Source organism: Nitrospira sp. (assembly GCA_024760525.1).
Classification (GTDB): domain Bacteria; phylum Nitrospirota; class Nitrospiria; order Nitrospirales; family Nitrospiraceae; genus Nitrospira_D.
In genome coordinates this window covers 1845177-1960519 of the sequence record CP060499.1, presented here as the reverse complement: position 1 = coordinate 1960519, position 115343 = coordinate 1845177, and the positions used below count along the sequence as shown (strand labels likewise).

Below are 115343 nucleotides of genomic sequence, written 5' to 3'. Positions count from 1 at the left end.
CGAAGAACAGGACTTCTTCATACTTCTCATTGAAGATGTTGTCGAACCGAATATAGGCCTGCATATATTTCGTCACGTCATAGCTGGCCGACAAATTCCACACGAGAAAAGACGGGATCGGATTACTATTCCCGACATTGTTAAACCGTTCTCCGACATATCGCCCTTCCAGATTGGCTCGCAATGCTTCAATCGGTTGATAGCTGAGGATGGCTGACCATTGGTTAAACGGCCATTTGGGAACACGGGTGGCCTGGCCATTCTGAAAATTTTCCGTATCTGTGTACGTATAGTGAACCAGCAAATCGAGGCTTTTGGCCCACGGCTGGTCGCGATACAAATGCAATTTGACGCTTGCTTCGAAGCCTCGTGCAGTGGCCAGACCGACGTTCAGGGCACAGAAGTTGGCTCCAAACGGTCCGGTTCCGCAAGCGATAGGATCTTGCGCAGAAAGAATGAGGTCCCGATATCGTGTCCAGAAATATCCCACGCTGACAGTCCCTAGATCATTCGGCAGCGTTTGTTCGATAGCCGCGTCTAATCCCTGGCTTCTCTCCGGCCTCAAGTTAGGGTTGCCAAAATTCGGAAAGAACAGCTGGTTGATCGTCGGAGCGCGAAAGCCGGTTGAATAGCTCCCGCGAAACTTCGTACCCGTTTCCTTGACCAAATACCCGCCGGTCACTCGATAGGTCGTCGCGCTCCCGAACACGTTGTATTCGTCCTGCCGAATCCCGGCGGTTGCAAACAGACGGTCCCAAAGATTTAGTTGCGCTTCGCCGAATCCCGAATGACTGCTGAGGGTCTTGTTCAAAAACGTAGGCGTCTGAAGCAGCAGGTCGGTGTTATCCCCTTTCTGTTCACGAAATTGATATCCACCCGTCAGCAGCAAGGGTTTAGCAACCTGAATGTTGTGCTGCCATTCCACGCGATTACTGGTCGTCTCGATCTGCGAATTGAATGGGAAACCGAGTGGTCCTGTCGCTCCGGTCACCACATTTTGTGCGATGGTTCCCCCAAAACTGACCAGAGATTCAGTCGCCCTCGATAAGGTGAGCTGCTGCGACCACCACGTCGTGATCGGTTGTGAATAGTTCCCCGCGAAGACATATTGCGAGTTTCGTGATCGTGCCCCAAATACATCGGCCGGGTCGGAGGCGAAGGTCACTGAGTTGAATGCAAATCCGTCGAAATTCACACCGCCCCGCAACCATCGAAAGCTGAACTCCAGGCGTCCGTCTTTTGGAAGATCAGCCCCAAGCCGAACCGATCCTTGCCAGTTGTGGTATCCATCGCGCTCCGTTGCACCACGCCGATAGTTGATCGCCGAAAAACCGGCCGTATCCAAGCGAGTGATCGAACCGGAGAAGTCTATGGGTCCTTTCTTGCCCGATAGACTGGCTCCTTCCCGAATGGTATTGAACGAACCGTACTCCGCGAACGCAGACACATTGGGTTTGTCCCGTCCGCGCTTCGTGGTGATGTTGATCACGCCGCCCATGGCATCTGAGCCCCAGAGCATACTCTGGCTTCCACGCAGAATCTCGATCCGTTCGATGTTGTCCGATGTGAGGTTGGCAAAGTCGTAATTGCCGATCGTGGCACTGTTGACGATCGCTCCGTCGATCAACACAAGCGTTTGTTCCGGTGTTCCTCCGCGCATCCGTACATCGACACTCGTACCGAATCCTCCGCTCTGGTTGACCGAAAGTCCTTGAGCCCAGCGCAACGCTTCAGCAACGGTTCTGACTTTTCGCTGTTGCATCTCTTCACCGGTAATCACCTCCACAGCGCTGGTGACTTGCTTTGCCGGAATGGGGGTCTTGGTCGCACTCACCACAACGTTGGGGACTTCGATGACCTCTTGCTGATCGGCCATCGCGATATCCTGCGCAAATGCTGAGAGTAGAGGAGAAAATAGACTGAATAGGAACACGAGAAGACTGCACAACACACACGGACGAACGCGACTCATGGAAACCTCCCTTTGACTCGAAGGGCATCGATAATCCCGGCAGTTGGGTCTCCTGACTTGCGGCTCGTCGTTCGCTCTGCGCCTTCCCATGCACCGAAGCACACAGTGGCATCGTGCAGAGTCACTCCCCGCTTACAGTGGCGGCACCGTGATGGATTTGCACCATCTTCCCCGTCGCTGACGGTATGGTCTTAAAGAATCCCCCCAGAATAATTGTTGCGCACCCACATTCTTGCGCAGGAGAGGGGTGCCTCTCTTCCTGCTGACATCAGTCTGCATCGGCCGATTGAACGCACCCAACCCACTAAACTGTCATCTCCGCAATCACCGTCGGATCACTGCCGAATGTAGTCGATGGAATACTTTGAAGAACGCAGGCTCATGGCGTCAAAATCCCAGTTGAACGTCAGTACCGCGGATTTCTTGGACGTGTGCGCGAGCAGGCGCGTGCCGTCCTGCACGACGAGACTTGGAGCCTTCCAAAAATCCAGCGTCTTCTCCGCTCCGGTTCGGTTACAGACGATCAACGGAAGTCCTGTTTCATGAGTCCGCTGCTCCCACTCCCCGTTCGGACCATGAATGCCGGGTCCCCATGACGCCGGGGACACCAACATCTGCGCGCCTTCGAATCTCAGCGCCCTGGCGATGTTCGACGTATAGACGTCACTACAGATGAGTACACCGACCTTGATCCCATCGCACTCGATCGGAGCGACGCTGTCGCCGGGGCTCGACCATCCCAGTGAATCGCTCACCACATTGATCTTGCGATGTGTGCCCAAAATCTCGCCGGTCGGGCCGATGACAAACACTGAGTTGTAGCACCGGCCGCCCTCCCGCTCCGGGCAGCCGAGAAATACGGTTCGTTTCAAAGTCCTGACCAGTTTGCAGACCTGTTGCATCCAAGGATCGGGTTGCGGCTGTATCCAATCCGACCCGACGACGTGGGCAAACTGAAGCCCGCACACCGCAAGCTCCGGCGTCACGATCCACTCGGCGCCGGTAGCGGCCGCGTGCTTGATGGCCTCGACAATCACGTATCGGTTTCGCTCGATGGCCCCGGGCACCGTCTCAAGATGAAGCAGCGCGATTTTGCCCGCTCTCATATCACGTTCCCTCCGGACAGAGAACGTCCAGGAAGCGTCACCCGAGGCAACCCGGTTCCCGGATGCCGATCCACCAGCACCCGGCACCGATACACGGACTCCAACACCTCCGGTTCAATCACTGCTTCTGGGTGTCCAAGCCGTACGACCTGACCGCGATCCAATAACACAATCCGGTCGCAATATTGGCTGACGAGATTCAAGTCGTGCGACACGAGCACGACGGTCAAGCGGGTTTCCTCTTTGAGCCGGACCAGCACTGAACAGATTTCAACCTGATGCTGCAGATCGAGGAATGCGGTCGGCTCATCGAGCAATAAAACTTTCGGCGTCTGCGCAAGCACCCGTGCAATCATGGCGCGCTGCCGCTCGCCACCGGAAAGATCCGTGACGGCACGATGAGCCAGATGGCCGATGTCCACCGTCATCATCGCCTCGTCGGCAATGGCCACGTCTTCTCGACTTTCCCATCCGAATCCGCTGGTCCATCGGCCACGAGGCCGATGCGGAAAGCGCCCCATGAGGACGGTTTCCGCCACGGTAAACGGAAAGAGCTGTTGGGTATCCTGAGGCACGACGCCAACGGCACAAGCCACCTCTTGTTGAGCCATAGCAGCTAATTCATGCCCGAACAAATCGATGCGGCCTTGCACCGGACGCAGCAGCCGCGCCAACACTTTCAGCAAGGAGGTTTTCCCCGATCCATTGGGACCGACGACACCCAACACTTCACCTGCTTGAACGGAAAAGGAAACGTCATCAAGAATCCACCTGGTCGTATCCGATCCTCTTGACTGGTAGCGGAACCGAACAGCTTGCACGTCATACGCCGGATGTGGCTCGATGACGCCGACCGAGCCGGCAACCCCCTCTTGCTTCGATCGGCTGTCAGACAACTCGCTCACGCCAAACGATCCTTACGCCAGAGCAAGAGATACACAAAAAATGGTCCGCCGGCCAAAGCCGTAATGATGCCTACCGGAATTTCCGCGGGCGATATCAGCGTCCGCGCGATCGTATCGGCTCCCATAAGAAAGGTACCGCCCACCAGAGCCGATGCGGGAAGAAGCAACCGATGGTCCGCGCCGGTCACCAAGCGCACGGCGTGGGGGACGACCATCCCGATAAATCCGATCATGCCGCTGACGGACACGACCGCGCCGGTCACCAGCGCCGTTAACACAAAGATGAACCGCTTCGCCATTTCCGTATCGATTCCGAGAGTGCGAGCCGAATCTTCTCCCAACGCCAAGATGTTGAGGACCCGCATTTGGCTGAACAGAAGGAATAGGCCGATCGAAAGATACACGGCGAGCCCGGCCAGACCACCGTAGGTGGGGGCGGTCAGCGTGCCCATCAACCAAGCCATCATCCCGTACGAACGATTCGGCTCCAGGATCGAGGTGATGAACATGATCAAGGCCGAAAAGATGGCGTTCAGAATCACCCCGGTCAGCAGCAGGCTGTGGATCGGCAACTGCTCATAGCTGGCAGCCATTCGATAGACGACCACCAACGCCAAGAGGCCTCCGGCAAATCCATACGCCGGCAACGCGGCTTCCGCCAAAAACGTGGTGCCCGCTCCAAGCAAGACCCCTACTGCGGCTCCAAGCGCGGCTCCGCTGGAGACGCCGAGCACGTAGGGATCCGCCAACGGGTTCCGTAACAACGCCTGCAAGGCCACTCCCACGGTTGCCAGAGAACATCCGACCAAGAAGCCCAGCAGCATTCTGGGCAGTCGGACGTGCAGCAAAATGGTTGCCACGACATCCGATGTCCCACCGCCGATTTCCTTGCGGCTCACGGCGTCAACAAACACACGGATAATCTCGCCATATGCTATCGGCTGCGCGCCGAAGTGAAGACAGACGAAACTGACCGCGATGGCCGTGAGAGCAAGAATTCCCAAGGTCGTCATCCATCGTGAATGCGTGAGGATGGCACCTTGTGCCACAATGCCTCCGGCTGGATCCACGCGACGAGATTCGTCGGGCAAGACTCCGGCACACGTACCGGACTGAACCGTGGCAGGCGTCTGCTTCAAGAGTTCCTCATGGATGACCGGCACGTTCACCGGGACTGAATACTTCCGGATGGATTGCACGGGCGAGTTGTTCCAAGGCCTCGACGACTCGAGGACCGGGGCGATTCAACAGGTTCGAGGAGACTTCGTGAAAGCGCTGCTGTTTGACGGCCGAGAGTGAGTCCCAGCGCCGCCATTGCTGCTGTTCGCTGCGCGGCACCGTCTCCACCGCGCCGCTGGGAAAGATCAGCACTTCCGGATCGTCCTTCAGCACCGCTTCCATACTCAGTTTCGGATAGGCCATGCCGGCCTGCGCGGCGATGTTGACCCCTCCCGCAAGGCCGATCATCTGGTGGATGAAACTTCCCGGTCCCACGGTAATCAACGGCTGGCTGTTCAGAACATACAGCACCCGTCGCGCCGGCGGTGTTTCGACTTTGCGTCGGATCTCGGCAATCCGTTGACGCATGCTCTGAGTGACCTCATTGGCGGCCGAAATCTTCTCGAAGATTTTTCCCAACGTGTGAATTTGCAGCAGGATATCTTCCACTGTTTGAGCTTCGAGAAAGAACAGGGGAATCTTCAACTGTTCGAGTTTGGCCTGTAAGTCCGGACGGAGAAAATCCCGGGGGGCCAGGACCAATTCCGGCCGGAGGGCGATCAAGGCTTCCGCGCTCGGGTTGGAATATCCCACCTTGGCTTTCGATTTCGCCGCCGCCGGAAAGTCACAAAACTCGGTCACGCCGACGATCTGTTCATCCAGCCCGATCGCAAACAGCATTTCGGTAATGCTCGGAGCGAGCGACACAACGCGGGCCGGCGGCTTGGCAAGGTAGATCCTACGCCCGGCATCGTCCACAAAAGCCCGCGACGACACATGCGTCATAAAGGGCATCCCCGTGAGGATCCCCTGTTGCCGCCGTTTCATCTCAGTGCAATCTCCTCGCTCGCATTCGGCCGCCTGCACAAGAGGCAGGGACATCACAGTCAGGAGACACGCGACAATGACAGAACGATATCTTCGCCATCGATTCAAAAGAAAAAATCCCCAAGGCCTGGACAGACCCTGAGGATTGCACCCGCTCCTTCATCCTCACCTGTTCCCCAGCCTCGAGGGAACAATGGTCACCCTCTCTGAGCAGGTCTTCTGGCTCATGGTTCATCCTACTCCCCGCGCCTTCCCAACATGCACGTGAAGCGCATCTCGTGGATCGTATCTCGCATCAAGACCGAGACGCGTCACGATTCACGAACGACGATTCACGGCCACGTCAGTGGCGTCGACGGGTTTCGTCCCCATTTACAGCGGCGGGACCGCGAGGGCCTTTCACCCTCTTCCCTTACTCAGGAGTTCTCGCGTCCAGCACAATAGGAGAGACCGCCAAATCTTGTCAAGTTCGATCCTGCCCGGCCTTCATGCATCATGAAGCAGTCGGACGCTTGTGAGTGTTCGGCAGGCTATGGTAGTATCCGCACGCTAGCGCCGATTTCATTCATCGGAAAGGGAGTACCACCGTGGCATTACAATGTGAACTTTGCCAAAAGAAGCCCGTATCGGGCAACAACGTCAGTCACGCCAACAATAAGACCAGGCGCGTATTTAACCCCAATATTCAGACGGTTCGCGCCGTGGTCGGCAAAAGCCATCGGCGTATTCGGGTCTGCACCCGCTGCCTGCGTTCAGGGTTGGTTCGTAAAGCAGTCTGAGAGCGTTCTCCTCTCTACCCAGCAGTTACGGCGCCCCCCAGATAGTCCGGCCTCCCCGGTCCACCAACTTAATGGCGGAAGGCTCGTCAGGAGAAAGGGTCAGGGTACGATTACCGTCCTTGCTCCTGAGTACGAGTCCGACTTCGCCGTTTGCATCCAACCCGAGACCGGCCCGGGCTTTCCCCTGTGCATCCAGCAGCAAAAACTCCTCGGCATTCATCCCATTGGGCTTCTGCGCTTCCACCGGCTTGGGGAACAGGAACTGAGTGCTCAGCACGCCACCGGCGGTTCCACCAAGAAATGCCGCCGCGCACAGCACAAGCATTTGTTTGCGCATCACAAGGATCCTTTCGTAAGATCCGGACAAAGAAGGTTCGCCAGGAAAGGAGCAGTCTCCCTGATCTTTTACTTATAGCGCTGCGCGCTTTGAGTAGCTAGTAGGGGAACGCTCAGAATCTCACGAGGGAGTTCCACTCAGATTCGCGTTGAGCTGATCCAAAGGTATTACCGTGGAACGTGGATCAAGCTGTGTACCCACCTACGGTTTAGTGCCGAGAAAGATAAATCCGTTCGTTCTCGCACTATTCAACGCCGCGCTGGTGAGCGTCTTGGTCCCGGCGTCGTACGTTCCAACCCCGTTCAGCGTATCTGTCCCATTGCTGCACGCGGGTTGTCCACCGAATGTCACCGTAATGTTAAATACGTTCCCATGAGTCCGAGGTGAAAACGAACCGGTGAAGGTGCATCCGGTACTGGAACTGCCTGAGATTCCTCCGGTGGAAGTCAAGACAACCGTCACCGTTTCATTCGCGGTGACCGGACCGGTATAGGTTCCCGCAACGGCATTCATATCCGGCGCCGATTCGTAATCGCTGCCGTATACCGTCGTAAAAGTACTCTGCCCACCGATCTGATAGACGATCGTGCCATTCAGACTTTGCTTTATTGCGTAGTTCCCATTGATTGCCGCGTTACGTATTGGCTGTCCCTCTAAATTGAAATCTCTGGCGTTCGAAGATGTGAAGACACCATTTTGCGAACTGCTGTCGCCTTGTATGAGTCCAGCGACAATCGACGGGTCGCCCACTGCGGAATAGAGGACCCAGTACACACCGTCGTCGAGTACAAGCCCGGCAATGGTCCGATTCGTGTCGGTAGTCCCAGTCCAAAACCCCTCGGCGGAGGCTGCCGGGAGAGGTGCGGGAGATGGCGGCGGCGTATCACCATCGCCACTACAGGCGGAAAGACTGACGAGAAGCAATAAGCTAAGAACGTGACTCTGAACCCATCTCAAATGCATGTGTGTTCTCCCTGCATGACACTTGGCCCGAGTCTTAAAAGTAGCGAAGAGTTACTAACAGCCTGTGTAGGAAGACTCCAATCCCTCTCAAGATGGGGTTAGGAGCATTGAACTCTAACTAGTTGGTTCAAAATTGGACGGGGTCGCCGGTTCCCAACGAAATCGTGACTAAAATCGTGGCGGAATGAACGGTAGTCAGAAAGTCACTAGGCTCGCCGCGAGACAAGCTCATGCAGCCTGGAAACACTTGAGGGTTTTATCCGACGACGATTGGGATAACAATCAGAAGAGCCGTCGGCACGAGCAAGTTTGGGTTGGAGCGGGCGATGGGATTTGAACCGCACTCCGTCGCCGGTTCAGCCCTGAATCCTGCTTCCCGGCTCCTGCAGAGGGGGCCAGCCCCCTCGCACACTCCCCACGAAAGGGGCTCACCCCTTTCGAAATCCCCTTGTCCTGGGTTCAAATTCCACTAAATAACAGTGGCAGGTTTGGAGCGGGCGATGGGATTTGAACCCACGACAACTAGCTTGGGAAGCTAGGACTCTACCACTGAGCTACGCCCGCTCGCTCGAAAGGCATCCTACGTGGGCATCAGCTCCAAGTCAAGAAACCAACTCCCATCACTGTCCACGACGATTATCCTCCGCCCCTCATACCCCAAAATTTATGATCTTGTTCCCTTGGGGGGACACGCACAGCAAGGCGATCTGGGCTTGAATCCAGGTGACGCCAGCGTGGACGAGCAAATGGTTCGTAGCCGTAGATGAGACTCACCGGCCCATGATTGTCTCCCAGTAAAAGGGAATCTCATTTTCACTCCTGGGTCTCGACAGCGCCAAACCCGGTTTTGCCGAGAAACACGTACATGAGGCTGATTGTCTCGACGGTCTGATTGTGGAATTCGATGTTGGGATAGCTGGCATCGCGGCGGGAAATAATATATCGGAGAGCGACGCCGTGTGGGCCAAATATCCTGAACGTCAAGGATGTCTCACCTCGTGCGATGTTTTCTTGCCCACGCGGCTCTGCAGACAGAAGACCGCTGACATAATATTCACGCCCGGTGAAGTCGAGCATCGCACGATCTCCGAAGATCAGCCGCAGAGCGAGAAGCCCTTGCCCTATGGTTCCATAGTGGTAGTCACGTTCTTCAGTACGCTGAATGCTGCCGGCTGCGCCATAGCCGGGGCCGGCAAGCGCCACGCCTTGAAGAGCGATCGAACGATACAGCCGGGATTGCCAGATGCTGCCGAACGAAAGGGCGACGCTGGATACCCTGAACACTTGAGGGGAAATATAGTCATAACTGCCAAACAGACCCCATGCCCCACGGGTCGCTTCGCCAAGCCCGTAGGTCGTCCCGAGCAGTAGGCCGCGCGTATTGATGCTTTCCAGCGTATTGGTCGTGACGGCGGTGACCTGAAAGTCAAAATAGTCGAACGGACGTGTGTAGTGATAGCCCGGCTTACCGGGCAGTCCATACGTAAACGTGAAATCTCCAATAACGCCGTGCTCTCGAACGCCCGACGGAACGTTATGACTGCTCGTTGAGACGATGCCGCCGAGTCGCAGACGCAAGAACGTGGCCGGCTGGCGGCTCGGGAAGACTGCGTCGAAACGCTCGCCGAACAGCAGACGGTTGAACCCTGTCGGAGGTGAAAGCACCGCTGCGCCCAGTTCCCGCCAGAAACCGGGCCTTCCATCGTCGGTTTCGAGTAACAGATTCGCCATACGAAAAAGCGGTTCTCCCAGCAATGTTCCGCCGATAGGAGTGGCGATCATGTCGTTGATCGATGGTGATGTTGTTTCCCCTGCCATTTCCCAAACGAAACTTCCGGCGGAACTATACAGCCATGATTCCCAGAAGCTGAGGCCGGCTGATCGGGCGAGCCCATAGTACACACTGCCGCCGTAGGGATGCAGAAATTGGTTGACGGAAAATTGATCGTTGTCCAGAGCCCATTTTGAATGGGTGAGCTGTTGCCAGATCGTATGTCCGTCGGTGCGATAGACGGCCCTGGGATCGATAAAATGTCGGTCATATTGATTGAGGAGGAAGATATAGGCGAGGATCTCACCCGCGGGAATGAGGTAACTGCGGCCGGCACCGGTTTCCCAATTGAGGACCACGCTCTGATTGTTGAGAGTTGTGTGATGGCCTTGCGTCTCGTGTTCGGGAAGGGTCGGGCCCATGAGTTCATCCGTTTGTTTCTCCTTTGGTGGCGAGATAGGGGCTTCAGCCGAACTCATAGTGGGCGCCAAGAGTGTCAATGCGAGGGCGGCGGACAATACGCGACTCATGCTTCTACGAGTGGATAATACCCTAGGTTCTAAAAATACTAGGCAACCCCCTGGATTAAGAAAGTGTCCTCATGCCTCGGTTCTGTCATGAGCGCAACTGGATCCAGTGACGGCTTCTCCCGAGTCTCTACAATTCCAACTTATTTTCTTTTTGTGCCGCACAACCAAACGGAGTCTCATGACCGTAACGGTCTCGGGGTGCGCCGATTCGAAGTGGAATGTCGTTCGCGAGTATGTGCGATGCAAAACTTTTCTCTGCCAAAACTAGGCGACTGCCCAGCTACGCCATACCTCTCCGTATCTATACAGTAACCCCCATGAGTTGACGGCTCTTGACATGCTGAGCGATTGAAGGAGGTTGCGCATGGCTGACTATCGTCAAGGAATTCGAGAACATCTCGCCGCCAGCAGAAAGCGTCTCGAAAAGGGTGCCCTCTCCGAGGGTGCAGCGGAAGCCTTGAGGAGAAAGATCAGAGGTCTTTCTGCCTTGCTGAGGGAAAAACGGGAAAGCTGACGAAGTAAGGCTTGGTCCCGACTGATGTGATGCGGGACCATCAAGTGAGTGTTCAATTAGAAGTCGTCGAACAATCGAAGTTGATGCGGGTGTACTTTTCCCCGCATCCATACCCAAACCTTGGGCTCTGTCTTCGTCTTGGCGGAGGGTGGGCTGGCTGCCAACAAAGCTTGTGCGGAGAGCCATGGTCCTATCAGCTCGAAGTGAGCCAGGTCCCTTTCTCGAAGGTTTAGGTTCCATTGTGAGATCAGTCTGGTTCGTGTGCCCGTAGGTGGCTTCAGATATCGCAGTTGAAAGGACCATTCTCCAGTCCAGTCTATGCCGACCGCGTGAACGACAGCGATAAGACCCTCCGGCATACCGTAACGTTCCGTAGTCTGCTTGAGATAGATTCCTTCCACGATGTCTTCTCGAATGAGCATGTTACCGATGGTTACATAGTTTGTACTCACGGTAAAGCTAGGAGAATTGTTCAAGGGAACACCTCTAAGAGACTTGACTTCCACTCCTTGCTCCGCTAGCACATGCTCTCTTACAATAGGCTTCCCCGTTTGACCTTTAAGGTCGTCAGCTATGGCTTATGTCCTACAGAACCACCGCCCTCTCCGAAGTTTGAATCTTGTGAGATGTGAAGAGCGCCTCCGCGGCGATCCTGGAGCCGTCATGAATCTTTCCCTGACGGTTGGAAATCCATAGCCATGCCGTTGATGCTCGATGATGTGTGCCTAACAAAAATCAGACAAACGCCTGGGAAATGAGTCTCGGCGTCAACGGGTTGGTGTGATGGGCAGCGGGGAATGTCACACGCCGTCATCCTAAGCAGATGGCGATGGAGAATTGAGCTGTGATCTTAACAGGAGCCGGTTTTTCTAAAGACGTGGGGGGATACTCGGCCCAAGAGATGTGGGCACGGATCTTCAATACGCTGTCTGGGCGTTCAAAGAAACGCCTCTGCAGTTTCATGAAAAATTATGATTCCAAGGATATTTCCAATACATTGGATTTTGAAACAATTTATGACTTGGTCATGCAGGGCCGCCATAGCGAAACCATGCTCGATGCAGATCAAATCAAAGGGGATCAAGATGCGTTCTTAAAAGCACTGTCCGATGTATATGAGATCATGGACGATCGAATTCGCGCATGCGGCATTTCGAGAGGAGGAGTAGATTTAAAAAAGCTGGAGGATTTCCTGTGTACGTTGTTTAGAACGGAAACCGTCCGAGGGTTCCTCTTCACGTTAAATCAGGATCTTTTTGTCGAACGGTGGCTTTCGGCTCGCCAAACGAGTCCGACCGATGGATTGTCTCTATACCTACCGGGAATGGATGATCATCCTTTAGATATGCAGGGGGAAGGGCTTACCGACAAAGGCTTCCTCACGTTGCCTAAGGAAGAGACGATACAAACGTATTCGAGGGAGAGAGATACCAAGCCGTCTGCACAAGGTCAGCTGCAATATATAAAACTTCACGGCTCATGGAATTGGCGCAGAGACGATCGCAATAGCGCGATGGCGATTGGTCACATGAAGAGCGCTGTGTTGAAGGACGAACCATTATTCAAGTGGTACTATGACACCTTTGAAGCCGCACTGAGCAAGAATTCACAACGTCTGCTGGTGATCGGATACGGGTTCCGCGATCGACATATCAACGAGGTCATACTGAAAAGCATTGATAATAGCAACCTACAATTATTCGTTGTCGATCCTCGTGCGCCGGAAGACTTCCGGGCTATGCTCATGACCTCTCACGCTGGTGGAGTCAGCTATCCATACAGTGTGAGCGGTATGCGCATTTGGAGTAAGGGTTTGGCCGGTTATGTCCAAGCCACGCTTAGCCAGGTTTTCCCAAAGGATTCATTCGGCGATGAGAACACCCTGGCCATGCAAATACGAGAGATGGTATCTCAGTGAGCTTTTGCTTTTGCGCCATCATGACACCTACTACAACTCATGATAGCCGCTCGTTGCACCTCACGGCTTGAATTCCGCAACGGCGAACTTTTTCTTCCCGATTTTAAGACGGCGTTGTTGATGGGGTTCAAACGAGATTAACTTGTCCGGATTCGTCTCTTTGATTCCATCGACTTCGATTCCGCCTTGAATGATCAAGCGCCTTGCTTCGCTGCCGCTGGAAATCAAGCCTGTTTTTGAGATCAATTTCGCAAGCCTGATACTACTGCCCTCCTGAGCGTCTTTCTCCGCCATATCGTCCAGCTGCAATGCCACATGCGCATCGGGTTTGTCGGGAAATTCCTTGGCCTGAAATTTCTGTTGAAACTCGATTCTCGCCTCTCTCCCGACCTCGGTCCCGTGGTAGCGCGCCACGATCAATTCGGCGAGCGACTGTTTGGCTTCCATGGGATGAAGGGTTTTTACATGTTCCAGGTTCTCGGTCGTCAACAGTTCATAATACCGATGCATCAAGGCATCGCTGATCGACATGATCTTTCCGAACATCTCCCCCGGCTTGTCCTCCAACGCGATATAGTTTCCGACGCTCTTGCTCATTTTCTTCACACCGTCCGTTCCTTCGAGCAACGGCATCGTGATGACGACTTGCGACTCTTGACCGTAATCCCGCTGCAACTCACGCCCCACTAACAGATTGAATTTCTGATCCGTCCCCCCCAACTCCACATCCGCCTTCAGCACGACGGAATCGTAACCTTGCACCAATGGGTACAGGAACTCATGGACGCTGATCGGCTTCTGTTCCTGGTAGCGTTTATGGAAGTCGTCGCGTTCCATCATGCGCGCCACCCGATAGTGGGCGGCCAGCTGAATCAACCCGTCCGCGGACAGTTCACTCATCCATCGACTGTTGAACTCGATCACAGTCTTGGCGGGATCGAGAATTTTGAAGATCTGCCGCTGGTAGGTTTTGGCGTTCTCCTGCACCTGTTCCTTCGTCAATGCTTTGCGTGTCTCGGAGACCCCGGTGGGATCGCCGATCATCCCGGTGAAATCGCCGATGAGGAAGATGACTTGATGACCGAGATCTTGAAAATGCTTCAGTTTATGGATCAACACGGTATGTCCAAGATGAAGGTCCGGCGCAGTCGGGTCGAATCCCGCTTTGACGCGTAAAGGTCGATGTTCAGCAAGAGCTCTCTTGAGCTTCGCCTCCAGCTCGACCCGTTGAATGACCTCTACGGCGCCACGCTGAATCAGATCCAATTGTCGATGTATGTCGTTCATCATCCGCGTTGTTCCATTACCTGCTTGGATTTTGCCGTCGAGACCGTCACGAAAGACTTGAGACGATCGAATTTCTTGGGGCCGATCCCTTTGACTGCACGGAGTTCCTCCAGCGTACGAAAGCCCCCGGTCGATTCCCGAAAGGCAATCACACGTTGCGCCATGACTGCACCGATCCCGGGCAACGACTCAAGTTCGCCGGCACTTGCGCGATTGAGGTCAAGCAAGCGGCGATCCGGTTGTATCGTCGGAGCTTTCTCTCCGATGGTCTCCACCGTCGGGGTCCGGTCATGAAGAACGGGGGAAATCGGAACGACCTCGGCCGGCTTCTCATCGATTGCGCCGGCCCTAGGACTCGGAGACTGCGCATGCCAGATCATCCAGAAACTGACTCCCATCGAAACGAAGAGCATGCCCAGCTTGAAAAGCAGCGATCTGATCATCGGCTTGGCTTCTTTCGGACCAGGTGAATCGCAGCCCCCTCGACATCCTCGGCCGCTTCCATCATACCTTCAGCGAGCGTCGGATGCGCATGGATCATCCCCGCAATTTGTTTCACGGTCGCTCCGACTTGCATGGCCAGCGCTGCCTCATGAATCAGGTCGGCGGCATGAACCCCGAGAATATGGACTCCAAGAATTCTGTCGGTCGCCGTATCCGCAATCACCTTATAAAATCCCGTGGTGTCGCCCGTCGCTTGGGCCTTGCCTAATCCTGAGTAGCGGAAACGACCGACTTTCACGCTCCGGCTGGGATCTTGGCCGCTCTTCTGAGCCCGTTCTCTGGCCTCTTGCTCAGTCAGTCCCACCCGTCCGATCTCCGGCAAGGTAAAGATCCCGGCAGGGATGACGTCGTAATTGATGGCCCGGTGATGCCCCAGAATATTCTCCACGGCCACTTGCCCCTGCATCGATGCGACATGAGCCAGCATGGCCTTGCCCGTGACATCGCCGATTGCATAGATGCCGGACCTATTGGTTTCCATCTTGTCATCGACAAGAATTTCTCCACGCCGCCCGACCTCAACGCCGACCTGTTCCAGCCCAATCCCTCGTGAATTCAGTCCCCGCCCGACCGAGACCAACAACTTCTCCACCGTTTCTGTGCTGCCGTCTTTGAAATGGACCACGACGGTCTCCGGCAACCGTTCAAGACTCTCGACCGTCGTCCCCGTCAGGACCGTGACGCCGCGCTTCTTCAGTTCACGTTCCATCGTCGAGGAAATTTCTTCGTCCTCAAGCGGCAAGACACGTGATTGCAGTTCGACCACCGTCACGCGTGTGCCAAGACCGCTGTACAAGGATGCGAATTCGCACCCTTCGACCCCGGCGCCGATAATGAGGAGACTGGCCGGAATTTGTGTAAGGTCGAGCATCTGCTGACTGGTCAGGATCTGGCGGCCATCGATTGGGAATTGTGGGAGGTTGGGCCAAGAGGACCCCGTCGCGATCACGAGTGCGTCGGCTTGGATCTCCAGAATACCGCCGTCCGGCTTTGTCACCCCAATGGTGCGCTCATTCCTGACGACCCCTTGTCCGGTGACATGTTCGATTCCCCATTCCTTGAAGAGCGTCGCAATCCCTTTCACCAACGTGGCCACAACCTTATCTTTTCGAGAGACCATCCGCGCGAGGTCATAAGTAGCCGGCCCTTGGAGAACCAGCCCAAGGTCACCGGCTTTCTTGACCTTATCGCCGAGTTCAACGACGGACAGAAGCGCTTTGCTCGGGATGCAGCCCCAGTTCAGGCAGACGCCGCCCAATTTCTCCCGCTCGACGACCGTGACACGGCTACCGAGTTGAGCCGCGCGGATCGCCGCGACATATCCGCCGGGCCCGGCCCCAAGAACAGCGATGTGGGTTTGGAGAGCCATAACAAGGTTGAAGTGAAGGTTGCGGTCAGACGCGCAAACACGAAACGCCGCGGCTCAACCTTGGCATCAACTCTTCTTTTGGCCGGCAAGAAACGCTTCGTACTGTGTGGCCGTCATCAGCTGATCGACTTCTCCCTGATCGGCAAGGTCGATGATTGCGATCCAGCCTTTGCCGTATGGGTCGGAATTCACTACTTCGGGATGATCTTTCAGCTCGGTATTGATCTGTATCACCGTTCCACTCACCGGCGTATAGATGGTCGAGGTCGTTTTTGTCGACTCGACTTCCCCGATCTGCTGACCGACCTTGACCGTCGCGCCGACTTTGGGCAGATCCAAAAAAACAATATCCCCTAAGGCATCCTGCGCAAAGTCGCTGATACCCACGGTGGCCCGTTTCCCGTCGAGTCGAACCCATTCATGTTCTTTGTGAAATCGCAAATCGGATGGAATCATGTCGGCTCCCTATGAAGAAAGTCTAGGATACGGTCAGGATGGCAAAGTTCCTCGGTGCCTAATGAATTACAGCCTCAGTCGTAAACTTTTGAGGATGGTAGTTTGGGCTGACCGGCATTGTCAAGGAACGATCCTGCAGAGAGGTGGACAGATAATGGAGGAACAGCGCCGATGCTGCTCCTCCTACCCAGATTGGACGAGTACGGAACGGAGATGACGAGATCTAACGAGAAAGGTTCAGCTGAAGATCTCCATGCCGGAGAAGAAATATCCGATCTCGAATTGCGCGGTTTCGGGTGAATCGGAACCATGGACGGCGTTGAACTCGATGTTCGTTCCGTGCGCTTTACGGATGGTCCCGGCATCGGCTTTGGCCGGATCCGTCGCTCCCATCAGTTCGCGGTTCTTCTTGATGGCATTCTCACCCTGCAACACCAGGACCACCGCAGGCCCGGACGACATGAAAGCACAGAGACTCCCGAAGAATGGTCGGGCTTTATGCACCGCATAAAAGCCTTCCGCCACTGACTGGGACATCCACATCATTTTCATAGCGACCGGCTTCAAGCCCGCCTGCTCATAGCGATGAAGAATGTCTCCGACGGCGTTCTTTTTGACAGCGTCCGGCTTGATGATTGCCAACGTTCTTTCACTCATGATCTCTACGGTTCCTCCAGATAGCTAAAGTATTGATTGAACGGCGCAGCACATTATAGGGGGGCCTCCATCTCCCTTGCAAGCATCCGATAGCTGAGCAGCAGGACATTTCGCTGATTCCGCTAAGCTCTACAATTGCCGTTCGATGACCACGAGCATGCGAAACGCCAGAAGCCGGCCCAGCCGCTCCAGCATCCGCTCCAGCCGTAGGATCGGCGTCACCAACCACTCCGGCAAGAGAGAGGGATGGTCAAAACCACCACTCAACGGATATGCAACGCAGGCCATTCGTCGGACGTGTCGAAGAGACAACCTTGGATACCGCGCATGGAAGTGAGACCGATTCCGCTCGAACAGGAGCGTTGCGACGGCTTGATTGGCGTCAAACGGCCGGCGTTCCGGCTGGGAAGGTTTGAGAACGAGGGGGTCTTGCGTGTAATCCACCGGTTCCGGATGAAACCACCGATAGATCGGCCACGATATCCACGAGATATATGGATCCATCACGATGATCCGGCCGCCGACTCGGAGTGTCCGCTGTGCCTCATCAAAAAAGAGCGACACGTTTTCAATGTGATGCAAGGAGTCGAAGAGAACCAGATTCGCCAGCGAATCCGACTGAAAGGGCAGTCGCTGCGCATCCGCCACCACGTTCAACCAGGGCACCAGGACCACGTCGGTACAACAGACTCCGGGCACATGCTCTTTCAGATTGCCGGTTCCTCCACCGAGTTCGACCGTACGTCCGGGCACGAGCCAGGCGACAATCTCCCGATACCAATCCCCATAGAGCCGCCGAAGCACAGGCTTGTGCCGCCATAGGTCTCGGTGCCGATGCAACACCTCACCGGACATTACACCGCCTTCAGGCGAAAGAAACCGTACACCGTCATCTTCAACAATAGCCAGCCGTGCCTAAACCGTTGGATGTTGGTACTCCCATAGGTCCGCGCTTCATAGCGGATGGGAATCTCTAAAATATGCAGGTTTAATTTCGACGCGCCGAACAACAAATCGAAATCCCCAAAGGGGTCAAACTCGCCGAAATACTGCCGATCGGCGGCCAACCGTTCGTAATCGCGCCGAAACAACACTTTGGTTCCACAGAGCGTATCTTTGATTTTCTGGTTCAGGAGCCAAGAAAATGCGAGCCCGAAAAGCTTATTGCCGATCAAATTGAGCGAACGCATGGCTTGTGCCTCCATGGGATAGACGAGGCGGCAGCCGTTGATGAACTCGCCCTTTCCACTCGCGATCGCCTCATAAAACTTCGGCAGCGCTTCGGGCGGCATCGTCAGATCCGCGTCCAAAATCATGAGCACATCGCCCCTGGCGTGGGCAAAACCTTCGCGCACGGCGTCGCCCTTGCCCTTCCCATTCTGCACGATCATCTTGATGTCCTTGCCAGGGTAAAAGGCCATGACACGCCGAATCTCGTCCGGCGTTCCGTCGGTCGAATGCCCGTCGACAAAAATAATCTCCTGGCGGCCGCCGAACCGCGGGATTCGCCTGAGTGCGGCGTCGATATTTCCCCGTTCATTCCGACACGGAATGACGATCGTCGTCGAATACGGGCGCTCCGGCCTCCGTAGTCGAGGCCGCGCCACCACATAGTGGCAAAGACACAAGGCCCGGAGACCCGGCAGATAGGCCAGAAGTTTGTTGCACAATGAAGAGAGAAGCGGGACACGCTTCGGCAACAGGAGTCGCCGCTCCACCTTCACCACATCGAAGTCAGCCAGAAACAGGAGGTTGGCGATGTCTTCCGGAGAAAGCCAGTTTTGCTCGCGTTGCGGCATTTTCAGCCCGACCTTTTCACAGAATCGAAGAATCGGCTCCCATAAATGGCTATAGTAAGACACGACGATTCTCGTATGAGCCGCACAGGCTCGGCGGAGACGTCTCAAGGCCGCCTCAACATCGAGCAAGTGGCCGACCACGTCGGCCAGAATGATGACGTCGAAGGTTTCTTCAATGTCCAGCGTTTCCACGTCTCCGACACGGAACTCCAAGGTGGGATGCCGATGAGCCGCCTCCTTGACCATCTCGGCACTCAAGTCGATGCCGACTCCACGACGAGGCTTCAGCGCGGCCAGCAGATTCCCCAAGCCTGACCCAATTTCCAAGATGCTCAGCCCTTCAGGGACGAGGAACCTGAAATAGCGGGTCTGATCGTCATAGTACGCTCTGGCTTTCTTTTCCCAGAACGCACGGAGCCCGGCGCAGGCGTCAAAATGATCGCGGATGGCCTGTTTCCTAGCATCCGCCTGAGACTTGCCCCTCGCCTGAAATGGATTGGGAGCCTCTTCAAAGATCAGCTCCGCCGAGTCGAACAGTCTATGAAGTCGAGCCGGTTCCATTGACCTCCGTGCAGGAAATCCCGCGATTCACAGTACCACCAGCCTGAGAAAGTAGCACGTGATTTCAAATACTTAGGCATGGATTCCACGGGTCGGATACACTAGATCGACACAGGATAACGGTAGGGGTCATTCACTCCCTACCCATACTTGGCAAGGTTACAAAGGAGGCTAGTATGGTGGTTATCGTCGTATTTGTTGTCTGTGTTGGATTATTGATTGCCGCGTCCACCCTCCTCATGAACGATTACTAACAGGAGCCCCGTTATGCACAGTACATCCACGATATAGGGATAGCGTGGCCGGCAAGTGCAATTGTTGACGGCTTAAGCAGGGTCAGCCAAGCAGGTTCGTGTAAAGCGGGAGAGCCGTTAATCAGAGGCAGTTGGAAACGCTTCAAATTCCGACATCAGCGCTCACATTCGAGGCCATATTGTTTGCGAATGCCTTCTGCCACACTCGGTGGTTCTTTGGTGAGAAGCGCACAGGTGGTGAAATTTCCAAGGACCTTCTTCTTGCTTTTGTCGATGTAGGTCCAATCGACGATCTCACTCTTCGCAAACGTGTAGGATTGCCCCTTCTTGACGGAACGTAGCATCGGAAGGTTGTCGATCCTCCCCGACCACATGTCCCCTTGTGATTTGAGGTTCGAGATCCACAGATACTCTTGGCTCTCTCCTTCACTCACTCTCACCTTGACCGAATACTGGTCGGTATCGGGCGGTGGCGTCGTCGCTTTCTTGAGAAAATCGTCCAAACCCGCGCGAGCGCGCTCCATGGCTTTCTGCATCGCGGGCTCTTCGTCGTTCATCTCAACCGCATGATCCTTTTTGGCTTTGTCGGTGAACGATTGTGAAAACGCGCATGGCGCCGCGAGCAGCCCCGTCAGGACGACGCTAACTACCATATACCGCTGCATACAAACCTCCGGTGGACCGAAGCATGTTCTGAATAAGGTGAACTCCTGACTTGTCGGCCATATTTAACTTGTCGGAAACCGTAAAGCAAGATCGACTATTCAATCAGCGCCGACACCTGTCTCAGTTTTCTGTTAGTCTTTCTTCATGCCTTCGCGCCACAACACCCGCTCCATTCGCGCTCGTCACCACCATCCGTTCAAACTGATGGTACGCTTTGCTGGTCGGCGTTGGGTTGAGCTGAAAGCCTTTCTGCGCGCCGTCACAAGAACGCCGCCGCTGCCGAGGATAGGACTCGGGTTGGTTCTCTTCTGGTTGGGATTGCTCGCCGTCAATTGGGTGTACCATACGATCGACAAGCCGACGGAATTATTTTTTCCCGTGGAGAATGCACTGGATAAGAGTCCGCGCGCAACGTGGCAAGAATACGGAAGCCTGTTCAATGAACATTCAACGCCGACCGTCGCACCCGAATTGCTCGCGGCCTTGGCTCAGGCTGAGGGAGCCGGCAACCCTGTCGCTCGAACCTACTGGCGCTGGCGAGTGTCTGCATGGAATCCCTTGGAATGGTACCAGCCGGCTTCGACTGCGGTCGGCATGTTTCAAATCACCGACGGAACATTTCAAGAAGGAAAACACTACTGCATCCACAACCACCAGGTTGTTACCGATGGACCATGGTATGACTTTGATTCCTGCTGGTTCAACAGCCTCTATACCAGGGTGCTCCCGAGCCACGCGATCGAGTTGACGGCTGTGCTCCTCGACCGCCAGGTGGCACAAGCGATTGGGAACCGGCAGGCGACCCTTGAGCAGAGGCGGAATCTCGCCGCGGTGATCCATCTATGCGGCGCCGGCGCGGGCCATGATTACGTGAAGCGGAAGTATCAGCTGAGCTCCCATCAACGATGCGGCGATCATGACGTGCGGACATATTTGAGAAAGATCCAGACGCTCACACAGCAGTTCACTTCACTCAAAGCATATTGAGGCCTGCGTCCGTTAAGATCCTACCTGGTATCGTATAGTCCCCGCCGTCGTTCATGGTATGGTGGCCACGGCAATCCGACATTGACCCGCGAGCGTACGCGTTCATGATTTCAGACGGATCGAGACCGTTGCGCAAAACGGTGCTGGCCGGCGCGGTCGGAAACGTGCTGGAATGGTATGACTTCGCCCTGTTCGGATACTTCGCGCCTGTCTTGTCTCTTCTCTTCTTTCCTTCTTCAGATCCGTCATTGTCGTTGATCGCCACGTTTAGCGTCTTCGCCGTCGGATTTCTCGCCAGGCCTCTCGGCGCGTTGCTGTTCGGATATTGGGGTGATACACGAGGCCGGCGCGAGGCGCTTGCTTGGTCCATTCTCCTCATGGCACTGCCTACTTGTCTTGTCGGCATGTTACCCACTTATGCCCAAATCGGTCTCGCCGCGCCGCTCGCGCTCACCGCTCTGCGCTTTCTTCAGGGCCTGTCCGTCGGCGGTGAATTCACCGGCTCGGTCACCTTTCTCGTTGAACATGCGGCGCCGGCGGAACGAGGGTACATCGGCAGTTGGGCAGGCTTCAGCGCGCAAATCGGTGCATTGCTGGGATCCGGCATCGGCACCGTGGCGGCCGCGAGCCTCACAGCCGAGGCGCTTCAAGAATGGGGATGGCGCATCCCGTTTCTCTCCGGAAGTCTCATCGCATTGGTCGGATGGTATCTGCGGCGGCGCATCCCTGAGTCACCGGCTTTCGAACGACTTCAACAAACAGGATCGGTTTCATCTTCACCGGTACGGGAGCTTCTCCTCTCGCACCGTGCGCCCCTCCTGCAAGTGATTGGCCTCGTGTTGCTGCACGGCGTCGCGTTTTACATGTTCTATGTCTTTCTCCCCACCTATCTGACCAGAGTGACTGATCTGCCGATGGGCACCACGCTCACCATCAACACCCTATGCATGGCTCTGTTGGCGATCCTGATTCCGGTGATGGGAAAGTTGTCTGATCGAGTCGGGCATCGATGGATACTGGCCGGCGGCGCCGCAGGACTCGCCCTTGGAACAGTCCCGTTTTTCTTGTGGCTGAGCAGCGGTCAGATCGCGCTGATTGTCGCGGCTCAAACCCTGATTACGGTGTTTGTAGCCGCCTACATGGGTCCCTTCTTCGCCATCGTCGCGACTCTTTTTCCCGTCTCGCGCCGATACACCGGACTTTCCCTCTCGTATAATATGGCTGCAGCTTTATTCGGCGGGACAGCGCCGTTACTGGCCACCATTCTCATAGAACGAAGCGGCAATATCCTGGCTCCCGGCTGGTACGTCAGCCTGTGCGCCATCCTGTCTTTGATCGTGCTGTCCACCATTCGCGAGGAGACTCAAGCGCGCACTCATTGACAGGACCGGCCATGCATACGGTATCTTTTGCGAGCAACGCACTCACGGTATGACCGATCAGACGAGTTCACCTCCAACTCTTTCCGGCCCGCCGGTCTCTCGGTGGTGGGGATTCTTCCCGGATATTCGTCGGGACAGCCTCGGTTTTCTCCTGCGATGTCAGGCTTATGGTGACGTGGCCAAGGTCCCGATGGGATTGGTCGCCGAATTCCTTTTACGGGAGCGGAGGCTGGTCTTCTATGTGCTCAACCACCCCGCCGACGTCAAACACGTGCTCGTGACCAATCAAGACAATTATCGAAAGGCCCCGGTCCCGCCGGTGGAATCTCGAATTTTTGGCCAGGGCGTGCTTCATACGGAAGGCGAAATCCACCACCATCAACGGCGGCTCTTCCTCCCATTTTTTCACGGAGACCACGTCAGCTCCTACGCCGACCTGATTTCCACGAAGGCTCGCGACCTCGTTGCAGACTGGCATGACGGGATGACCGTCGATATCGGCCGGGAAATGACGGGCCTCACTCTTTCGATTATCTGGCGCCTGCTCTTCGGACAGGACATCGAATCTGAGGCTCACGGCGTCAAGAGCGCCATCACCGTCGGCCAACAGCTCGTCAAGTTTCAGTACAATTCGCCGCTGGAGCGATTGACTCCTCTCTGGGTTCCAACGTCACTCCATCGCCGATTCCTGCTGGGTCACCGTTCGATGGAGGCGATCATTCACCGATTCATTCACGAGCGGCGTACGGCTTCTCATCAGCATGACGACGTGTTGTCGTTGCTACTGGCCGCGAAGGACTCAGAAGGCCGCCCTTTGCGCGATGAGGAAATCCGCGATGAACTCATGACCTTCTTGCTCGCCGGTCACGAAACCACCGCCAATGCCCTGACCTGGACATGGTTTCTCCTGTCGCAATTTCCGTCGGTTCGCGACCGTCTGGCCCAGGAGCTCATGACTGTTGTCGGCAACAGCCTCCCGACCGCGGCGGATGTTCCTCGCTTGCGGTATACCAAGATGGTCTGGGACGAGGCATTGCGTCTCTTTCCTCCTGCTTGGATCCTCCATACCCGCATCGGGCAGGCAGAGGACCGGCTTCCATCGGGCGCGGTGCTTCCAGCGCGCGCTCGGGTTTTTATCAGTCCATGGAATCTGCATCGGAATCCGCGCTGGTTCCCCGATCCTAACCGATTCGACCCTGAACGGTTCTCTGAAGAGAATAAACGGACCCGTCCGGCCTTCACCTACTTTCCATTCGGCGGCGGGGGCCATCGGTGCCTCGGCGAGTCCTTCGCCGAATTGGAAGGGCTGTTGATCTTGGCGACGATGGCGTCGAAAATCCTATTACGTCTAGTCGATGGACAACCGATCCAACCGGAACCTTTCATGACCTTGCGCCCGAATATCCCGGTGCAGATGACGGTTCAACGAGTCGAAATCGCGGAACCGCACCCCGTCATCGCGTAAGACATCCTTCTCGCCTTCTCCCTTCTAGGCATCGTGGTGTTGATATGGTACAAATCGCATTCGATTCCCCTCCACGTTCGAAACAAGGTGATGAATCGATGAGGAGCACTGTTTCTTCCTTTGCATGGCTCGACGTCCCGATCGTCTCTTGCCTGCTCGTTCTGTCAGGGTGCCTTTCGCCGATCAGCTTGAATCGAGCCGTGATCGCGTATGACGACGCCATCATCGAGGCGCAGTCCAAGCAACTATTGATCAATATCGCCAGAGCGCAACACCATCAGCCGATTCACTTTACCGGAGTCTCGAACGTCGCGGCGACCTTTGACTTTCGGTTTACGGCCGGAGCGACACCGGCTCTCACCGGGGATGCCAGCCGGACCATCTTGCCTGTCATCGGCGGTAGCGTGGCCGAGAATCCGACCATCAGTATCGCACCGATCGAAGGTGAGGAATTTACCCAGCGCTTGCTCACCCCCTTCCACGAAGCCAAGCTGACCCTGCTTTTGCGTCAAGGAATCGATATCGATCTGCTGCTCAGGCTGATGGCTAAAGAACTCCGGCTCAAACACAACGATGGAGCCGTCGCCTATCGCAATAATCCGTCCGATAAGGTCGGCTATGAAATGTTCCGGCGTGTGGTCCTCCACCTCTCAGCCATCCAAGACCACAACAGTCTGTATGTAGAACCGTTGAGCATCGAACGAAGTTGGACAATCCCTGCCGACTCGGTCACAGCGGAAGGATTCAAAGCACTCGAACAGGACTATCAAGTGGAGTACAACAGCCCGGATAAAACGTATACGTTACGAAAACTGGTGGAAGGCGGCACCCTCATTACCAATTACGACCCGGATTCACTGTCGCGAGAAGAGCGCGCCCGGCTCCAAAATGAGAATGAACTCGGGCTGACGAACGACGTGACCTTTGATATCCGCCCGGGGCACTATGGCGGCGACTGGCCGCTCAAAGGCGACTTTCGACTGCGAAGTTTCAACGCCATGTTGAATTTTCTCGGGCTCTCCATCAACGAAGAACCGGAATACCACGTTGACAAAGACAGCCGGACTCCCGAGGTGGCTGAGAATCCGGTCAAGACCATGGATCTGATTATGTCACCATCATCTCCATCCGGAATGGACCTCGTCATGCGATCCCATGGGCACTATTACGCTGTGAATACGACCGGTCCACAAGCTCGCTGGAACCGGGAAGCGTTCAAGCTGCTGTCGCAGCTGTTCCAGATGACAGTCACCGAAGTGCCCCGCGCCGGCGTGCCGAGCATTACCATCGCAAAATAGAGCGGGATTTCTGACTGTTCACACCGAGTTTGACGGTATCACGCGTCGACACGATCGAGACGAGGCTTGGGAGGGCGCCGACCCACGAGATAGATGAGTGCGGGAAAGAGCAGCGTCGTGCCGGGGAACACGATTCGAAATCCCCACCAAGGCAACTTTAATTTCAAAAACCCGAGCCCGAATGTCAGCAGAATGGACGCGACGATCCCATAGATATAGGCTGGAACCAGCGTGGTCGAGTGATCTTCGCTCCGTTGCCTGGATGCCGCGACAAAACCTTTGATGAGCGTGTAGACGGAGAGAATGATAGAGCAGATTCCGAAGTATAAGGCATATTCTTGCATGGAGCCGCTCTCCTTCAGCTCTCCAGTAGGCGGTGAGCAGCTAATTTATAGCCTATCGCGTCCGTCCTTGTCGAGACGGCGCCCACGTTCGCACCAATTTATCGAGCTATCCCTCATCCTATGGAAATAGCCCGTTGATCTTGTATTTGTCGGTATCTCCCCCGACAATAGATGAAACTGCGGATAAGACTTTCAAGTTCCGTGGCAATCTCTCACGCTCAGGAGTGGCGCGTATGAAAATGTTGGTGATCGTCTTTCGTGAATCGCTCGTGGAACATGTTCATGCCTTGCTGAACGAATACGAGGTGAGCGGATTCAGCGAGTTGCACAACGTCGGCGGAAAAGGGGCGACCGGATCGACCAGCCAGTTCTTTCTCGCCCCCACGACCAACCGGATGATCCTGGCAGCAGTATCGGAACAGGCGGCCTATCGTCTAGTCGACGGATTCACGCGGTTCCGTTTGGCGCAGGAGGCAGCCCAGGGCGATAACGCATTCCCCCTCCACGTCTTTATCCTGCCATGCGAGCAAGTGGTCTAACCGAATCTACGGACGCCCATCACCGGCGACATGCTTCCTCGGCAAACACCGTCTGAAGACCTTGGCGGAACGTGACCTAAAAACAATGGCCTCCAACGGGTTTCCCCGCTGGAGGCCGTTTGCATGACTGCTCAATACCAAGAAGACCTGCGCGCTAGTGCGGGCTCGGCATCGCGGACTCTGCCGCCTCTTTTGCATCCTTCTGAGATTTGGCCTTTCTGGCCTTGACCGATTTTTTCATCTCCTGCTTCTCGGCCTTGAGCGCGTCCCGCCTCGCCTTCATCTCCGACTTCATCTGGTCTTTCTTGACCTTCACGTCGGACTTCATCTGGTCCTTCTTGGCCTTGAAACTCTCCCGCATCTGCTGATGCTCGGCCCTCATGTCGCCCTTAGCCTCGCCGGCCATGGAGCCCATTTCGCTCTTCATCTCAGAGCTGAGGCTTGTCGCTTCGTCCGCCAGAACCGGTGCGCCGGTGCCAAGCATGACTGAGGCGGCAACTGCTGATAGGATGACAAAACGCATGGACACCCTCCCATGAAATAGGTTGTATCAACAATGGCGCCAGGAACCGGCGCCCAGTCTAGGGGTACTCCGAGATGGAATTCCTGGCAACCAATTTCATGGTTTTGACTGTGAGCTGAGAGAGGTGCGAACCGGCTTCTTCGGCTTCACCATGCCGATCCAAATCATTGTAGATCGTTGTAATCCATTCGAAGAAAGCCTGTGTCATAAGATGAGGGTCTGCGTAACGACACGGCCTCCAGCGGATGGCCCGCCGGAGGCCGTGCAAGAAGATGCTACGCACTGAGGCGTGCCGCTTGGAGTTCAGCTCCGTACGACATCTACCGAAGAATTCTTCTCACTTTCCTAGCCTTCACGCCAAGACTTCACAGCCGTGGGGCGCATTCAGTGCTTTGGGTCGGAGACGAGACTAGGACCTCGTCTGCCATAGCAAGAACACCAGCCCGGCTGCAACTGCTGACACGAGGACGAAATGCATGGGTACCCTCCCTCAAATGTGACGTGAAAGACTATCCCGCACTGGAAACCAGCGCGCCGTCTACAGCTATCGTGAGAGGGGATTTCTGGCAACTGATTTCAAAGTTTTGGAGATTCGAACGCGGAAGCAGACAACGCGGGTACAGCAATCGCGTTCACCGGTCACGAATGGATATTGCAGCAGAACCAGAGACGTTGCGCGAATCAGCCCGTCGGCGTCGTGTTCGATGCGCTTACGGCATGACGACCAGCTTGCTGAACTCCTCGCGCGCCGTATTCACGATCGAAGGCGGTGCTTTGTCGGGGCTGCCGGCATCGAACGGCGGATGGGGATCGTATTCGATGAGCAGCTGGGTGAGTTGCGCGGCGTCGGCTCCGAACTCTTCCGCGACCAATGTGAGAGCCATATCAATGCCGGATGACACGCCGGCGGCAGTGAGAATCTTCCCTTCACGGACAACCCGTTCCTTCGTCGGGATCGCACCGAATTGTTTCAGCACATCGAGCGCGAGCCAATGGGTGGTGGCCTTCAGCCCGTTCAGCACGCCGGCGGCTGCCAGGCCCAATGCGCCGGTACACACCGACGTGGTCCACTTGGTAGTCCGGTGCGCTTGAGCAATCCATTCCAGAACAAGCTGATCCCCCATTACCGCCTGCGGAAACGCAGTTCCGGGCACCACGAGGATGTCGGGGCTGGGGGTTTCAGCCAGCGTATAGTCGGCCGTCAAACGGAGTCTGCCGAAGTCGGTTCGCTTCACGCCCTTCTCGCGCGCGACGAAGCGCACATCGGTGCCGAGCGTCGGCGATTGCAGGACTTCATATGGGCCGATCGCATCGAGCGCCGTCATGCCATCGTACAGTAGTATCGCCACTTGCAAACGCTTCTCTGGAATCATCCTCTACCCTCCATTCCACCATACCAGCCGATCGGCTGGAGCCTCACGCGGTGGCTCCGCTTCGATAATTTCGCAGATTTCACAGTCGTCAGTATAATGATCCATGTCCTGGATCATTGTCTTTGTCGTCCTCATCATGGGAACTATATGGCCGAGCCTGCTGCGCGCATCTGACGATCGAGGGTCTGAACAACCCAGCGCAAGGGAACGCTTGAACCAAGTGCTCGGATCCGAAGGCGGCGTCCAAGTATACAAGGATTCCCATGGGAATGTAGAGACGACGATTGATCCGCCTGGCGGCAGCCGTCGTACCATCATACAGCCACCGCCAAGTCCATCGATGAACCTCGGCCCTCCCCTTCAATTGAACAACCAGACATTTCAGCCTGCTCCTGCACCTCCCACTCCTGCACACCCACCTGCTCCAGAATTTCCGCAGAAAGCTCGGTAAGAAGAGGACACGCGCATATTTGGTATCGATTGAAATCCAGCATCGTCATACGGTCAAAGATGATAAAGGCGGTCTTCATCGGTGTGTACGACGAGGATGGGAGATCTCTCTCCTGCTCATTCGTCGTATCATGCGTTATCTCTCTTCCGGCGGAATGGCACGAAGCTTCTGCGCAAACAGTTGATGCGCGCCCACATCCACGGACCGGTGCCTGACCTTCGTGCTGGCTGGATCCTTGCCAAGGAAGTTGTCGTCTTTCCAGTTCCTCGACGGTCTGATGGGGCGCGGCACGAACCCTCCGCCGCAATTGGGGCAGACATTGGTCAGCACGTGTTCAACACAGTCGGAGCAGTACGTACATTCATAGCTGCAGATGCGCGCTTCGGTCGAGTTCGGCGGCAAGGCCTTGCAGCATTGCTCGCAGACCGGCCTGAGTTCTAGCATGGTCTCTCCTTAGATGGGGTTATTGCGCGCGCTCCTCTGGCTGACCCGGCGATCTCTCGTGTTTATGAGCCGCCCTCGATCGACTGCGGAATCGCGCCGGGGGGAACCCGAACTGTCGCTTGAACGCGCGATTGAATGACGGCTCCGACTCATAGCCTGCCTCGCTGGCGATCTGCGCCACGCTGTTGCTGGTGGAGACGAGCAGTTGCGCACCGAGGGAACGCCTCCACCGCGCGAGATACCCCATCGGCCCCTCCGAGAGACACCGCCGGAACCGCTCCGTCAGTACGGATCGCGAAATGCCCACTTCCTCGGCGAGAGACGCGATCGTCCACGGATGAACCGGCCTGCGGTGCAACAGGCCCAAGGCTTTTCCGACGTCCGGGTCGCGCACACCGGCCAGCCACCCCTTTTGATCCGGGGTGAGGACGGCGATATACCGCCGCAGCGCTTCAATGAACAAGACTTCGGACAGTCTGGCGAGCACCGCCTGACTACCGGGCTGGGTCCCATCCGCGTGATCCACTGAATAGCGGATGGTTTGTTCGAGCCATTGGCTTGATGCGTCAGCGCGCACGTTGACTTTCAGAATGGGCGGCAGCCCGCCTAAAAACGGTTGGCTGAGTTGTGGATCGCAGGCCATATAGCCGCAGATGAATTTGGTGACCTCCCCTCCGCCACCCATACGGGCAACCTTGAGGCCTTGTGCGAACACCCGTTTCACCTGTTCCGTATGGTTTGTCGGTCTGACGAACGGCCCATTTCTCAATGCATGCGGGTCGCCGTGCGGAAGGATGACCAGATCGCCGGCGGCAAGCTGAAGCGGTCGTTGATTTCCTTCGATGTGCGCATAGCCTCGGCCTTCGGTCAAGAGGTGAAAGATGATGACGTGGTTTGCACCGGCGGACAGATAAGGAGCCAGCTCCGACGAAGGAGGGGAACAAAAGCACCAGGGCGCTGAGAATTCCGCATTGTAAAACACAGCGCCGTCGAGTTTGACAGTCTTGAGGACTTCGGACAAGACGTCCATATCATTCTTCGAGGCAATTCGGCGTCTCGGCCAAGTCTCCCGGTCGCCCGATCAAATTCCACGCAGTGTAGCATGCTCCTGATAAGAGAATCAGTCTCCCGGGTAAGGCAATCGCCCGTCGTTCCTTTTATAGTGTGCTTCAGAAGCACAACGCAGGTTTGATCATCGCCATCGCCAACAGAAGGAGATCGACATGTATGACATGAAGAACCTAGGGAAGATGAAACTGCTCGAAGTGCACGCGCCGGAGGCCATGAAAGCGTTTGTGGCGTTCGACAAGGCCGCCTTGGCGGAAGGTACGTTGTCGAGGAAGTACAAGGAGCTGATCGCACTCGGCGTCGCTTTCACGACGCAATGTCCTTATTGCATCGAAATCCATACGAACAACGCGCGCGGGGCGGGCGCCTCGGATGCTGAGATTGCCGAAGCCGTGCTTGTCGCTGCTGCCCTTCGTGCCGGCGGAGCGATTACTCACGGCACGCATGCCTTCAAGGGAGCGTGACCATGGATACGGGGGTGCTGACGGAGGTGATGACCGACAGAATCGGCCTCGTTCAGCCTGTTTGATCGGGAAACCAGCTCAATGGCCGCGGCAAACTCAGCTCTCGAGTGAGAATGAAGCCGTGGCCAGATTCACCGAGCTGTAGGCGAGACGTACGCTGCCATTCATTGTTGTTGATGGCGCCTGATCCGGATTCTGCACTACAGGACGATCCGGCTCATCGGCCTTGGGTTTGGGCTCACCCGGTACATCTCTCATGAGGCGCTCGTGGAGATTGTCGAAGAACTCCGGAAGATACGCCTGGAATTTGTGCAACTCAGCCTCGGCTTCCTTCAGCGCATCGAACACCTGTTTGAGGAGAGCCGCTACCTGCGCACCCTTCATCGGCATCGTGAGAGAGCCCCGTGCAGACGAATTCGATGACGGGGTGGGCGCCGTGGTACCGTTGGACGGTTGCGGGATCTCCGCCGCCGTCGCTGGCGCCCCACCCGCGGTAACTACTGAAGCTGTAACCATCGTGACCGACCGCACGGCCTCCACACTCAAGTCGAGACCGGACAAGGTCGCTGACTCGCTAAACTGTTTAGCAAGTTCGACGGTGTAAGATCTCGCCTCCTCATCCTGGCCCTGAAAGAACCCGTGAAAGATGCCGGAGAGCTTCTGGAAGAGATTCCCAAGATCGTGCAGCTCCTGCTCGTTCAGATCGCCCTTTACCTCGACGCCGAAGTTCCGCTGAAAGGCATATTGTGCAGCACTCACTCCAACATTCATGGCTCCTTGAGCAGTCTCGGCACGAGACTGATAGGTGCCGGTTCGAAAGTCGGACTCGACATCGGCTGTCAGCACAATGGTATCCCCGTCCATGGTCGTCATACTCAGGCGACCGGATATATCATTGGAAATCGCCATCTGGCTGACGTGAGTATCCAGTCGGTGCACGCCGGCATCGGCTATGGGACGCAGGTTAAAGAATTGTTGGGGGTCAAAGTTGGTTAGTGCTTCAACCGGCATGGATATCTCCTACTCATGAGATAGGGTAGAGTCCTCCGCCACTTCCCTATCGGTCAAAAATCAGACCAGCTTAAGGCACGCTGTGCTATAGTGTCGTCCACTTCCGTATGGATACCGACCAACCTAGAGCAAGGAGGGGCCTATGCGAACCCTGATAGGCAGTGTCGTGATCGCCGGTGCAAGCATGATGCTCGGACTCACAGGTTGCACCCTCAAGGCTACCTTCAATCAGACCACCGACACGACCTCCAATATCACCGGCACGACATCCGGAGCTGCCTGGTGGAGTGAAGATGGTCAGATCAAGCCGGACTTCAAAGCGGCGGCTTTTGTATCCTTCAATCAAGAAAACCTACAGCAAGATCTGGCGGCAGGGCGGGGAGAATATCTCGCATCGATGGGCAGGCTGTTGGGAGTTCCCGGGGATCGCCAATCGGCATTTTTCTCCGCGGCCCAGGCAGGTTATGCCGAAACAGTAGGCAAGGATTCCACCTCGCTGCTGGCGCAGCTCAGGGACATATCCAAGGCATTCGCCCGATAGTCCGACTTCAGTACCACATCACTGGACGGCCTGCCCTAGGACGGAAAGCGTTGTTTCGCTTTGCCGCCCGATGACCGTTCGCACAAGTGCGCCATCCCTGAACACCAAGAAATTCGTCGGCACCGATGGAATGCGCGGACCCGGGAGAATCACACCGGCAAGATTTAAGGGATCCGTCGCTGAGAGTTTGACCTCATGGCCGGAGCCGGGAGAGAGCTCTTTCTTTCGCATCGCTCGCAGCGACTCCACCGCTTCCGGCAACGCAAACTGTTCTCCGGTAAATCCGCTCACAAATCTGCCGCCTCGCACCTCGCCGGCCATCTCCATGCGCCGATACTGCACAAGGAGATCTCGCCATGACTGAACCACCGACTCCCGCGCCAGCACATCACGAAACACCACGCCGTAACGGCGCAGGAGCTGGCGAGCCACCTGCTCCGTGTGAGGCGCCGAAGTCGCTGCAGCCGGAGACTGTGTACTGACCACTGCGGGCTTCGTTGACCGGAGCAGCAACCATCGTCCGGTTGAATGCCGGGGTCGACGGGCTCGTTCACGACCCTCGGCACGACGCCGATGGGGATCCATCAGGGCGCGAAGATTGTCGTACCCATCTGCCGTCACAAACCCTGCCGCCGCAAGTTCCCACAGTCCGTTTTCCACTTCCGTCGGAAGATCGTGTGTGATCCGGACCAGATCGGCAAAGAAGCTTGCACCCTGTTCCTGCAACGCATGACGCAGATTTTGCGCCACCGCACTTAAGTGCAGGGCAAAATCGGGTTCGACTGCGGCAGGCTCTCCGCGCAAGACCTGCATCAGCCATTCACTGTCCTCACGCGGAAACAGACTGATGGGAGCGACGCTCGTGGGGATGATCCGGCGTCGTTCCTGCTCGCGGTCAAACGTTAAGCTGGGATGAGGCGAGAGCCGTCCCCAGCTGACCGCTCCGCTCAGACAGAGTCGATCCAAGAGTTCCGGCTCGTACTTGGCCATGCGCGACCGCAAGAGCTGTGGTTCCCACGCAGAGGCTGCCGCCTCGAATCCCGCGAGTTGTCCGATCACTTGCAGCAGACCAGCTTCACCATGCTGACGTGATCCGGGTAGAACATGCTGCCATTGCATCAAAAACCGCATGAATTCCAATGCCGTGACCGGTTCCACCTCCTTGCGCAACATGCCTATGGTCAGACGATGAATACGAGCCAGCAAGCGGCGGTGACACCATTCTGGCGTTTCAGGTCCAGATTGCGATGCAGGCTTGGAGTCGATCGCTGAGTAAGACCGAAACCGGCCACGCAAGACTTGGCCGGAACTCTCGAGCCGGACCATTGAGCTGTTGATCCTATCAACCGGAAGATGCAGACGTTCAGCCAACTTGTTCGTGGTGGTCGGACCGATGCTCTCCATCCAGCCAAGAACCATGGCATCCAGGGTCGCATCATCACCGGCCATGAACAGTCTTTCTATACTGTCCCGATCCTCTGTTGCTATCCATCCCTTCGCCTCATGCCCATCCGCCTCTATTGACCACGGAACTGCCCGCCCCTCCTCGACCAATCGCGACACGTGCGCCGCCCATTCCTTCGCTTCCTCGATGGGTAACCAAACCAGGGTCAGCAGCGCATCGTGGAGTTCATCCGGATCGCGAACCACCGGCCAGGACTCCCGCTGCACTTCCTCTATTGCCGTTGGATCGAGCGCGCCGACCTGGCCGGCCATTTCTGCGGGAAGCGTTCGCCGCATTTCCACCGCCCGCGCCCGGCGCTCCTCCAGCGGCGCATCATCCAAAAACGCATAGGGATTGGCATTCAAAATTTCATGAGAGAGCGGGGACGGTGTCGGCGTATCCACGGCAAGGCAATCGATTGTCCCCGTCTCTATTCTTGTGAGCAGTCGTGCCAGCCCGTCAAGGTCCATGGCCTCCGTCAAGCAATCGCGTATGGTCTCGGCCACCAGCGGATGATCAGGAATCTGTCTCGTGCGTTCTCCGACCATATTATCCTGACATGCAAGAGCATCAGGGAACACAGCCGCCATCAAATCCTCCGCTTTCATCCGCTGAATCTGAGGCGGGATTTTCTTGCCGCCGGCAAAACGAAGGAGCATCAGCGCGCGGCTCAGGTTCCACCGCCACCTCGTCATAAACATCGGCGCCTGCAACAGCGCTTGAATCAACACGTCCCGAACCGTGCGGCTATGGAGATAGCCGAACACCGACTCGAGCGGAAAACTATGGCGCTCACCCAAGGAAATGACGATTCCGTTGTCGGTCGCGGCCGCTTGCAATTCGAAATCAAAGGTCACACAAAAACGCTTGCGCAACGCAAGTCCCCAGGCTTTGTTGATCCGTCCGCCGAACGGAGCATGGATCACCAGCTGCATACCCCCGCTTTCATCGAAAAACCGTTCGGCGATGATGCAGTCCTGGGTCGGCACGGCGCCTAAGACCGCGATCCCGGAGGCGACGTATGCCGCCGCCTGCTCAGCCCCGCGCTGGTCCAACGCACACTCCGTCCTCAGAAAGCTGATCGCTGAGCGCTGACGGCTCGAATCGGGATCTGTTGAAGCCACCCTGTCGGCGATCGCTTGTCGCAGAGATGCAACGGCAGCGGACAGCTCGGTGGTCCGAGACGGAGCCTCTCCTCGCCAGAACGGAATGTTGGGCGGAGCCCCTTGCGCATCCTCCACTCGCACCTTTCCCGCTTCAACCCCTTTGATCCGCCAGGACGTGTTGCCGAGGAGCATAATGTCACCGGCAAGGCTTTCAACCGCAAAATCCTCGTCGACGGAACCCACCACGGTCCCGTCCGGCTCAGCCACCACCGCGTAGTTGGCGGTATCGGGAATAGCGCCACCCGAGGTGATCGCCGCCAATCGCGCTCCTCGTCTTCCTTTGAGCCGATGGTTGATCCCGTCATGGTAAAGGTATGCGTGCCCTCGTCCCCGTTGCGTCGCGATACCATCCGCCAGCATCCGCAGGACCTGAGAAAACTCCGCACGGGACAGATCTCGGTACGGATAGGCCCGCCGGCACAGGGCGAAAAGATCCTCTTCCGTCCAGGTCTGGGTCGCCGCTGCAGCCACCAGCTGCTGGGCCAAAATATCCATCGGCGCCATCGGGATCTCGATTTGGTCCAGCGCGCCGGCGCGAATGGCTCGTACCAAGGCCGCACATTCCAGCAACTCGTCCCGCGTCATGGCAAAGAGGCGGCCTTTGGGAATGGCGGTGATCCAATGTCCCGCGCGGCCGATCCGCTGCAAGCCTGTCGCAATAGCCCGTGGCGAGCCGATCTGGCAAACCAGATCAACGGTCCCGACATCGATGCCCAGTTCCAGCGAAGCGGTGGCAATCACCACGCGTGTCTGACCGCTTTTCAGTCGCTCCTCGGCCGACAGCCGGATCTGCCTCGAGAGGCTGCCGTGATGGGCTGCGACCGCGTCCGGTCCAAGGTCTCGCAGGCGATCCTCCAAATAGTGAGACACTCGCTCCGCCAGCCGCCGTGTATTCACGAACACCAGCGTCGAGCGATGCTGCCTGACAAGTTCTGCAACGCGGTCATAGACATCGGACCAGATGGCGTTCGTCGCCACCGCGCTCAACTCGTCCTTGGGCACCTCGACCGCAAGATCCAACTCCCGTCGATGCCCCACATTGATGATCGTCGGACAAGACCGAGCGCCAACCAGAAAGTCCGCCACCAATTCGATCGGCTTTTGCGTTGCAGAGAGTCCGATCCGCTGTGGAGACTTCATCGTCAAAGCTTCCAGCCGCTCCAACGACAGCGCAAGGTGCGCGCCGCGTTTGTTGGGCGCGAGAGCATGAATCTCGTCGACGATGACCGTTCGTACTGTCTGCAAAAGCCGTCGACTTTTTTCGGCGGTCAACAGAATGAACAATGACTCTGGTGTCGTGACAAGAATGTGAGGGGGCCGCTTGAGCATGTGCTGGCGATCCGGCATCGGGGTGTCCCCGGTCCGCACTAAGACACGCAGCTCCGGCATCAAGAGTCCGGCTTGCAGTGCCAATTGCCCGATCTCAGCCAGCGGTTTCTGCAGATTTTTCTGAACGTCGTTACTGAGCGCCTTGAGAGGCGATATGTAGAGAACCTGCGTATGGTCATCCAGTTCGCGGGCAAGCGCCTGCTTGAACAGGCTATCGATACAGGCGAGAAAGGCCGCGAGGGTTTTGCCTGAACCGGTCGGCGCGGCAATCAATGCATCCGCTCCGGAGTGAATCGCCGGCCAGGCTTGGAGTTGGACGTCAGTCGGCCGGCCGACACGCGAAGAAAACCATTCAGCAATAATCGGATGGAACTGCGCGAGAGGCATCTTTGCATCTTACCATGCAGAGAACATCCATACATGACCGATGCGCTCTAGGGTTTACTCCAATGGTGGATGGGCTCTCGTTTGGTTAAACTGAATCATGATTCATCCCCCTGTGTAAAATTGCAGGTGAGCACATTAAGGAAAATGCTGGACAGCTGGACGGTTGTGAGTGACACTTTGACACGAGAATGTGAGTGCCTGTGTCACTAAATGCGAGGGCTGATCATGTGGCTTCTCTTGATCGTCTTATTGACACCCACTGCCGGTGTGAGTCCCGCGACAGTGCTGAACACCTTTGCCACCTATGAGGACTGTCAGCCCGAACGGAATCGCATCGGTTTTGAAATGGCGGAAAGTTATCCGTACGAGAGTGATTTTCGCATTGTTTGCGAGTTTCGAGCGCACTCCAAGACCCTGACACACCATATCGATCAGGGGAACTCCGCGATCGATCATATCTTCCACGTCCAGCTGTCGATTCCTCACGCCCCATTCTCCGTCACGCCCCGGACTGATTTCCCGTTTCGCTCTTCATAGCAGCTATGGCATCATAGCTGACCATGCATCTCTCCATCATTATTCCAGCCTTTAATGAGGCACGTCTGATCGAGCGATGTCTCCAATCCGTCAGCGAATCGGTCACGGCCAACCGCGCGGCACATTTCGCATCGAGCATCATTGTTGTCGACAATAATTCCACCGATGATACCGCCGCACTGGCAAGACAGGCGGGGGCGCAAGTTGTCTTTGAACCAATCAATCAGATCGGCAGGGCGCGCAATGCGGGAGCCGCTCACGCAACCGGCGACTGGTTGCTTTTTTTGGATGCCGATAGTCTGCTCAGTCCAGGCCTTCTTGCCGACATCCTACGACTGATCGAAGGGGGAAAACACGTCGGTTGCGGCAGTACCTTGCGTATGGACGGGCTGCCTTGGTGGGCACACCTGACACTGCGCATTTGGACCGGCGCATCGATTCTGTGTCGATGGGCGGCAGGGGCCTTGGTCGTGTGCCGCCGCGATGCCTTTCAAGAAGTCGGCGGGTTCGACCAGACCCTCTATGCGTTGGACGAAATCGCTCTCAGCAAGCAGCTCAAGCGATGGGGGCGCACACGCGGCCTTCAATTCACCATTTTAACCGGACATCCGTTGGAGACATCGACGCGGAAGGTCTCGCTCTATTCAGGCCGAGAGATCGCCGCACAAATCTTCCGAGTTCTTCTGCTTCCAAGGAGAACTTTACACGACAAAAAACAGCTCTCCGTCTGGTATGACGGACGGCGGTGAGCCTTCTCGATAGCGGCTTGCACGGTTTCATTATCCCTAGATACCCGCGTACCATTCATACCCCTGATCTTCCCAATAGCCTCCCTTCCCAGCACCGATGTCGGCAAAGGAGTCGACCAATTCGATCTTCATGACATATTTCGCATGTTTGTAGCCAAGCTGACGTTCGAAGCGAAGGCGGAGCGGGGCACCGTGGGGAATGTCCAATGGTGCGCCATTGAGTTCATAGGCCAGGATCGTCTGAGGGTGGTAGCAATCAGCCACGGCCATGCTCTCGTAGTAGGCGATCCCTTCATCATCCACATCGGCGCAATGAAACACCGCATAGCGGGCATTCGGCAATGGTTCGACCACTCGCAGTAGGTCACTGATCGGAACCCCGGTCCATTTTCCTATGGCACTCCAGCCCTCCACACAGTCGTGGCGAGTGATTTGCGTCCGAAACGGGAGTTCCTTCAGCGCGGCAAGCGACCAACTCCTGGGCGTCTTGACCAGACCGCTCACCTCCAACATCCACTCTGAAAAGTTCCGTGCGACATGTTCGGCATACTGTTCCGTCCCCGGATCGATGGAGCCGTTTGCCGGAAACAGCGCCGAGATCTCGGTCTCACCATATTCTTTGGCCAGCGCATTCTTGGGAGTCACCGCCCGTTGCGCAGCTTCGGTCAACCCTTCGGTCTTGCGGAGGATGGACGAAAACCAACTGCTTTGCGTGAGATTGTCGCAACCGGAGACTGCAAGCAGGCTCGCAGCCCCCAAGGTCCCTTTAAGGAAGCCTCGTCGTCCCATCGCGCGTTCATACTTCATGGCCCGCTCCTTCATGTTTGACAATGAACCATCCGGTGACCATCGAGCGGAGGTTGTTGAAGAATCCGGTGAGGACCACCTGCAGGACGTGAATCATGATGAATCCGACGAATGAAAAACATGCAAAAAAGTGCAGGGTCCTCGCCCCCTGGCGACCTCCTAGAATAGTCAACAGCCAGGGGAACGCCGCATCGATCATCGGCGACATGGCCAAGCCGGTCAGCACGATCAATGGGGCCAGAATGAACAAGATACCTGCATAGGTCAGCTTTTGAAGGACGTTGTACCGCTTGGCTGCTTCGCCTACAGGATGTTGCAAGATCAGGTGATCTTTGATGGACTTCCCGATACCGCGCAGATCTTGACGCGTTGGCGCCAGATCACGGGTGACATGTCGGCTCGCCAATGCATAGGCCGTAAAGATCATGCCGTTGATCACAAAGAGCCACGCCAAGAACAGGTGCCATTGCCGCCCCATGGCGAGCCACCTGGCGCTTGGAACGGTTGCCCAGGCCGGGAACGCTCGGCGCATTCCATCGGAATAGCCCAGCACACCGGTCGTATCGAACTGATGGCCGACAATGGTTGTGACCCCTTTCATTTTCCCCTGCTCGTCCACAATGGACCGAATCGACAGCAACGGCTGATCACGATCTGAGCGATCACCCCAATACAGTGCAGGATGGGCGTTGAAGATCTGCAGCCCGCTCATGATCAGAACGATCAGAATAGGGACATTCAGCCAATGGCTGATCCGCACCGGCAATCGATGGCGGTACACCTGTTCACGGGAAAACACGGTTGGAGCGGTTTGATCGTTCAACAGAGGCGGTACCGATACCGTAGGTTCTGAAATCGGCACGTGTTCCCCTCTCCACTCAGGGTGAGTAAATACCAGCTTCATTCTACCTCTCCTTGAAAGGCATTCACATAGCCCTTCGTCGGAGATGCTGTCTATTTCTTACAAGGTACTGGATGAGGTATCTTCGAAGAATGAAACGGCCTGCAGTCGAGAGATCCGAGCACAGGCCGTTGGAGAGAGGACGGCTTGGGTTTATTTCTCCTAATAACCCATCGCGCCTTTCATTCCACCCTTCATCTCGTCTTTTTTCTCCTTCATTTCACCGCTCATCTCATTCTTTTTCATCTGCATGTCGGTTTTTATCTCATCTTTTTGGGCTTTCATCTCGTCATGCTTCGCTTTCATGTCACTTTTCATGTCAGCCTTCATCTCACTCTTCGTCTCATCTTTCATCTTGCCCATTTCATCGGCATAGGAAATGGTGCCAACCCCCATAAGACACCCCACTACAGCAATTGATAATAGAATCTTCTTCATTGAACGCCTCCTCGTTGGTAAGTGATGGTTGAACGGTCTCCGGCAAACCGTTGTCGCAGTCGAAGCCGGTTGATCGGTGATGGGAACTCTTTTGGCATGAGGGCTACCGCATCCCTTATGAGGGAGATCTGTCTCACATAGGCCCGACAACCGACGCATGACGCAAGATGAAGACCGATGTCCACCTTCATGCAGGCCGAAAGACGGTCTTCCAGGTAATCCGACGTACGACCCGTCAGTTCGCGACATGTCATTCCGTTGTCGATCCCTTGAGACGGATGGTGTTCCATGCGAAGCCTCTGGTTGTGGACTACTCATCCGTGAGTCTCCCGTCCCTCAACTTTCTTACACACAAACTAAACGCTAGGGAGATAGAATTTCTTACTTGCCCTTGGCGTAGCCTCAGACCGACATGTTATCGGCTAATGCTTGTTCGACCGCCGCTCTCACTCGCTCCCTTGCGCGATGCAGCCGGACATAGAGATTTGTTTCCGTGATATTGAGGACTTTGCAGATTTCCTTGGCCTCTACTCCCTCAACGTCGCGCAGGATCAAGACTGTTTTGAGTGTCGAGGGCAATGCTTCAATGGCCTTGTTCATCGCAGTCACGGCCTGTTGGTCGGCCAACAACTTTTCAGGCGTTTGCTCGTCCCAAGGCTGAGGGGGAAAAGCCCAGTGGCCGGTCCGTTCGCCGGATTGCTGGAAGCGAGATGGATCGATACTTTCCTCGCTTGTATCGTCGGGCGACTCAAAGGAAGAAAATGTGACGTGCCGCTTCTCGCGCACTCCCCGATCCTTGGCCTTATGAATGACGATCCCGAAAATCCAGGTCCGTAGGGATGAGCGCCCTTCAAATCGATTCAACCCTTTGATGACGGCCATCCAGGTATCTTGAACGACTTCCTCCGCTACTTCGCGATCCGTCACATAGCCCATGGCCATTCGAATGAGCGCGCTATGATGCCTATCGACCAGTTCATCGAACGCCCCTTCATCACCTTTTCGCAGCCGTATGATCAGGTTATCTTCATCTCCGGGTGCAGCAACGCCCGGCCTCACGCGGTCAGGCATCGTGTGATGTTCGATCGATGCGCTCAGGGTTCCCGTGGCTGTATTCATGATCGGCCTCCAATGTGAAGCAACTCCGTGACGAACGACGGGGCGCCCATGAGGGTCACGTTTGTCCTCGATAGGTTGTTGATGACCTCGATTCCATTTGCATCGATGTAGTCGACATTCGAACAATCCAAACGCACCGCCTTCTTCTTTCGAAGATACGAACGGCATTCACCCTCAAGCAGCGCCGCCCATTGCTCCGTGATTTTTCCTTCCAGCTTGAGAAGCACGTCTCGCCCGTTCTCCTGAATTCTTGTGATCTTCAGCATCGTCTTCCGGTCTCCTTCAGTTTCGGCCTGATGCCGGCTATTGAGCAACCGCAATGCCATGCGGCCGATACAGCCTGAAGTCGTTCTAAGTTACTGAATAAATTATGATTTCAGGTTTTGACTTTGCGGAGAATCGAATATCACAGGAATGGGCATTCCCAAAATTTTGGGACCGTCACGGCATAATGGGAAACCTACGGTGGGTCTAGAGAGAAGAAAGTGACTTAGATTATCGAGTTGCAGCCAGGGTTGAAGTAGCGCGCCATACCGAACTCGCCGCTTTGCTTTTCTCGGAGTCCATCAGTCCAAGAGCGCTGCGAGCGACGCGTAGTCGATTGAGAATTTGACCTGGTCCAACCAAGCTTTGCGCTGGACCAATTCAGGCCGGTTGTACACCTCTTCTTCGGTAAGTGTGGGGACGAAGACGGCGATGACCTGTATCTTCCCTGGTTTACTCCGATCCGGGAAGGCCGGGTCCATCTTGTAGGCGAGTGCCTGATCGGTGGTGCCAGGTTTCAGGCTCTTCAATTCGAAGGCGTCTCGTAATTCCTCTGCCTGCAGGGCCGCACGCTCTATGTGGTCGTTGAGATCCCGTTCAGCTTCGATCGACAAGCTGCCGGCTTGAGCACGCAGCTGTTGCGCCTCCGCCCGATTGCCGGCATTCTCTGCTGCCACCGCCTCTCGTTCCAGCGCCAAACTTTGAGCCATTACCTCGTCCACTCTTCGCCGGTCGTCCGTGTTCAGCTCCTGTATCGCGGCAATTTGGGTTTCAACCGCCTTGCGGGCAGAGTCCTCCGGATCAGCCCACACTGCCGGCTTGGCAAGTTGCTCGGCGGTGAACGATGCCCGGTAGGTTCGGTATTCACCGAGCAATTTTGAGAGGTATGCATCCCGCAGCGCATCTCTGGCCTGCGCTGCTTGGACATCTGCAGTAAGCCGCTTTATGTTCTCCATGTAGTTATCGGCGCCGGCTGGATCGTTCCTTCTCAGCAGTGCCGCAGTGCGTTCAGCCATCGCTCGATCGGGTGCTTTGCGTGCAGCCTTACCCCTATGCCAGTCAGCCATGGCCTTTTCGCGCGAGGCGCCAAGGCGATCAAGCCGATCCCCGAGTGTTTGAGGGATCCATGGGAGCCGCTCATTCTTGGAAATTATCACCCATCCGCCATAGTCGGGATAACCGGCCACGGTACCGGTCCGTTTCGGGATGTCATCGCGCCCCATGAACATCTCCTTGGACAGATAGTTGAAATAGACACTGACTCTCCCGATCGATCCATCCACTCGGTCCGCCTGAGGGTTGACCCTGCAGTCCCCCTCCCAGATTTTGATACCCACCGACGTCTGCTCCGGGTAGGCACGCACGAACAAGCGCGAGTTCCATGGGTTATGCGCACTGGCCGCCATCGTGGTCCGCATGCGAACCGGGACCGGTGAATCCATGAGTTCGCGTGATTGTTTCACAATCGCTTCGGCGGCGCTCATGGCTTTGAAGTACCGCGCCCATCGTTTGTCGGTGACCGGTCCTTCGTCCTGACGCGGGGTCCAACACTGGACCTGCGCGACAGCGGTCGTCGGAATGCTGAACGGCGGCAGCACTGCAAGCACACCGAGGGAAAGTGCGACATGGGCCACGAATGGAATCGGCATATGGACGTTCATCTTAGCAATAAGCAGTGGCCGCTTGTTCATGCAGGACGGTTGATCCCCAACTTCTTCATGCGGGCTTCGAGCGTAGTGGGTTTCAATCCAAGAATTGCCGCCGCGCCCTTAAGGCCGCTCACGCGCCAACCGGTTTGTTCCAGAATCTCGACGATATGCTGTCGTTCGATTTCTTCGAGCGTGAGTGCTTGCCCGTTGCCGGATGCCTTTCCACCCACAGGTGAAAGCCAGTCGATCGGTTCCAGTTCCGAGCCTTCGCTCAGAATGACCGCTCGCTCGATGACATGCTCCAGTTCGCGGATGTTTCCCGGCCACCGGTAGCGTTGCAATGCCGTCATCATTCGCTCCGGGATATGGGTAATTTTCTTTCCGAGGCGGCTCGCATGTTTTCGCACAAAATACTGGGCCAGCAACGGAATATCTCCCTCTCGCTCGTGCAAGGAGGGGATATGAATCGGGAACACGTTCAGGCGATAGTAGAGGTCGAGCCGGTAATGACCCGATTTCGAGAGTTGCTCAAGGTTTCGATTCGTGGCGGCGATCACACGCACGTTTACTTTAAAGGTCTGTGTTCCCCCGACTCGCTCGAACTCACCCTCCTGCAAGACACGCAACAACTTGGGTTGCAGGTCGAGCGGGAGTTCACCGATTTCATCGAGAAAGATCGTTCCCCTATCGGCCACTTCGAAACGGCCCATCTTCCTGGTCAACGCTCCGGTAAAGGCTCCTTTCTCATGACCGAACAGCTCGCTTTCAATCAATCCACCGGGGATAGCCGCACAATTGACCTTGACTAAAGGCCGGTCCTTCCGCGGGCTCAAGTTATGGATGGCCCGGGCGATCAGTTCCTTGCCGGTGCCGGTTTCGCCGGTGATCAGCACGGTGGAATCAGTCGGCGCAACCCGCTCGGCGCCTTTGAGGACTTTCTTCAGTGAAGTCGATGAGCCGATCAACTCTTCGAAGTTATGGCTCCCCTTGATCTCTTCTTGCAAGTACACATTGGCCGCCTCGAGCCGCGCTTTCTCCTGTTCCATCAGAACTTGTTCGGTGATATCGATGAACATGGTGCGAGTATAGGTGCCGGTAGGGTCCGGCCTCGACCACCATCTGATCCACAGAGGCCGACCGTTATCCTTCCGGCGCAGTTCGAGCACGACACCGCTCGTGTCGATGCCCTTTCCAATGGATTCGAAGGCATCTTTCAAACGGCGCTGCGCATCCGGTGTGTCAGGGATGAAGGTCGAGCCGTAGGTACCTTCAACCTGATCCGGTGTGATCCCCAGCGTTCTCAAGGCCGTTTTGTTCGCGCGAATGAACTTAGAATCCAAGCCTTCGTTGACATAGGCAATGGGCGCCTCGTCGAAGAGATCGCGCAGTCGTTCCTCATTGTCTTTCAGTTGGGCCGCCATTCGCTCTCGCTCGAGTTCGGCGCCGGCCCGAACGCCGAAAATCTTGAAGACCGAGAGGACCCGTGGATCGTCACGCATCGGATTGGTGTCCATCACCGCCAGATGTCCCATCACTCCCCCTGCGCGATCTACGACAGGTATCGCCAGGTAGCTCTCCACGCCCAGTTTCGCCAAGTCTTCCCGGTGTTCCGGAAACAGGTCTTGAACCTTCTCGGGAAACAAACAGACCTCACCGGCCAGCACCCGTTCACAAGGCGTGTGGGGCAGGTCGTACTCGAAATTATCGAGAAACCCGTCCCCTTTCCAGAACGCCAAGGTTCTGACGCGCGTGCGGGTCCCCTCAACGAACTTTGATACGAAGGCGTATTTCATCTGCAGCGCTTCGGCCAGATTTTTCACCAGCGACGGGAAAAAGTCGGCTCCGGTAGCTGCCGCGGTTCCTTCGTCAATCTTGCGAAGCGTGAGATCACTCTTCCTCAAGGTCTGTTCATAACGCAACCGTTCAAATTCCGCCGCGGCGCGAACAGCGAAGATGGCCAGGATCGAAGTGGCGCGCACGTGATCCGGCATCGGCTTCGAGTTCATGATGGCCAGATGGCCCACGACGCGGTTCAATGAATCGACAACCGGAACACCGCAATAACTATCGACACCGATATCCTGGATCAACCGCACCTGAGGATAGAGGCTGCGGAGGGCATCGGGATGATGCACACATTTCTTGGTGAGCACGGTTTCACAGGGACCATTGGCCGGAACTTCAAAAGGCGGCAATACTCGACCATTCCCCCACCCTGCCTTCGATCGAAACGTGGTCCCGTCCTCGGCCAGTTCAGAAATGTAGGCATAGTCGGCCTCGAGCGCGATCGCCAGTTGCTGCACGAGCGATGGAAAGAAGTGCTCGCCGACACTCGCTCCGACCCCTTCAAGGATTCTACGGATGAGCGCCCCGGTTCCCGCCGTCTCATCGGCGGGGGTGAGTGGAACAGGTTCAGGTTCGGAGGGTGACATCGTACTCATCCGGCGGCAGGATGGCGAATAGAAGAATCACGGGCTCAAAGTGTATCACCGGGAGGGAAAATGTGGCAACGTGAGCGAATGCGTCCCTGCTAAGCGAGTGCTTTAAGGATGAGGGCCACCCGAGTCCAGGAGCTGATGCAATAGACACGCAATGGCATCTCCGTCGGGGGAAGGTCGTTCCTCGGCCGTTGACACCGTCCTCTTAGACACGTAGCCTGCTTTCTCATCCCATCTTATGGCTCGCAAGCAAGTCGTCATCATTGGAGGCGGTTTTGGAGGTCTGACGGCGGCCCGCTCCATGCGTCATGCCGATGTGATACTTATTGACCGCACGAATCACCACCTATTCCAACCGCTGCTCTACCAAGTCGCCACCGCCGCATTATCTCCCGGCGATATCGCGTGGCCGTTGCGGACGGTCTTTCGGTCCCAGCCGAACGTCCGTGTGGTGATGGACGAAGTGCTGTCGATCGATCGAGCGGCTCGGCTGGTTTACCTGCGGGAAAGCCCGCCGATCGCGTTTGACGTCCTCGTCGTCGCTCCTGGGTCACGACATGCCTACTTTGGGCACGATGAGTGGGAGGCCTTTGCGCCTGGACTCAAGACAATGACCGATGCCGTCCAGCTGCGTGAGAAGATGTTGCTTGCGTTTGAGGAGGCTGAACGACGAAGAGCGGCAACGGACAAGCAGGATCGAATAACCTTCGTGATCATCGGAGGAGGTCCGACAGGAGTGGAGTTGGCCGGGGCGCTGGCCGAGATCGGGCGAAAATCCATGGGGCCCGACTTTCCGACCTTGCGGCTCGATGACCTTTCGGTCATGCTGGTGGAAGGCGGCTCCCGCATTCTTCCCGGCTTCGACGCCGCACTCTCGGCAAAAGCCGCAAAGGCGCTCGAACGTATGGGAGTGACGATCAAGCTGAACAGCCCTGTGAGCGCGATTCGTGCCGAAGGCGTGACAATCAACAACGAATGGGTACCTTCGACGAACATTATCTGGGCGGCAGGCAATCGGGCTTCGCCTCTTCTACAGACGCTCGCAGTCCCTCAGGACGCTCCCGGTCGGGTCAAGGTCAGGCCGGATCTGACGATCTCCGAAGATCCCTGGATCTTCGTCATCGGTGATGCCGCACATTGTGTGGGTGCTGATGGGAAACCATTGCCGGGTCTGGCACCCGTCGCCATGCAACAGGGGAGCTATGTTGCCGACCTCATCGATCGGGACGTCGCTCTGGAGCAACGGCCACCCTTTATCTATGCAGACCGTGGCATGCTGGCCACAATCGGGCGCGCACAAGCCGTCGCGCAAATCGGTCCTATCCGTGCCTCAGGGCTCCTTGCCTGGTTACTGTGGTGCATCGTCCACATTTTTTTCCTAATTGGCTTTCGGAATCGAATACGGGTGATGTTGGAATGGGTCTGGTATTACCTGACCTTCAAACCAGGGGCGAGGTTGCTGTTTGACCGGCCTAAGGCTTCCCATATCCCACCCCAGAAAGACCATTCCAATCGCTCAGCCGATTGAGACGCCTGGACTCCTGATTCACGATGCCCAAGAGACCCGTCTGTTCAATGGGCCGGGATGTTAGGACCGATCTTTTCTAGGATGACTTGCTTCACCTGTTTTGCGAAGCGCTTGGAAATTTCCAGGTTCCGTAGGACGTGACCGGACTCGGATACGTTGTATGTGGCCGGAAAGGCTTCCGAGGTGATTGTCGCCTCAAACACCACCGCCAGCGTCTTGCCCGGCTTTCCCGTCTTCCGATCGATCCCGTAGGCCTCCTTTAGCGAGACTTTTGGAGTCACCTCGACGTCTGCGCCGGACAACATATGCGGTTTCAACAGACCTGATCTATTCCGATTATCTTCGAGAAGCTTGATGATAGGATCGGCGGCGAGTTCGCTTCGTATCTGCTGCTCCACCACACCTTTTGTTCGCTCGGCCTTCTGCATGTGTCCATCCAACACCGCCGGAACGAGATTCACATAAATGGGATCGTTCGGTTGCCGTCTCGGAGCACGATTCAGTTGCGCCAACTGTTCAGTCCTTCTCAGGCTGAGTTGTTCCTCCATGTCTTGCCCTGCTGCCCGCCGTTTTGCCACCGGATCGTCCGCGTCGTGAATAGTGGCTTTCCCATTCTGGTCGATCTCATACACGAGCGTCTTGGCCCCATGGTCGTCAACGCGATAGACCTTCTTCCCGCCCTTCAGGCTCGCCGTGTAGTAGCTGCCTGAACAGGCCACCATCATGAAATATGCTGTTATTAGACTACCGGCAACGATCATCCCGATCGCACGACTGTCCTTGGCGTCCATGAATTCTTGCTCCTTCACTCTTATTCGCATGAGGCGACTCCGGTGAGAGCCCCGACCTCATATAGTAAGTGTAGCAGCGCCGATCCTCACCGCTAGGACGCCGGCTGTGCGGCGCTTCATGGACTCAAGAAAAAACAAGACCGACCGATTCTTAAAGAGAAGGTGAATCAGCGGATTTCGAGGAAGCATTTGATACATTTCTGTTTGGCACGTAGCGTGATTTACATCCTAATCCGGGATGGTTGATCCTTGATTGAGCCTGCCGTGCTATTTCATCCGATGACTCGAAAGCGCGTCGTCATCATCGGGGGCGGGTTTGGCGGCATGACGGCCGCACGGTTCCTACGCGACGTCGACGTCGTCCTGATCGACCGAACGAATCACCACGTCTTTCAACCGCTGCTCTATCAAGTGGCCACCGCCGCCCTGTCTCCAAGCGACATCGCCTGGCCGTTGCGCACACTCTTTCGTTCACTGCCCAACGTCCGCGTGGTCATGGACAATGTGGTGGCTATCGATCGAACGGCTCGAACGGTCCGTCTCCGGGAAAGCGCGCCGATTGCCTTTGACGCGTTGATCGTCGCTCCTGGATCGCGTCACGCCTATTTCGGGCACGATGAATGGGAAGCGTTGGCTCCTGGACTCAAGACCATGGCTGATGCCGTCCATTTGCGCGAGCGGATGTTACTCGCATTTGAAGAGGCGGAACGGCAACGGGCCGAGACCGGGGCACAGAATCGCCTCACATTCGTCATCGTTGGAGGAGGGCCGACAGGAGTCGAGTTGGCCGGCTCGCTCATTGAGATCGGGAGAAAAGCGATGGGTCCGGATTATCCTCACTTACGCCTTGAGGATCTCTCGATCATCCTGGTAGAAGCCGGCCCGCGCATTCTGCCGGGATTCGATGCCAAGCTGTCGGCAAAAGCCCTTGGTGTGCTCGAACAGATGGGTGTGACAGTCATGCTGAACAACCCGGTGAGCGCAGTCTGCTCCGACGGGGTGATGGTCGGCACCGAATGGGTCCCCTCCGCCAATGTCATCTGGGCAGCGGGAAATAAAGCATCACCTCTTCTGAACACCCTGGGAGTCCCTCAAGATTCATGCGGTCGAGTCAAGGTCCGAGCGGATTTGACGATCCCGGATGATCCCTGGATCTTCGTCATCGGTGACGCCGCCCATTGCGTTGGCCGCGACGGGAAACCTTTACCGGGAATTGCTCCAGTCGCCATGAGTGAGGGGCAGTATGTCTCTGGATTAATCAATGAGGAGGTTCAGCCCGACCAACGTTCGCCTTTTGCTTATGTAGACCGCGGTATGTTGGCCACGATCGGCCGAGCCCAAGCCGTCGCCCAGATCGGGCCGGTCCGTGCATCAGGACTCGTAGCCTGGACACTCTGGTGCGTGGTCCACATTTTCTTCCTTATTGGATTCAGGAACAGAGTACGAGTGATGTCTGAATGGACCTGGTACTATCTCACCTTCAAACCAGGCGCAAAGCTGCTTTTTGGGCGGCAGGAAGAACCTCAAGATATATCAACGCGGACAGAGGAGGCACGTCCAAGGGCCAAAGCCGCATGACGACAATCACGCGGGGACGCCCCACCGCATACAGCCACTTCTTTCGTGTTTGATTCTCCCTCCAGTCTCCGACAAACCATCTTGATATAGATATTCGGTGGCAGTCATCAGGTATAACCCGAGAAAGCTCACGGCATTCATCTCCGATTCGCCTATTGCTGATTGAACCTTCCCAGTTTTTGTGTCAGGCTTATCATATCTATTAAAAACTTATGGTTAGATTATTTATGCCATATACATAATTCTTTAGTTTAACTATACAATCTGGGGGCACCAGTTTAATAGCTATTTTGTTGAGCTCTGCTCTTGAATGCCGATCATCAACAATCGAGTCCTCCTCTTTAGTTGGGTCTTGCTACCTACCAGGGTGGTAGCTCGAACTGCCACTCTATATTACCGTGCGATCACAGTCAGCATTCCCTAAAGAGGAAAGAACATGTCTCCAGGACTACTCTCCAGAATCGAGATCGACTGTATCCTTTCAAAGGGATCGGAGGATTTGAGAGCGGATGGATGCATCTACGAACTGTCGTCTTCTCCTCCAACCATCTCGAACCCTGAAAACATTCGTCCGGGTGATTACGTCAAACTTCGCCTCTGGTTCCCCGATGAAAGTTCACACATCTATATCGACCTGGCGGAAGTTCAGTGGATCAAGAATCACTGGGTCAAAGTCGACATTCTTGCAGTCTCACCCAAGGACAAGGCGAGGCTCAGGCAGTTCGTAGCATCTGAAGGGCACTCCTCATCATCTTCATTCAAGATGATCGAGCAAATCCTGATTCGCGCATGAACGTCGATGTCTAACTTAGGTCGTGGTCACCTAGGGAAATTACCACCTTGTTGTCGACGCAAACGTTTGATGAACTATTACTTGGGTGAAGGTCGTTGCGTATGGAGTGCCCACCCATGGGCAGCAAAAGGCTTTCTCTCCCTCCAGAGGAAGCCTACCTTCACCCATAATCTCGTTTTCCTTAATCTCCATCCATTCTCCCCGTCGATTTTCCTGAGCCCCTATACCTGCACCATGACAAGTACCTGGAATCGATTCTCCCTCTTTGGCTCGTATCATCCTACATCCACGGTATTTTCGAGGGAGCTTACGAGGCATATTCTGACGCCAAATTGATTGCAACGCACCTGCAGAACAGGAGGGCCGACAATGGAAAAACAACCTGGCACGACAAGACCTATCCGACAGGACATTCAGGGAAAGGCGTGCCCCTTCTGTGGAGGAAAGACCTATCAACTTGTTCTTCGAGCGTCGGGTCCATCCAATAACTCAACCTTGTTCATTCGTTGCCGTCAATGTGGCCATCCGAAAAGTTTAGATTCGGACTTCAAGAACATCCTGTGGATCTGAGTTGCGGCAGTCGGTGCGCGGGTACCCCAACAATCCTAACGAGGGTCATCATATGTCGTTTCGTCACCTGCAAACTCACATAGAACGAACCAGACAGAAACGCAAAGCTCTGCACATGCTGACGCTCAGCGGCGTCGTACGACCAGGCCACGTTGAACTGCGTTATACGATCCCTCTCTCTATGGTCGAAGACATAACCGACAGTTCCCACAAAAACCCTGCCACCTCTGTTGAGCCATCGAGCATCCGAAAGCTCCTGGCATTAATGATTCGACTCATGAAAGAGCACCGATCATTCAGACTGCATCTACCTACTTTCAGCATTCCCAAGTTCCGGAAGGCTGCACCCACGGACATTCTTCCTTCGCCCTAAGAGGTTTCAGTCCGATCCGCGCCTCGATCAATTCATCGGCTCGGCTTGCCTATATCCATCTACCGGTGAACTGCACCAATGGCACCGGCGCATTCCGCGCGCGCCGACAAAACATTGACGGATTCTCCCTCCTATACCGTCAAGTTTCTGAACATGTTTCACCCAGGCTATACTACGTATAGTGTAAATACTTGCACTATCGACATCGCACAATCTGGTGCGGCTCTTGCTTACACCATTCATCAGCTGTGAACGCAACCAACCTAGGAGGACTCAATGGAATGTCCGAAGTGCAACGGGATGATGATGTTGGAGCGATTCTCGGATTTTTTTCTCGTCTTCTATGCATGGAAATGCATCAATTGCGGCGCCATTATCGACCGCACCATTTCGAATAATCGCCGCAAGAGTCTGTCGATCCGAGACGCCCAGACTGTTGCCGCGCGCTAAGAAGCTCCTCACCCGGAGCTTGAGGCGCTTCGGCCCAGCGCGCAACGCGGCCGGCTGCCGTATGGCTGATCTGGGCATGCAAAACGGTGACAAGGGAGTCGCGAGGAATAGCCATTCTATTGTCACCGTGAACCGGCGCATGACGCTTCTTCCGCGCGGCCTGCGCCTGGCACGGACTCACCTTCTCACCGATATCGACTAAGCCCCAGCTTCACACGACTCCCCGCCTATCCTTCTATTGTGTCATGCCCACCTGCATGAGCATGCGTGCTTTCCCCCTCCCATAAAATTTGAGCCAATGTCTTGGGCCTACCACGCTGAATGTACTAGGGAAATCGCCAGCTCAAGAATGGGAGTAAACGATTGATTATCACATGTACCGAAGGCACCGAGATGCCTTGGTCGCGTTTAGACGCGGATCACGCTGAAGATCCGCATAATTGGGAGGTGCTATGGAGGAGGATCTCAGCTCTCGTCCAACAAGGGACACCTATAAAAGCCGGCAGATTGTGTTGACTCCTCATCGACAGGATGATGGGACATGGGTCTGTGAATATGTCATCATTGAGCTTGTCATCAGCGAATCACGGTCCACGAGGGGTTATACAGACGGCAGTTTTCCTTCCTCGAGCGAGGCCAGAGTAGCCGCTCTGTTGACGGCAAAGACCATCATCGATTCACGCTCAGGAACGGAAGCTGCCCCTGTTTCACAGACGTACCAACCGCGGGAGAGCACCGTAACGGACTCGAGCTACAACGGTCGCGCCATCAAACTGAGGTCCGGCCAGCAAGAGGATGGAACATGGATCTGTGAGTACACCATTCTCCAACTCGGGCTGACCAAGATATCGAGAGCAACCGGCCGTGCCATAGGCAGTTTCTCGACTCGGGACGAGGCGGAAGCCGCCGCGTTGGAAGTCGCGCAAGGTGAGATTGATTCACACGTTCCACATTCATCGGCCAACTAATCTTGAATGCCCCAATGGAGGGCACCATGAACCCTGCTCGAGACGATCTTCAGCTGAAGATTCACCTCATTCGAGAGTGCCTTGCCCAGCGGTTCCATGACGTGCTTCCCCATAACATTCAACAAGAGCGCTTTACCTTTAACGATGGCGCGCACTCGTTCCAGTTTGGATTCTCCCGTCCCGCCCTGGAAGCGCTCCCCGTGGATCGACTCCGAACGTTTATGGAAACCGAGGCGATTCCACTGATCGTTCAGAACCCAGGAATGCAAACGTTTTATGAGATCGATGGTCTCAGCGTGAGAGACACCGTGCCGACCTGATCCTCTTGCCCACCCTGGTCATCGACGACGGCAATCTTCACCAATCGCGCTCCACGGGCCGCATTCTGACCGACCGCGAATCGTGGCGACACGGATTGATCACTTGACAGCCTCTTTGGTCCTTGATAGATCGGCGTCGATGGAGCCGACGATGGCAAGCAAAGGTCGAAAAATGGTGCCTTATAGTCATGCTGCGATGGGGGCGATGTTTGCACACATGGCTGAGATATTGGTGGAACACGGCCTAGTGGAACCTCAGGAAAATGCGGAAGCATTTGCTGTTGATGTGATGAATCTCCTGCAGTCCCAAGGCCATCTGAATGCCTATGGCGATGTTGCCTTGGGTCGATTCATCGTGCTTCCTTCGCAGAGCCCGGTGGTCTCGTTGCTACTCGTTTCACCGTTACCGGCAGATCCGTATGATGATGAGCTTCGACGAAAACCATCACCGATTCAATTCAGTCGGACTGCGAGCGACCAAATCGTGTTCCCAAGTCGCATGCTGCTGACGATCATCGAAGAGTTGGCGAGTAATCCCGTCGTACCTGAAGTGTTACAACTATTATTCTTGAACTTTTCTCGCTGTGCCCTGCCCTTTCCGGATATCGTGTTGCCTCCTGAGGTAGAAACCGTCGCGCTCCCAACTGAGAAGCAAGACATCGTTGAAGCCCTGATGCCGGGATGCATTCTCACAGTGAATCTTGAAACGAAGGGTTGATCCTTCCTCATAATACTCACCGGCGTTTACCGTTAATTACCGCGGTTTACCGCCATTTCCTGGATTAATTCACCACGCTTTTCACTCCGCTTTTTGAGCTGGGGATCACACTCGTTATCAATCCCCTCTCCATCACGGTACCCTCACGGAACGAGTAACCCTCAAGAAAGGAATCGAAATGGCTCACCCGTGGTCTGGGAATCAAGAAGAAGAAGAGGAACATCGCCAGGGTCTGTTTCGAAAGGCGAGAAAGGGCGACAAGAACGCCAAACTGGAATTACAAGAAGACTATGGCGCGCGACTCTGGTCGGAGAAGGAACGGGCAAAGTTAGTCTATGACAATCCTAAGCGTGGGAAGCAGAAAGCTTGAAAACCCTCGGTTACCCACCTCATACCTAACGCTGTCTCTCCCCATCGGTTTTTACCGCTCCTGTTCATCTAGAATCTGCGTGGTGACATCGGAGACCGAGTTGCGGATGCTGTCTTTCTCGCCTTCCGAAAGGCCTTTCGTGAGGAACAGCGCCTCGGAGGCGACGGCGAACTCTTGCATCGTTTTCCGGTCGTGCTGAACCTGGGTTTTGGATTTATGCACGAGCTGGTCGACAAGGCTGGTCATCTCCGTCGTGTAATACACGATCCAATCAATCTCGTCTTGAGTAAACGGGATGGCATCGGTCTCTGCGGCCGCAGCAATGAGGTGCTCGCACGAGCGGGAGTAGTCGTTGATCTGTTTACGAAGAGGAATCATGCCAGTTGGCCTTTCTCACCGAATCGGCGGACTGGCCTTCCATACGGCCGTCGGCAATGTGGTGAAATGATGCTAACTGCTAGCAGATGACGTGTCAATGGCGCATTGGATCGCCTTACGTCTTTCGCGAGCACCTGGGAATCTCCACCTGAGCGTGTATGCGCTGGCGTAGCTCTAGAGGGTGAACCTGAGAGGTGAGGACTGCGTCACTCCTCCCCTAGCGGGAACTAGTTGACCGGATGGCCCATAAAATTGGACAAATGTCGACTCGACTGAACACGAGAGAATGCAAATCTCCTACGTGATTGATTAATCATATCCAGTACGGCGCGGAGAGGTGGCCGAAAGCAACGGTTTACTAAATCCCGAAATGGCACATCGTGAACCCCGCGAAAAACCTCGAAACCCCGCGTGAACACTGACGGTAACGTCGCCTCTGATGTGTACCGTCATTTTCTGGACACGTGCCCCCGCGTTCGCGACGCCTAAGAAATCCGCCAACGTAGCAGAAGGATCTGCCTCAGACACTACCCTAGCGTTGAGTCGATCCAAGGCAGATCCGCAACAATGCCTCCCTCCAATGAACAAATACCGTGAACACAACATCCATACATTCAGCGGAGATGGTGGATATCGATTACCAAGTTGTCTTCGTTCAACTCCGCCACTACGAGTTCGTAGCCCATCATAGTGAACACCTTGCTGCTCGCATCCTCATCCATCGCCAACATGTGCTTCCCTTCGGCATTGGTGATCTCGATTACCTCCCACGTGGGGTCCGCATAAGTCAGCCTGCCAGTGATCAGGCGATGTCCTGCGGGCTGAACCCCTTTCGCATGCAGATCGATCAGCATGTCGTGCTCATCGATTATCATGATGACTTCATCGCCTTTCTTTGGGTTCAATAGCCCCATGCGCTCAGCTTTGTGGACGCTGACCGTACGCTGCCCCACGCCAGTCGGCTGGCCCAAAAACACTAAACCCGATTCGACCTTCTCAACCGTGGCCGTTCGGTATTGGTGCACAGAATGCTTAGCGAGGTCGCCCTCATGGGCAAACGCTTGGCTTCCACACCACACAAGGCCCGCCGCCACAACGATGCTGACAAGAGTGGGACGCATAATGCCCCTCCTTTCATCCCTTCGCTCCAGCAGAGGGAAGAGACCATCGGATTTACGATTGGCCACACAAAGTGTGCCTCCTGATGAGAGGCGTAGATGAACTCTGGCGTTAGAGCGGCGGAGACTGGAGGGGTAGGTAAGCTCCAGGTCACGCCAGTCAGCGCGGCTGGAACGTCGTGCGTCAATGTTAGGCGCAAGAGGCCGCGTCGTCAAGTGGGATAGGCAGTGTGCTCATTCAGACGGATAAAGGGTATGGAAGGAACAGATGAAACCACGTCGGACAGGATCGTTCTGCCACAGCTTAGGCATAAGTCGGCGACAAGCTGAATCGGTCGTGCGGAGCTCAGGGAGAGGTGGCCGAGTGGTCGAAGGCAACGGTTTGCTAACTCGCCCTGAGCATCGCGACGTAACCCGCTGAGAAACTTCGAAACACCTCTTCAATACTGGCGCTTCTGCTGCGATGATGCGTAGCGGCGCTTCCTGCTAATTACTGCGATTTACCGCCATTTCCCTGATTCATTCACTACGCTTGTCACTCCGCTTTTCCGCTAGCTTCGGAAGACATCTCAATTTACATTTTCCTGGCTGCTCATAACTGGCCACCGCTTTCCTGATGCCAGATCCGGGTGCCGCGGTTCAGAATCTGGCACTCCATATTTATCCCTGATTTCATCAATTTGGGAAAGACAATGTGCCGCAGCGTTCATAGGGCCTCCGTCTACCGTCATAGCGAGCAGTTTTCTCCGGAGTTCAACGGCGGGAACGGGAACAATGCTGTATGAGCCTTTCCAGTTTTTGGAGGGTAGATGTTCAGTCACAACTCTCTCAACGGTCAGCGCTGAGGATAAGGATGGTCTGTGTTCATCCTCAATTTTGATGAGCAACAGTAAGCCAGTTGCGTCAGGAGATTCTGCGACCGATTCTGCTAGTAATCCAAGACCAGGCAGTGCCCCACCTTTTTCTAATGGCAACTATCCCTTAACTGTAGAGGTTCGCGAGTTTTACAGAAATTCGTCTAACCTACTAAGCACATGGATGCCAATATGAGAAAACATATCCTTGAGAATGCTCTGAATATCTTTACCGTCCACCAAGCAGCCGCAGTCGAAAACTACTTCGATGTAGGGCACGTACTTCACATCCACTTTCTCGCCGGTGAAGTGCCCTCGCAAGGTGGCTATTTTTGCATTTCCTTTAAGCGGGCCTATATGGGGCTCCTTGTGGGAAATAATAAACCCTTCGCTACGTCTAACGACTCCATCCCTATTGCCGAGAGCACCACTGAGAAGAAGTCTGTGCTTATCGGTATTGGACAGCCTATTGAGAATCCACAAGATATGTTTCGTCGGGTCGGTTCCGTGGTAGGGCTGCAAACTCTCTATAGCTGCCTGTGCCTGAGGACTCATCCCCCTGGTCTTCTTGGTGAACAGGCTGGCATCAGCCGCGCTGAAAATCGGGAACTCGGAATCCTTCTTGATATCGTCGCTGAAAGAGGGGCCACTGTGAACCTTGGCGAGGCTATAGGCCAAATGGTCAAGCGTTCCCCTCAAGCTATGAAGAACTTCTCCAATGAGCAAGGAGACATCGATTGGAACATCGTCAATAAATGCATACACGAGGAGCTCATCCGGGTGTTTAGGATCTTGTTTGTAGGTGATGCTCTCAAAGTTTTTATGGAGCCATCTATCTACTTCAAGATCCAGATCATCCAAACGCTTTTGTGCCCATCTAAATTTCCGATAGAATTCGCGACGGTCATCCATAATGAGGTAAAATCAGCTTATGAAAAAGAAACAGAAGACCAAGAAGGGTGTAGAGATCCCCATCCCGAAGCGGGGCGACTTCTTCAAGAATCTGAAGAAAGCCGCCACGCCGTTACCGGCCAACGGAACCAAGAAGTAACTGCTCAAACTGCGCCCTCCCATCGTCGCGGTGGTTGTACCGCCACGCATACTCGTTTAGGTAACCCTGAAGATGCTTCTTAGACACTGCGTGATACACGCCGCCAATGCCTCGCTTTGTGAGCGACCAAAACCCTTCGATGGTATTGGTATGCACATCCCCGCTCACATAGATTTTCTCCGAGTGTCGAATGCGACGATGCTTAAAGCCTTCTTTATTCAGATCGTTGTAGACCGCATATTCATCGGTGTAGACCGTCGATTTGGGCAACACTCGCTCAGTGATGTACGGCATGACGGTCGCGGCTGCGACGTTGCGGACGGTGACGGCAACCACTCTGCCGCCACGTTGAACCATGCCGAACACTGGCTGTTTCTTGGAGCGAAGCGTAGAAGGACGGCCAGGACCAATGCCCCGCTCTTTTCCACCAATGTACGTTTCGTCCATTTACAACCGGATTCCCGCTCGTAAACGGCCCTGCTCCCTGCGTCATCAGTTCGTTACGGATCAAGAAGGCCATGCGCCACGCTGTTTTGTAGGTCACGCCAAGTTCCCGCTCCAACTGCTTCGCAGAGATGCCGCAGCGAGTGCTCGTCATCAGGTACATCGCATAGAACCAGAGGTACAGCGAGGTAGAGGACTTGTGGAAGATCGTCCCCGCAGTGGGATGGAGATGATGCCCACAGGAGGTACAGGTCCACGATTGCCGTTGTTGCGACGTTTCATAGCGTTCAAAGATCGTCTTGTCATCGCACTTCGGGCAATGCGCATGCTTCCCATCCTTGGAGTACCGATTACGCCAGAGCCATTCCAAGCAGGTGGCGTCATCAGGAAACTCGCGCATGAACTCCATGAGGGAGTACTGCGAATCGGAAGATTTGGCTCGCTTTGGGTTGTTTCTATCGACAGGTGGCATCGTGTCTCTCCTTGTTGACCGGAGAGTAGCATAATGCATTTATACAGTCAAGGGATAGTTGCCTTTCTAATAACTGATAGACATATTTACGGAGTTCGGAAAATTCGCTCATAGCAGTACCGATTTGTCGTGCTAGAGGCCAGCGCTCCGCTCCCAGGCCATCGAATGCGCTTTTCGCAGCCAAATCCACCAAACGCAGAGCTGATGAAAATGTGCCTCGGTCAATAGCGGCTTGCCGCCAGGCGTAGTAGTCATAGAGTCTCGGATCTGCTTCCGCCAACTGAAACAGGACGCTTTCGGCGTCATCAGCAGGCGTAGCTCCAAAGTTTGAAATCATTTCACGAAGACGATCCGGCCTGCGTAAGTCTTCTGGTAAATTTCGCACAATAGCAACCGCTTCGGAGGGAGAACTCGTAAACGGCAATAGACGTAACCAATCATCCAACTCAGTAGAGTGGTCGTCTTCTAAAATCCACCAATCTGTCTTCGCAGCCTCAAGTACCTCCGCAATACCGGTTTTTACTAAAGAAATATCGATGGTCTCACCCGACAAAATGAGGCTTTGAAGAAGGGCTGCCCGCGACCTCCGTGAAGCTAGTGCAATAAGCTTTTGGATCATTGCCTGCCGTTGGCCGTGTGGCAATCGTGTAGCAACAATGCCCAGTGCAACGGCGCGCCTCTTGTGATCCTCCGTAGCACCATCAGCGATTAACTGCTCAATCACAGCGAAAATCGACTCCGCCTCCAATGAGGTTGGGGTAGCATCCTTGGCGCGTGCGGCTCGTTTTTCTCCGAAGCGCGAGAAATCCACACCACCTCCAAAGCGATACCCAAGACTAGGTTCATTCGATGCAGTCCATTGATTTGCAAGTACCGAAGCAGCTGAATGGCCGAATTCGATGTCCGCCAGATAGTCGCGCATTAGTGCAGTAGTCGCAGAACCACTAATTGCCTGAAATGCGAGCTGGTACTGCCAGGTCCAGGATGTGCGTGCTTCATTAGTAGCTGTGCCACCACGATACTGATCAGTGCGGGCCTGTTCCTTAAACGAGCGCCAAAGTTTGAGTTCTTCATCAAGCAGCCATTTCAGCAAGGGCAGTAAGGTTTCCGAGGGGGCACGTCTGGTGAGAATTGCAACCCAAGCCAACTGCGAACGGGTTGCATCGCCAGAGGCCAGCATCCGATTCCCCCAGCTTTCCGCGAGCGTTCTAATCGTAGTCCGAGCATCGTCGTCGAATGGCCTCCCACGATTTTCTTTGTCGCCAGGATGGCCAGAGATTAACTCCGCCAAAGTCGCCAATTCTTCATTCCCTACTCGGGCAGAGAGACTTAGGGTGGCAACAACAAGACTTGCACCAGGTGCGCGGCCAATACGGTCGAACAGATTATGGTAACGGTCACTTGCAACTTGGTCGTATCTGCCGCTCTCATCCCTACAACGCTCTTTTGTCTTCAGAAGAATTTCTATTATGTGACCAACGGCCTGCGCTCCGAGCACGGATGCAGCCGCCTGCGCATTATTATCAAATCGAGGCGTCTCGGCGAGTACGATTCCGATGAGCACATCATCTTCCAGGCTGAAACCAGCGGACGCAAGGAGGTCGTCTGCCCCGTAGAACATGGTGCGACCTGAGCGTAAGCGCTGAAGGAGACCATCTGCAATGGAATGTGAATAGCGGTCGCGCAGCGCATAAATGACTTGGACCGCAGGATCCTGCTTTGTGTCGATCTCCATTTCGGCAATGATAGCGGTTAACTCCTGGCTGAAGTCTTGATCGTTTTGGCTATGCAGGATTGCGCGCAACCGATCATAAGCCGAACCAGCATCCTTGCGCTGACGCTCACGCGCCCCCTCCATTTCTCGTTTGATATGCTCATCAGTCGCTACGACATCAATATCCCTAGAGAGCACTAGGTCAAAAGTCTTCGCATCCGAGCAGCGCAATACGTCAGCCACGTGCCGATTCGCACGGCGAAACGCAAGCGCACTAGTCACATCCACTCTTACCTCGGGGTCGGGATCATCCTTGGCGACGGCTGTCGCGAGATCGAGGCCTTCCATTCCGCTGTTATATGCGATCTCGCATAGAACGTGTTTTCGAGTGCTTCCCGGCAACGCTGCAATTAGCTTGGCAGCATCCTTTCCGAGAAGAGATGGCCGGAAGCGACTGCCGGCGCGGAGTGCCTGGAGCTGCACTTGATCATCTTCGTGGGTGATGAGCGGCCAAACTCGATCAAAGAACTCGTGGCGGCCAGAGATGATCATAAAACGCACGGCACGATCGACTTTTCCTGGCGTGTGCCATTGGTCGATAGACTCTTTAATGCTCGAGCCGACGCGCGCCCAGACGGCGTCAGTGGAACGATAGATCATCTCGGCAGCGAGCATGGGGTCGACCTCGAATGCGGCCATAATGGCAGCCCCGCAGCACTCTTGTTGTTTCAGGTCGCCGCATGCCAATCGCTCGCACGCGAAAAGAATGGATTCTTCCCATACCGGCTGATTGAGAACGTCTGTCTTCAGCCTGTTCTGGGATGCCAGATCAGAGAGGCTCACTGTCATCAGAGTTTCGACAAAGTGAGACGCGTACCATTCCTGAAATTGCTGGTGCTGAAACGAATAGCCTGCCGGTTCGCCGTCCCGCAGCAAAAGATGATAGCTGACAAGGGTCTCCAGCACAGCGGTAGGCTGAGGCTTTTCGGTGATCTGCCCTTCCGCCACAAGATCACTTTCTGTTTCTGAGACCGATTTACGAGCGAGCGCTTCTGGGATTGTCGTATTCGCGATGCGATTAGCGGTCACTGCGAGTCCTTGCAGATACCGCTGGTGCAACCCGCAGGTTACTTCCAAGAGATGCTCAGCGCGTAGAGCCTCCGCTTCATGCACAGAAACAAAGCAACGCAACACTTCTTCCTTCGTGGTCGGGAAAGGCGCTCCTTCGGGAAGAGCTAGCAGTGCCGTTAAATAAAGCGGAATCGTGACAAGCTCACGCACACCAACCGTGCGCCGTGCTTGTTCGAGCATACGGAGGCCAGCGTCTCCACCTAGAGCCTTGGCAATATCAAACTGCTGCGTTTGACTAAGTGGGAGGAGATTAACGCGTGTGCCATCGACCGGAACATCGAGCGTCTGTTTCCGCGTAGTGATTAGTAACCGGAGTTCGGGCAACTCGTCTTGGAGAACTCTAATTTGAACGCCTGCGCGCCTGCGAGCCGCCACGTCTAACTCATTCCAACCATCAAGCAGCAGGATTACGCCAGGGTCTGCTGCTACGGCACGCAAGTCACCTTCCGAAATTCCCCGAAATGCATAACGCTTCAGGATAGATTCGAGGAGCGTCAGGCCGTCCGTAGACCAATCGCCGAGGGGAACGACAATTGGCGACGCGTTGCCTTTGGCCAATAGGGCTTCGGCGATTTGAAACAACGTCGTAGTCTTGCCGAGGCCGGGTGGTGCAACAAGAATCAGATCGTCAAGCGTGGCAAGCGCAGACGCTAGCGCTGAAGTATTGACCGGATCTCTCAAGCCATTTACTTCGAGGATGAGCGCAATATTGGTAGATGGCCATTTTTCTGAACGCCGAAAAACATCAAGATCAGCGACTATGGCTGTACGAAGGCGAGTACTAAGCTCACTTGTGGTGGGCGTCTGGGTCAATGATGGCGTGAGCGGGCCTTTGCCGTATAGGGTGGCTTGCCACGCATTTTCCTTGGCCTGCGCCTTCCATTCACGCAACAGCTCAACCGTAAACATCGAGTCAGGTGCGTCCACGGCCGTGCCATGGAGTCTACACATCCAGATGCCATTATCTGCTGATCGACGCTCCGCGGATGTTTGGTTCTCATCGTAGCGAGGCCCGCCAGGCGCAGCCGCGCAGATGTGGGCAGCAACACCGAGATTGACTTCGTGGGTGTCGTCAGAATTAGTGCAGACTGTTAAGCGGCGACATGATGGGTCAGAACAATGATAGCCGGCACGTCTAGCGATTTGACGCTTGGTTGGAATACTGAATTCGTCTCTGCTGTTATTGGACATTGAGCAGGAGACCTTGACATGCCGCACACCAACGGAAATAGCTGAAATTATCGTATTCCATTTACCGGGTCAAACAGGGCTTGTCTTTAATGCGGAGACACAACATTCGGTATCTAATTTTTTGAACACGCGGCAGAGAAATGAATATCACAAAGACATAAACCCACGTGTACGTAGTTCAACCGTCTAGCGCGCATTTTACGGACGGCGGGATGGCTTCACACCAGTTGAGAGCACCTGGAAAGCTCCGCTTGAGCGTGTACGCGCTGGCATAGCTCTAAGGAGTGAACCTGGGAGTTGAGGAGAGCGGCACTCCCCTCCTCGCGGAAACTAGTTGACCGGACGGCCTATAAAATGGCACAAATGTCGACTCGATTGAACGCGAGAGAATACAAATCTCCCAAGTGATTGACTAATCATATCCAGTACGGCGCGGAGAGGTGGCCGAGTGGCCGAAGGCAACGGTTTGCTAAACCGTCGTAGGGACAAAATCTCTACCGAGGGTTCAAATCCCTCCCTCTCCGCCAATCTTGCCTCAATTCCTGCGAATCGCTAACCAGCCAAAATTTCAGCTAATCAAGCCTCTTTAAAGCCTTGGCAGGAGAAAAGTTCCGGTTCATTCCTCACTCATCACAGTAGGTTTCATGGACTACGTCAACACGATGAGGAAGGCCGGTGAGACTCGCCTATTTTTTACTCAAAAGAAAGGTAAGAGCACGTTCGCCGATGCTACCGGCAAATGGTACGCACGGCTGCTCAAGAAGGTTGGTCTGAAAGATAAGTCGCTGGTACTACACGGTCTCAGGCATAGGTTCATCACTCGACTCAGCGACGCAGGGGTTCAAGAGAAGGTCAAGATGATGCTGGCCGGACATGCGGCACAGGGAGTTCATGGAAAGGTTTATGACCATAGAGAACGGGTGCCGATGAAACTGCTGCAAGAAGGATTGGAGAAGCTGAGATACCCAGACGTGCTTAAGGCCTTGACAAACGGTCAGAGGGAAGAGGCGGCTTGAACTGATGGAGACTCAATCGTGAAGTTCTGTACGCGCATCGTCTTTAGCCTGAAGGCCTTTTTCGAATTTCATCCTAAAATCAGCGAAGCGATTAGAGAAAAGCAAGCCAAGTCTTCCTGTTTCTGGACGAAACCCGAGTTCGTGGCACTCTAGAAGCCGTTGGATGTAGTCTCGAATTTCTGGTTTAACGCAGGATAGAATAAAATCGATCACCTGAATAACGGCCTGGTGTTCTTCTTTAATTCTCCAAAGACCTGCCGCTTTAAGACCAACGCCAAAAGATCTCTCCCACATCGATTTGTATTGTGAAAACACTGGAACAGTTCCGTTGAAGAATACCTCTCCAAACGAAAGCTTATCAATGGTGACATTCCCATGTAGAAGATCGTTTCTCTCATTCACAATCGAATGATATTTGCCGCAAACCTCGCTGGCATAATCTACCGCTTTGATGAAACCAGTACAGTTTATATGCAAGGTTTTTATTCTTACGTCAATCGGCTGCCTGAGCACATTGTCGTACAAACGCTTATCTGCCTTTATATCGGCGCGGCAAAGAAGAAAGAACAGAAGATTAACGAACGCTTCTGCCAAGATCGGCAACATCGCTCTAATCCCGAAGCACAATCCGAACCCTCGACTGTATTTTGTGGAGACTTCCTTCCATTTTGCATGACTGGCCTCAGGATCAAGCAAATCAAAGTCAAAGTTTTCTTCAGCCGATAAATTTAACGCTTCAAGCTCGTTCGTAAGTTGTTCGATAGCAGATCTTGTGCGCTGGAACGGGTTAACGAACTCGACCCATTCTTCTAGGTTCTTTCTGACTTCTGATATTTGCTTTCCATAGTTCTGAAAGTCGGCTTTAAGAGTTTCGATCAAGCTATCTTTATCGAAATCGACAGGTTGGAAGTCGCCGAAGAAAAGAATTTCAGTTCGGAAGTTTAGTCCGAGGAAGGTAATAACTCCCCTCTTCTCAGATAGCGTCCAATCCCAGTGGATCAAGTTATCAGAGTCATCATGACGGAATAAGTTCTGTGCTCCGTTTGGTGGGCCAAACCTGGCATGGAGATATGCATACAGGTCAACGGGTTTGATTTCATTCTTGATCTCAATGGTAAACGCATGTTCAGGGAACCCACCCGCTGCAAGGGTCTCTAGAATGCATTTCGTATGAAGCGCTTCAAGCCCCGCAACGTCTATATGGTGCATAAGTATTTCTCTATCTGAACGACAGTTTGGGCAGCGCCCTGCGTGCCAGTTTACTTCAACGAGTTGACAGTATCTACTCGCCTATCGCGCCGACCTTATCCCTTGACCTTTTCTTTATTACCGGGTACAGATATTTACGTATGGTTATATTTACCAGTAATTGGAGGAACTATGAAAGCCATTTACCAAGGCATGCAAATTACCAGCAGAGCATATCCGCTTCGAACTGGTGAGTGGATGCCAGAAGCGAGGGTTATCTGGTGGTCGGGAATTCGTGGAGCGTTTATCGAGGTCCCCTTGTACGGAAAGTGCCCTGTAGAATCTGAATCACACGCTCATGAAATGTCGATTAGGTTCGGAATGTCATGGGTTGATTCTAATTAACTGCCAGGTGAACAATCGAGCAGAGGGAAATGTGCCGAAGACGGTTCAAGGGTTGGTGGGGATGCCGTGAGTGATCGGAAGCAATCCAATAAGAGCCAGCATCAAGTTCCAAGGTTTTACCTTGAATACTTTACTTCACCCGCAGGGCAAGTCTGGAATTACGATAAGCAGACTGGTCGGGCTTGGTCCGCATCTGCTGAAAATACTGCTTGTGAAAACTATCTTTACAGCATCACTGCTGATGATGGTCGCCGAATCCACGATATTGATGATGCGATCACTGACATTGAAGATGCGGCTGCTCCCCTATTTAATCCTCTTGTTATGGGAGAGGAATTGTCCGATGAGCAACGATATGATGTCGCCAATTTCCTTGCACTAATGTGTGTAAGGACTAATTTTTTCCGTCGGATCTTCGCCGAGGTTCACGGCAACGCACGCATGCTACGAGATTATCTTATCGCTTCCGATGATGAAGCTTTTGAAGCCCAAATGGAGGGTTTCCAAGCAGCTAGGGGAAAGATTTCGGACGAGCAAAAACAAAACCTTCGCGCTCGCATGTTAGATCCATCAGAGTCTGTGCTTCAGGTTTCTCATGAATACACCTTGAAAGCCCTGGAATGTCATGAAAGGCTAGTTCCCATCTTTTACTCGATGAAATGGTCTATCCTGAGCGCACCTGATGGAGTGTTTTTCATTACTTGTGATAATCCACTTCTTCAATTCGTACCGCCTGAATATCACCATTCCTTCAATGGCACTGGTGGGTTTTTTAACCAGCATTCCGAGGCAATATTTACACTTTCACCTACTCACTGTTGGGTGGGACATTGGTGTGATAACGTACCTAGATACGATGAAGCTACTGTTGAACGGGTTGAGTTCACCAATGAGCTAGTAGCGGGGGCAGCAGAGAGGTTTTTGTATAGCCATGCTGAAAGCGAGCCTGTATTAGCGCTCGCGAAACTACATGCTGATAGCCAGCGGACGATTCGGATGGGAGGCCCTGGTCCTGAAAAGAAAGCAGAGATAAAGGTGGTCAGACACCAGTGACAGATTAGTTGACGCTCTCACCTTAGGCGCTCGCTCAAGCGGGGTCGAAATTGATGAGACATCTCAGACAAGCGGACAGGCGAACATGAATGAAGAGTCTTTCACAAACTTTGAGAGATTTTTTCAAGACTTCGTGAAAGCGGATTTACAAAACGCTCAGCGCCATAGAGAGGAATCAGATTTTCAGGCCGCCTCGCTAATCAAACAAATAAGAATCCGATATGGACCGATGGTCCACGTTGAAATCAATATTCTTGTTCCGCTGTGTGTGGGATGCAAGCATAGTGAATGCCGATACTTTGAGACCACCCTTCCTAAGCCAAATGTGTTCTCAGACAGCTGGAAGCAAGACTATCATACGATTGGTATATCGAGGAAGAAGGTGAAAGAGGCTTCTCGGGGATTACACAGTGGAGGTTGGAAAGGACCTGCATGTGACCGATGCGGAAGTATAATTGAACTCGATGTTAAAGGTGGTGAAGGTTTCTATACGAGAACCAGTTCCGTCTCCGATTTCTACAGCCTTAATAGAGGAAATGGAAGAAAACCACCCGAATGGATGAGGAAGATTGTTCTCAGCGCTTACGACGGGAAGTGTTCGGGCTGCAGAAGAACCATGCGGCCCGATCAGATTACCGTCGATCATATTGTTCCTGTTTCAGAAGGCGGGGAAACGGAGATGGAGAACCTTCAACCTATGTGCATTTCCTGTAATCAGAAAAAAGGCAATGTAGCGGTGAAGCGCGTTGGTCATCCTTCTTTGTACTTCCCTCTTCTCACTCCCTCCGACAAGCTCCTTGATTGAAATCAAGTGCCGGAAATGTTCCAGGTGTTAGCTATCAGCTCCAAGGGTATTAAACGTCATAGAAATCATTCATTCATTCCCCCACGATCCTCTAGAAGCCGTGTCTGGTTTATTTGAGCCAGCCCTAGGGTTTGTCCGAGTGCCTCATCCCCATTTTGCCTAGATACACTGAGCCTCCTGTGCATACGTAGTGCCCCTATTGGCGTACGAGAGGAGGTCTCAATCATGTCTATGACGGTGAAGTACTGTCCAACATGTAGCGATAGGTTGTCCTTCGACTTCCCAAGGACTGAAGACGAACGAATGTACCACTGGGCTAAACTCCGAAGACATGGGTCGGTCACTCGCCAGGGAACATGCGATAGTTGTGCGCGGGAGACCAGTGTTACGAGTTATCTGGTCCAAGATTGGATTGCGCAAGAGGCTGTGTAGGGCTAGGGCGGCTCCCTCTCCGCCACTTAATTTATATTATCAATGGTTTATATGCGATAAACAGCGAAGCCTAGCATCCAGCCTAACAAAATATTCCCTCTTCATTTTTCTTTCAGTCCGTGGGCGACCATCGGTCTTCGAGCCAAAGCAGAATTACACGGCGTCATTTGCTCTGATCTGATCGAATATTCCGTTATCCCGGCTTCTCCCCAATCCGCTGCCGGTCTCAATGTCTTCAGCGACATCCGGAATTGTTTGGGGCGTTGATGGGGCAGGGATGGGCGGAGGTTCTAGCAGACCTGAGTGTAATGGTTAAGACATGCCTTGTTCGACCATCCCATTCTCGATCGTGAAGCCCATTCGTTCTATAAGCCGAGTGAGTAATGTGAAATGGGCGCGCGAGTCAGTCGCAACGGCCAGCTGTTCAGCCGTCGCCAGTTGTATTGTATACACCAGTGAGGCGGAGGTTTTCAGTAGGGCAAGGCCATAGTCGAAGAGATCAGCTTCTCTGCCGATGAGCCGTCGCCGGCTGAGTTGACGGATACCGGCCACCGTAAAGGGAGTCGTCTCGAACGAGACATCCTTCAGACGAACCATCAAGGTCTGCTCGGCATGGCCATCTTTGTGACGCCCAGTGATGTCTGTGCCGTCGAACAGACCGCGTTGGAATCGGCGATTCTCCACCAGCGCGCTATGAAAGAGCCCACGCCAAACTGAATCTGCTAGATCACGATCCACGGCGATGCAGGTGTCCGGCTTGAGCGGTCCGCTGACGTTGTAACCCTGCACCAGTCGCTGGCTTGCCAGGAGGTCGGGGAAGGAATCTCCCATACGTTCGGGAAAGGCCGTTGTCCCGCAGAAAGGACTGACTTGTATGGCCATATAGTCCCGGAAATGCACCTGCTGATACCGCTCCAGCAGCCACTGCAAGGTGCGCTCGTGGCACAGATGGAAAGGATAAAATATGACGCCGGATCGTGTCATGCCAGTGATTCAGAATAGCTGTTCTGCAACAGTATCGGCAAGCTGTCGTCCCAAGGAGGAGCTTGATACGATTGAGCCAGAGGCTCGCACACTCGCTATTCGGGTTCTTGAGAGGTCTGCTATCTTCGGTTTTGCGGATGAAACAATACACGATTCTTCTCAGAGCCAATCAACGGAGCAGTGCGCGGATAGTGGGTCGTTCGGTTCAATTGAGGCGATCAACGCAACCGCATGAAGTTTAAAGCGAAACGCTTCCTTTAACGACGGTAGGGCAGCTCCCTCTCCGCCACTGTCGCCTACCGTCAGTGGCATCCTGAATAACCCCGCGTAGGACAGCGACAACGACGTTCACCGCTTATAGACCTCTTTCCGGTCTCCGATCTTCACGATCAAGACGAGCAGTTTCTTATCGTTGATCGTGTAGATGATGCGGTAGTTACCTGATCGAATCCGATAGAGGTCATCCGCGTCCTGCAGTTTCTCCACACCATTCGGTCGAGGATTGTCTGCGAGGCTTGTTACACGCTGAAGAAGTTGGCGTTGAATCGGCTTGTCGAACGACTTCCATTGACGCTGAGCGGCGGGGGTAAGTTCAACCTCGTATGCCACAGATCGTGTTTATAAACCAAGTTCCTTGGCAAAAACAGCAAGGGATTTGGTGCCCTTCTTCTTTGCCTCGGCAAGAGCTGCACGGGCGTCCGCCAAGTCAATACGGTCCTCCAGGTCACGCAATAGCTCAAGATCTTCAACAGGGACCATTCCCATAACCACCTTGCCATGACGTTCAACAAGGACACGTTCTTTTTTATAGGCTACTCGGTTGACTGCATCGGCAAAGTCTCTTCTTGCTTCACTCACAGTAAGGGCTGGTTGCATAATGTAACCCTCCTCACTTTGTTCAAATTGTACAATATGTATGAAATATACGTCTGATACAGAATGTTGTCAAGTCTGTAGACCCAGCCCTCCTCTGATGCCGGGCTGATGTAGCGGTTAGTGCTCGTTACGACATCCCTCCGCCATCCGGTTCAACTACTTAGAGCTACGCACTTGTTTGGCGAGACCGCCTTGTGAGTTCACGACTTCTTGGTACCACGTTTAGCAGCGTGCCTGGGATTTTCATAGACCAGTTCTGCGCGTTCAGGCTCCGACCATAATCGCACGCCGTAGACTTCCTGCAACTCCAGCCTGGCCTTCTCGTCGCCCTTTCTCGCCTTGCGAAACAGACTCCGGCGATTCATGTCTTCTTCTTCTTGACTCAGGGACCACTGATCTCCCATCACGACTCCTTTGTTGTAATGTGCTCGTCCGGTAACGGTGTCTCGACGGAGGCGGCTTTGTACACGAGATGGATTCCCAATTCAAGGAGAACATATCAGGGAGCTACAGAAGACACAGCAACTTGGCTAGACCTAAGAGGGCTTAGGAATCGCTTTGGGGTAGGCTCAGGTGGTCCTGAAGCAGGCCTTGCAGGCGCTGGAGTTCATCGGCCCCGGTCGGTGCGGCCGGGAGACACCGAGCAGGGTCTAGGCCCAATTCACGCAATCGTTCCGGTACTGGCAAGTTGTCATCGATCCACAACCAATCTACTTTGGCCAACGTGTCCTTCCGCTCCGCTAGCCATAGCTCTTTCCCAGCGTAGCCCGACCAGTTCACATACCGTGTCTGATTGACCTCACGAAAATAGATGGAGTCACAGAGGTGCTCGACAGATCTCTGAGACCATGCGGTGAGCCAAGAGAGTTGGAATCGCTCGTGTATCCAGGTCAGGAAGCTTGTCACACCAGGGCGCAGCTGGAAAGCTTCAGGGGTGCCGTACAATCCAAACAGCACACCATCCACATCAAGGTACAAGACTGGCTTCATGGGGCAACCCCTGAAGAAGAAGCGACCGGCCTAACGCTCTAGGAGCTTCTGATCAGGCCTTCATCAGGCTGTGAGGCTCGATCAGATATTACCGGCCCGCATGTTGGCCGGGATTGCGATGCTCATTTTTGCGGGGGGCGGCACGTTCCTGGCATTCATCGTGTCGATAAATGCGGCTTTCGAGATCGACACGTTCAGTCGTTGGTTGCATCGCTTTTCTTCACCGATGGTTGAGGACACCCGACCGTTATAGTCATGCCCGGGATAGACGATGGTGTCGTCCGGAAGAGCAAAGAGATGTCGGCGTACGGAATCGAACAGCTTCTCCGCCGAGCCGCCTTGCAGGTCCGTGCGGCCGTTGCTCCCGATAAATAAGGAATCTCCTGTGAACACTGCGCCGGATAACACATAACTGATGCAGCTATCGGTGTGCCCCGGTGTGGCGAGCCCTTGGATGCGCGTCTCGCCGATCGACAATGTCTCGCCGTCGAAGAGAAAACGGTCCGCACCCATCACCACACCCTTTGCACCGCTTCCATAGACAATCTGTGCACCGGTCCGAGCTTTGAGCAGCGAAGCGCCCGTAATGTGATCTGCATGGATATGTGTTTCGAGAGCGAAGCGTAAGGTAAGACCGAGATCTCGAATGACCTTGCAATCACGTTCGATGTTCTCTAGGACGGAGTCAACAATGGCAGCCATGCCGGACCTACGGTCGGATATGAGGTAGGTACGTGCTTCTGCTCGATCGTCGACGTCTTGTACATCGTTCACGTCCAATAAAGCCGTGACGAGATATGACTCATTCGTCCCCATGACCGAACTTCCTCATTCGATACGCCCGGTGGATAAGGAAAACGAAGGCCTCTACGAATACGGGTTTCATGCCGGGAAGTCAAATTCTGAGCGCCCCTAACAAATAATTCTGAGTACTATGGAACACCGATCAGCGTGGGCGCGTCCTCTTCCTCCCACGGACACCCCCCTCCATGGTCATCCAGACCCGAGGAGCGAGCGGCGCAAGGCATATCCTGTCATCCCGTTGAATCTCCACGATGAGTTCATTACGCTTTGGAGAAAATTTCTATTGTGAGATCAGGAAAGCTATCGTATTCTTACGTGCTACATTAGCCCATCACAAGAAAGGACCCTCTATCCATGCGAATTCGTACATTGTGCCTTGCCGCCGGGCTTCTTGTCTTCACCGCGCCGCTACTGGCGGCATCGCAAGATCCAGTCAACGATGACCAGAAAACGTTGTATGCCCTTGGGTTGGCCATCAGTCAATCACTGGGAACCTTTTCCTTGAGTGAGACCGAACTCGATATGGTCAAGAATGGCATGACCGACGGCGTGCTGAAGCGTCCTCCGAAGGCCGATCTCCAGACATTCGGGCCAAAAATTCAACTTCTTCAACAGTCTCGACTGGCTCTTGTCGCCGAGGGTGAAAAGAAGGCCGGTGCTGCATTCTCCGCAAAAGCGGCTTCGGAGAAAGGCTCGACCAAGACCGAGTCGGGCATCGTGATTACCCCCATCAAGCCCGGCACCGGCGCATCACCAAAGGCAACGGATACCGTCAAAGTCCACTATCATGGCACCCTGACCGATGGGACCGTATTCGATAGCTCCGTCAAGCGAGGGGAACCTGCGACATTTCCTCTCGACAAGGTCATCAAGTGTTGGACGGAAGGTGTGCAGCACATCAAGGTCGGAGGGAAAAGCAGGCTGGTTTGCCCGTCCAATCTGGCCTATGGAGACAGCGGATCACCGCCGAACATCAAACCCGGCGCGACCTTGGTATTCGAGGTGGAATTACTCGAAATCCCCAGCAAGTAAAGACGTCGTTGCCGCCTCTGACAAAGAGGCGGCAATCCGTTCATGCATTCGAACCCTTCCACTATCAGCATCCATTTCTCTCCAGGCAGCTGATGCTTGAATCATCGTGAGCGAGATTATTCATCCTGATCGCAGAGAGCCTTCCCCTCCTTCTCCCCTACGTTGGATGATCCTCGGATTACTGTTCGCCATCAGCGTTGTCACCTACATCGACCGAGTCAATATATCCGTCGCCGCCCGCGACATGATGCCGGCCTTGGGGCTCACCGATCAACAGATGGGGTACGTCTTCTCTGCATTCGTCGTCGGATACGCGCTGTTCCAGGTTCCCGGCGGATGGCTCAGCGACCGGTGGGGGATTCGTATCGTCCTGACGATCGCGCTCATCTGGTGGTCTTGCTTTACCGCCTGGACCGCCATGGCGGCAACGTCTTTTCTGGCCGGATCATTGGGAATCGTCGGCGCGCTTGCTCTTGTCCGATTTCTTCTCGGCGTCGGAGAAGCGGCCGCATTGCCGACCTTCAATCGAACCGTCACGGACTGGCTTCCGGCCCATGAGCGAGGTCTGGGCATCGGCACCGCAATAGGTGGCATTGGGATCGGCGCAGCCATCACGCCGCCTCTCACCGCCTGGGTCATGGTCAACTATGGCTGGCAAACGGCATTTTATCTTTCAAGCGGGATCGGCATCGGCCTCGCCGCTATTTGGTGGTTCTTGGCTGCCGACCGTCCAGCAACTCATCCGTGGACAATGCATCGTGTGGCGACCCCTTGCACAACGCCTGCTCCCCCAACACGACCCTCGATTCCTTGGACCACGTTGCGAAACACACCGAGCGTCTGGTGGCTCATGCTGAGTTACGGATGCCTGGGCTATGTCGCGTACGTCTATATGTCCTGGTTCTACCTCTATCTCGTCAATGAGCGCGGCTTCACGGTTTTACGCGGAGGATTGTTTGCGGCCGCCCCCTTCCTCACAATTCTTGTGTCCTGTCCTCTCGGCGGGTGGGTCACCGATCGATTGACGATCAGGCAAGGCGTAACGAAAGGCCGTCAAATCGTAGGCATGGTGGGGATGGGGCTGGCGGCAGGCTCCATCGCGCTGGGTTCGGCGCTGGAATCTCCCTATCTCGCCATCGCCAGCCTATCGTTGGGCGCCGGATGGCTCTACTTCACCATCGGCGCCTATTGGTCTTCGACGAGCGATCTTTCACCGACCCATGCCGGCAGTCTTTCAGGCCTCATGAACATGGGAGCCAATCTCGGTGGGGCCATTTCTCCCACGCTCACGCCGTGGCTCGCTCAACAGTGGGGTTGGTCCGCCTCACTCGGTTTCGCAGCCTTCATGGCCTTCATCGGCGGAATCATGTGGTTACGCATCAAGCCTGGAGATGGACTCGCAAGAGAAGACACTGGGCGCGGAGACTTGAGCGCTGAACACGTGCCATCCATCAATCAGCGCTAAACGCGGTCCTTGTCACCAGGAAGGTCGCCTTGCTACATTCGTAACCATGACACTGCAGTTTCAAAAGAAGGACCCCCGTGTGACGATCGCCACGAGGTTTGGGGAGATCAAGATTCGCCTCTACTCAGACGCGGCACCTCGCCACGTGGAGAACCTTATCAATCTGGTGAAGATGGGATTCTATAACAGCACGACCTTCCACCGGGTTGTGCCTGGGTTCATCATTCAAGGCGGCGATCCTCTGAGCAAACATTCCGACCGTACGCTCCATGGCACCGGAGGACCGGGCTACTTTCTTACACCTGAGCCGAACGATCGCCCGCACAAACGTGGGGCTCTGTCCATGGCGAAAATGCCGCGTGAGAGTAACAGCACGCGCGACTTCAATGATAATGGCTCGCAATTCTTCATCTGCGTGGGAGACAACAGTGGTTTGGATCGGCGCTATACGGTATTCGGAGAGGTCTTTCGCGGGATCGAGGTAGTCGATAAAATTGTCGAGGTCCCCCGCGACGAGCAAGACAATCCATTGGAGCCGATCAGGATCATGATGACCGTGAAAGAATAACGTACGAGATGGAAGGCTATCTGTCTCGATATTCGCCTCACCTATGCCGGCGATACGCGCTTCACGGGCGCATTGATCCCATCGCCCCTCTCATCGCACAGTGAAACCCTGATCGGCGCGTACAAGCCCTGTGTGCGCAAAGGCCAATCCGATGAATGGAACAATCCTTTCAGCCACGATTCCTAAGGCCATACATCTGGCAGCGGAGACGATCAGGACGGGCGGGCTCGTCGCGTTTCCGACCGAAACGGTCTATGGACTCGGCTGCGACGCCATGAACCCCGACGCAGCAGCGAAAGTCTTCGAAGCCAAACAACGCCCGCAGTTTGATCCACTCATCGTGCATATCGCCGATCGAGAACAATTACACATGGTGGTCACGTCTCTCCCCGCGGCCGCTCTACGACTCATAGATGCCTTCTGGCCAGGCCCGTTATCCTTGGTCTTGCCGAAACAGTCGGCTGTCCCGGATCTCGTAACCGCCGGTCTGGCGACCGTTGCAGTCAGAATGCCGAATCATCCGGTGGCGCAAGCGCTTATTCAAGAGGCAGGCACCCCCATCGCCGCTCCCAGCGCCAATCCGTTCGGCTATGTCAGTCCCACGACAGCTCAGCACGTTCTCGAAGGTGTCGGGAAGAAGGTCGATGTGATTTTAGACGGCGGTCCTTGCACACTCGGCGTGGAATCGACGATCGTCTCCCTGGTCGGTGCGCAGCCCGAACTGTTGCGGCCCGGCAGTATCACCCTCGAACAACTCACCGCCGTCATCGGTCTGTTGCGGCGAGCGTCATCCGAACAGGCAACGCCCATTGCGCCCGGGCAACTGACACGGCATTACGCAACACAGACTCCCGTAACAATCTTACCTTCCGCCGGAGCCAGAGCCGACGGTGGACGGGATGAACGCCCAGGTTTGTTGATTTTCTCGCAAGCGAGTGAGAGCGACACCCGCTTCGCCGCTGTTGAAGTTCTCTCTCCGACCGGTGATCTTCGTGAAGCGGCGCGCAATCTCTTCGCCGCGCTCCGGCGTCTGGATGCCTTGGGCCTCGATCGGATCTATGCAGAACCTTGCAAAGAAGAAGGGCTGGGGCTCGCCATTATGGATCGTCTGCGCCGCTGCGCCGCGCGTTGACGGAAAATTGCTTTTCCTACCTCTCGGAACGAACGCTCCCTATGTTTCTCTTTCCTCATGCTGACGTCCGCTGGAACAGGAGCTTGGCAATCGTGACACGGTTCTTGTCGAAAATCGCAATCACGATCACCGCATAGGAGAGAAGTCGTATCAGGTAAACGAGCGGTTCGGATTCGCTATTTGTGAGGTGCCCGGCCAACACCAGACGACTCACGCACGAGAGGACGAAGGACCAGGCAAAAAAGACGAAGAACCGGTCTCGTGTCACCCTCCAATAGTGAAGAAAAAATAACGCCAAGACAAGATCACCCATCACGAGGGCTCCGAGCAAGAATTCATTCAACGCCATCGACTCAAGCATGGGCAAGGTGCCTCATTTCGATTCGGAAATCAGCCCGAACAACAGCAGGCCATGCGCCGCCAACGAGATGGTATGCCGGATGACACTCAAGTCCGTCATGGGAAAGACCAGCTTATCAGTCATCAAGAAAAGGTTATTGATTGTGATGACGACGAAGAACAACCCGCTCCAGAACAACAACCGATACCGGCTTTCTCCATAGGCACGCAACAGTAGCCAGGCACAGAGACCGGCGGTCATGGCACAGAGCGCATAGATGAACGAGGCCATCACTCTTCCTTGGAAAGGAATTTGAACGCGTCGGCAAACTGCTCCATCCGCATCTGCGCCTTGACATGTATGAGATTCGATACCGGCACCAGGTGCTTGGAGTAGTAGTAAGCGAGTCGATCCACCATTTCACGTAGCTCTCCTGTGTCCGGCTTGTACCGATAGACCGGTTTCGACTTCTCCTGCTTGCACACCAGCAAACCTTGCCGGCGCAGCCCGTCCAGCACTGACGCGCAGTCCTCCTCGGAGATATACAACCGGCCCGACACCGGTTTGCACTCCCACCAGGTATCCGGGCTTTGCCGCAACAGCAGCACCGCTTCCAACTGGCCGATGGAATCGATACGATCGATGATAAACTGGGCGACTTCTTGTGGGATGACCGAGGTGTCCATGCGTTGTGTCAGGACATGCGTTCTTGTTCGGCAATTCCGGCTTGCCGGTCTTGCGGACAGCAAGCATGGATGGCAAAGGATACCTTCTCCACCACTATCTCCTTCGTGACATACCCGGCAGTCCACACCATCCTCATATCCCCGATATCAGCATCGGACGACAGTGGATTCGAAGCGAACTGACCATAGCGAGGAGTTTGTAGTACATACGCTGAGGCGGAGATCCTCCTCAACTAGGAAATCACCTAGTAGCTGGAGGGGCAACAGCCATTTCCACAGGCGTAGCCAGAGCCTCTCTAAAGGTTGGTTACTTGGCAAGTCCGAGTGACTTGAGCGCTGATCGGGCAGCCGTGCGTGCTTTGATGCCGGGGTTAAGGAGCACTCCCGGATCGGCATGGGTTCCGATTTCCGATACCCGCTTACAGTGCCGAATCACGTCATTCAGAGACGCGACACCCTCATCCCGGCCCGGGTGCGAGCTTGACAGCTGCTTGATAAGAGACTCGGCGTAACGGGTGGCCTCCCCGCAGTGATGGAGAATCGCCTTCGCATCCCCCATTCCGCCATGCGCGATCATCTCTTCCACATTCACCTTCAGACTGTCCCCCGCTTCTTGTAAGCTTTGATCTGGCTGGGCAGCCAAGACAGTCATCCCATCGTTCGTCGGAACACTGCCCACGATGAGACCACAGAGCACGATGACCGGCAGTATGCCTGACCTGTATTTTGAACATAGCCTCATAACCGGCCCTAATACCGCCCCTTCGGCTCAAGTGTGACGGAGGTGAGATCCCGATAGAGGCGATGAAAACCCTCTGTGCTCAATTCGGGATCCCGCAGCTTGGCAAGGGCGCCCTCAGTGATGGGATACTCGACGGTGTCATCATAGTTCGACGAGGCGATCGTAATGAACCGGGGAGGAAACAGTCTCTCCGGCAGCAAGATGCCGACACCCACATTGTACTTGAGGGCCAGCCGTATCGCCTCTCGCGCCTTATCGGCCGGTACGTCTCGACCAAGCCCGATGTTCTGGGGTGGCTGACCCATACGGGCGAACTGGAAGTGAACGTTCAGAAGCCCTGCTTGCGCAAACTCCTGTTTGAGCTCTGCTTCCCGAGTTCGATACTGATAGGCCAGTACCACCTCGATCCGGCTCACCGCCGGTGCCGGTGGAGTTTCACCGAAGGCCGGTATCATGGCAGGAAAGCCTGCCATGACCGTGAGCATCAAACTGATCAGATATCGGCGCAGACGCATGGAGTATTATTTGGCGGCAAAGGTAAATTCTACCGAAGCGCTCCCTCCGGCGGCCACGGTAAATTCCTGCTCTTGTTCCCCAAGTGTCGGGTGCCAGGCTTTGATCCGGTAGGTTCCGGCCGGGAGATCACGAATATCAAACGTGCCCTCTCCGCCTGTGACGGCATAGTAGGGATTATCGACCCCGAGCCCATGCCCCTGCATGTACGGATGCATTCCGCATTGCATGATGACCCCACGACGGTCCCCGGTGAAACGGATGACGTCCTGAGTTCCGGCCTTGGTCAGAGCCGGACGGTGAAACATGATAAAGACATGCTCACGGTCACGTTCATAGATCTGCAAGTCATGGGCAACGGAATCAAGGTTTTGTACCGTCAGAGGATGCTGATCCCGCATGACGGACACGAAGGGCACGAATTGACAGATATTCGCCTCCAGCTTCGTTTCCTCGAGATCAAACGGCTTCCCCTTGGTAATGCCATGGATCGTCACGATCACATCCTTGAGTCCGCCCTGTGAGCCCACGATCACTTCGCGAAGCAGACGATCGCCTGATCCATCCGATAGGGCGCCACAATACGCTTGGTCCGGATAGCGACCAAGTTTGAAGACAAATGGATCAGGCAACGTACCGCTGAAGTGGATCATCCCTTTGACCGCCCCTCCATCAACCACTGCCATGGATTCATACGCGGAGGCCTGCTCAGCAGCACCAATGCCGACCGCGAGCGCCTGCAGCATTATGCCGAGAAAGCAGGACACGAAGCCACGAGTGAAGCATCTCATAGGTATGCTCCTGTCAAAAACACACTGGGGAGCTATAGCTCCCCAGTGGTATCAAGTCAGATAGGTTTCTCACAAAAGTGGCGTACGTGCTGTTCAGCACGTACGCCGCCCGATCTCACTTACTGTCCATTCAGCGACGTCGGTGAAGCTTTTCCCTCGCCGAGCAATTGCTCCGCCGTCTTGGCCGGCGGAATCTGCGGCATCAACGGCTTGATCCGTTGATCATCGACTGGCAGGACCTTAAACAGACCCCACTGTCCCGCATTGGCATGTGCCGGCCGCTGATTTTTCCACAGATAGTCGCCCACGATCCTGTTCGGACCACCGGCTCCACCCGTGAGGTAGGCGTTGATAACCTCGGATCCGCCGAACTCCATGGTGCTCACCTGGTCGGCACCCTGCATGTAGGGCTCGTGCGGCCACTCATGGCCATCAACGGTAAACAACTGCACTTGCTCGCTGAACGCGCCCAACACGTGAATGGCCACCGGGTCTCCGACGTGTGCCTGCAACAACGGGGTTGAAGGTGTATCACCCGCTTTGACACAACTGAAGACCTCGGCTACCTCACACCCCTTTTCGATCCGCCAGGCAGTCGGTTCAGACCGGTAGTTGACCGCGGTGATCCCGGCTACCTGTTGAATGTAGGGCATGAAGCTGACGCCGACGATATTATCCTCATCCTGGAACATCAACGAGAAATCCCGGTAGTTCTTCCGATTGTCGTTTCCCGGAATTGTCCGATCCACCAGGACATCGACGCGCCAACTGCTTTTCATCGTCACGTCATCTCCGGTCACCGGATCCCGATATCGTGAACCCTTTGGACCGACGATGATGGAGCCGAACAACCCGTTCCGTGGGTTCTCAACCACGTTCCCCCAGTCCTGAATGAGGGCAGCGAGTTCACCATACTCCGGATGGGCATAATAGGTGTACGTCTTGCTCTCGCCTGGGCCGACGGTTTGATCACCGGGATTGTTGCCCACATTGGCGCCGAACGAGTCCTTCGGGTTGAACGCCATCATATCGACGTGGAACCCGGCTCGCTCTTTCGCCATTTCATTCTTCAGATTGATTTTCATGCAATCGCCGACATTCACGTGCAGGGTCAGTGGGCTCGGCTTCAATTCTCCGGCCTTGACCCGTCCGCGATCGCCGTCGAGCACATACATCTTGCCCTGTTCATTGCCGAAGACCATCTTGCGCTCGAGATCGACTTCCATGACCCCCGGCGCCCCATCATGGTACCGGAGCTGTTGATCGATCGCCGACACGTTGAAGGTCTTCACCGGCGCATCTGCCGGACAAACCGATGGAGCAGACTTCTGAATCTGCTCACGGCCCGGCAACGGCTTCAGGTCACCTTGCAATTCATCGAAGACACGGAAAATACCCCAACTACCTTCTGCGAAGTGTGATGCGCGGCCACTGTAGTAGAGATAGTCACCCGCCTGCTTCTGGGGTCCGCCGGCGGCTGGAATGGCCGGATCATAGCGCTCACCGATCGCCAGATGGATGGTGCTGCGCGGCATGGCGGTCGTGCCATACCGTTCCATCGGAAACCAGTGACCTGTCACGTGCCACGTATGCACCTCATTGGCAGAACCGACCAGCGCACGCACCAGAATCGGATCGCCAAGGTAGGCACGCAACAATGGAGTGCCCGGGTCCCCGTGAATTCCGGACACGAACAACTTTGATGGGTCCGGATCGTTGGCAAGACGCACGCTCAACGGCTCGACACGCATACTGTAGCCGCTGCCCGTGGTCGCTTCTCCCCCGTTCAGGAACCACATCGCTGATTTATTGATTCTCTCTGGGAACTGATGCGAAGGCGGCCCATCGACCGTCACCACATTCATTTTTGCCTGCGGATTGTCGGTCAAGATCAATTCCGCCGACCTCGCATTACTGTCCATAATGTGCATCATGACTTCACGGAAACTGCCACGGATATGGGCAGAGACCGGTTCAAGCGTATGAATATCAGCAACGGGGCCGCTGCGGATTTCCTTGCCGGTCACCGGGTCATGATAGGTAGACCGAGGCGGCTCGGTAATGAATGCCGAGAACAACCCATGTCCCCATGTATCAGTGCCGAATACGTGGTCATGCCAGTACACGGTGCCTATATCAGCATCGACGTACCACCGCTCACGAATGAACTCCACGCTGGCGATGTCGTTCTTCTTATGCCCATACTTCAACGGGGCATCAAAGGTGATCGTCTTGCCGTTGATGGCCTTGATCCGGACCACTTCGAAGTACTTCGGATCGTCCATCCCCACGCCAAGCTCGGTATTGAGATGAAACTTTGATGGATCGGCGACCGTGATGCTGCGCGCGCCGGCCTTGCTGTCCGCCGTCAACACGGTATTTGCCGGCAACGGCATCCCCTTCTCCGGCTCCGGATCCTTCAGCATCGTGAACGCCCGCAACGACATGTCGTACGAGAATCCGATGGTCGGACCATCGGAGGCACTCGTATCGAACTGGAAGAAGTGCGGATGGAGGTTGATCTTATTGGCCCATCCCGTCCGCGCATCATCCGGAATTTCATTTTTGAAGATAACGTCCACGCAATCGTAGACGTTTCCGCGGATCACCAGCGGAACCTGCTTCGCCGGGGTCTTCCTGACTTCCGCTTCTTCCTCGTGCAACACATAAATCATGCCGATCGGATCGACGATCGCCGGTGATTTAGGCGTAGCCGGCTTGAGAGTAATCGGCAGGATGATGGAGTGCGTGGTATAGAACTTCCGCGGAGAATTCTCCGGACAGAGGCTCCATGGGCCCTGTTCTCCAGGCCTGGCCGGTTCGGTGCTCTTCGTTCCGTCTTCCCTCACATGGAACGGCTCCAACCAAGGAGCGCCGCCATGATTGGGGGCAAACGGCGGCCGCTTCCCAAGATGTGGCCGTAGCCATGGGAAGGCCAGCTTTCCTGTTTGCGGATCGAAGGTGATCGGCGGCCGTTTCAGGGGCGTCGGTGAGGCATAATCCGCCCACCTGTGAGGAGTCTCCGGCTCATTGAGCGCCAGATTTCCTTCCCACTTCCAGTTGATGACCGTCGCATCATGTGCCTTGGCCTGCTTCACTTGGTCTTCCGACTTGCCGGGAAGGCCTTGCGGCGGCAACATGTACTCCACCCAATCCTTGATGGAGACCTTCACCGGATTGGACTTCCAATCGGTCTTGTCCTTGGTGATCTCGTACTTCTTCCCGCCATACCAATCTACGGTCGTACCGACCAGCTTATCGGAACTGACGGCGGGCTTGATTTTGCCTTTTCGATCCGGCAGCTCGACCAGCGGCTTCATCACGTCGGTCTGGAACCCCGGCGTCTGCAAGGTGTTGTACACCCGCCAGAATCCCCACATGCCTGTGACATAGTGCTGCGGAATATGGCAGTGGAACACGAACTCCCCGGCCAACGCTTGCAACCCGCCTGATCCGCCCTCGATCACTTCGTCATAAATTTCGGACGGCCCGATCGACTGCACATCCAGGCGATCGGAGGTGTCATTGATCATTGGGAACTTGACCGGACCATTCTTGGACAAGGTCGGATCCAGCTTGCTGGTTCCCGGCTGTCTGGCCCAACGGATCGACCCACCGTGAAGATGGTGGGAATGCACGATCTCCGATCCCCCGACCATGCGATACTTCGCCGGATCACCCAAGTATGAACGCGGAATGGTGGTGGCCGGATCCCCGAAGGAATACGATCCATAGCCCTGCGACTCATCGGCAAAGCCGACTAAATGCGCCTGAAGCTCCAGCCGTGTGCCGTGCGGTTCGCTCCGATAGTTGAGCAAGCGCGCCGCCGGACGATAGGTATCGGTATGCGCATCCCGCTGGGGCAACATGTCTCCCTTGCGGTTCAACAACCGGAACGTCTCATCACCGGCCTCATGATAGAAAATCACGAACTCGCGGAAGTCCGACCCTTTTTCGAGATCGATCATGGCTTCCCAACCGCTGCTCATTTCCTCGCCCGTAAACGGACTCAGATAACGAGCCCCGCGTTGCTCGATCACGAGCGAACCCAGCAATCCCAGAGAATACTGTTCCCTGGATGCATGGCTGTGAAACGCACGTCCGCCCTCTTGGAGGTCGGTCGGAACGTACCATTCAAACTCGCCGGTCTTGCCCGTGGCCACCAACGCATCCGGGTTATTGGCCGTCGCCGGTCTGCCCGTGCTGGCGACCAGCATTTGCGACCCGTTGATGATCATGTTCGTCGGCTCACCCTCGATCTGATTCCGGAGAGTGATCCGCAGACAATCGCCCTGGTTGGCTCGGATGACCAGCGGCTGAATCAAATCGCCCTGCAAACCGTTCGAAACTGCGCCTTCCGAAAAAGTTTCATCTTCGCTCTCACGCGCCGCGCGGTTCTTGGTCTCTTCTTCACGCACTCCGGCGACATTTTCGGTCAAGGCATACATGTAACCCGGATAAAAATCGCCGAACCGGTTGACCGTGATCTCGATATTCATCGCCGTGACGTCATACTTCCGAACAGGCGCGTGCGCCGGACATCGCATGCCCTGCGTCACCTTGACCTTGTCGGGGTCCTCGGCAACCAGCAGCACGCCCTGCTGCATGGCATGGGAACCGGCCCCCTGGAATGGCCCCTTCGTCTGCACCTGCCGTTCGATTTGCTCGACGGCTTTCGACATCTTATCCATCAACACTGGACCGGCTTGCGCACTGACCGGCGTTGCCACATCTGCCTGGGGATCTGCAGCCACGTGTGCATCGTGCGACATGATCGCACCGGCCGGTAGCACCCCAGCCAATACCAGGCTGGGCGCCAGCCCATACAGCGCTGATCGAACACATCTTGTTAAGACACCCATACGTTCAGCCTCCTCTTTACAACCTTAAACCTACCCAATTAATTTGATTGGCTACCGCCTGATGGTATTTATAGAAGTCTGGTGGAGCCCGATTTTCACCGGAGGGTCCTCAGGAGGTCGGTCCTTTCGTTCCCATTTCCCCACCAGACAGGTCAGATATCGAAATCACACACCACTGCCCCATTGAATCCATAAAGTATTGAGCAAATTCTATTCCCATGTTTCGCACTGGACAATCATGCAATATACAGGGGTTTTTCAACAGGACTTCATTCTACTGAACATTGAATGGGGCGAGCACGCCCCACAAATCAATTGAAATGACTGAACTAGCTAATTATAAAGACCATTTATCTGGGCATGAAATATTGCGAATGGGGCTCCGTTGCCCCATCTTGTTAGAGCTGGGCGGTTGATCGCCGCTGCCTAGAACGAACCGCGCAGACCGTGCTTCTTCACCATTCGCTCAACTGTCTTGCGATCCACACCCGCTTCACGCGCCGCTCGACCCATATGCCCATCGTTGCGTTTGAGAAGTTCTAATAGGAACTCTCGCTCGAAAGATTCGACAGCTTGCTGTTTCGCCTGTTTGAATGACGCAGCTTCTGATTGCACGACCTCCTTCCCCGTCGATTCCAGAAGCCGTTCGGGCAGATGCGCGCTCGTGACGATGGCTCCATCGACCAATACCGCGGCCCGTTCCATGACATTTTGCAACTCTCGCACATTGCCGGGCCAGGAATAGCGCATCAAGATGTCAGCTGCAGAGGGATCGATGGTCGGAACCGCGCCGTCAGCGGGTCGCATTCGTTGGACAAACCGCGTGAGAAATTCGTTGGCGAGAAGCAAAATGTCTTCATTTCGTGATCGAAGAGGCGGAAGTACGATAGGAAGAACGTTTAACCGATAGTAAAGATCTTGCCGGAATAGTCCCCTGCCGCATAATTCTTCGAGATCCTGATTCGAAGCCGCGATCACGCGAACATCGACGGGCGTCAGGCGGATACCACCTACACGCCGTACATGCCTTTCCTGTAACACCCGCAGGAGTCGAGCTTGAAGACTGGCAGTCATCCCGCTGACTTCATCAAGGAAAATCGTTCCTCCGTCCGCCGCCTCAAACAGGCCGGGCTTTGCGACATGTGCTCCGGTAAATGCCCCTTTCTCATGGCCAAAGAGTTCCGACTCCAAGAGAGAGTCATGCAGAGAAGCACAATCCAACGGAACAAACGGCCGGTCAACGCGAAGACTTGCCGCATGAATGGAACGGGCGACCATCTCTTTTCCCGTTCCACTTTCTCCATATACCAATACGTTTGAATCGGTCGGTGCTACCTTTTTGATCAACGCGAGAACCCTGCGCATGACCGAGCTGTTCCCGACCAACTGCCCGGCGCCGTCCGCCCCATAGAGAGACGCACGTTCGGACAATGTACCGATGCGAGGGAATGCCGCAGCCGCCCCGTTCGACGATTCAGACTCGAAAGCGCGCTGGGCAACACGCACGATATCCTCGCCGGTAAAGGGCTTCGTAATGTAATCGAATGCTCCGTACCGCATTGCCATTACCGCCGTCTCAACCGTCGCGTGGGCCGTCAACAATACCACCTGGACAGCTGGATCCTTCCGTTTGGCGGCAGCCAACACCTCAATTCCATCGAACTTGGGCATCCGTAGATCCGTCAGAATGAGGCCAGGATGTTCGCAGTCGATGAGGCGTAAGGCCTCTGTCGGATCTGAAGAGACCACGCACTCGAATGACACACGGCTCAGAATTCTTCGACAATTTTCAAGCGCTTCTATTTCATCGTCGACTATGAGAATTTTCCCTGGGATTCCCATATCCCTTCCTCCTCAACCGCGGCACTGAACCCCGCAGCAGGCAACAAAACTGAAAACAGTGCTCCTGCCTTCCGATTCTTGACTTCGATTCTTCCATGATGGTCGGAAACGATCCCGTACGCGAGAAACAGTCCAAGACCTGTTCCTTGTCCGACCGGCTTCGTACTAAAGAACGGGTCGAAGACCCGATCGATAATCTCGCTTGGAATCCCTGGGCCGTTATCAGACACTGTCACTTCGACCCAAGATTTACCTTCCATCTGCATCGCTTTTGTCTGAATGGTCACAATACCGAGTAGGTCGGAGGCACTCACTGCGTCAATGGCGTTATTGATCAAATTAAGTACGACCGACTCCAGTCGGTCTCGATCGCCCATAACAGGAGGAAGCGAGGAAGCCAACACACGATCGAGTCGAATGGAATGTGCTGATATTCGTTCATCCGCAATAGCAAGGCAGGAACAGACAATGCCGTTAACGTCAACCGGCTTGAGAGTGGAAACCGTGCCGCGTGAAAACGTCAAGATACTTTTGGTCACTCTCAAAATCCGTTCCGCTTGTACCCTGACCGTCACCAGATCACGCTGAACCTGCGCCGGGATCGGCGCACGAGTGGCATCTGCCTCCATACATTCAATACGATTTAAGATAATGCCGAGAGGATTGTTGATCTCGTGTGCAATTCCACTGGCAACTTTGCCCAACGTCGCGAGCCGTTCGGCCAGCTCGAGGCTGCGCATATGTTTGGTGATTTCCTGCGTTTTTTCATCCACACGACGAGCCAACTCCATATTAAGCCCTTCCAACTCTGCGCGTGACGCCTGCAGCCGGTCGGCCATGCGGTGAACTGCGGCAGCGAGCTCTTCAAATTCATCGCCCGTAGGGATCTGAAGCGGACGATCATAGGTCCCCTGGCTGATGGCCTCGACACCGGCTTGGAGAATTTGAATCGGATGGGCAATGCGTGCCGCAACATATCGTCCAAGCGCCAACAGAAGCCCAAGCATGACAAGCCCGATCATCGCAAGATTCCTCAATTGGTCGCGGATCGGCGCATAACTTTCCGCCGGCTGCTGCCGGACAAACACATGCCAAGGATTGTCCGGCAGTCGAAGTTGGGAAACCGGAGCATAACCTACCACCGTATCGGTGGCCCCGTGTCCATCATCCTCGGCAATTCCCCAACCAGGCTCCGAAGAAACAATCATCGCCATCAGTTGGCTCGGTATCCGATGCGCTTGTCTCGGCAGAATAGGGCACACAAGGGGGTTCCCGGCTGCGTCGAAGAGCATGGCATGGCCGGTCTGCCCGATATGGATTTCCTTAATCATGGCTAGGAGGGTATCAAATCGATACGAAGCCTTGACCGCTCCGATGACGACCCGTTGCCTTTCGTCAAGAATGGGCACGGCAATATCAATCGTTTCTTCAGATGTCCGAAACGCCCCCTCTTGCGCTGCAATCAAACCACTGACATATGTCTGATCACCGTTCCCAACCGCGACAGCTTTCCACCATGGTTCATCACCGAAATAAAATTGACCAGGATCAGAACTTGCCGCTACTAGAGAGCCATATTGATCGACAATCAGCAGACCGACGACTTTATCCCCTCCCCGAACTTTCATTTCCACCAGAAATCTGGATAGTTCCGAATCCAACAGCTGTCCGCCGCTCTCTCCCCCGTTCTGCCACATTCTGGTTCGTTCTTCGATTACACGCTGGACACTGTTTTTTTGCATGAGCATGAGATTGAGATAGGAGCGATTGGCAGCTTCAACAGGCTGACGAACCCGCAGTGGAGTGGATCCGAGCAACCGGACAGCTTGCACTTCACCCTGAACCAGCATCGTGACACGATCAGCTGCTTGGATGGCTACCGCCTGAAGATTTCCTCCGATGACATCGCGAAGAGACCGCATTCCCGACACATACGCGAGAACGAGTCCGATCAACAGCGGGATACATCCTACAAGAACAATGGCCAGCACGATTCGTCCGCGAATAGTCCGAATTCCCATCGGCGCCTCTTAAGATAATCCCGTATTTTACGCGTCGGGGCCACGAAAACTCCAGGGGCCTGGACGAGGAAAGCAGACCGGCAATCGCCTCGGCGAAGTACACATGAACGGTCACCATGGCCATTCCACCTTGGCTGCGCTGATACGACCGGAGACACTGATATAGACAATGCCGCGTCGACCGACTCGGTCGGGGTGCCTTCAAGCTAAAGAGCGCTGTCTCGTAGCTCTCAAAACAAATGCGCAGTGGGAAAGCGGGTGACTGTGTTTCGTACGACCACATAGCAATCGCGATGCGGGTCTTTGTCCGGATGTCTTGGCCGTTGGCGTTCAACCAACCCGTCAGCGGGCGCTTACTTTGTCCCACCTCCCAAAATGACGTGAAAGGTCAGATCAACATCGACCCGTCGTACCTTGACCGCTACCTCTTGGCCTGGGCGCGTACGCTCGATCAGATAATTTTTCAGCTGGGCGCCATCAAGGATCTCTGTGCCTTCGATTGCCAGTAAGATGTCATGTCTCTGAATGCCGGCCGACTTTGCCGGCTCATCGATATCCTTGACGGCTAGACGCAACTTCGTTCCATCCTTTACCGTACTCATATGGATGCCCAGCCTAGAGAAGGCAAGCGGTTTTCCTGCAAGAACGGCATCGACGATACGTTCCACCAGATTCCCCGGAATGGCAAACGTCATACGACTGCAATGGGTCTGATTCTCCTCTTTGTCTGTTTGGATTACAGCATGCAGAATCCCCACTATTTCTCCTTGCACATTAAACAGCCCTCCTCCTGAATTCCCACTGCAAGCCGAAAGATCGGCCTGGAGTAGTCGCGTATCGACTGTGTGCAAAAAGGCGTTGATATTTCCCAATCGCCCAAACGCCAGGGTCGGTCCCCAGCCGAGCGGATAGCCAACCGTGAAAATCTCGATGCCGGGTGAAATTTCCCTTGGGGAAAATGACGCTTCCGCCTGCAGTTTGAAACGATGGGGTGCGGGAATCCGATAGACGACGACGTCCATGAATGCGCTGTCACCCACGAGATCGGCAGGCAGCTCATGCAGATCATGCGTTAGAATGAAGATGTGCTTTTGAACGTTCATACCCGTCGAGAGATCGTGTTTCTCCACGGCATGCCTTGCCGTAATCACATAGCCGTCTCGGAAGTGAAATCCGGTTCCTCGGACGACAACTTTGGCAGACCGCTCCGGCGATCGCGGATCTTGGGTGTCCGCCAGAATTCCGACCGTCACCTGTCTCGCTCGAAGCAATGTGTCCTGGCTAAATGGTACCGTCTCGGCTCTCACCGTAAAGGCCTGCGTCATCGTGACGATCCAGATGCCGAACAGGGACAAACGCACAAAGCGAGTGCCTATACCATGATGGCTGCTCATTCGATGCTCCTTTCGAAGGCGATTCATACCCGAACAGCTGGCAATTTCACGACGTGGTGCTTACTCGGAAGCGTGGCGGCATGGCTCATATCACCCAATGCAATCTGGTTAACGCTATAACGGGGTTGCCCTATGCGGTTCTTCAATACCATGTCGCCGTAGCCCTTCATCTCAGCCACAGAATCATCTATAGACAATGCGCAAGTACGAGTGCCACTCGTTACCCCATTCGTTTTATGCAGGACGGTGACCACGTTCGTGAGCCATCGACATCAAGTTGGAAGTTCTGTTAATGGAAGCCTAGTATAACCCGCTGGACAAAGATGTGATGAAAGACCGTTGCACGAGGCCGATGATCGCTCTTTGGCTCTTTCTGATCATGACATGTCCCGCTATGGCACAATCTGATTCCGAACTCTCACCGGAACTGAGGACGCGTTTGGATCGGATCGCCAGACTGGCGAGGCCGTCGCCGATGGTGGAGATCCCGGCGGGGCTGTTTTTAATCGGAAGCAAGAGGATCGATAATGATCCCTATGGAAAGTGGACACAGTTCGATGATACGGAACTCCCTCAGCAACGAGTCTGGTTAGATTCTTACGAGATAGACAGCCAAGAGGCAAGTCTTGGAGAATACCTCTCCTATTTGCAGAAGCACAAGCTTTCTCCTTCCAATGAACTACAGAAGCTGATCTGGCACCTCATTACCGTCCATTTCGTCCAGGATGAAACCATGGCCAGGTGGCCTGCGCTCTATGTCACATGGGCTGAGGCAGACAGCCTTTGCACGGAGAAGCGTGCAAGGCTTCCGACGGAAGCCGAATGGGAAAAAGCAGCGCGAGGGTTAGAGGGGAGCCTTTACCCATGGGGGGAAGCCTTACCCACCTCCAAGCTTGCGATGTTCGGACAGCATCACATGCATGAAATTCCCATTCTTGCAGCGGTAGATTCTCACAACGAAGGTAACAGCCCTTATGGCCTTCACCATATGGCGGGAAACATCGCCGAATGGGTGCAGGATTGGTTTGGGTTCGATTACTATGCCTACATGCCTGCTCGCAATCCCCCAGGCCCATCCTCTGGCCGCTATAAAAGCGTGCGCGGAGGTTCCTGGAAGAGTAACCGGATCATGCTCCGCACGGCGACCAGGGGCGGAGCGGCTCCAGATCAGCGTTCTGCGACAATTGGATTCCGGTGCGCGCGATCGCTCGGGACCGCTTCCCCCTAGCCCTCGCTCATTGCATGAAAAGCACGGGGCAGAGCGGGCTTCCCAAGCTGTCTCATGACTCCAGAGGAAAATGAACCGTCCCTATGATAGTATTTCTGCCGATGAAACCGCATTGGTCGATTATTCTATGTATCTGGATCTCGCTCGCGCCCTGGCAGCCGGCATCCGCACTGGAATTTACCGCAGATCAAGTGACCAAGATCGATGGCAAATCGCGCATGGCATATATTTACTATCGCGATGCAATGTGGCGCATTGAACATCGAACCACAGGGCCGGTCAACGTGAGCATTGTGCGAAAGGACAAGCGAATTGTCTGGCTGCTGCTCTCAAGAATGAAGCACTTCAAGACTATTCCGTATGACCCCGATCAGGACCTCAGAGTCAGCGAGCGGTTGGAAGGAGAGATTTCGCGTGAAGAAATCGGCACGGAAGAGCGAGAAGGGCATCCTACCATCCTTTATGAAGTCACGACGAAACACGGCGAATATATGGAGCAGTATTACCAATGGCTTGCCACCGATATTTATTTTCCGATGAAGCTGGCAAAAAAGGACGGGAGCTGGATCGTGGAATATCAGCACGTAAAAATGCGCTCGGTCTCAGACTATCTTTTCACTCTACCGGTCAACTTCCAACCATTGGAAGCGTTCGATGCACCAGCGCTGGAGCGGTCCCGGCCCGGCCTGTAATATACGTATCTCAAGCCAGAAGGAGGATGGGCCGTGCGAGTTTCAGGAATCATTGTGAGCGCTGTACTGATGGGTGGAATTGTCGTAAGTGCGGCGTCTGCCTTGGACGTTGCCGATGTCATTCGACAATGGACTCCGGAAGGGAGAAAGCTTGCTGAAGAACGGGCAAAGCTGCCGGCTCATGACGATATGGTCCTAATCCCGGCCGGGGAGTTCGTCATGGGAAGCGACAAGAAGACGGATAGGAATGCCTATCAAGCGGAAACCCCACAGCGAAAGGTGTATTTGGAAGCCTACGAGATCGATAGATTTGAGGTCACGACCGTACAATTTTTGAAATTTGTTCTTGCGCATGATCTGCCGCCTCTCATCGATTGGCAATATGACGGGGGGAACTTCCAAGAAACGATGTCGAACCATCCCGTCATGCACGTTTCATGGGCTGATGCCGACGCCTACTGCACGTGGGCAGGTAAGCGACTGCCGACCGAGGCCGAATGGGAAAAGGCCGCGCGCGGAGAGGATGGACGTATCTATCCCTGGGGTAATCAAATGGCTGGATTGTCTCGGGCGAACTTCGGACGGACCGGCTTGTCAGGTCCCGTACGGGATCGCCCAGAACGATTGCTACTCTACCCGCCCATCATTTCCGTGGATAAGTATGAGAATGCATTGAGTCCGTACGGCGCGTTTCAGATGTCCGGCAATGTGGCCGAGTGGGTTGCCGACTGGTATGACTCGAAGTATTATGCGACGGCACCCGACAAGGATCCGAAGGGACCGCCAAAGGGAACACAGCGGAGTTTCCGAGGCGGTAGCTGGATCGACAGCACCCCAAGCGTACGAGTGGCGCAACGCAACGGGACAGACCCGAACACTAAAATGAATTGGCTAGGATTCCGTTGCGCGCGAGATGCGAAAGCCACAGCAGATTCCCGGGACTGAGCAACGGCTTCAACGTCCGCCAAGAACCTACCCGGCTCAGAAACGACGGCGCGGCACGGCTTTCGACTGTTGAAACAGGAGTCTGCCTATGCGCCGGAAAATCGGGGATCCTGACAGAGATCCATCATCTATTGAATGAAACATCGGCTGCGCAACGAAAGCCTGTAGACTCATTACGAACCAACGGATCGCTTTCTACGCGGGTAAAGATGCGGACAGTAGGCGTTTCATTTTGCCATCCGGCGCCACGAATGACCTTCTTTGATCCCCTATCCGGACCTGTTGGGTTCTTCTTTGGGCTCTGCTCATAGTACTGAGCATCATACCAATCGTTGACCCATTCCCAGACGTTCCCGGCCATATCATAGATTCCGTACGGGCTCTTTCCGGCCTCATAACTCCCGACAGGCATGAGGGTCTTCTCCCCAATCCATCGTTGATTGTAATTGAGGTGCTTGGCTGTCGGTTCTACATTACCCCAGGGGAACCGCCTATCGGATGGGCCTTTGGCGGCCTTCTCCCATTCCGCTTCCGTCGGGAGTCGTTTGTTGGCCCATTTACAGTAGGCATCCGCGTCAAACCAATCGACGTTGATCACAGGCCGCTCCGCAATGGATTCGGTGATGCTGTTACCTTGCCAAAGACTTCGTGATGGGTTCGTTGGGTTCTGGGGCACGCGATGCCCTGTGGATTTGACGAACTCCAGGTAGAGACCGTTTGTCACTTCGAATTTGTCGATCACAAAGGTGTCCACAAACACCTCATGCCGCGGATATTCGTCCCTCCCCCCATCCCGATCTCCCGAGGGGACGCCCATTGGAAATGGGCCGGCGGGAACCACAATCATCGGCGCACCATCTTTACCGGTTGGCCACTCCCGTGGATCCTGAGCTACTCGTTCGTCGGCAAATGAAATGGCTCCGCAGAATGCAATGCTCCACCATACTGAAAGCATCACAGGTCTCACAAACATCGAAATACTCTCCTTCCAGTAAGTCAAACAAAATACATCGTATCAAACTTGCTTCTTGAGGCCTATAGCGACGCTGAACGCGCCTTTGCGCTTATTGATCTGAGGCCATGACGGACAACAGCGTACCTCCGGCCGTTGCCCGTACGGCGTCATCCTCATCGCGCAGACTCTGTGCGAGGAGTGGAATCGCCTCTGCGCCTTCTAATTTTGCCATCGATTTGATCGCCGCAATCCTCACGCGAGGCACCGTATCTTGAATCAGAACTGTTAAGGCAGATCGAGCCGGTGCGCGATTGGATTCCTCAGCATGGCCCAACGCTCTTGCTGTGGCGGCACGAACAGCCGGCTCTTTCATGTTAACGAGAGACTGAACTGAAGCCGCTACGATTTCATACCGTACGCCCCGTGCCAGAAGCGCGCCAATGACGAAGGCTCTGACCGCAGAGTCATGGTCGTCGAGCGCCTTGGTCAATGACGATCGCGCGTCCACATCATTTATCTGCCCCAGACTAACCGCGGCGGCAATTCGCACAGGAGGGAGTGGATCTTTCAGAAGTCGAGTCAGCACAGCGACGGCTTCCGCTGAGGGGCTATGGCCAAGCCCTGTCGCGGCAGCACGACGCACCGATGGTTGTTGGTGTTCGCTCGCCTCCAGGAGTACCGATAAAACCTGGGCTCCGTCGCGCTCGACTAATGCGCGAATCGCCGACGTTCGTTCATCTGGGTTGGGCGCTCTTGCGGACTGCAGGAGCATGTCGCACCCCTTCGGAGGTTTCAGATGGCAGAGAGCCTCAGCCGCAGCGACTCGCACCCGCACCTCGGGATCCTTCAGTGCCGGTTCGACAAGCGGGATGACCGATGTATCACTGGATTTTGAAAATCCCTTGAGTACCGCTTCTTTTACCAACACCGCCGGATCATCCAGGGCCCCTCGGAATTTGACTGAACGGCGTCCAGCGTCCAGTTTGGCAAGCCCTTCGGCGGCCAGAGCCCTGACAAGACCGGAATCGTCACCGAGTCCATCCTCCAAGAAAGGGATTGAGGCGGGATTCTGCCATTCCTTCAAAGCTGTATAGGCTGCCCCACGCATCTGCTCCCGCATATCTTTTGTAAGGACGACAACGAACCCAAGTGCGATCTCGTGAAGGATCTGCCGATCATCCTGCCTTAGCCTCTGCTTGAGTTTGTCATACTCGGTAAGGGCATCCTTGGGATGATCGAGTTTCAGCAACGTGCGGATTTTGAGCCGACGAGCATCCGGTACGGAAGCTTGCTCCGTGTCCAGCTTGCTGACTTCTTCAAGTGCCTTCTGGTACTCTCCGTTCTCGTAGAGCGTCTGGATCTGCTGGATGCCTGATACCCTCTCCCCATAAGTCGTTCCAACGAAAGGAATAAACCACGTCAACGTGAACAAGACGAGCAGCGCTTGCCGAATAGCCACTTCGTTCATCCGCGCGCTCTCTCACCTTTGGCCGGCGTGCTCGGATGCCTTCTGTACCCCGGTGGTTCATCGAAGTACACGCTCGGCTGCGGAGAAACCCGCAATCGCTCGTACTCAAAGGACCAGTCACGGTCTTGACTGACCAACTTGAGGACAACGCCGGTCTCCTCGTCGACCGATTCGTAGAATCTCTCAATTTGCCCATTGCGATCCGCTTGAACATGGAACACCCGCGCGTTGCGACCTGCCACCATGGTGTCACCAATGGCTGTCCTGCTTGTTTCTCCAATCAATTCAGGATGGGTCGTGAAAACATCGCCCGTCAACGGCACCACCAACAACTGTTTCTGTTGAGGCAGGAGATACCATACCTCTGCTAAGTCCGGTCGGATAATCTGTATCGTTGCGAACCCGAGTTCAGTTCGAATGGCATACTTGTACTCCACTCGCAGCCGGTCACCTTTTGCGAATACTTGAGCCCGATAGGTCTTGCCGTTGACTCGTTTGACGAGCGTACCTGAAAATTGAGGCTCAAGGGGAAGAGTATTGCCGCCCTCTACAATCGAGATTGGCAAACACAACGCGGTGACCGTGACGAAAGCGAGAAGTACCGACCTACCGCTCCTTTCTGCAGCACCTAAAACCATCGGCGGTCAATGCTGATGCTCGACTAACGGTTGGATATCGATAGAATGCCCTAAAGACTCCAGGCCAAAGCGGGGATTATCCATGACCTTGTATAGGGTTCTACTTCCTTTAGGAGCGGGCACGGCAATCTGTTCGATGAGTGTTCCATTCGGCTGCACCACAACCGACTTCGATATTCCAGGTCCTGTCTGTGGATGCCATACCACCAATTGATACGTGCCGGGGGGAATGCCATCGATGGAAAACTTCCCTTCGGGATCGGTCAGGGCATAATAGGGATTGTTCACAGCCATGGCCCAGCTTTCCATATACGCGTGAAATCCGCATTGCATGTAAAAAGTACGCCGGCCCTTGTTCAAATAAATCGGCCCGACCAGTGATTTCCCCGGGGCATGATTATGAATCGCATGAAGATCTCCCCGCCTGTGCTGGTGGTTCATGATGAGAGGCGTATTAAACAACACCCGAGTTCCCGCTTCCAAGGAGGTCTCATAGCCCTGAATGTCGTGCATGACAGGATCCATATTGATGACCTCGACAGCATGCCCGTTCCGAACGATCGTCATAAAAGGCTGGAACTTGCAATCGCGAGCCTCGATCAACGGAACAGACACCTCAAACGCTTTCCCGGCTTCAACACCTTCCAGAAGCACGATGGCATCTTTCAGTCCTCCCTGCTGACCGACGACGAAGTCATGCAGCAACCGCCATCCACGCCCGTTGGAGATGCGACCACAATATGCAGGGTCCGGAAAGGTAATGAGATTGAACCCTTTCGGTTGAGGCACTGCTCCAGCCAGTGTGATCGTGCCTGTTATCGTTCCCCCATGCTCAACCTCCACAACGTCATATGAATGACTTGGTACCACTCCCAGTAACAGGGTCAGGCCCCCGATTCCAAGAACACAGAATAGACTCCTTATGCTCAATTTGTTCTCCTCGTCCCGCGGCTTATTCAGTGACTCTGCTTGTGAATCATCGGCTCGATTTCTTTCTTCGTGTCTTCGGTTACGCTAAACCGACTGTATGCATGGTCCAACACCTCATTGGCATAGAGCCGCCCTGTCGGGGCCAAGACCGCAAGTTGAGTGTCTACCGTTTCATTCGGGCCGATCGTCACGGTCTGCTCGGTCGTGCTCCGTATATAGGGATGCCAGACGACCAGTTTGTAAGTCCCTGGAGGTACGTCAGTGAGGGTGAACCGCCCCTCTTCGTCCGTCTTAGCAAAGTATGGGTTGGTGACGGCCACTCCCCAACTTTCCATGTACGCGTGAAATCCACACTGCATCACGAATACGCGCCTCCCCTTGCTCAAGTTGACGAACTGCTTCATTGGCGCACCAGCCATATGCTTGTGATACATCCCGGCGTCACTGCGGTCCTTAAAATTTCGCGGATGCGCCGGATTCATCGGGAGAGGAACGTTGAATAACACGCGTGGACCCAAATGTGACGTCTCGTAAGCCTGAATATCATGCATGACCGGATCCATGTTGATGACCGTCACCGATTGGTTGTCCCGGACAACCGTCGTGAATGGAACGAAGAGACAATCTCTTGCCTCAATATACTGGACATTCTCATCCCCGAAGCGCTTACCTTTCTCAACATCTTCCAGGTATACCAAAACGTCTCGAAACTTACCCTCTGGCCCGACATTAAAAGGTTGCAAGATACGCCAGCCTTCGCCGTCGGAAATGCGCCCGCAATAGAACGCGTCCGGTAACGTCGTGAGGTTATAACCTTTTGGCTTGGGAACTTGCCCATCCAGCTTCACCACACCTGTCAGGGTACCACCATCCGAGACCGTCACCTCCTTATAGGCATGAGCCGACGAACACAAACCTATCGTCGCCACCGCTGTTAAGAGACACTGTGTTACCTTCATTGGTCTGCTCCTCCTACTATCGAAAGTTGTGGGAGTCGGACATTCGATTCCTGATTATACCGACTTCCACCCGCGATTACAGAATGTATGGAGAGCATAAAGAACAAGGGGAGCCGCACTTACAGCACGGCTCCCCCTCTCTTCCTGCCAAGAATACTTGAGTGCCCTATTTTATCGCCGTTGGAAGAACCCTGGGCTGATACTCAACTTCTGCCTGCTTGGAACCAACTCCAGCGGCACCCAACGACTGGAGCCTGCTATCGCCACTTGGGAGTACCCTCAGGTAACCCCATTGTCCGGACTGGGAATACGGCAACCGCTGATTACTGTACACATAGTCGCCGGACATGCGGTATGGCCCTCCCGCCGAAGGAATGAATACATCGAGCACCTCCGACCCGGAGAATTCGACCACACTAATTAGGTCAGCTCCTCTCATATAGGGCTCAATGGGCCATTCATGTTTTTCAACGCCGAACATGCCGTTCTGCTCATTGTTCGCACCGATCACATGAATGCGCACCGGATCGCCCGCATGTGATTCGATGATCGGCGTAGCCGGGTCCTCAGGCTTATCGGCTTTGCACGGTTGAAACATCTTGCCCAATGAACAGCCCTGATCCTGCCGGTACAGATAAGGTTCGGACCGATAGTTGATACCGGTCAACCCTGCCACGTTCTGCACGTATGGCATGAAACTCGTGCCGATGATGTTATCTTCATCCTGAAAGAACAGGGCCACATCACGATAGTTCGACCGCATTTCGTTTCCGGAAACGGACCGATCTACGATCACGTCAGCAGCCCAGGCGTTCTTGTTCGATAAATCCACACCGGTCTTCGGATCACGGTACTTGGAGCCCTTCGGCCCAACAACAATTGCGCCGAACAAACCGTTTCTCGGATTCATCATCGCATTGCCCCAATCCCACACAAGAGACGTAGTCTCTCCATTGAATGGGTCTGCAAAGTACGTATAGACGCGCTCTCCACCTGGCACGATCGTCTGATCGCCAGGATTATTTCCGACATTCGCTCCCATCGAATCCTTTGGATCAAACGCAAGTCCGATAGCGGAGAACGAAGCCTTACCTTCCTTCATTTTGTTCTTCAGATTAATCTTTACGCAATCGCCAATGTTGACTCGAAGCGTCAGCGGCATGGGTCTGGAGTTTCCAGACACCTTAATCACATCCTCCTCCAGCGCATAAATTTTTGCGTCTGGATTTGAAATCTGGATTTTTCGCTCGAAATCGACCTCGATGGCTTCCGGAGCCTTAGGGTTAAAGGTCATTGACGGATAATCCATGGCCACCACGTTGAAGCTCTTCACCGGAGCATCGGCAGGACACACCGGCAAGGCCTTCGGAATCTCCCCTTTATTCGAAAATCCTGCCGGTAATTTTCTCAAATCGGATTGTTCCTTGTCATACACCCGCACAATTCCCCATCCGCCTTCGGACAACTTCGATGACCGACCGTTAAAATGTATGAAATCACCCGATTGATGCCGAGGACCACCAGCCTCCGGTACCACTAAGTCATACCGCTCGGCGATGCCTATGTGTATGGAGTTTTTCCGGTTTGCATCGGGCGCGTACCGCTCGGTCCAAAACGAATGGCCGGACAACGTCCAAGTCATTGTCTCGTTCATGAGCGTATGCAACAGCCGAAATACCATCGTATCACCCGTGTACGCCCTCAGAAGCGGCGTGTACGGATCGCCATGGATTTGACTGTTGAAGATTTGAGATGCATCGGGGTTCGTTGCTAAACGTTGGGCGATCGGCCCTGCTCGGAAGTTCAATCCGCTTCCGGTTGTATGTGTCCCCCCGTTCAAGAACGGCATGGGAGTCATATAGATATGTTCCGGCATGGCGAAGGACACGGTCTTCCCTGCTTCCAACGCCACTTCCACAGGCTGCCCCGGCGGATTGCCCGCCGTGACAATATTCACGGTGTGCGGCACCGTATCATGCACTTGAACCATCAGTTCACGGAAGCTGTTATTCACTCCATGTCCCACAGGTTCATTCGTGTGAATATCCGCGATAGGACCACTGCGCACCTCTTTCCCGGTCGTAGGATCGTGATAGGTCGATCCCACAGGTTCGGCGATGAATGTGCCAAAGCCGCCGTGCGGCCAGGTCGTCGCTCCAAATGCGTGGTCGTGCCAAAAGACGGTCCCCACATCCGCATCCACCCAGAAACGTTGACGGACAAACTCAACCGTGACGATATCCTTGGCTGGGTGATCGTTCTTTAATCCCTTCGACAATGTGATCTGATTGCCATTGATGGCCTTGATGCGCGCGATCTCGTTCCCTTTTACGTTGTCGGCACCGACCAGGATCAATGTGCCCACGTGATACTGTTTGGCATTCTTCACTGCGATCGTATTGGCCCCCTTCTTCACAGCCGAGGTCAACACGGTATTCATCGGAGCAGGCAGTCCCTTTTGATTTTTCTTCTCGAGCATCGTGAAAGGACGAACTGACTGTTCGTAGGAGAACCCGGTTATCACCCCGTCCGAAGCCTGATTGTCGAACTGGAGGAAATGCCAGTGCGTGTTGATCTTCGACGCCTGAAAATTCGTATAGTCGTCGTCGTCCCACTCGCTGGTCAAGGTCCAATCCACGCAATCGTAAATGTTGCCACGCACGACTAATGGATATTTGAGATCATCATTGGCACGAATTGCAGCCTCCTCTTCGTGCAGCACGTAGATCAATCCATTCTGATCGATAACTGCAGGTTCTTTCCCTTGTGCCTTGGCAATCTTGATCGGCACCTTAATGAAATGGACGTTGTAGCTCTTCCGCCCGGCATTAGTCGGACAAAGGCTCCAATTCCCCTGCTCTCCAGGCTTGGCTTGATCGAGACTCTCCTCACCATTGTCGTCACGTCGAATCATCTCTAGCCAGGGCGCCCCGACGTGATTCGGAGAAAACATGACGCGCTTCCCGAAGTGTGGGGTGAGATGAGGCCAAGCTACCTTCCCCGTTAGAGGCTCGAACATAATCGGATGCCGCTTATCGGGATGGGTTGACTTGTATTTGGGATTGTCGACCGTGCTCTCTTTCTCGCTCATGGCTCGATTGCCATCCCAAACCCAATCCAACACAGTGGCATCGTACGAAAGAATCTGGCCCTTCTCATCATCCTTATGACCGGGCTTGCCCGGCGTCGGCAACTGCATGGCCACCCAATCCTTGATCGTGATCGTCGCTGGGCGCCCCTTCCAATTGCTCTTGCCCTTGTCGATGATCTTGAATTGCGTTCCGAACCAATCGACTGTCTGGCCAACCAGCTTATCGGACGAGATCGGCTCCTTAATACGACCTTTCCGATCCGGCAACTCTCGAAGGTCGGGCATCACGTCATTCCGCATAACTCCCTGCTGGAGCGTGTTGTAGACACGCCAGTACCCCCACATACCGGAGACATAATGATGTGCGACGTGACAATGGAAGAGGAAGTCGCCGGCCAACTGTTGGCAGAGACCCGAGCCACACTCCGTCTCCAAGTCCAAAGCCTCGGAGGGGCCGATGACTTCTACGTCCACCCGATCCGTCTTGTGACGAATGACCGGATACTTAACCGGTCCGTTTACCGCCGTGGCCCAAAGATTCATATCGTCGATCGCTCTCGGGCTCCGAGGCCATCTGATCGTCCCCCCATGAGGATGATGGCTATGGAAGACTTCGGAACCACCATGCACGAGACGGAACTTCGCTGGGTCTCCGATATATGATCGGGGAATCGTCGGTGAGGCATCACCAAATGAGTACGAGCTATAGCCCATCGACTCATCCTCAAACCCGAAATATTCATGCTGTAGATGCATGTTGTTAATTCCGAACGGCTCACTCCGATAGTTGATCGCGCGGCCTCCGGGACGATACGTATCGGTCAGTGGATCACGTTGTGGCAAGAAATCGCCCTTTTTATTGAGGGGACGGAATGCTTCGTCACCGACCTCATGGTAATAGAGCACAAACTCTCGAAAATCCGGACCAGTCCCATTCTTGATCATGACTTGCCACCCACTGGTGGCTGGAGTGGGATCACCTGTTCCGAGCGGCTCCCAGTACGTTGAGCCGCGAGGCTCTACGACAAAAGAACCGAACATTCCCATCACCGTTAGCTCTCGATCGTTACTGTATGTATGGAACTGGCGAACTCCTTCTTGAGTGTTCGGCTGGATGTACCACTCCAATTCCACAGACTTGTCTTTGGCGGCGATCGCATCCGAATTTGTGGTCGTCGCCGCAGCACCCGTCGCACTTACTACCATTGACGATCCGCTGATGTGCAAGCTGACGTCTTCTCCACCTTCCAATTTGTTGTTCAACTTGATTTTGAGACAGTCCCCTTGGTTGGCACGAATCGTCAGCGGCTGAATCCATTGCGCTTGGACGCCTGGAATTACTGCCCCAGGATCGAAACCCTCTTTTTCACGCGCTTCCCTATTGGTGGTCTCCTCGGCCCGAACCTTGTCGATGTCTTCATCCAGCACATACATATATCCCGGATAAAAATCGAGCCACTGGTTAAGAGTGATTTCGACGTTGATCGCGGAGACATTGTACCGTTTGACCGGAGCCGTTGCTGGGCACATGCCGCCCCCTCCGGTCATAGCGACTGGCTCGACACGAGGATCGGACATAAGTAACAAATCCTGCCCTCCGGCCCCATATTGGTGCATCATGGACGAGGTGTTGTACATGCCGGTATTTACCGCCTGTACCTGAGGATCCTTGGACATGTGTTCCATGATGCGCTGGTGCTGCTGCTCAACCATCGCAGACCGATCGGCTCTTCCAGACATCGCGTCCTCGACGATTGTCTGGCCCTTGAGCTGTTCCGCCCAAGCCGGCAGCTGATGATTCATTGCAACGTGAGAGGGGCTCTCCGCAGTCACCAGTGCGGGCATCGCCATCAGGGCGATACCCGCGAGTCCGCATAGGGCTCTGGTTGATGGGAAATAGAAACGACGCATGGACCGACCTCCTTGCTTAATAAGTAGAAGAGAGGGTAAGACAGCTACTCAGTCCGCCCTATCTTCTACCCTAAATAAAAAATGAGAGATCCCGACAGTACGAATTACATAATTACGCGAGTTCTTTGGTTAGAGAGTTCTTGAGTGAAAGACGCGTTCATTTTCAAAAAGAGTAGGACTGCAAGATACTTAACTTCACATTAAGTGTCAAGGCTTTGCCTGCCTGCGTCGCGTGTCACCCGTTGCTATCGTCCAACGGGTGACTTCCGGTTAGCGGTGCTCTGTAGATCCATTTCCAAAACCACAGGACTCTCAGGCTTCCTGCGGTCAGTGTACGCCGGCATCCGATCCACCATTAACTTAGTCACCGGGACTGCCACGATAAACGGTGCCTTATCCCAGAAATTAGAGTAGAGCGAGATCCGCACGTTTTTTGGTCGTTCGACGGGAGTGATCTCTGAGAGCAGCTCCTTTCCCACAAATCCCACAAGCACCCCACTGCCATCGGAGAGTTTATGAATTTCGTAGTTATTTGTGGCCGAAGCCACCCGCTCCAGCACAAGGTCCGGGCTTTGTGTAACGAGCGCCAGCCCAAGGCGGCTCGGCGTGATGAAACCATAGCTGCCCATCGGTGCCTCTGAAAAACGATCTGTGCTTGCCTTGAGCTCGGTCACGCCGTTCTTCACTCTCATCAGACGCCGCAGTTCTGCCTCACTCCCGGTGATCTCGATCGCCACCGCCGCAGGCGCAGCCTTTTCCATGGGCAACGTCTCCATCGTTGCTGCTGAAGCCGTTTCGATTAGATGCGGGCAGAAGCTCACGCCGAGGAAGGCAAGCGGCAAGACGGCCAGGAAATAGCTGCTTGATCTGATGCGAATGATGTATGAAGTCATGTTGGTAATAGGTATGGACTCTCCGGATGAACTGTCCCAATGAAGCTGAATTCTAGAAAAGCCTACTGAGAAAAAGCAAACTGCCGTCCGAGGAGTGACCAGAAGCCCCGCCGACTCGAATTCCTTCCTTGAGTCCTGAATTCATCGTGTGCCATCAATCATTCGGAGCGGAGCATAACTTTGCGCACGGTATCGTTCTGGTCGGCAGCCGACGCATGATTGTCCGTACCGTCTCCCGGTTTCGCGCATCGAAAGCCTGTCAAGTAGCTCTTGCGATAAGGTGGTCCGGCATTGCGACCGGCAGACCGGGCGACCTCCGGATCCTCATTCCACGAACCGCCGCGAAAGACCTTCAGCTCCCCCGTCCTTGGCCCCTCCGGATTCACCTTGCTGCCATGCCGATAGTACTCGGGATCGAACCAGTCCGACACCCACTCGCTGACGTTTCCCGCCATTTGGTAGGCACCGTAAGGACTGGTGCCCTTGTCATAGCGATTGATGTTGGCCAGCGGGGGATACTTGAATCCGCGCTTCGATCCAGCGTGCGCGATATTGCTCTTGACCCAACCAGCCGGCTCGTCGCCCCACGGGAAGATCCGCCCGTCCACCCCGCGCGCCGCCTTTTCCCATTCGGCTTCTGTCGGCAAACGCTTTCCGGCCCATCTGCAGTAGGCATCAGCCTCTTGCCAGCTGACGTTGATCACCGGATGGAGGGCGTTTTTTTCGGGAAACGGATTATCCCGCCAAAATTTCGGCCACTCCATTCCCATCCCAAGCACGAACCGCAGATACTCAACATTCGATACTTCGTAACGGTCGATTCGAAAGGCATCGACGTAAATCCGACGTTGCGGCAGCTCTTGTGGACCGGCGGCACGATCCTTGTGCGGATCGCTTCCCATGAGGAACTCTCCGGCAGGCACCGGAACCATCCCGGAGGGGACCTCCATCAGCGCCAGCCGTTCGGGCGCATCGAGTGGGGTCCAGAGCGGGGGCTGTTTCGACGATTCGTGATCCGCCAAAGCCGGTGCGACACAGGCCATTATCACCGTGCTCACCTGAACAAGCGACCAGGCAGCGCGCGTTCTCCACCCACTCATCGTCATGTCACCTCGACCACTCGATGGTCCGCTGAATCAAGAGAGACAAAGGGGGGAGCCACCTCCCACAGGTGGCTCCCCCCTCGGTCTGACGCCATGTCCGAGCCGTCTATTTCATGGCGGTCGGTAGAGGCTGGGACTGCGGTCTCACCTCCACCCGCTTGGCTCCCATACCAACGGCACCGAGCGGTTGTATTCGAGTATCGCCGACAGGCAACACTCGGAGATAGCCCCACTGTCCTGACTGAGTGTAAGGCAGCCGTTGATTCGACCAGATGAAGTCTCCAACTTGACGATAGGGACCTCCCGCCCCGCCACGTAGGAAGACGTCCAGAACCTCAGAACCCGCATACTCGACCACGCTGATCATATCGGCTCCCGGCATATAGGGCTCGATCGGCCACTCGTGGCCTTCGACACCAAACATTCCGTTCTGCTCGCTGTTGGCGCCGATCAAGTGGATCCTGATCGGATCACCGGCATGGGCTTCGATGAGTGGGGTCACCGGATCTTCCGGCTTGTCCACGACGCAGGGCTGGAAGATCTTGCCTAGTGAACAGCCTTGATCCTCGCGGAACTTGTACGGCTCGGCGCGGTAGTTGACCGCTGTCAAGCCCGCCACATTCTGCACGTAGGGCATGAACGCCGTACCGATGATGTTGTCCTCGTCCTGGAAGAAGAGGGCCACATCACGGTAGTTACGTTTGCCTACGTTCTCAGGTAGGCTCGTGTTCACAATGACGTCCGCGCGCCACGAGTTCTTCTGCGAAAGATCCGCGCCGGTCACGGGGTCCCGGTACTGAGATCCTCTTGGACCGACAACGATCGCTCCATACAATCCATTCCGTGGATTGACGACGATGTTTCCGCCATCCCAGACCAAGGAGGTCGTCTCCTTGTTCAACGGATGTGCATAGTAGGTGTACTGACGGTTCTCACCTGGGCCGATGGTCTGGTCCCCACCATTGTTGCCGACGTTCAAGCCTTGACTGTCTTTCGGATCGAAGGCCAGGCCTGGCGCAAAAAATGAGGCTCGGCTCGCCTTCATTCTATTCGTCAAGTTCACCTTGATGCAGTCGCCCAAATTGACCCGTAACGTCAGCGGATGCGGTGTCGTGCCGCCGGAGACCGTCGTGGCTTCCTCCTCGAGTGCGAAGATTTTACCTTCCGGCATGGTCATTTCGATTTTGCGCTCGAAGTCCACCTCGATGACCTCCGGTGCTTTCGGGTTGAGTTTCATGGGCCGATCTACCGCCACCACATTGAAGCTCTTCACCGGTGCTTCCGCCGGGCAAACGGAACCCGGTGTGGCCGGAATGCTGAGTGGATTAGTTCCCTTCGGCAGTGGCATCAGGTCAGGCACTTGCTTTCCGAGCACTCGCACGATACCCCAGCCACCTTCGGCAAAATGCGACGTACGGCCGTTGAAGTGAATATAATCGCCCGGCATACCCTGGAACCCGCCGGCCTTTGTCACTAAATCATACCGCTCAGCAATCCCGACGTGAATCGAGTTCTTCCGGTTGGCGTCCGCCGCATACCGTTCGGTAAGGAACGTATGACCGGAAATCGTCCAGACGTGGGACTCATTCATGAGCTGATGCAACAGGCGGAACACCATCGTGTCGCCTGTGTACGCCCGCAACAGAGGCGTATCCGGATCACCGTGAATCGCGCTGCTGAACAATTTCGAAGTGTCCGGATCATTCGCTAAGCGCTGCGCAAACGGTTCCGCACGGAAGTTAAACCCGCTGCCGGTCGTATGCGTACCGCCATTGATATACTTGTTCGGTGCGTTCAGGATTTTTTCAGGCATCTGGAACGACACGGTTTTTCCTGCTTCCAGTGCGACCTCAACCGGTTGTCCGGGCGGATTCCCCGCCTCGATCACGTTGACGGTATGCGGCACCGTATCGTGGATCGAGACCATCAGTTCACGGAAGCTGCCGCTCACACCAGCCCCGATCGGCTCGTTGCTGTGGATATCGGCAACAGGGCCGCTGTAGACCAGCTTGCCGTTTTTCGGATCGTGATACGTAGACCCATAGGGCTCCACGATCGTGACGCCGAATCCTCCGTGAGGCCAAGTCGTCGCCCCGAAGGCATGGTCATGCCAGAACACGGTCCCCATATCGACATCGACCCACCACCGATACCGGACGAATTCCGGTGAGACCAGGTCATTCACCTGATGAGTATGCCTCAGTGGTTTGAAGAACGTGATCTGATCGCCCTTGATCTCCTTGATCCGAGCGACTTCCTGACAGCTTTTGTCCCGAGGGAGCGACGCCGTGGGATCGTTGCCTTTCTCCAAACAATCCATGCCCACCATGACTTCGGTGTTCACATGAAACTTCGTGGCACCAGGAGCCATTTGAATTTTGATCGAGGTGGCACCGGCCTTCGCCCTGCTGACCAACTTGGCGACCATCGGAGCCGGCAGCCCGTGCTTGGTCTTCTTCCCCCACATGGTGAAGGGCCGGACCGACATTTCATATTCAAATCCCGAGATCACACCATCCGAGTTTCCGGTATCGAACTGGAAAAAGTGCGGGTGAATATTGATCTTGGACGACTGGAAATTCGTGTAATCGTCATCATCCCACTCGCTCGTGAGGATTACGTCGACGCAGTCATACACGTTGGCGCGGATGACCGCCGGCAATTTGAGATCGTCATTCGCCCTGGTCAACTGTTCTTCCTCGTGCAGCACATAGATCAGCCCGTCCTTGTCGACGATGGGAGGCTCGTTTCCTTGTTTCTTCGCAAGGGTAATCGGCAGACGAATAAAGTGAATGTTGTAATGCTTGCGGTTCGCATTCTCCGGGCAAAGGCTCCAGCGGCCCTGCTCACCAGGCATGGCCGGCTCTGACGTTCGCTCACCCTTCGCATCTTGATGAATCGGTTCCAGCCAAGGGGCGCCGTTGTGATTGGCAGAGAACGGGACCCGTTTTCCGAAATGCGGTTTGAACAGCGGCCACGCCATTTTTCCTGTGGTTGGGTCGAAAAGGATCGCCGGTCTCGTGCCGTCGTCCCATTTGGCCGCCCAGGCATACTTCGGATTCTGAGCCGTGCTTTCCCGTTCACCCCGAGCGATGTTGCCATCCCACTTCCAATCCCACACGGTCGCGTCATAGGCGAGGATTTGCCCCTTTTCGTCATCAGTGTGGCCAGGTTTGCCCTGCGCCGGCACGAACATTTCCACCCAATCGTGAATGTTCACGATCGCCGGATCGGACTTCCAGTTGGTCCGCTGGCTTCTGTCAACGATCTTAAACGTCTTCCCAAACCAATCGACTGTCGTGCCAATCAGTTTGTCGGACGAAACGCCGAGTTTCATCCGACCTGCCCGATCCGGCAACTCCCGCAAGTCCGGCATGCTGTCCGTATGGCTAGCCCCGTCTTGGAGAGTGTTGTAGAACCGGCCATAGCCCCACATCCCGGCCACATAGTGGTGGGCGACGTGACAGTGATACAGAAACTCGCCCGCCAGATGTTGACAGCCGCCGCCGCCGCATTCCGGTTCGAGATCCAACGCTTCGGACGGACCGATGACTTCGACATCCACACGGTCGGACTTGGTCCGAACGACCGGATATTTCACCGGTCCGTCTTGACCCATCGCCCACAGGTTGTTGGGCTCGGTGCCTGGGCTTCGTTGCCAGCGGATCGATCCGCTGTGCGGATGATGAGAATGGAACACTTCGGACCCGCCATGGACCAGCCGCCACTTGACCGGGTCGCCTAGATAGCCTCTGGCGATGGTGGTCGGTGTATCTCCGAACGTGTACGAACTGTACGCCAACGATTCGTCTTCAAACCCGAAATACTCGTGTTGGAGGTGCATCTGGTCGATGCCGAACGGTTCACTGCGGTAATTGATCGCCCGCCCCCCGGGTCTGTAGGCATCCGTCAGCGGATCGCGCTGGGGTAGGAAGTCTCCCTTCTTGTTCAGAGGACGGAACGCTTCGTCGCCGATTTCATGATAAAACAACACGAATTCCCGAAAGTCTGGGCCGGATGCGTTATCGACATTCACCTGCCATCCGCTCCTTACCTCCGGAGCAGGTCCTCCGCTTCCAAGCGCATCAAGGTATCGGGCCCCCCGCGGCTCTACAATAAATGCGCCGAACAGGCCCAGGACTGTCAGTTCCCGATCATGGCTGTAGGAATGGAACTGCCGCACACCTTCCTGCATTTGCGGATGAATATACCATTCGAATTCCTGCACCTTGCCCGGCGCCACAATGGACTCGGGATTTGTCGTCGTGGCCGGCTTGCCGGTTGGACTGACGATCATGCTGGAGGCCTGGATGAACAAGCTGCCGTCCTCTCCTTCCATTTGATTGCGCAGCGTCATCTTGACGCAATCGCCCTGATTCGCCCTAAGAACCAAAGGCTGGATGATGTCTCCCTGTAGGCCGGTGGTAACGGCTCCGGGATCGAACCCGTCCTTTTCGCGGGCTTCTCGGTTCTTCGCCTCCTCGGCGCGAGCGTTCTCGACATCGTCGGTCAATACGTACATATAGCCCGGGTAAAAATCGAGCCAGCGATTGAGTGTGATCTCGATATTGATCATCGAGACATCGAACTGCTTGGTCGGTACCCCGGCAGGGCATCTACCTCCCGATGTCATCACAGGCTCCCCCTTGCCTGGATCCGTCATGAGAAGGAAGCTGCTGCCGTCCTGCCCCATGTATTGGTGCATCATCGACATATTGTTGAACGCGCCGGATGTCTGCTGGGCCTGCGCATCCCTTTGAGCCTGCTGCCCAAGCTTTTCCATCAGGCGATGGTGCTGCATCTCCATCTTTGGGGGATTGTCTGCGCGTCCCTCGATGGCGTTTTCCAGCACCGTCTGACCTATTAGCTGCTGGGTCCACCCCGGCATCGCCACTTGCGTCGCGTGGAGCGCATGGACAGATTGATGAGGTTCCGCGGCAACCAGAGGCGCCCCCATCCCGCTCCCCGTCAACAGAATAGCCTGTAGCACCGTCCACAGCCTGCTCCGTCGCCGGCGATGTAGTCTAAATTGTGATCTCATGTCTCGGCCTCCTCCTCTAAAGTCTTCCGCCCTTCAGGCGTTAGTCGAATCGCGTTCGTTGCTGATTGCTAAAGAGTCAGCTTTTCTAATCGCATTCGGATGAGAACCAGCCTCCAAACAACTCCAGACCTCGATTCTCTGGAGGTTAAGAGCTGGTGAAGGGTTCCCTCTTGCGAAGGATATGGGTCATCCGGAGGCCGATCCAAAATCACCCAAACCTTCACCAGCGACCCACTACTAGGGCAATCGCCATGCCGCGCAGTTCGGAACTTGGCATCTAAAACGTTGCGAAATATGACAATGACTTACTGCGGTTACCCACCGAATCATCTGTCATGGGCGTGAGGAATTTTTCTACAGCAAGAGGCGAGGACTACCCCTGTTCTTGTTCGATGCAAGATAATCAGTTGGTTGCATCGTCCAAGAATTTGGACACCATTCCTCGGCAAACTGGGGGATAAAGGGTCAATGCCCGTGAAATGGCCGATTCAGGCCATTACGAATCGGCTCCGAACATCGTTCCAGTGCGGTAGGTGTTTATGCGCTTCCAGTTGGACTTGGCCCTCATCACTAAATAGATGTCTCCCGTTCGGCAACCGCCGAATGATCAGCGGTCCGGGTGCGTGCCAGCCGTCCTGTTATCAGGCTCTTATGCTTGACTGGGCAAGTCGCACATTAGGATGCGCACCCTTCCGTTCAACTCCCGCATCGCATCGTTACACCATGAACATGGAAACTAGCGATTCCTGTGCAAGTCCAGACACTGTACATCTGTGCCGAGAACCACGATCTGAAAAAACCCGCACGGACAGTCTCAAGGTCGAATCCATGGCACCTCACTGAGCTCACTCTGCGTCATCCAGCACCCGAGCTATTCCTAGTACCGAATGCCGGCGAGGGGTGACACCATGCTTTTATCTGGATGCCGATGAATGACTAAGCTTTACGCATCACATGTTACAGAAGGGCGCTAGACAACTCGTTGGTCCCTTGAAGGGAGGATTAATAGTGACTAACCCGAACTTCATATCCTGGTCCGTAACGGGACATTCCCCCGTGTGCTCGTCCAGCCATCGATACTCCATACCCATTCTGTTCACGCTCACACTGTGTATGTTCCTGACAGGCTGGGGATGTACATTCACCGGTAATAGTCCTACCAGAGATGCCGATGACAAGAGGGCTCTGGCAAAGCCGGAATCGCAGCAAGAAACCGCCTTGCGAGGCTTGCCTCAGATGCTTCCAGGAGATCGCATAGTGATCGGCACCGTCAAGACCATCCTCAGCGAGCAGATCAAGGTTGATGATCACGAATCGCTTCAGCCACGCTATCTCCCCCTATCAATCGCAAGAGAGAAGGGAATGGAGTTAAAGCCAGGGGATCGTGTCAGGATGGTCTTTAATGAGCAACATGTTCTTGTTGATTTTCATCCCTTGGGACATAGGACCGACCATCATTCGATTATCATGGGGAGGATTATGCAAGAGGTACAGGCCGGTCAGGACGATGTTGTGGTCAAAACGGAGGACGGCCGAACAAAAAGCTATCTGTTTCGCCCGCTGATTCGTAGCAAGATGTCATCCGTTCCGACTAACGTTCTCGCCGTGTTTCTCGTGGACGAGACCGATCACATTGTAGATGTGACGTTTGGAGATTTTGCGGCGTTAAAGAAAATTAAGATGGCGTACCGGCAGATGGCCACCACCCAGTAGCCGTGTCCACCGTCGAACGGGCGACCACCTGAGCAAATCACACGCTGTATCTGTTCTGAGAACTGGGATGGAATTCCCGTATCCGATGATTGAAATATCAGTCCAGAGATCTTCGGGTACCGGCAGCGAGTGGCGTGGTACCCAAAGCAGCTGTCGCACTATCCAGATGGACGATTGCTCTCGAGATCAGGATTGATATCTGTGATCGGCCTTGTGCATCCCCTCTGCTGACAAGGATCGGTCGCCCCACCTGAACAGCTGGCTCCAAAAGTCGAGCCAAAAGTCGGAATGGTAGGAGGGCACTCGTCGAACCGCTACCTGGAGTCAACTGTCACCGTAATTCAGCCGTATCGGTTCCCTTCCCCTGTTGTGCAACGTGGGCGAGTTCGTGTGCCAGCAGACGTTTTCCGCCGTCACTATCCGGGTTATATTCCCCAAAACCGAAGACAATGTTGTTCCCAAGTGTATAGGCGCGGGCCTGTATCGACTCAGCCGATTGGTCTGCCAGCGGGTCGGAATGGACTCGCACATGCGAAAGATCGGAGCCAAAACGCGGTTCGAAGAAGGCGCGTGTGGCGGAGTCCAGCTGCTGACCCGACGAGTTCAACACGTCGTGCAGCATCGACGGTTCGGTCCGAGGAGCCATTGGGCCAGACAAGGCCGCTCGCTGTGCAACAAGAGGCGGTCCAGACGAACCGCCCGGCTTCGCGCTCTGGCATTTTTTGACCGTCAGCACCAACTCCCCCTCCGGACAGGAGTATTCGTAGAAACACAACGGTGTGGCCGGTGGGGGATGTTCCGTCGTGAACGGTCCTGGGCCGGTACCAACGACGATATCCGTTTCTCGCACGATCACGCGGAGCACCAGTCCATCGCTGAAATGCACGTAACAGCCATAGTTGCCGTTGGCAATCGGCGGCTCGCATTGGATCCGCTCCACGGCAGCTTGTGACGGAGGCGTGAGATGATTGCGCGCATAAAACTCCCCCGCTCGCTTGCTGATGCTCTCTGGATCGCCACGCCAACTCGGACAACGGCTCCCTTCCTCTTTGGGCTGCTCGCCGTCGGCCTCCGTCCGCTGGAGTACCGGCATAGCCGTGGATTCTCCAGCTGGTCCTGTCGGGGCTTCCAAACTGTCATCCGGCATCCGCATGATTCGATCCGCAACCTGATCGGCTTCGATCTCGGCCGGGTCGTCGGGCTGGGAGATTGTGAGATGATCGGATTTCGCCTGGCAGGTCGGACACCCACCGCCGCAAGGACAGGAGGCTGTGCGTTGAATGATCGGCTTAGAAAGTGTGGTCTCCCAAAATGAGACATCCCGGTTGCTCTGCATCAGACGAGGACGACTGACTAGATCACTGGTTTGGGTTGTTCTTCGCGCTTGAGTGAACATAGTTGATCCTTACCGTTATGGCCCGCCCCTCACCGGCTAGAGGGAAACTGCGTGAAATCCGGCGCAAAGGTGATCGACGCATCCGGAATAAGTAAATGTTCCATCCCTGCCTCACGCGTCGGATCGTAGGCATAATTGACACCGGCCGACACATCAGATCATTGCCAGCGATACCGATCTCCCCAACCGCTGGACCGCGTTATCGTTACCGAACGTGTTGGCGAAACGCTTCGTCACACATTTCAAAGAACAACTATCACGGCGGCGCATCGGCGTCCTGATGCTGCCGCAATGTGCGGCCTGTCAGCGACGGATGCGCCTCTTCCTGAATGAACCGTATTAAATTGACTATGCCTTCCACGTCCGCCACAGGCACCGCCGAACGATAGCGGAGAACGAGAATGGAAGCGAGCGAATCCTCCTGAACATCGACTCCGGACGCAAGCCATGCGGGGCACACGAAAATCGTATCTCCGCTGCGCCGTGCCACGGTTGAGGAAAGACCCGTGGCCGTGACTCTGTTCGAGCGGCTATAGATCAATGCTCCGGCGCGCGCCTCGGCATCCGATGCGGACCGACATGTCACCGGGAGATAATAGTTCAGCGAGCCCGCAAGATGACTCAGGTGGGTAAGCACCACTCTCGACCGTGCTTCATCCGCGGCTGGAAAGCCGCGGCGGACGACCTCGATAATGCCTTGCGGCAAAAGTTGTCCTCGAAACTGACTTAACGTCTGTTCTCCCCACATCGCGCCGAGCCTTATGCGATAGGTTGCACGAGCGATCGCAGCTTCCACCGGAGCGGGATCGGCGCAACCGGTGATCTGATCATTCGGCGCAGTCGCACGCTGAACCTGAACTCCGAGCAGTTCGTCGACATAGAACGCATACGACTCTGCGTTGTCGAGCGCCTCTTCCGTCGTCAGGTGTGCGTAAATTCGTTCGCCCGGATAGGAACGGTCGCGCGGAGTAGTGGACATTGCCGTCAGCGGCGCGCGCGCGCCGAGACTCGGGATCGTCGCATGCGCGCTTTCGTGTATCACCGTGCTGACGTCGTCCTCATCGCCGATGGTGACGCTGCGACAGAAATAGAAGTGATTCGGCTCGGCATGGGCCGCGGTCATCGACAGGCCGCCGCCGATGCTTCCGATCGTGCATGACGGATCCTGCGGATTGCGGGCGTGAACCACCAGCGAGCCTTGCCCGCGAAGTTCACGGGCCATTCGAGCCAGACGATCGGCCAGCAAAGCGGCATAACCAGGATCGCGGGTGGCGAAGTGCGCCTGCAACGCAGTACCGACGGCGGCCTGTGCGATCGGGTCGGCGACAAATTCACGCGTCCGTGCCTCAGCTCGCGTGAGACGCGAGACGGCTTGCGAGATCGCCCAATCGTATCCGTCCAGTTGATCGAAAATCGGCTGAATGGTTGTCGTGAGGGCGGCGGCGGATTGCGCGCCGACGTCGCCCGAGACCGGATCACGTACGAGCCGGTAACTGGCGTTGAGTAATGCCAGTCGGAGCCGTCGGGCGCCGTCCCCGGCAAGATTGAACAGATGCAGGTTCGCAGCCAGATTCGAGAATTCCGTCGTTGCCTGTTGATGACGTCTGGCTGAAATGTCCTGCTCCGTCTGCGTGAATGTGTCGCGGATTCCAGCCGCGAGTGGTGCGGCGGGATTTGCGTCGAACCACCGCATGCGGTTGCGACCATAGCCCCTTTCCTGCGCATCGTGGACGTCGGGCGCGAGATTCGCGCTGTTGACCCGCGCTTCCTCGATCGCCAGCCCCAATTGCTCCATGGCGCGCGCATAGGCTTCACCCAGACGAGTTTGCTCGGGACTTTCCGACGGAAAGTTCACGTCCGGATTGTCGCTTTTTTGCGCCTCAAACACGGAGATGGCGTTATTGAGGAGCCGCTCCAACACATCCTGGTTCAGCAGTCGATGAAATGCCCGTGGCCCTGCCGCGCTGCCCGGAGTCGTCGCAAGCGCGACGGCAGCCGATTGACGCATGACTTCGACCTGACGAGCCATACCCACAAGCCAGTCCGCTGCCGCTTCGACCAACTCTCTTCGGGTTGGCGCCGGAACCGGAACAGATGAAGGTTGACGGGCAATCACAGATTGAGTCTGTCCTTGGATCGTCCGATTGTCTGCATGGAAAACTCTGGGATTTTGCTGCACGGTATGGACGAGCTCATGCGCTATCAATTGTTTACCTGATTCTGATTCCGGTTTGTATTCGCCGCGTCCAAAAACGATGTTGCGCCCGAGCGTATAGGCGCGCGCATTGATCGACCGAGCCGATTGTCCGGCAATGGAATCCGTATGAATACGAACATGGTTGAGATCCAGACCGAAGCGTGGCTCGAAAAATCGGCGTGTCGTGAAATCCAACGGCTGCCCGCCGGACCGTAGGACATTCTCGATCGATGGTGAAATATCGCCGGGCGGCGGTTCGGCCATGGCAGAGGCAAAGGCTTCCTTGCGCATGACCGGCTCAGACATCTCTTCCTGTTCCTCAGTTGCACACGCGTCGCATTTTCGATGGATGATATGACCGGAATGCTTCTCTTTTTCAGGAGGCTGCACAGCCCCAACCGGCATCCGCATGACTCGATCCGCAATTCGATCCGCTTCGATCTCGGCCGGATCGTTGGGTTGGGAGATTTTGAGATCAGTGGATTTGGCTTGGCAGGCCGGACACCCGCCGCCGCAGGAGCATGAAGATTTTCTCAGAATGGCAGAATCTCTAAAAGAGCTGTCGGCAAGATATGGATTCGAATTTTTCCCAGCCTCCGGCAGATGCTGCGCTCTGATCTCTACATGATTTTTGGCTGCTGTTTGTATGGCTCTTACCGTCATTCTAAAAAACCTAAAACATCATCGTGGCGCGGAGCCCGGCGGTAAAGAATGGGAGCAAGTTTTCGTCTTTAACAAACGCTTGGAGGTTGTGCAGCCCCGATGGGCGGATGGCGCCGCCGCCTACCTCTGCGTTAAGCGACAGGTTAGGAAACACCGCGGACGGAGAGAATTTATACCCCAAATTCACCCCACCATAGCCATAACCGCCCGGCAGATAAGACGTCGAGGCATCCTTTGAAGATTTGTCGCCTACAAATGCCGCGCCTCCTTCGGCAAATCCACCTACGTTAAATCCGCCTGCTCCCGGAGTCCACATTTTTTCAATGCCGACCCTGGCACCTATTAAAAACGCAAGTCGTTTGTCGCCTTCGAGTTGCCCCATAAATGTACCGTGCGCGCCGACAAAGAGCTCCCAATCACGGGCGTTTGTCAGCGGTATCCCGATATCAAGGCCGTAATTCAGGAATGCGCCGTGTGACCCGCCGATATTCGCGTATCCGCCTGTCGGGTATAAAAATATAACCGGAGCCCGGAAATTGATGCCTGTGAAAACGCTTCTCTCTTTTATATCAAAGCTGCAATTGGGAAATTTGCGTCCGAGCCATGCAGGAATATGCGAAAAATGACGAGCATGCATCATCGCATTTGCGCTGGACGGCCAATGGCTGTGTTCCATTATCGAAAAATCGCCCGGATTGGCTTTGTCTTCGGGACGAGGGTCCTTTCGTTTAGCGCGATCGCCTTCCTGATATTCATCAGCGGCTCCAAGCACAATGTGCCCGGCCTCGTGCCAGAGCGTAGATTCGGAGGTTCCAACTTCGAAGTGCCCTGCGTCTTCGCGGTCGGTGCTTTTGACTATCTCGACTGAATCCGCAAAAGGCCCGGTGCCTTCCTTAGCCACGATTTTGACCGAAACCGTCTTTCCGGCGCAAACCGTGCATTTTTCGCCGCTGCCAACTGTGATCTCAACCCAGCCGTTTAATTTGTCATTAGCAACTTTGAAAAACCGCTCCTTTTCTTTCTTTAGTTCGTCATCTGTGACGACATTTTTAGGGTCTGCAGACTTGGTAATGTTCACTTCAACCGTAGAAGCTACGGTACAGTTTTTCTTGTCGAATTCGAGTAGTGAAGGTTTGGGAGCAGCAAATTTTTCGTCACCGGTGCGCTGAACGTATTCGCTCACAATATTTCCTTCTTCCTTGTAAGTGGACTTTCCGGCCGCATCCTTGGCATCGGTTCCTATCTGTCCCGGCCA

At 55.0% G+C, this 115343-nt stretch carries 98 protein-coding genes, 2 tRNA genes and 2 riboswitches (2 of these 102 cut by a window edge); of the genes, 32 read left to right on the top strand and 68 right to left on the bottom strand.

What is annotated here, in order from left to right:
• From H8K04_09135 to H8K04_09115, 5 genes are all read right to left on the bottom strand, one after another.
• Positions 1-1972, bottom strand: partial view of a TonB-dependent receptor gene (locus tag H8K04_09135; GenBank protein ID UVT17667.1) — the 5' portion only. Its footprint begins 59 nt before the window's first position; the window shows 1972 of its 2031 coding nt (coding positions 1-1972); the start codon lies at positions 1970-1972; its stop codon lies off the left edge, out of view.
• A 24-nt stretch (positions 1973-1996) separates the two neighbouring features.
• Positions 1997-2191: riboswitch (cobalamin riboswitch) on the bottom strand.
• Between the two features lie 116 nt (positions 2192-2307).
• Entirely contained in the window at positions 2308-3078 is a 771-nt protein-coding gene (locus H8K04_09130) for a carbon-nitrogen hydrolase family protein (GenBank protein UVT17666.1), read from the bottom strand.
• A complete protein-coding gene (locus H8K04_09125) occupies positions 3075-3974 on the bottom strand; it encodes an ABC transporter ATP-binding protein (GenBank protein ID UVT17931.1) in 900 nt (299 codons plus the stop codon). The genes H8K04_09130 and H8K04_09125 overlap by 4 nt, the downstream gene beginning before the upstream one ends.
• A gap of 5 nt (positions 3975-3979) precedes the next feature.
• On the bottom strand, positions 3980-4996 hold the full coding sequence (locus tag H8K04_09120; protein UVT17930.1) for an iron ABC transporter permease: 1017 nt from the start codon (positions 4994-4996) through the stop codon (positions 3980-3982).
• A gap of 133 nt (positions 4997-5129) precedes the next feature.
• Entirely contained in the window at positions 5130-6029 is a 900-nt protein-coding gene (locus H8K04_09115; protein ID UVT17665.1) for a cobalamin-binding protein, read from the bottom strand.
• Positions 6030-6220: 191 nt separating this feature from the next.
• A riboswitch (cobalamin riboswitch) is annotated at positions 6221-6485 on the bottom strand.
• Between the two features lie 131 nt (positions 6486-6616).
• Between H8K04_09115 and H8K04_09110 the strand changes: the two genes are divergently transcribed.
• Entirely contained in the window at positions 6617-6808 is a 192-nt protein-coding gene (locus tag H8K04_09110; GenBank protein ID UVT17664.1) for a 50S ribosomal protein L28, read from the top strand.
• Positions 6809-6833: 25 nt separating this feature from the next.
• On the opposite strand, the gene H8K04_09105 is transcribed toward H8K04_09110, so the two are convergent.
• From H8K04_09105 to H8K04_09090, 4 genes are all read right to left on the bottom strand, one after another.
• Positions 6834-7145: a hypothetical protein gene (locus H8K04_09105; protein ID UVT17663.1), complete on the bottom strand. Its 312-nt coding sequence runs from the start codon at positions 7143-7145 to the stop codon at positions 6834-6836.
• 201 nt (positions 7146-7346) lie between these two features.
• On the bottom strand, positions 7347-8108 hold the full coding sequence (locus H8K04_09100; protein UVT17662.1) for a hypothetical protein: 762 nt from the start codon (positions 8106-8108) through the stop codon (positions 7347-7349).
• Between the two features lie 489 nt (positions 8109-8597).
• Positions 8598-8672 (bottom strand) — tRNA-Gly (locus H8K04_09095).
• Positions 8673-8921: 249 nt separating this feature from the next.
• Positions 8922-10409 (bottom strand): DUF3943 domain-containing protein, encoded by a 1488-nt coding sequence (locus H8K04_09090; GenBank protein UVT17661.1) that lies wholly within the window; start codon positions 10407-10409, stop codon positions 8922-8924.
• A gap of 364 nt (positions 10410-10773) precedes the next feature.
• On the opposite strand from H8K04_09090, the gene H8K04_09085 reads away from it, so the two are divergent.
• Both H8K04_09085 and H8K04_09080 read left to right on the top strand, forming a co-directional pair.
• Positions 10774-10923: a hypothetical protein gene (locus H8K04_09085; protein ID UVT17660.1), complete on the top strand. Its 150-nt coding sequence runs from the start codon at positions 10774-10776 to the stop codon at positions 10921-10923.
• An 844-nt stretch (positions 10924-11767) separates the two neighbouring features.
• On the top strand, positions 11768-12841 hold the full coding sequence (locus H8K04_09080; GenBank protein ID UVT17659.1) for an SIR2 family protein: 1074 nt from the start codon (positions 11768-11770) through the stop codon (positions 12839-12841).
• A gap of 60 nt (positions 12842-12901) precedes the next feature.
• Here the strand turns inward: H8K04_09080 and H8K04_09075 are convergent, their stop codons facing one another.
• The 8 genes from H8K04_09075 to H8K04_09040 form a co-directional block, all read right to left on the bottom strand.
• Positions 12902-14128, bottom strand: coding sequence for a tyrosine--tRNA ligase (locus H8K04_09075; protein UVT17929.1), 1227 nt, complete (start codon positions 14126-14128; stop codon positions 12902-12904).
• The gene (locus H8K04_09070; protein UVT17658.1) at positions 14128-14571 is read right to left on the bottom strand and encodes a helix-hairpin-helix domain-containing protein; all 444 of its coding nucleotides are present in this window, start codon (positions 14569-14571) and stop codon (positions 14128-14130) included. The genes H8K04_09075 and H8K04_09070 overlap by 1 nt, the downstream gene beginning before the upstream one ends.
• Positions 14568-16001 (bottom strand): dihydrolipoyl dehydrogenase, encoded by a 1434-nt coding sequence (gene lpdA, locus H8K04_09065; protein ID UVT17657.1) that lies wholly within the window; start codon positions 15999-16001, stop codon positions 14568-14570. Before lpdA ends, H8K04_09070 begins: the two co-directional genes overlap by 4 nt.
• 66 nt (positions 16002-16067) lie before the next feature.
• Entirely contained in the window at positions 16068-16457 is a 390-nt protein-coding gene (gene gcvH / locus H8K04_09060) for a glycine cleavage system protein GcvH (GenBank protein ID UVT17656.1), read from the bottom strand.
• 237 nt (positions 16458-16694) lie between these two features.
• Positions 16695-17117: a nucleoside-diphosphate kinase gene (ndk, locus tag H8K04_09055; GenBank protein UVT17928.1), complete on the bottom strand. Its 423-nt coding sequence runs from the start codon at positions 17115-17117 to the stop codon at positions 16695-16697.
• Positions 17118-17243: 126 nt separating this feature from the next.
• A complete protein-coding gene (locus tag H8K04_09050) occupies positions 17244-17969 on the bottom strand; it encodes a methyltransferase domain-containing protein (GenBank protein ID UVT17655.1) in 726 nt (241 codons plus the stop codon).
• Positions 17969-19474, bottom strand: coding sequence for a glycosyltransferase (locus H8K04_09045; GenBank protein UVT17654.1), 1506 nt, complete (start codon positions 19472-19474; stop codon positions 17969-17971). Before H8K04_09045 ends, H8K04_09050 begins: the two co-directional genes overlap by 1 nt.
• A gap of 409 nt (positions 19475-19883) precedes the next feature.
• Positions 19884-20393, bottom strand: coding sequence for a DUF2314 domain-containing protein (locus H8K04_09040; GenBank protein ID UVT17653.1), 510 nt, complete (start codon positions 20391-20393; stop codon positions 19884-19886).
• Positions 20394-20598: 205 nt separating this feature from the next.
• Here H8K04_09040 and H8K04_09035 point away from each other — a divergent pair, with 205 nt between their 5' ends.
• The 4 genes from H8K04_09035 to H8K04_09020 all read left to right on the top strand — a co-directional run bounded on the left by H8K04_09035 (position 20599) and on the right by H8K04_09020 (position 25526).
• Positions 20599-21381 (top strand): transglycosylase SLT domain-containing protein, encoded by a 783-nt coding sequence (locus H8K04_09035; GenBank protein UVT17927.1) that lies wholly within the window; start codon positions 20599-20601, stop codon positions 21379-21381.
• 104 nt (positions 21382-21485) lie between these two features.
• Positions 21486-22763: an MFS transporter gene (locus H8K04_09030; protein ID UVT17652.1), complete on the top strand. Its 1278-nt coding sequence runs from the start codon at positions 21486-21488 to the stop codon at positions 22761-22763.
• Positions 22764-22812: 49 nt separating this feature from the next.
• Positions 22813-24228: a cytochrome P450 gene (locus tag H8K04_09025; protein UVT17651.1), complete on the top strand. Its 1416-nt coding sequence runs from the start codon at positions 22813-22815 to the stop codon at positions 24226-24228.
• 98 nt (positions 24229-24326) lie between these two features.
• Entirely contained in the window at positions 24327-25526 is a 1200-nt protein-coding gene (locus H8K04_09020; protein ID UVT17650.1) for a hypothetical protein, read from the top strand.
• Between the two features lie 38 nt (positions 25527-25564).
• Here H8K04_09020 and H8K04_09015 read toward each other — a convergent pair whose 3' ends face one another.
• A complete protein-coding gene (locus tag H8K04_09015; protein UVT17649.1) occupies positions 25565-25870 on the bottom strand; it encodes a hypothetical protein in 306 nt (101 codons plus the stop codon).
• A gap of 233 nt (positions 25871-26103) precedes the next feature.
• On the opposite strand from H8K04_09015, the gene H8K04_09010 reads away from it, so the two are divergent.
• Positions 26104-26409, top strand: a complete 306-nt coding sequence (locus tag H8K04_09010; protein ID UVT17648.1) for a hypothetical protein — start codon at positions 26104-26106, stop codon at positions 26407-26409.
• Positions 26410-26563: 154 nt separating this feature from the next.
• On the opposite strand, the gene H8K04_09005 is transcribed toward H8K04_09010, so the two are convergent.
• The 5 genes from H8K04_09005 to H8K04_08985 form a co-directional block, all read right to left on the bottom strand.
• Entirely contained in the window at positions 26564-26932 is a 369-nt protein-coding gene (locus H8K04_09005; GenBank protein UVT17647.1) for a hypothetical protein, read from the bottom strand.
• Positions 26933-27642: 710 nt separating this feature from the next.
• Positions 27643-28287 carry a DJ-1/PfpI family protein gene (locus H8K04_09000; protein ID UVT17926.1) on the bottom strand — a complete coding sequence of 215 codons (645 nt, stop codon included), beginning with the start codon at positions 28285-28287 and terminating at the stop codon, positions 27643-27645.
• A gap of 332 nt (positions 28288-28619) precedes the next feature.
• Complete coding sequence (locus H8K04_08995; GenBank protein UVT17646.1) at positions 28620-28835, bottom strand: hypothetical protein; 216 nt, start codon at positions 28833-28835, stop codon at positions 28620-28622.
• A gap of 56 nt (positions 28836-28891) precedes the next feature.
• Positions 28892-29200, bottom strand: coding sequence for a DUF1272 domain-containing protein (locus tag H8K04_08990; GenBank protein UVT17645.1), 309 nt, complete (start codon positions 29198-29200; stop codon positions 28892-28894).
• 19 nt (positions 29201-29219) lie between these two features.
• On the bottom strand, positions 29220-30230 hold the full coding sequence (locus H8K04_08985; GenBank protein ID UVT17644.1) for an AraC family transcriptional regulator: 1011 nt from the start codon (positions 30228-30230) through the stop codon (positions 29220-29222).
• Between the two features lie 193 nt (positions 30231-30423).
• Between H8K04_08985 and H8K04_08980 the strand changes: the two genes are divergently transcribed.
• Entirely contained in the window at positions 30424-30732 is a 309-nt protein-coding gene (locus H8K04_08980) for a carboxymuconolactone decarboxylase family protein (protein ID UVT17643.1), read from the top strand.
• A 96-nt stretch (positions 30733-30828) separates the two neighbouring features.
• On the opposite strand, the gene H8K04_08975 is transcribed toward H8K04_08980, so the two are convergent.
• Positions 30829-31743 carry a hypothetical protein gene (locus H8K04_08975; GenBank protein ID UVT17642.1) on the bottom strand — a complete coding sequence of 305 codons (915 nt, stop codon included), beginning with the start codon at positions 31741-31743 and terminating at the stop codon, positions 30829-30831.
• Positions 31744-31885: 142 nt separating this feature from the next.
• Here H8K04_08975 and H8K04_08970 point away from each other — a divergent pair, with 142 nt between their 5' ends.
• On the top strand, positions 31886-32284 hold the full coding sequence (locus H8K04_08970) for a DUF3015 family protein (GenBank protein UVT17641.1): 399 nt from the start codon (positions 31886-31888) through the stop codon (positions 32282-32284).
• 18 nt (positions 32285-32302) lie between these two features.
• Here the strand turns inward: H8K04_08970 and H8K04_08965 are convergent, their stop codons facing one another.
• Positions 32303-36610: a DEAD/DEAH box helicase gene (locus H8K04_08965; protein ID UVT17640.1), complete on the bottom strand. Its 4308-nt coding sequence runs from the start codon at positions 36608-36610 to the stop codon at positions 32303-32305.
• Between the two features lie 225 nt (positions 36611-36835).
• On the opposite strand from H8K04_08965, the gene H8K04_08960 reads away from it, so the two are divergent.
• Both H8K04_08960 and H8K04_08955 read left to right on the top strand, forming a co-directional pair.
• A complete protein-coding gene (locus H8K04_08960) occupies positions 36836-37147 on the top strand; it encodes a hypothetical protein (protein UVT17639.1) in 312 nt (103 codons plus the stop codon).
• Positions 37148-37170: 23 nt separating this feature from the next.
• Entirely contained in the window at positions 37171-37896 is a 726-nt protein-coding gene (locus H8K04_08955) for a glycosyltransferase (protein ID UVT17638.1), read from the top strand.
• A 36-nt stretch (positions 37897-37932) separates the two neighbouring features.
• Here H8K04_08955 and H8K04_08950 read toward each other — a convergent pair whose 3' ends face one another.
• The 8 genes from H8K04_08950 to H8K04_08915 all read right to left on the bottom strand — a co-directional run bounded on the left by H8K04_08950 (position 37933) and on the right by H8K04_08915 (position 45065).
• A complete protein-coding gene (locus H8K04_08950; protein UVT17925.1) occupies positions 37933-38685 on the bottom strand; it encodes a molybdopterin-dependent oxidoreductase in 753 nt (250 codons plus the stop codon).
• Positions 38686-38692: 7 nt separating this feature from the next.
• Complete coding sequence (locus tag H8K04_08945) at positions 38693-39607, bottom strand: cytochrome b/b6 domain-containing protein (GenBank protein ID UVT17637.1); 915 nt, start codon at positions 39605-39607, stop codon at positions 38693-38695.
• 159 nt (positions 39608-39766) lie between these two features.
• A complete protein-coding gene (locus tag H8K04_08940) occupies positions 39767-40042 on the bottom strand; it encodes a hypothetical protein (GenBank protein ID UVT17636.1) in 276 nt (91 codons plus the stop codon).
• The gene (locus tag H8K04_08935; GenBank protein ID UVT17635.1) at positions 40039-40332 is read right to left on the bottom strand and encodes a hypothetical protein; all 294 of its coding nucleotides are present in this window, start codon (positions 40330-40332) and stop codon (positions 40039-40041) included. The genes H8K04_08940 and H8K04_08935 overlap by 4 nt, the downstream gene beginning before the upstream one ends.
• A gap of 112 nt (positions 40333-40444) precedes the next feature.
• A complete protein-coding gene (locus H8K04_08930; protein UVT17924.1) occupies positions 40445-41113 on the bottom strand; it encodes a sigma-70 family RNA polymerase sigma factor in 669 nt (222 codons plus the stop codon).
• Between the two features lie 44 nt (positions 41114-41157).
• Complete coding sequence (locus H8K04_08925) at positions 41158-41487, bottom strand: hypothetical protein (protein UVT17634.1); 330 nt, start codon at positions 41485-41487, stop codon at positions 41158-41160.
• A gap of 240 nt (positions 41488-41727) precedes the next feature.
• Entirely contained in the window at positions 41728-43074 is a 1347-nt protein-coding gene (locus tag H8K04_08920) for a hypothetical protein (GenBank protein UVT17633.1), read from the bottom strand.
• Positions 43075-43112: 38 nt separating this feature from the next.
• Complete coding sequence (locus H8K04_08915) at positions 43113-45065, bottom strand: sigma 54-interacting transcriptional regulator (protein UVT17923.1); 1953 nt, start codon at positions 45063-45065, stop codon at positions 43113-43115.
• Between the two features lie 685 nt (positions 45066-45750).
• Between H8K04_08915 and H8K04_08910 the strand changes: the two genes are divergently transcribed.
• On the top strand, positions 45751-47040 hold the full coding sequence (locus H8K04_08910) for an NAD(P)/FAD-dependent oxidoreductase (protein UVT17632.1): 1290 nt from the start codon (positions 45751-45753) through the stop codon (positions 47038-47040).
• A gap of 44 nt (positions 47041-47084) precedes the next feature.
• Here the strand turns inward: H8K04_08910 and H8K04_08905 are convergent, their stop codons facing one another.
• Positions 47085-47861 carry a hypothetical protein gene (locus H8K04_08905; GenBank protein ID UVT17631.1) on the bottom strand — a complete coding sequence of 259 codons (777 nt, stop codon included), beginning with the start codon at positions 47859-47861 and terminating at the stop codon, positions 47085-47087.
• A gap of 249 nt (positions 47862-48110) precedes the next feature.
• Here H8K04_08905 and H8K04_08900 point away from each other — a divergent pair, with 249 nt between their 5' ends.
• The 7 genes from H8K04_08900 to H8K04_08870 all read left to right on the top strand — a co-directional run bounded on the left by H8K04_08900 (position 48111) and on the right by H8K04_08870 (position 53971).
• Positions 48111-49409, top strand: coding sequence for an NAD(P)/FAD-dependent oxidoreductase (locus H8K04_08900; GenBank protein UVT17630.1), 1299 nt, complete (start codon positions 48111-48113; stop codon positions 49407-49409).
• Between the two features lie 436 nt (positions 49410-49845).
• A complete protein-coding gene (locus tag H8K04_08895) occupies positions 49846-50202 on the top strand; it encodes a hypothetical protein (GenBank protein ID UVT17629.1) in 357 nt (118 codons plus the stop codon).
• Between the two features lie 1219 nt (positions 50203-51421).
• Positions 51422-51595: a hypothetical protein gene (locus tag H8K04_08890; protein UVT17628.1), complete on the top strand. Its 174-nt coding sequence runs from the start codon at positions 51422-51424 to the stop codon at positions 51593-51595.
• A 452-nt stretch (positions 51596-52047) separates the two neighbouring features.
• A complete protein-coding gene (locus H8K04_08885; protein UVT17627.1) occupies positions 52048-52563 on the top strand; it encodes a hypothetical protein in 516 nt (171 codons plus the stop codon).
• Between the two features lie 26 nt (positions 52564-52589).
• On the top strand, positions 52590-52883 hold the full coding sequence (locus H8K04_08880; GenBank protein ID UVT17626.1) for a hypothetical protein: 294 nt from the start codon (positions 52590-52592) through the stop codon (positions 52881-52883).
• Between the two features lie 151 nt (positions 52884-53034).
• Complete coding sequence (locus tag H8K04_08875) at positions 53035-53601, top strand: hypothetical protein (GenBank protein UVT17625.1); 567 nt, start codon at positions 53035-53037, stop codon at positions 53599-53601.
• Positions 53602-53779: 178 nt separating this feature from the next.
• A complete protein-coding gene (locus H8K04_08870) occupies positions 53780-53971 on the top strand; it encodes a hypothetical protein (protein UVT17624.1) in 192 nt (63 codons plus the stop codon).
• A 51-nt stretch (positions 53972-54022) separates the two neighbouring features.
• Here H8K04_08870 and H8K04_08865 read toward each other — a convergent pair whose 3' ends face one another.
• From H8K04_08865 to H8K04_08845, 5 genes are all read right to left on the bottom strand, one after another.
• The gene (locus tag H8K04_08865) at positions 54023-54349 is read right to left on the bottom strand and encodes a hypothetical protein (GenBank protein UVT17623.1); all 327 of its coding nucleotides are present in this window, start codon (positions 54347-54349) and stop codon (positions 54023-54025) included.
• 614 nt (positions 54350-54963) lie between these two features.
• Positions 54964-55470, bottom strand: coding sequence for a hypothetical protein (locus H8K04_08860; protein ID UVT17622.1), 507 nt, complete (start codon positions 55468-55470; stop codon positions 54964-54966).
• 1001 nt (positions 55471-56471) lie between these two features.
• On the bottom strand, positions 56472-57182 hold the full coding sequence (locus H8K04_08855; protein UVT17621.1) for a hypothetical protein: 711 nt from the start codon (positions 57180-57182) through the stop codon (positions 56472-56474).
• A gap of 163 nt (positions 57183-57345) precedes the next feature.
• A complete protein-coding gene (locus H8K04_08850) occupies positions 57346-57819 on the bottom strand; it encodes an IS1595 family transposase (protein UVT17620.1) in 474 nt (157 codons plus the stop codon).
• Positions 57820-58271: 452 nt separating this feature from the next.
• Positions 58272-62042 (bottom strand): hypothetical protein, encoded by a 3771-nt coding sequence (locus tag H8K04_08845; GenBank protein UVT17619.1) that lies wholly within the window; start codon positions 62040-62042, stop codon positions 58272-58274.
• 716 nt (positions 62043-62758) lie between these two features.
• Between H8K04_08845 and H8K04_08840 the strand changes: the two genes are divergently transcribed.
• Both H8K04_08840 and H8K04_08835 read left to right on the top strand, forming a co-directional pair.
• Positions 62759-62851, top strand: a tRNA-Ser gene (locus H8K04_08840).
• Between the two features lie 117 nt (positions 62852-62968).
• Positions 62969-63340: a tyrosine-type recombinase/integrase gene (locus H8K04_08835; protein ID UVT17618.1), complete on the top strand. Its 372-nt coding sequence runs from the start codon at positions 62969-62971 to the stop codon at positions 63338-63340.
• A gap of 12 nt (positions 63341-63352) precedes the next feature.
• Here H8K04_08835 and H8K04_08830 read toward each other — a convergent pair whose 3' ends face one another.
• A complete protein-coding gene (locus H8K04_08830; GenBank protein UVT17617.1) occupies positions 63353-64549 on the bottom strand; it encodes a hypothetical protein in 1197 nt (398 codons plus the stop codon).
• 450 nt (positions 64550-64999) lie between these two features.
• Between H8K04_08830 and H8K04_08825 the strand changes: the two genes are divergently transcribed.
• Both H8K04_08825 and H8K04_08820 read left to right on the top strand, forming a co-directional pair.
• A complete protein-coding gene (locus H8K04_08825) occupies positions 65000-65986 on the top strand; it encodes a DUF4238 domain-containing protein (protein ID UVT17616.1) in 987 nt (328 codons plus the stop codon).
• Positions 65987-66071: 85 nt separating this feature from the next.
• Positions 66072-66791: an HNH endonuclease gene (locus H8K04_08820; GenBank protein ID UVT17615.1), complete on the top strand. Its 720-nt coding sequence runs from the start codon at positions 66072-66074 to the stop codon at positions 66789-66791.
• Between the two features lie 744 nt (positions 66792-67535).
• On the opposite strand, the gene H8K04_08815 is transcribed toward H8K04_08820, so the two are convergent.
• The 6 genes from H8K04_08815 to H8K04_08790 form a co-directional block, all read right to left on the bottom strand.
• Positions 67536-68207, bottom strand: coding sequence for a hypothetical protein (locus H8K04_08815; protein ID UVT17614.1), 672 nt, complete (start codon positions 68205-68207; stop codon positions 67536-67538).
• A gap of 348 nt (positions 68208-68555) precedes the next feature.
• The gene (locus H8K04_08810) at positions 68556-68816 is read right to left on the bottom strand and encodes a type II toxin-antitoxin system RelE/ParE family toxin (GenBank protein ID UVT17613.1); all 261 of its coding nucleotides are present in this window, start codon (positions 68814-68816) and stop codon (positions 68556-68558) included.
• A 9-nt stretch (positions 68817-68825) separates the two neighbouring features.
• Positions 68826-69083, bottom strand: coding sequence for a type II toxin-antitoxin system Phd/YefM family antitoxin (locus H8K04_08805; GenBank protein ID UVT17612.1), 258 nt, complete (start codon positions 69081-69083; stop codon positions 68826-68828).
• A 200-nt stretch (positions 69084-69283) separates the two neighbouring features.
• Positions 69284-69487 carry a hypothetical protein gene (locus H8K04_08800; GenBank protein ID UVT17611.1) on the bottom strand — a complete coding sequence of 68 codons (204 nt, stop codon included), beginning with the start codon at positions 69485-69487 and terminating at the stop codon, positions 69284-69286.
• A 142-nt stretch (positions 69488-69629) separates the two neighbouring features.
• Complete coding sequence (locus H8K04_08795) at positions 69630-70073, bottom strand: hypothetical protein (GenBank protein UVT17610.1); 444 nt, start codon at positions 70071-70073, stop codon at positions 69630-69632.
• 81 nt (positions 70074-70154) lie between these two features.
• Positions 70155-70889 carry an MBL fold metallo-hydrolase gene (locus H8K04_08790; protein ID UVT17609.1) on the bottom strand — a complete coding sequence of 245 codons (735 nt, stop codon included), beginning with the start codon at positions 70887-70889 and terminating at the stop codon, positions 70155-70157.
• A 342-nt stretch (positions 70890-71231) separates the two neighbouring features.
• Here H8K04_08790 and H8K04_08785 point away from each other — a divergent pair, with 342 nt between their 5' ends.
• The 4 genes from H8K04_08785 (at position 71232) to H8K04_08770 (ending at position 75074) form a co-directional block, all read left to right on the top strand.
• Positions 71232-71909: an FKBP-type peptidyl-prolyl cis-trans isomerase gene (locus H8K04_08785; GenBank protein ID UVT17608.1), complete on the top strand. Its 678-nt coding sequence runs from the start codon at positions 71232-71234 to the stop codon at positions 71907-71909.
• A gap of 106 nt (positions 71910-72015) precedes the next feature.
• Positions 72016-73374, top strand: a complete 1359-nt coding sequence (locus H8K04_08780; GenBank protein UVT17607.1) for an MFS transporter — start codon at positions 72016-72018, stop codon at positions 73372-73374.
• Positions 73375-73420: 46 nt separating this feature from the next.
• On the top strand, positions 73421-73942 hold the full coding sequence (locus tag H8K04_08775) for a peptidylprolyl isomerase (GenBank protein UVT17606.1): 522 nt from the start codon (positions 73421-73423) through the stop codon (positions 73940-73942).
• A 151-nt stretch (positions 73943-74093) separates the two neighbouring features.
• A complete protein-coding gene (locus H8K04_08770; protein UVT17605.1) occupies positions 74094-75074 on the top strand; it encodes a threonylcarbamoyl-AMP synthase in 981 nt (326 codons plus the stop codon).
• 55 nt (positions 75075-75129) lie between these two features.
• Here H8K04_08770 and H8K04_08765 read toward each other — a convergent pair whose 3' ends face one another.
• From H8K04_08765 to H8K04_08720, 10 genes are all read right to left on the bottom strand, one after another.
• The gene (locus tag H8K04_08765; GenBank protein ID UVT17922.1) at positions 75130-75423 is read right to left on the bottom strand and encodes a hypothetical protein; all 294 of its coding nucleotides are present in this window, start codon (positions 75421-75423) and stop codon (positions 75130-75132) included.
• Positions 75424-75447: 24 nt separating this feature from the next.
• Positions 75448-75705, bottom strand: coding sequence for a hypothetical protein (locus tag H8K04_08760; protein UVT17604.1), 258 nt, complete (start codon positions 75703-75705; stop codon positions 75448-75450).
• The gene (locus H8K04_08755; protein UVT17603.1) at positions 75705-76100 is read right to left on the bottom strand and encodes a hypothetical protein; all 396 of its coding nucleotides are present in this window, start codon (positions 76098-76100) and stop codon (positions 75705-75707) included. The genes H8K04_08760 and H8K04_08755 overlap by 1 nt, the downstream gene beginning before the upstream one ends.
• A gap of 307 nt (positions 76101-76407) precedes the next feature.
• Entirely contained in the window at positions 76408-76752 is a 345-nt protein-coding gene (locus tag H8K04_08750; GenBank protein UVT17602.1) for a hypothetical protein, read from the bottom strand.
• Between the two features lie 98 nt (positions 76753-76850).
• Positions 76851-77357 carry a hypothetical protein gene (locus H8K04_08745; GenBank protein UVT17601.1) on the bottom strand — a complete coding sequence of 169 codons (507 nt, stop codon included), beginning with the start codon at positions 77355-77357 and terminating at the stop codon, positions 76851-76853.
• A gap of 6 nt (positions 77358-77363) precedes the next feature.
• A complete protein-coding gene (locus H8K04_08740) occupies positions 77364-78146 on the bottom strand; it encodes a carboxypeptidase regulatory-like domain-containing protein (GenBank protein UVT17600.1) in 783 nt (260 codons plus the stop codon).
• A 119-nt stretch (positions 78147-78265) separates the two neighbouring features.
• The gene (locus H8K04_08735) at positions 78266-83008 is read right to left on the bottom strand and encodes a multicopper oxidase domain-containing protein (protein ID UVT17599.1); all 4743 of its coding nucleotides are present in this window, start codon (positions 83006-83008) and stop codon (positions 78266-78268) included.
• A 426-nt stretch (positions 83009-83434) separates the two neighbouring features.
• On the bottom strand, positions 83435-84850 hold the full coding sequence (locus H8K04_08730; protein UVT17598.1) for a sigma-54-dependent Fis family transcriptional regulator: 1416 nt from the start codon (positions 84848-84850) through the stop codon (positions 83435-83437).
• Positions 84823-86871: a HAMP domain-containing protein gene (locus tag H8K04_08725; protein UVT17597.1), complete on the bottom strand. Its 2049-nt coding sequence runs from the start codon at positions 86869-86871 to the stop codon at positions 84823-84825. Before H8K04_08725 ends, H8K04_08730 begins: the two co-directional genes overlap by 28 nt.
• Positions 86872-87224: 353 nt before the next feature.
• Positions 87225-88265 (bottom strand): serine protease, encoded by a 1041-nt coding sequence (locus H8K04_08720; protein UVT17596.1) that lies wholly within the window; start codon positions 88263-88265, stop codon positions 87225-87227.
• Between the two features lie 352 nt (positions 88266-88617).
• Here H8K04_08720 and H8K04_08715 point away from each other — a divergent pair, with 352 nt between their 5' ends.
• The 3 genes from H8K04_08715 (at position 88618) to H8K04_08705 (ending at position 91130) form a co-directional block, all read left to right on the top strand.
• Positions 88618-89493, top strand: a complete 876-nt coding sequence (locus H8K04_08715; protein ID UVT17595.1) for an SUMF1/EgtB/PvdO family nonheme iron enzyme — start codon at positions 88618-88620, stop codon at positions 89491-89493.
• Between the two features lie 83 nt (positions 89494-89576).
• On the top strand, positions 89577-90185 hold the full coding sequence (locus H8K04_08710) for a hypothetical protein (protein ID UVT17594.1): 609 nt from the start codon (positions 89577-89579) through the stop codon (positions 90183-90185).
• Positions 90186-90254: 69 nt separating this feature from the next.
• Complete coding sequence (locus tag H8K04_08705; protein ID UVT17921.1) at positions 90255-91130, top strand: SUMF1/EgtB/PvdO family nonheme iron enzyme; 876 nt, start codon at positions 90255-90257, stop codon at positions 91128-91130.
• Between the two features lie 124 nt (positions 91131-91254).
• Here H8K04_08705 and H8K04_08700 read toward each other — a convergent pair whose 3' ends face one another.
• The 9 genes from H8K04_08700 to H8K04_08660 all read right to left on the bottom strand — a co-directional run bounded on the left by H8K04_08700 (position 91255) and on the right by H8K04_08660 (position 108119).
• Entirely contained in the window at positions 91255-92103 is an 849-nt protein-coding gene (locus tag H8K04_08700; protein UVT17593.1) for a formylglycine-generating enzyme family protein, read from the bottom strand.
• 91 nt (positions 92104-92194) lie between these two features.
• A complete protein-coding gene (locus H8K04_08695; GenBank protein UVT17592.1) occupies positions 92195-93553 on the bottom strand; it encodes a HEAT repeat domain-containing protein in 1359 nt (452 codons plus the stop codon).
• On the bottom strand, positions 93550-94119 hold the full coding sequence (locus tag H8K04_08690) for a hypothetical protein (protein ID UVT17591.1): 570 nt from the start codon (positions 94117-94119) through the stop codon (positions 93550-93552). The genes H8K04_08695 and H8K04_08690 overlap by 4 nt, the downstream gene beginning before the upstream one ends.
• A gap of 78 nt (positions 94120-94197) precedes the next feature.
• The gene (locus tag H8K04_08685; protein ID UVT17590.1) at positions 94198-95121 is read right to left on the bottom strand and encodes a carboxypeptidase regulatory-like domain-containing protein; all 924 of its coding nucleotides are present in this window, start codon (positions 95119-95121) and stop codon (positions 94198-94200) included.
• A gap of 26 nt (positions 95122-95147) precedes the next feature.
• Positions 95148-96080 (bottom strand): carboxypeptidase regulatory-like domain-containing protein, encoded by a 933-nt coding sequence (locus H8K04_08680; GenBank protein ID UVT17589.1) that lies wholly within the window; start codon positions 96078-96080, stop codon positions 95148-95150.
• Positions 96081-96246: 166 nt separating this feature from the next.
• A complete protein-coding gene (locus H8K04_08675; protein ID UVT17588.1) occupies positions 96247-101082 on the bottom strand; it encodes a multicopper oxidase domain-containing protein in 4836 nt (1611 codons plus the stop codon).
• Between the two features lie 245 nt (positions 101083-101327).
• Positions 101328-101975, bottom strand: a complete 648-nt coding sequence (locus H8K04_08670; protein UVT17587.1) for a hypothetical protein — start codon at positions 101973-101975, stop codon at positions 101328-101330.
• Between the two features lie 158 nt (positions 101976-102133).
• Positions 102134-103075: an SUMF1/EgtB/PvdO family nonheme iron enzyme gene (locus H8K04_08665; GenBank protein ID UVT17586.1), complete on the bottom strand. Its 942-nt coding sequence runs from the start codon at positions 103073-103075 to the stop codon at positions 102134-102136.
• A gap of 109 nt (positions 103076-103184) precedes the next feature.
• The gene (locus H8K04_08660; protein UVT17585.1) at positions 103185-108119 is read right to left on the bottom strand and encodes a hypothetical protein; all 4935 of its coding nucleotides are present in this window, start codon (positions 108117-108119) and stop codon (positions 103185-103187) included.
• Positions 108120-109376: 1257 nt separating this feature from the next.
• Here H8K04_08660 and H8K04_08655 point away from each other — a divergent pair.
• Entirely contained in the window at positions 109377-109832 is a 456-nt protein-coding gene (locus H8K04_08655; protein UVT17584.1) for a hypothetical protein, read from the top strand.
• A 331-nt stretch (positions 109833-110163) separates the two neighbouring features.
• Here the strand turns inward: H8K04_08655 and H8K04_08650 are convergent, their stop codons facing one another.
• The 3 genes from H8K04_08650 to H8K04_08640 form a co-directional block, all read right to left on the bottom strand.
• Positions 110164-110478, bottom strand: a complete 315-nt coding sequence (locus H8K04_08650) for a DUF4157 domain-containing protein (protein ID UVT17920.1) — start codon at positions 110476-110478, stop codon at positions 110164-110166.
• A 1006-nt stretch (positions 110479-111484) separates the two neighbouring features.
• Positions 111485-113836, bottom strand: a complete 2352-nt coding sequence (locus tag H8K04_08645; GenBank protein UVT17919.1) for a DUF4157 domain-containing protein — start codon at positions 113834-113836, stop codon at positions 111485-111487.
• Between the two features lie 262 nt (positions 113837-114098).
• A protein-coding gene (locus H8K04_08640) for a DUF4157 domain-containing protein (GenBank protein ID UVT17583.1) crosses the window boundary here: on the bottom strand, positions 114099-115343 show its 3' portion. Its footprint extends 585 nt past the window's final position; 1245 of the gene's 1830 nt are visible here — the last part of the coding sequence; its start codon lies beyond the right edge, outside the window; it ends in the stop codon at positions 114099-114101.

Coding starts and splice junctions, on each gene's coding strand:
- H8K04_09115 (UVT17665.1), bottom strand. CDS start 6,029: ATGAAACGGCGGCAACAGGGGATCCTCACGGGGATGCCCTTTATGACG.
- H8K04_08940 (UVT17636.1), bottom strand. CDS start 40,042: ATGAAGAAGATTCTATTATCAATTGCTGTAGTGGGGTGTCTTATGGGG.
- H8K04_08915 (UVT17923.1), bottom strand. CDS start 45,065: ATGCCGGATCACGTGCGCGCCACTTCGATCCTGGCCATCTTCGCTGTT.
- H8K04_09050 (UVT17655.1), bottom strand. CDS start 17,969: ATGTCCGGTGAGGTGTTGCATCGGCACCGAGACCTATGGCGGCACAAG.
- H8K04_08970 (UVT17641.1), top strand. CDS start 31,886: ATGCGAACCCTGATAGGCAGTGTCGTGATCGCCGGTGCAAGCATGATG.
- H8K04_08930 (UVT17924.1), bottom strand. CDS start 41,113: ATGCCTGACCGCGTGAGGCCGGGCGTTGCTGCACCCGGAGATGAAGAT.
- H8K04_08720 (UVT17596.1), bottom strand. CDS start 88,265: ATGAGCAGCCATCATGGTATAGGCACTCGCTTTGTGCGTTTGTCCCTG.
- H8K04_08955 (UVT17638.1), top strand. CDS start 37,171: ATGCATCTCTCCATCATTATTCCAGCCTTTAATGAGGCACGTCTGATC.
- H8K04_09030 (UVT17652.1), top strand. CDS start 21,486: ATGATTTCAGACGGATCGAGACCGTTGCGCAAAACGGTGCTGGCCGGC.
- H8K04_08665 (UVT17586.1), bottom strand. CDS start 103,075: ATGAGTGGGTGGAGAACGCGCGCTGCCTGGTCGCTTGTTCAGGTGAGC.
- H8K04_08860 (UVT17622.1), bottom strand. CDS start 55,470: ATGCGTCCCACTCTTGTCAGCATCGTTGTGGCGGCGGGCCTTGTGTGG.
- H8K04_08775 (UVT17606.1), top strand. CDS start 73,421: ATGACACTGCAGTTTCAAAAGAAGGACCCCCGTGTGACGATCGCCACG.
- H8K04_08765 (UVT17922.1), bottom strand. CDS start 75,423: ATGGCGTTGAATGAATTCTTGCTCGGAGCCCTCGTGATGGGTGATCTT.
- H8K04_08785 (UVT17608.1), top strand. CDS start 71,232: ATGCGAATTCGTACATTGTGCCTTGCCGCCGGGCTTCTTGTCTTCACC.
- H8K04_08895 (UVT17629.1), top strand. CDS start 49,846: ATGTCTCCAGGACTACTCTCCAGAATCGAGATCGACTGTATCCTTTCA.
- H8K04_08865 (UVT17623.1), bottom strand. CDS start 54,349: ATGATTCCTCTTCGTAAACAGATCAACGACTACTCCCGCTCGTGCGAG.
- H8K04_08885 (UVT17627.1), top strand. CDS start 52,048: ATGGAGGAGGATCTCAGCTCTCGTCCAACAAGGGACACCTATAAAAGC.
- H8K04_08795 (UVT17610.1), bottom strand. CDS start 70,073: ATGAAGCCAGTCTTGTACCTTGATGTGGATGGTGTGCTGTTTGGATTG.
- H8K04_08850 (UVT17620.1), bottom strand. CDS start 57,819: ATGGACGAAACGTACATTGGTGGAAAAGAGCGGGGCATTGGTCCTGGC.
- H8K04_08835 (UVT17618.1), top strand. CDS start 62,969: ATGGACTACGTCAACACGATGAGGAAGGCCGGTGAGACTCGCCTATTT.
- H8K04_08870 (UVT17624.1), top strand. CDS start 53,780: ATGGCTCACCCGTGGTCTGGGAATCAAGAAGAAGAAGAGGAACATCGC.
- H8K04_08985 (UVT17644.1), bottom strand. CDS start 30,230: ATGGACGTCTTGTCCGAAGTCCTCAAGACTGTCAAACTCGACGGCGCT.
- H8K04_08660 (UVT17585.1), bottom strand. CDS start 108,119: ATGAGATCACAATTTAGACTACATCGCCGGCGACGGAGCAGGCTGTGG.
- H8K04_08925 (UVT17634.1), bottom strand. CDS start 41,487: ATGGCATTGCGGTTGCTCAATAGCCGGCATCAGGCCGAAACTGAAGGA.
- H8K04_08820 (UVT17615.1), top strand. CDS start 66,072: ATGAATGAAGAGTCTTTCACAAACTTTGAGAGATTTTTTCAAGACTTC.
- H8K04_09130 (UVT17666.1), bottom strand. CDS start 3,078: ATGAGAGCGGGCAAAATCGCGCTGCTTCATCTTGAGACGGTGCCCGGG.
- H8K04_08745 (UVT17601.1), bottom strand. CDS start 77,357: ATGCGTCTGCGCCGATATCTGATCAGTTTGATGCTCACGGTCATGGCA.
- H8K04_08945 (UVT17637.1), bottom strand. CDS start 39,607: ATGAAGCTGGTATTTACTCACCCTGAGTGGAGAGGGGAACACGTGCCG.
- H8K04_08730 (UVT17598.1), bottom strand. CDS start 84,850: ATGGGAATCCCAGGGAAAATTCTCATAGTCGACGATGAAATAGAAGCG.
- H8K04_08995 (UVT17646.1), bottom strand. CDS start 28,835: ATGAAGACCGCCTTTATCATCTTTGACCGTATGACGATGCTGGATTTC.
- H8K04_09025 (UVT17651.1), top strand. CDS start 22,813: ATGACCGATCAGACGAGTTCACCTCCAACTCTTTCCGGCCCGCCGGTC.
- H8K04_09035 (UVT17927.1), top strand. CDS start 20,599: ATGGTACGCTTTGCTGGTCGGCGTTGGGTTGAGCTGAAAGCCTTTCTG.
- H8K04_08975 (UVT17642.1), bottom strand. CDS start 31,743: ATGCCGGTTGAAGCACTAACCAACTTTGACCCCCAACAATTCTTTAAC.
- H8K04_08910 (UVT17632.1), top strand. CDS start 45,751: ATGGCTCGCAAGCAAGTCGTCATCATTGGAGGCGGTTTTGGAGGTCTG.
- H8K04_08815 (UVT17614.1), bottom strand. CDS start 68,207: ATGACACGATCCGGCGTCATATTTTATCCTTTCCATCTGTGCCACGAG.
- H8K04_08950 (UVT17925.1), bottom strand. CDS start 38,685: ATGGGACGACGAGGCTTCCTTAAAGGGACCTTGGGGGCTGCGAGCCTG.
- H8K04_09100 (UVT17662.1), bottom strand. CDS start 8,108: ATGCATTTGAGATGGGTTCAGAGTCACGTTCTTAGCTTATTGCTTCTC.
- H8K04_08700 (UVT17593.1), bottom strand. CDS start 92,103: ATGTTTGTGAGACCTGTGATGCTTTCAGTATGGTGGAGCATTGCATTC.
- H8K04_08715 (UVT17595.1), top strand. CDS start 88,618: ATGATCGCTCTTTGGCTCTTTCTGATCATGACATGTCCCGCTATGGCA.
- H8K04_09020 (UVT17650.1), top strand. CDS start 24,327: ATGAGGAGCACTGTTTCTTCCTTTGCATGGCTCGACGTCCCGATCGTC.
- H8K04_09015 (UVT17649.1), bottom strand. CDS start 25,870: ATGCAAGAATATGCCTTATACTTCGGAATCTGCTCTATCATTCTCTCC.
- H8K04_08770 (UVT17605.1), top strand. CDS start 74,094: ATGAATGGAACAATCCTTTCAGCCACGATTCCTAAGGCCATACATCTG.
- H8K04_08875 (UVT17625.1), top strand. CDS start 53,035: ATGGCAAGCAAAGGTCGAAAAATGGTGCCTTATAGTCATGCTGCGATG.
- H8K04_08680 (UVT17589.1), bottom strand. CDS start 96,080: ATGAAGGTAACACAGTGTCTCTTAACAGCGGTGGCGACGATAGGTTTG.
- H8K04_09010 (UVT17648.1), top strand. CDS start 26,104: ATGAAAATGTTGGTGATCGTCTTTCGTGAATCGCTCGTGGAACATGTT.
- H8K04_08645 (UVT17919.1), bottom strand. CDS start 113,836: ATGCGGATGCCGGTTGGGGCTGTGCAGCCTCCTGAAAAAGAGAAGCAT.
- H8K04_08705 (UVT17921.1), top strand. CDS start 90,255: ATGGGTGGAATTGTCGTAAGTGCGGCGTCTGCCTTGGACGTTGCCGAT.
- H8K04_08650 (UVT17920.1), bottom strand. CDS start 110,478: ATGGCTCCTCGGACCGAACCGTCGATGCTGCACGACGTGTTGAACTCG.
- H8K04_08980 (UVT17643.1), top strand. CDS start 30,424: ATGTATGACATGAAGAACCTAGGGAAGATGAAACTGCTCGAAGTGCAC.
- H8K04_08695 (UVT17592.1), bottom strand. CDS start 93,553: ATGAACGAAGTGGCTATTCGGCAAGCGCTGCTCGTCTTGTTCACGTTG.
- H8K04_09045 (UVT17654.1), bottom strand. CDS start 19,474: ATGGAACCGGCTCGACTTCATAGACTGTTCGACTCGGCGGAGCTGATC.
- H8K04_09005 (UVT17647.1), bottom strand. CDS start 26,932: ATGCGTTTTGTCATCCTATCAGCAGTTGCCGCCTCAGTCATGCTTGGC.
- gcvH (UVT17656.1), bottom strand. CDS start 16,457: ATGATTCCATCCGATTTGCGATTTCACAAAGAACATGAATGGGTTCGA.
- H8K04_09085 (UVT17660.1), top strand. CDS start 10,774: ATGGCTGACTATCGTCAAGGAATTCGAGAACATCTCGCCGCCAGCAGA.
- H8K04_08755 (UVT17603.1), bottom strand. CDS start 76,100: ATGGACACCTCGGTCATCCCACAAGAAGTCGCCCAGTTTATCATCGAT.
- H8K04_08750 (UVT17602.1), bottom strand. CDS start 76,752: ATGACTGTCTTGGCTGCCCAGCCAGATCAAAGCTTACAAGAAGCGGGG.
- H8K04_08710 (UVT17594.1), top strand. CDS start 89,577: ATGATAGTATTTCTGCCGATGAAACCGCATTGGTCGATTATTCTATGT.
- H8K04_08935 (UVT17635.1), bottom strand. CDS start 40,332: ATGGAACACCATCCGTCTCAAGGGATCGACAACGGAATGACATGTCGC.
- H8K04_08740 (UVT17600.1), bottom strand. CDS start 78,146: ATGAGATGCTTCACTCGTGGCTTCGTGTCCTGCTTTCTCGGCATAATG.
- H8K04_08900 (UVT17630.1), top strand. CDS start 48,111: ATGACTCGAAAGCGCGTCGTCATCATCGGGGGCGGGTTTGGCGGCATG.
- H8K04_08735 (UVT17599.1), bottom strand. CDS start 83,008: ATGGGTGTCTTAACAAGATGTGTTCGATCAGCGCTGTATGGGCTGGCG.
- H8K04_08800 (UVT17611.1), bottom strand. CDS start 69,487: ATGGGAGATCAGTGGTCCCTGAGTCAAGAAGAAGAAGACATGAATCGC.
- H8K04_08830 (UVT17617.1), bottom strand. CDS start 64,549: ATGCACCATATAGACGTTGCGGGGCTTGAAGCGCTTCATACGAAATGC.
- H8K04_08920 (UVT17633.1), bottom strand. CDS start 43,074: ATGCCGATTCCATTCGTGGCCCATGTCGCACTTTCCCTCGGTGTGCTT.
- H8K04_08960 (UVT17639.1), top strand. CDS start 36,836: ATGTGGCTTCTCTTGATCGTCTTATTGACACCCACTGCCGGTGTGAGT.
- H8K04_08905 (UVT17631.1), bottom strand. CDS start 47,861: ATGCGAATAAGAGTGAAGGAGCAAGAATTCATGGACGCCAAGGACAGT.
- H8K04_09075 (UVT17929.1), bottom strand. CDS start 14,128: ATGAACGACATACATCGACAATTGGATCTGATTCAGCGTGGCGCCGTA.
- H8K04_08725 (UVT17597.1), bottom strand. CDS start 86,871: ATGGGAATTCGGACTATTCGCGGACGAATCGTGCTGGCCATTGTTCTT.
- lpdA (UVT17657.1), bottom strand. CDS start 16,001: ATGGCTCTCCAAACCCACATCGCTGTTCTTGGGGCCGGGCCCGGCGGA.
- H8K04_09120 (UVT17930.1), bottom strand. CDS start 4,996: ATGACGACCTTGGGAATTCTTGCTCTCACGGCCATCGCGGTCAGTTTC.
- H8K04_08790 (UVT17609.1), bottom strand. CDS start 70,889: ATGGGGACGAATGAGTCATATCTCGTCACGGCTTTATTGGACGTGAAC.
- H8K04_09040 (UVT17653.1), bottom strand. CDS start 20,393: ATGCAGCGGTATATGGTAGTTAGCGTCGTCCTGACGGGGCTGCTCGCG.
- H8K04_08675 (UVT17588.1), bottom strand. CDS start 101,082: ATGCGTCGTTTCTATTTCCCATCAACCAGAGCCCTATGCGGACTCGCG.
- H8K04_08805 (UVT17612.1), bottom strand. CDS start 69,083: ATGCAACCAGCCCTTACTGTGAGTGAAGCAAGAAGAGACTTTGCCGAT.
- H8K04_08670 (UVT17587.1), bottom strand. CDS start 101,975: ATGACTTCATACATCATTCGCATCAGATCAAGCAGCTATTTCCTGGCC.
- H8K04_08965 (UVT17640.1), bottom strand. CDS start 36,610: ATGCCTCTCGCGCAGTTCCATCCGATTATTGCTGAATGGTTTTCTTCG.
- H8K04_08760 (UVT17604.1), bottom strand. CDS start 75,705: ATGGCCTCGTTCATCTATGCGCTCTGTGCCATGACCGCCGGTCTCTGT.
- H8K04_09070 (UVT17658.1), bottom strand. CDS start 14,571: ATGATCAGATCGCTGCTTTTCAAGCTGGGCATGCTCTTCGTTTCGATG.
- H8K04_08845 (UVT17619.1), bottom strand. CDS start 62,042: ATGTTTACGGTTGAGCTGTTGCGTGAATGGAAGGCGCAGGCCAAGGAA.
- H8K04_08890 (UVT17628.1), top strand. CDS start 51,422: ATGGAATGTCCGAAGTGCAACGGGATGATGATGTTGGAGCGATTCTCG.
- H8K04_08880 (UVT17626.1), top strand. CDS start 52,590: ATGAACCCTGCTCGAGACGATCTTCAGCTGAAGATTCACCTCATTCGA.
- H8K04_08990 (UVT17645.1), bottom strand. CDS start 29,200: ATGCTAGAACTCAGGCCGGTCTGCGAGCAATGCTGCAAGGCCTTGCCG.
- H8K04_09090 (UVT17661.1), bottom strand. CDS start 10,409: ATGAGTCGCGTATTGTCCGCCGCCCTCGCATTGACACTCTTGGCGCCC.
- H8K04_09105 (UVT17663.1), bottom strand. CDS start 7,145: ATGCGCAAACAAATGCTTGTGCTGTGCGCGGCGGCATTTCTTGGTGGA.